This window comes from Leifsonia sp. 115AMFTsu3.1, from assembly GCF_004362795.1.
In the GTDB taxonomy this organism is placed as follows: Bacteria; Actinomycetota; Actinomycetes; order Actinomycetales; family Microbacteriaceae; genus Leifsonia.
Genome location: NZ_SNYB01000001.1, coordinates 1522693 through 1635889 on the forward strand (window position 1 = coordinate 1522693; position 113197 = coordinate 1635889).

The 113197-nt window shown below is 70.9% G+C and carries 103 protein-coding genes and 1 tRNA gene (2 of these 104 running past the window's edge); 55 read left to right on the forward strand and 49 right to left on the reverse strand.

Annotated features, from left to right (window positions below):
• The 3 genes in view from AXZ95_RS07395 to AXZ95_RS07405 are tightly spaced (at most 9 nt apart) and all read right to left on the reverse strand, a layout consistent with a single transcriptional unit that may run on beyond the window.
• A protein-coding gene (locus AXZ95_RS07395; protein WP_018190390.1) for a M20/M25/M40 family metallo-hydrolase crosses the window boundary here: on the reverse strand, positions 1-721 show its 5' portion. 605 nt of this gene lie to the left of the window's left edge; 721 of the gene's 1326 nt are visible here — the first part of the coding sequence; it begins with the start codon at positions 719-721; its stop codon lies off the left edge, out of view.
• Complete coding sequence (locus AXZ95_RS07400) at positions 718-1254, reverse strand: O-acetyl-ADP-ribose deacetylase (RefSeq protein ID WP_018190391.1); 537 nt, start codon at positions 1252-1254, stop codon at positions 718-720. The genes AXZ95_RS07395 and AXZ95_RS07400 overlap by 4 nt, the downstream gene beginning before the upstream one ends.
• 9 nt (positions 1255-1263) lie before the next feature.
• A complete protein-coding gene (locus AXZ95_RS07405) occupies positions 1264-1542 on the reverse strand; it encodes a metal-sensitive transcriptional regulator (protein ID WP_018190392.1) in 279 nt (92 codons plus the stop codon).
• A 118-nt stretch (positions 1543-1660) separates the two neighbouring features.
• Here AXZ95_RS07405 and AXZ95_RS07410 point away from each other — a divergent pair, with 118 nt between their 5' ends.
• The 3 genes from AXZ95_RS07410 (at position 1661) to AXZ95_RS07420 (ending at position 4952) form a co-directional block, all read left to right on the forward strand.
• Positions 1661-2164 (forward strand): RbsD/FucU domain-containing protein, encoded by a 504-nt coding sequence (locus tag AXZ95_RS07410; protein WP_231371061.1) that lies wholly within the window; start codon positions 1661-1663, stop codon positions 2162-2164.
• Between the two features lie 110 nt (positions 2165-2274).
• Entirely contained in the window at positions 2275-2622 is a 348-nt protein-coding gene (locus AXZ95_RS07415; protein WP_018190394.1) for a DUF6804 family protein, read from the forward strand.
• 170 nt (positions 2623-2792) lie between these two features.
• Positions 2793-4952 carry a DEAD/DEAH box helicase gene (locus AXZ95_RS07420; RefSeq protein WP_018190395.1) on the forward strand — a complete coding sequence of 720 codons (2160 nt, stop codon included), beginning with the start codon at positions 2793-2795 and terminating at the stop codon, positions 4950-4952.
• Between the two features lie 85 nt (positions 4953-5037).
• Here the strand turns inward: AXZ95_RS07420 and AXZ95_RS07425 are convergent, their stop codons facing one another.
• Together AXZ95_RS07425 and AXZ95_RS07430 are read right to left on the reverse strand one after the other, a co-directional pair.
• Complete coding sequence (locus AXZ95_RS07425) at positions 5038-5238, reverse strand: hypothetical protein (RefSeq protein WP_018190396.1); 201 nt, start codon at positions 5236-5238, stop codon at positions 5038-5040.
• Positions 5239-5281: 43 nt separating this feature from the next.
• Positions 5282-5674 carry a DUF3224 domain-containing protein gene (locus AXZ95_RS07430; RefSeq protein ID WP_018190397.1) on the reverse strand — a complete coding sequence of 131 codons (393 nt, stop codon included), beginning with the start codon at positions 5672-5674 and terminating at the stop codon, positions 5282-5284.
• A gap of 76 nt (positions 5675-5750) precedes the next feature.
• Here AXZ95_RS07430 and AXZ95_RS07435 point away from each other — a divergent pair, with 76 nt between their 5' ends.
• The 4 genes from AXZ95_RS07435 to AXZ95_RS07450 all read left to right on the forward strand — a co-directional run bounded on the left by AXZ95_RS07435 (position 5751) and on the right by AXZ95_RS07450 (position 8946).
• Complete coding sequence (locus AXZ95_RS07435) at positions 5751-6365, forward strand: CYTH domain-containing protein (RefSeq protein ID WP_018190398.1); 615 nt, start codon at positions 5751-5753, stop codon at positions 6363-6365.
• Positions 6366-6482: 117 nt separating this feature from the next.
• Complete coding sequence (locus AXZ95_RS07440; RefSeq protein ID WP_018190399.1) at positions 6483-7511, forward strand: 6-phosphofructokinase; 1029 nt, start codon at positions 6483-6485, stop codon at positions 7509-7511.
• Between the two features lie 87 nt (positions 7512-7598).
• Complete coding sequence (locus tag AXZ95_RS07445) at positions 7599-8522, forward strand: NADP-dependent oxidoreductase (protein WP_018190400.1); 924 nt, start codon at positions 7599-7601, stop codon at positions 8520-8522.
• 16 nt (positions 8523-8538) lie between these two features.
• A complete protein-coding gene (locus AXZ95_RS07450) occupies positions 8539-8946 on the forward strand; it encodes a hypothetical protein (RefSeq protein WP_018190401.1) in 408 nt (135 codons plus the stop codon).
• On the opposite strand, the gene AXZ95_RS07455 is transcribed toward AXZ95_RS07450, so the two are convergent.
• The 3 genes from AXZ95_RS07455 to AXZ95_RS07465 form a co-directional block, all read right to left on the reverse strand.
• Positions 8943-9419 (reverse strand): acetyltransferase, encoded by a 477-nt coding sequence (locus tag AXZ95_RS07455; protein ID WP_018190402.1) that lies wholly within the window; start codon positions 9417-9419, stop codon positions 8943-8945. The genes AXZ95_RS07450 and AXZ95_RS07455 overlap by 4 nt on opposite strands.
• Before the next feature lie 36 nt (positions 9420-9455).
• Entirely contained in the window at positions 9456-10751 is a 1296-nt protein-coding gene (locus AXZ95_RS07460; RefSeq protein ID WP_018190403.1) for an alpha-hydroxy-acid oxidizing protein, read from the reverse strand.
• A 104-nt stretch (positions 10752-10855) separates the two neighbouring features.
• On the reverse strand, positions 10856-11509 hold the full coding sequence (locus AXZ95_RS07465; protein WP_018190404.1) for a LysR family transcriptional regulator substrate-binding protein: 654 nt from the start codon (positions 11507-11509) through the stop codon (positions 10856-10858).
• Between the two features lie 33 nt (positions 11510-11542).
• Between AXZ95_RS07465 and AXZ95_RS07470 the strand changes: the two genes are divergently transcribed.
• Positions 11543-11935 (forward strand): DUF5997 family protein, encoded by a 393-nt coding sequence (locus tag AXZ95_RS07470; RefSeq protein ID WP_018190405.1) that lies wholly within the window; start codon positions 11543-11545, stop codon positions 11933-11935.
• 16 nt (positions 11936-11951) lie between these two features.
• Here AXZ95_RS07470 and AXZ95_RS07475 read toward each other — a convergent pair whose 3' ends face one another.
• The gene (locus tag AXZ95_RS07475; RefSeq protein WP_018190406.1) at positions 11952-12377 is read right to left on the reverse strand and encodes a DUF1622 domain-containing protein; all 426 of its coding nucleotides are present in this window, start codon (positions 12375-12377) and stop codon (positions 11952-11954) included.
• A 29-nt stretch (positions 12378-12406) separates the two neighbouring features.
• Between AXZ95_RS07475 and AXZ95_RS07480 the strand changes: the two genes are divergently transcribed.
• Together AXZ95_RS07480 and AXZ95_RS07485 are read left to right on the forward strand one after the other, a co-directional pair.
• On the forward strand, positions 12407-13909 hold the full coding sequence (locus tag AXZ95_RS07480) for an SDR family NAD(P)-dependent oxidoreductase (RefSeq protein ID WP_018190407.1): 1503 nt from the start codon (positions 12407-12409) through the stop codon (positions 13907-13909).
• A 40-nt stretch (positions 13910-13949) separates the two neighbouring features.
• Positions 13950-15941, forward strand: coding sequence for an amino acid transporter (locus tag AXZ95_RS07485; RefSeq protein ID WP_018190408.1), 1992 nt, complete (start codon positions 13950-13952; stop codon positions 15939-15941).
• 38 nt (positions 15942-15979) lie between these two features.
• Here the strand turns inward: AXZ95_RS07485 and AXZ95_RS07490 are convergent, their stop codons facing one another.
• The 3 genes from AXZ95_RS07490 to AXZ95_RS07500 are packed head-to-tail and all read right to left on the reverse strand — an operon-like array spanning position 15980 to position 17600.
• Positions 15980-16246 carry a DUF6510 family protein gene (locus tag AXZ95_RS07490; protein ID WP_018190409.1) on the reverse strand — a complete coding sequence of 89 codons (267 nt, stop codon included), beginning with the start codon at positions 16244-16246 and terminating at the stop codon, positions 15980-15982.
• Positions 16243-16992 carry an FAD-binding oxidoreductase gene (locus AXZ95_RS07495; RefSeq protein WP_018190410.1) on the reverse strand — a complete coding sequence of 250 codons (750 nt, stop codon included), beginning with the start codon at positions 16990-16992 and terminating at the stop codon, positions 16243-16245. The genes AXZ95_RS07490 and AXZ95_RS07495 overlap by 4 nt, the downstream gene beginning before the upstream one ends.
• Positions 16993-17006: 14 nt before the next feature.
• Positions 17007-17600, reverse strand: a complete 594-nt coding sequence (locus AXZ95_RS07500) for a sulfite oxidase-like oxidoreductase (protein ID WP_026307120.1) — start codon at positions 17598-17600, stop codon at positions 17007-17009.
• A gap of 79 nt (positions 17601-17679) precedes the next feature.
• On the opposite strand from AXZ95_RS07500, the gene moaA reads away from it, so the two are divergent.
• Positions 17680-18771 (forward strand): GTP 3',8-cyclase MoaA, encoded by a 1092-nt coding sequence (gene moaA, locus AXZ95_RS07505; RefSeq protein WP_018190412.1) that lies wholly within the window; start codon positions 17680-17682, stop codon positions 18769-18771.
• Positions 18764-19009 carry a MoaD/ThiS family protein gene (locus AXZ95_RS07510; protein WP_018190413.1) on the forward strand — a complete coding sequence of 82 codons (246 nt, stop codon included), beginning with the start codon at positions 18764-18766 and terminating at the stop codon, positions 19007-19009. The genes moaA and AXZ95_RS07510 overlap by 8 nt, the downstream gene beginning before the upstream one ends.
• A gap of 128 nt (positions 19010-19137) precedes the next feature.
• Here AXZ95_RS07510 and AXZ95_RS07515 read toward each other — a convergent pair whose 3' ends face one another.
• The 9 genes from AXZ95_RS07515 to AXZ95_RS07555 all read right to left on the reverse strand — a co-directional run bounded on the left by AXZ95_RS07515 (position 19138) and on the right by AXZ95_RS07555 (position 27669).
• Positions 19138-20178, reverse strand: coding sequence for an ABC transporter ATP-binding protein (locus AXZ95_RS07515; RefSeq protein WP_018190414.1), 1041 nt, complete (start codon positions 20176-20178; stop codon positions 19138-19140).
• Entirely contained in the window at positions 20175-20990 is an 816-nt protein-coding gene (locus AXZ95_RS07520) for an ABC transporter permease (RefSeq protein ID WP_018190415.1), read from the reverse strand. Before AXZ95_RS07520 ends, AXZ95_RS07515 begins: the two co-directional genes overlap by 4 nt.
• Before the next feature lie 16 nt (positions 20991-21006).
• Complete coding sequence (modA, locus tag AXZ95_RS07525; RefSeq protein WP_018190416.1) at positions 21007-21819, reverse strand: molybdate ABC transporter substrate-binding protein; 813 nt, start codon at positions 21817-21819, stop codon at positions 21007-21009.
• The gene (locus AXZ95_RS07530) at positions 21816-22220 is read right to left on the reverse strand and encodes a TOBE domain-containing protein (RefSeq protein ID WP_018190417.1); all 405 of its coding nucleotides are present in this window, start codon (positions 22218-22220) and stop codon (positions 21816-21818) included. The genes modA and AXZ95_RS07530 overlap by 4 nt, the downstream gene beginning before the upstream one ends.
• 36 nt (positions 22221-22256) lie before the next feature.
• On the reverse strand, positions 22257-22670 hold the full coding sequence (locus tag AXZ95_RS07535) for a molybdenum cofactor biosynthesis protein MoaE (protein WP_018190418.1): 414 nt from the start codon (positions 22668-22670) through the stop codon (positions 22257-22259).
• Entirely contained in the window at positions 22667-23659 is a 993-nt protein-coding gene (moaCB, locus tag AXZ95_RS07540) for a bifunctional molybdenum cofactor biosynthesis protein MoaC/MoaB (protein WP_018190419.1), read from the reverse strand. The genes AXZ95_RS07535 and moaCB overlap by 4 nt, the downstream gene beginning before the upstream one ends.
• Complete coding sequence (gene glp / locus AXZ95_RS07545; protein WP_018190420.1) at positions 23656-24885, reverse strand: gephyrin-like molybdotransferase Glp; 1230 nt, start codon at positions 24883-24885, stop codon at positions 23656-23658. The genes moaCB and glp overlap by 4 nt, the downstream gene beginning before the upstream one ends.
• A 114-nt stretch (positions 24886-24999) precedes the next feature.
• Positions 25000-26130 carry a ThiF family adenylyltransferase gene (locus AXZ95_RS07550; protein ID WP_018190421.1) on the reverse strand — a complete coding sequence of 377 codons (1131 nt, stop codon included), beginning with the start codon at positions 26128-26130 and terminating at the stop codon, positions 25000-25002.
• A gap of 12 nt (positions 26131-26142) precedes the next feature.
• A complete protein-coding gene (locus AXZ95_RS07555; protein ID WP_018190422.1) occupies positions 26143-27669 on the reverse strand; it encodes a molybdopterin-dependent oxidoreductase in 1527 nt (508 codons plus the stop codon).
• A gap of 94 nt (positions 27670-27763) precedes the next feature.
• Here AXZ95_RS07555 and AXZ95_RS07560 point away from each other — a divergent pair, with 94 nt between their 5' ends.
• The 3 genes from AXZ95_RS07560 to AXZ95_RS07570 all read left to right on the forward strand — a co-directional run bounded on the left by AXZ95_RS07560 (position 27764) and on the right by AXZ95_RS07570 (position 32055).
• Positions 27764-30367, forward strand: a complete 2604-nt coding sequence (locus tag AXZ95_RS07560; RefSeq protein WP_043742239.1) for a DEAD/DEAH box helicase — start codon at positions 27764-27766, stop codon at positions 30365-30367.
• A 144-nt stretch (positions 30368-30511) separates the two neighbouring features.
• Entirely contained in the window at positions 30512-31726 is a 1215-nt protein-coding gene (locus AXZ95_RS07565) for an inorganic phosphate transporter (protein ID WP_018190424.1), read from the forward strand.
• Positions 31723-32055 (forward strand): hypothetical protein, encoded by a 333-nt coding sequence (locus AXZ95_RS07570; protein ID WP_018190425.1) that lies wholly within the window; start codon positions 31723-31725, stop codon positions 32053-32055. The genes AXZ95_RS07565 and AXZ95_RS07570 overlap by 4 nt, the downstream gene beginning before the upstream one ends.
• Positions 32056-32081: 26 nt before the next feature.
• Here the strand turns inward: AXZ95_RS07570 and AXZ95_RS07575 are convergent, their stop codons facing one another.
• The 3 genes from AXZ95_RS07575 to AXZ95_RS07585 all read right to left on the reverse strand — a co-directional run bounded on the left by AXZ95_RS07575 (position 32082) and on the right by AXZ95_RS07585 (position 38600).
• Complete coding sequence (locus tag AXZ95_RS07575; RefSeq protein ID WP_018190426.1) at positions 32082-34556, reverse strand: MucBP domain-containing protein; 2475 nt, start codon at positions 34554-34556, stop codon at positions 32082-32084.
• Between the two features lie 158 nt (positions 34557-34714).
• On the reverse strand, positions 34715-37198 hold the full coding sequence (locus AXZ95_RS07580; protein WP_020487539.1) for a MucBP domain-containing protein: 2484 nt from the start codon (positions 37196-37198) through the stop codon (positions 34715-34717).
• Between the two features lie 124 nt (positions 37199-37322).
• Positions 37323-38600 (reverse strand): solute carrier family 23 protein, encoded by a 1278-nt coding sequence (locus AXZ95_RS07585; RefSeq protein WP_018190427.1) that lies wholly within the window; start codon positions 38598-38600, stop codon positions 37323-37325.
• Positions 38601-38714: 114 nt separating this feature from the next.
• On the opposite strand from AXZ95_RS07585, the gene AXZ95_RS07590 reads away from it, so the two are divergent.
• From AXZ95_RS07590 to AXZ95_RS07615, 6 genes are all read left to right on the forward strand, one after another.
• On the forward strand, positions 38715-40160 hold the full coding sequence (locus AXZ95_RS07590) for an NCS2 family permease (RefSeq protein ID WP_026307122.1): 1446 nt from the start codon (positions 38715-38717) through the stop codon (positions 40158-40160).
• 136 nt (positions 40161-40296) lie between these two features.
• On the forward strand, positions 40297-40587 hold the full coding sequence (locus AXZ95_RS07595) for a hypothetical protein (RefSeq protein WP_018190429.1): 291 nt from the start codon (positions 40297-40299) through the stop codon (positions 40585-40587).
• A gap of 138 nt (positions 40588-40725) precedes the next feature.
• Positions 40726-41409, forward strand: coding sequence for a tRNA (guanosine(46)-N7)-methyltransferase TrmB (trmB, locus tag AXZ95_RS07600; RefSeq protein ID WP_018190430.1), 684 nt, complete (start codon positions 40726-40728; stop codon positions 41407-41409).
• 289 nt (positions 41410-41698) lie between these two features.
• Positions 41699-43081: an aldehyde dehydrogenase family protein gene (locus AXZ95_RS07605; protein WP_018190431.1), complete on the forward strand. Its 1383-nt coding sequence runs from the start codon at positions 41699-41701 to the stop codon at positions 43079-43081.
• 189 nt (positions 43082-43270) lie between these two features.
• Positions 43271-44836, forward strand: a complete 1566-nt coding sequence (locus tag AXZ95_RS07610) for an aspartate ammonia-lyase (RefSeq protein ID WP_018190432.1) — start codon at positions 43271-43273, stop codon at positions 44834-44836.
• Positions 44837-44955: 119 nt separating this feature from the next.
• Positions 44956-45321, forward strand: a complete 366-nt coding sequence (locus tag AXZ95_RS07615) for a hypothetical protein (protein WP_018190433.1) — start codon at positions 44956-44958, stop codon at positions 45319-45321.
• 152 nt (positions 45322-45473) lie between these two features.
• Here AXZ95_RS07615 and AXZ95_RS07620 read toward each other — a convergent pair whose 3' ends face one another.
• From AXZ95_RS07620 to AXZ95_RS07645, 6 genes are all read right to left on the reverse strand, one after another.
• Positions 45474-45758 carry a hypothetical protein gene (locus AXZ95_RS07620; RefSeq protein WP_018190434.1) on the reverse strand — a complete coding sequence of 95 codons (285 nt, stop codon included), beginning with the start codon at positions 45756-45758 and terminating at the stop codon, positions 45474-45476.
• A 114-nt stretch (positions 45759-45872) separates the two neighbouring features.
• Positions 45873-46085, reverse strand: coding sequence for a hypothetical protein (locus AXZ95_RS07625; protein ID WP_018190435.1), 213 nt, complete (start codon positions 46083-46085; stop codon positions 45873-45875).
• Between the two features lie 112 nt (positions 46086-46197).
• A complete protein-coding gene (locus AXZ95_RS07630) occupies positions 46198-47115 on the reverse strand; it encodes an alpha/beta hydrolase (RefSeq protein ID WP_018190436.1) in 918 nt (305 codons plus the stop codon).
• Between the two features lie 31 nt (positions 47116-47146).
• Positions 47147-48022, reverse strand: a complete 876-nt coding sequence (locus AXZ95_RS07635) for a fumarylacetoacetate hydrolase family protein (RefSeq protein WP_018190437.1) — start codon at positions 48020-48022, stop codon at positions 47147-47149.
• 17 nt (positions 48023-48039) lie between these two features.
• Positions 48040-48804 carry a glycosyltransferase family 2 protein gene (locus AXZ95_RS07640; RefSeq protein ID WP_018190438.1) on the reverse strand — a complete coding sequence of 255 codons (765 nt, stop codon included), beginning with the start codon at positions 48802-48804 and terminating at the stop codon, positions 48040-48042.
• A gap of 56 nt (positions 48805-48860) precedes the next feature.
• Positions 48861-50465 carry an AlkA N-terminal domain-containing protein gene (locus AXZ95_RS07645; RefSeq protein ID WP_018190439.1) on the reverse strand — a complete coding sequence of 535 codons (1605 nt, stop codon included), beginning with the start codon at positions 50463-50465 and terminating at the stop codon, positions 48861-48863.
• A 64-nt stretch (positions 50466-50529) separates the two neighbouring features.
• Between AXZ95_RS07645 and AXZ95_RS07650 the strand changes: the two genes are divergently transcribed.
• Together AXZ95_RS07650 and AXZ95_RS07655 are read left to right on the forward strand one after the other, a co-directional pair.
• Positions 50530-51927 (forward strand): FAD-linked oxidase C-terminal domain-containing protein, encoded by a 1398-nt coding sequence (locus AXZ95_RS07650; protein WP_018190440.1) that lies wholly within the window; start codon positions 50530-50532, stop codon positions 51925-51927.
• A gap of 191 nt (positions 51928-52118) precedes the next feature.
• Positions 52119-52493, forward strand: a complete 375-nt coding sequence (locus AXZ95_RS07655; protein ID WP_018190441.1) for an FKBP-type peptidyl-prolyl cis-trans isomerase — start codon at positions 52119-52121, stop codon at positions 52491-52493.
• Between the two features lie 352 nt (positions 52494-52845).
• On the opposite strand, the gene AXZ95_RS07660 is transcribed toward AXZ95_RS07655, so the two are convergent.
• Complete coding sequence (locus AXZ95_RS07660) at positions 52846-53286, reverse strand: carboxymuconolactone decarboxylase family protein (protein WP_020075156.1); 441 nt, start codon at positions 53284-53286, stop codon at positions 52846-52848.
• Between the two features lie 22 nt (positions 53287-53308).
• Between AXZ95_RS07660 and AXZ95_RS07665 the strand changes: the two genes are divergently transcribed.
• The 5 genes from AXZ95_RS07665 to AXZ95_RS07685 all read left to right on the forward strand — a co-directional run bounded on the left by AXZ95_RS07665 (position 53309) and on the right by AXZ95_RS07685 (position 59056).
• Positions 53309-54853 (forward strand): PLP-dependent aminotransferase family protein, encoded by a 1545-nt coding sequence (locus tag AXZ95_RS07665; RefSeq protein WP_018190443.1) that lies wholly within the window; start codon positions 53309-53311, stop codon positions 54851-54853.
• Between the two features lie 7 nt (positions 54854-54860).
• Complete coding sequence (locus AXZ95_RS07670) at positions 54861-55454, forward strand: TetR family transcriptional regulator (protein WP_026307125.1); 594 nt, start codon at positions 54861-54863, stop codon at positions 55452-55454.
• Between the two features lie 71 nt (positions 55455-55525).
• Complete coding sequence (locus tag AXZ95_RS07675; RefSeq protein WP_018190445.1) at positions 55526-56293, forward strand: VOC family protein; 768 nt, start codon at positions 55526-55528, stop codon at positions 56291-56293.
• Between the two features lie 133 nt (positions 56294-56426).
• Positions 56427-56696 (forward strand): 30S ribosomal protein S15, encoded by a 270-nt coding sequence (rpsO, locus tag AXZ95_RS07680; protein WP_018190446.1) that lies wholly within the window; start codon positions 56427-56429, stop codon positions 56694-56696.
• A 395-nt stretch (positions 56697-57091) separates the two neighbouring features.
• Positions 57092-59056 (forward strand): family 43 glycosylhydrolase, encoded by a 1965-nt coding sequence (locus AXZ95_RS07685; RefSeq protein WP_243737913.1) that lies wholly within the window; start codon positions 57092-57094, stop codon positions 59054-59056.
• A 246-nt stretch (positions 59057-59302) separates the two neighbouring features.
• Here the strand turns inward: AXZ95_RS07685 and AXZ95_RS07690 are convergent, their stop codons facing one another.
• The gene (locus tag AXZ95_RS07690; RefSeq protein ID WP_231374380.1) at positions 59303-60523 is read right to left on the reverse strand and encodes a low temperature requirement protein A; all 1221 of its coding nucleotides are present in this window, start codon (positions 60521-60523) and stop codon (positions 59303-59305) included.
• An 18-nt stretch (positions 60524-60541) separates the two neighbouring features.
• Here AXZ95_RS07690 and AXZ95_RS07695 point away from each other — a divergent pair, with 18 nt between their 5' ends.
• Positions 60542-60976 carry a VanZ family protein gene (locus tag AXZ95_RS07695; protein ID WP_043742074.1) on the forward strand — a complete coding sequence of 145 codons (435 nt, stop codon included), beginning with the start codon at positions 60542-60544 and terminating at the stop codon, positions 60974-60976.
• Positions 60973-61731, forward strand: a complete 759-nt coding sequence (locus AXZ95_RS07700) for a fructosamine kinase family protein (RefSeq protein WP_018190450.1) — start codon at positions 60973-60975, stop codon at positions 61729-61731. Before AXZ95_RS07695 ends, AXZ95_RS07700 begins: the two co-directional genes overlap by 4 nt.
• Positions 61732-61743: 12 nt before the next feature.
• Here AXZ95_RS07700 and AXZ95_RS07705 read toward each other — a convergent pair whose 3' ends face one another.
• Positions 61744-62223, reverse strand: a complete 480-nt coding sequence (locus tag AXZ95_RS07705; RefSeq protein WP_018190451.1) for a hypothetical protein — start codon at positions 62221-62223, stop codon at positions 61744-61746.
• Positions 62224-62567: 344 nt separating this feature from the next.
• Here AXZ95_RS07705 and AXZ95_RS07710 point away from each other — a divergent pair, with 344 nt between their 5' ends.
• Positions 62568-64856 (forward strand): polyribonucleotide nucleotidyltransferase, encoded by a 2289-nt coding sequence (locus AXZ95_RS07710; RefSeq protein ID WP_018190452.1) that lies wholly within the window; start codon positions 62568-62570, stop codon positions 64854-64856.
• Between the two features lie 144 nt (positions 64857-65000).
• On the opposite strand, the gene AXZ95_RS07715 is transcribed toward AXZ95_RS07710, so the two are convergent.
• A complete protein-coding gene (locus tag AXZ95_RS07715) occupies positions 65001-65465 on the reverse strand; it encodes an Lrp/AsnC family transcriptional regulator (RefSeq protein ID WP_018190453.1) in 465 nt (154 codons plus the stop codon).
• Positions 65466-65649: 184 nt separating this feature from the next.
• On the opposite strand from AXZ95_RS07715, the gene pdhA reads away from it, so the two are divergent.
• The 3 genes from pdhA to AXZ95_RS07730 are packed head-to-tail and all read left to right on the forward strand — an operon-like array spanning position 65650 to position 69271.
• Positions 65650-66825 (forward strand): pyruvate dehydrogenase (acetyl-transferring) E1 component subunit alpha, encoded by a 1176-nt coding sequence (gene pdhA, locus AXZ95_RS07720; RefSeq protein WP_018190454.1) that lies wholly within the window; start codon positions 65650-65652, stop codon positions 66823-66825.
• Complete coding sequence (locus tag AXZ95_RS07725) at positions 66822-67832, forward strand: alpha-ketoacid dehydrogenase subunit beta (RefSeq protein ID WP_026307126.1); 1011 nt, start codon at positions 66822-66824, stop codon at positions 67830-67832. The genes pdhA and AXZ95_RS07725 overlap by 4 nt, the downstream gene beginning before the upstream one ends.
• Complete coding sequence (locus AXZ95_RS07730; protein WP_018190456.1) at positions 67832-69271, forward strand: dihydrolipoamide acetyltransferase family protein; 1440 nt, start codon at positions 67832-67834, stop codon at positions 69269-69271. Before AXZ95_RS07725 ends, AXZ95_RS07730 begins: the two co-directional genes overlap by 1 nt.
• 99 nt (positions 69272-69370) lie before the next feature.
• On the opposite strand, the gene dapD is transcribed toward AXZ95_RS07730, so the two are convergent.
• The gene (gene dapD / locus AXZ95_RS07735) at positions 69371-70381 is read right to left on the reverse strand and encodes a 2,3,4,5-tetrahydropyridine-2,6-dicarboxylate N-succinyltransferase (protein ID WP_018190457.1); all 1011 of its coding nucleotides are present in this window, start codon (positions 70379-70381) and stop codon (positions 69371-69373) included.
• Between the two features lie 17 nt (positions 70382-70398).
• Here dapD and dapE point away from each other — a divergent pair, with 17 nt between their 5' ends.
• The 3 genes from dapE (at position 70399) to AXZ95_RS07750 (ending at position 72972) form a co-directional block, all read left to right on the forward strand.
• On the forward strand, positions 70399-71496 hold the full coding sequence (gene dapE / locus AXZ95_RS07740) for a succinyl-diaminopimelate desuccinylase (protein ID WP_018190458.1): 1098 nt from the start codon (positions 70399-70401) through the stop codon (positions 71494-71496).
• On the forward strand, positions 71465-72730 hold the full coding sequence (locus AXZ95_RS07745; protein WP_018190459.1) for a hypothetical protein: 1266 nt from the start codon (positions 71465-71467) through the stop codon (positions 72728-72730). Before dapE ends, AXZ95_RS07745 begins: the two co-directional genes overlap by 32 nt.
• Before the next feature lie 68 nt (positions 72731-72798).
• Complete coding sequence (locus AXZ95_RS07750; RefSeq protein WP_018190460.1) at positions 72799-72972, forward strand: DUF3117 domain-containing protein; 174 nt, start codon at positions 72799-72801, stop codon at positions 72970-72972.
• A 77-nt stretch (positions 72973-73049) separates the two neighbouring features.
• On the opposite strand, the gene AXZ95_RS07755 is transcribed toward AXZ95_RS07750, so the two are convergent.
• A complete protein-coding gene (locus AXZ95_RS07755) occupies positions 73050-73682 on the reverse strand; it encodes a class I SAM-dependent methyltransferase (protein ID WP_018190461.1) in 633 nt (210 codons plus the stop codon).
• Between the two features lie 97 nt (positions 73683-73779).
• Here AXZ95_RS07755 and AXZ95_RS07760 point away from each other — a divergent pair, with 97 nt between their 5' ends.
• The 3 genes from AXZ95_RS07760 to AXZ95_RS07770 are packed head-to-tail and all read left to right on the forward strand — an operon-like array spanning position 73780 to position 77048.
• Entirely contained in the window at positions 73780-74142 is a 363-nt protein-coding gene (locus AXZ95_RS07760) for a twin-arginine translocase TatA/TatE family subunit (RefSeq protein ID WP_018190462.1), read from the forward strand.
• A 46-nt stretch (positions 74143-74188) separates the two neighbouring features.
• Positions 74189-75562, forward strand: coding sequence for an MFS transporter (locus AXZ95_RS07765; RefSeq protein ID WP_018190463.1), 1374 nt, complete (start codon positions 74189-74191; stop codon positions 75560-75562).
• Positions 75549-77048, forward strand: a complete 1500-nt coding sequence (locus AXZ95_RS07770) for an aspartate aminotransferase family protein (RefSeq protein WP_018190464.1) — start codon at positions 75549-75551, stop codon at positions 77046-77048. The genes AXZ95_RS07765 and AXZ95_RS07770 overlap by 14 nt, the downstream gene beginning before the upstream one ends.
• Positions 77049-77156: 108 nt before the next feature.
• Here AXZ95_RS07770 and AXZ95_RS07775 read toward each other — a convergent pair whose 3' ends face one another.
• From AXZ95_RS07775 to AXZ95_RS07785, 3 genes are read right to left on the reverse strand one after another with little or no spacing between them, the layout of a single operon-like run.
• Positions 77157-78320: an Mrp/NBP35 family ATP-binding protein gene (locus tag AXZ95_RS07775; protein WP_018190465.1), complete on the reverse strand. Its 1164-nt coding sequence runs from the start codon at positions 78318-78320 to the stop codon at positions 77157-77159.
• Complete coding sequence (locus tag AXZ95_RS07780; protein WP_018190466.1) at positions 78313-78834, reverse strand: DUF1003 domain-containing protein; 522 nt, start codon at positions 78832-78834, stop codon at positions 78313-78315. Before AXZ95_RS07780 ends, AXZ95_RS07775 begins: the two co-directional genes overlap by 8 nt.
• Positions 78821-80143 carry a CBS domain-containing protein gene (locus tag AXZ95_RS07785; protein WP_018190467.1) on the reverse strand — a complete coding sequence of 441 codons (1323 nt, stop codon included), beginning with the start codon at positions 80141-80143 and terminating at the stop codon, positions 78821-78823. Before AXZ95_RS07785 ends, AXZ95_RS07780 begins: the two co-directional genes overlap by 14 nt.
• Before the next feature lie 76 nt (positions 80144-80219).
• On the opposite strand from AXZ95_RS07785, the gene AXZ95_RS07790 reads away from it, so the two are divergent.
• The gene (locus AXZ95_RS07790) at positions 80220-80849 is read left to right on the forward strand and encodes a general stress protein (RefSeq protein WP_018190468.1); all 630 of its coding nucleotides are present in this window, start codon (positions 80220-80222) and stop codon (positions 80847-80849) included.
• Between the two features lie 877 nt (positions 80850-81726).
• Here AXZ95_RS07790 and AXZ95_RS07795 read toward each other — a convergent pair.
• Both AXZ95_RS07795 and AXZ95_RS07800 read right to left on the reverse strand, forming a co-directional pair.
• Positions 81727-82065 carry a hypothetical protein gene (locus AXZ95_RS07795; RefSeq protein WP_018190470.1) on the reverse strand — a complete coding sequence of 113 codons (339 nt, stop codon included), beginning with the start codon at positions 82063-82065 and terminating at the stop codon, positions 81727-81729.
• A gap of 114 nt (positions 82066-82179) precedes the next feature.
• Positions 82180-83823: an aminopeptidase P family protein gene (locus AXZ95_RS07800; protein WP_018190471.1), complete on the reverse strand. Its 1644-nt coding sequence runs from the start codon at positions 83821-83823 to the stop codon at positions 82180-82182.
• Between the two features lie 59 nt (positions 83824-83882).
• Between AXZ95_RS07800 and AXZ95_RS07805 the strand changes: the two genes are divergently transcribed.
• Together AXZ95_RS07805 and AXZ95_RS07810 are read left to right on the forward strand one after the other, a co-directional pair.
• A complete protein-coding gene (locus tag AXZ95_RS07805) occupies positions 83883-84755 on the forward strand; it encodes a PHP domain-containing protein (RefSeq protein ID WP_020075136.1) in 873 nt (290 codons plus the stop codon).
• 63 nt (positions 84756-84818) lie between these two features.
• Positions 84819-85946, forward strand: a complete 1128-nt coding sequence (locus AXZ95_RS07810) for a hypothetical protein (protein WP_018190473.1) — start codon at positions 84819-84821, stop codon at positions 85944-85946.
• Between the two features lie 97 nt (positions 85947-86043).
• On the opposite strand, the gene AXZ95_RS07815 is transcribed toward AXZ95_RS07810, so the two are convergent.
• Entirely contained in the window at positions 86044-87519 is a 1476-nt protein-coding gene (locus AXZ95_RS07815; RefSeq protein WP_018190474.1) for a DEAD/DEAH box helicase, read from the reverse strand.
• Positions 87520-87644: 125 nt separating this feature from the next.
• Here AXZ95_RS07815 and AXZ95_RS07820 point away from each other — a divergent pair, with 125 nt between their 5' ends.
• The gene (locus tag AXZ95_RS07820; RefSeq protein ID WP_026307127.1) at positions 87645-88361 is read left to right on the forward strand and encodes a ferritin-like fold-containing protein; all 717 of its coding nucleotides are present in this window, start codon (positions 87645-87647) and stop codon (positions 88359-88361) included.
• Between the two features lie 67 nt (positions 88362-88428).
• Here the strand turns inward: AXZ95_RS07820 and AXZ95_RS07825 are convergent, their stop codons facing one another.
• Both AXZ95_RS07825 and AXZ95_RS07830 read right to left on the reverse strand, forming a co-directional pair.
• Positions 88429-88731 carry a hypothetical protein gene (locus tag AXZ95_RS07825; protein WP_018190476.1) on the reverse strand — a complete coding sequence of 101 codons (303 nt, stop codon included), beginning with the start codon at positions 88729-88731 and terminating at the stop codon, positions 88429-88431.
• 10 nt (positions 88732-88741) lie between these two features.
• Positions 88742-88966, reverse strand: coding sequence for a DUF3107 domain-containing protein (locus AXZ95_RS07830; protein WP_018190477.1), 225 nt, complete (start codon positions 88964-88966; stop codon positions 88742-88744).
• 107 nt (positions 88967-89073) lie between these two features.
• Between AXZ95_RS07830 and AXZ95_RS07835 the strand changes: the two genes are divergently transcribed.
• Both AXZ95_RS07835 and AXZ95_RS07840 read left to right on the forward strand, forming a co-directional pair.
• Complete coding sequence (locus AXZ95_RS07835; protein ID WP_018190478.1) at positions 89074-92262, forward strand: ATP-dependent DNA helicase; 3189 nt, start codon at positions 89074-89076, stop codon at positions 92260-92262.
• Positions 92259-95621 carry an ATP-dependent DNA helicase gene (locus AXZ95_RS07840; protein WP_018190479.1) on the forward strand — a complete coding sequence of 1121 codons (3363 nt, stop codon included), beginning with the start codon at positions 92259-92261 and terminating at the stop codon, positions 95619-95621. Before AXZ95_RS07835 ends, AXZ95_RS07840 begins: the two co-directional genes overlap by 4 nt.
• Here AXZ95_RS07840 and AXZ95_RS07845 read toward each other — a convergent pair.
• On the reverse strand, positions 95552-96631 hold the full coding sequence (locus tag AXZ95_RS07845; protein WP_018190480.1) for a phosphotransferase: 1080 nt from the start codon (positions 96629-96631) through the stop codon (positions 95552-95554). The two genes, AXZ95_RS07840 and AXZ95_RS07845, sit on opposite strands and share 70 nt — an antisense overlap.
• Before the next feature lie 60 nt (positions 96632-96691).
• Between AXZ95_RS07845 and nudC the strand changes: the two genes are divergently transcribed.
• Together nudC and AXZ95_RS07855 are read left to right on the forward strand one after the other, a co-directional pair.
• Positions 96692-97711: an NAD(+) diphosphatase gene (nudC, locus tag AXZ95_RS07850; RefSeq protein ID WP_018190481.1), complete on the forward strand. Its 1020-nt coding sequence runs from the start codon at positions 96692-96694 to the stop codon at positions 97709-97711.
• Entirely contained in the window at positions 97708-99471 is a 1764-nt protein-coding gene (locus tag AXZ95_RS07855) for an ATP-dependent helicase (protein WP_018190482.1), read from the forward strand. The genes nudC and AXZ95_RS07855 overlap by 4 nt, the downstream gene beginning before the upstream one ends.
• Here AXZ95_RS07855 and AXZ95_RS07860 read toward each other — a convergent pair.
• Positions 99416-100297, reverse strand: a complete 882-nt coding sequence (locus AXZ95_RS07860; protein WP_018190483.1) for a hypothetical protein — start codon at positions 100295-100297, stop codon at positions 99416-99418. The genes AXZ95_RS07855 and AXZ95_RS07860 overlap by 56 nt on opposite strands.
• 78 nt (positions 100298-100375) lie before the next feature.
• Positions 100376-101725, reverse strand: a complete 1350-nt coding sequence (locus AXZ95_RS07865; protein WP_018190484.1) for a zinc-dependent metalloprotease — start codon at positions 101723-101725, stop codon at positions 100376-100378.
• A 176-nt stretch (positions 101726-101901) separates the two neighbouring features.
• On the opposite strand from AXZ95_RS07865, the gene AXZ95_RS07870 reads away from it, so the two are divergent.
• The 4 genes from AXZ95_RS07870 to AXZ95_RS07885 all read left to right on the forward strand — a co-directional run bounded on the left by AXZ95_RS07870 (position 101902) and on the right by AXZ95_RS07885 (position 107879).
• Positions 101902-103041, forward strand: coding sequence for a PDZ domain-containing protein (locus tag AXZ95_RS07870; protein ID WP_018190485.1), 1140 nt, complete (start codon positions 101902-101904; stop codon positions 103039-103041).
• A gap of 86 nt (positions 103042-103127) precedes the next feature.
• Positions 103128-106064: a UPF0182 family protein gene (locus tag AXZ95_RS07875; RefSeq protein WP_026307128.1), complete on the forward strand. Its 2937-nt coding sequence runs from the start codon at positions 103128-103130 to the stop codon at positions 106062-106064.
• 145 nt (positions 106065-106209) lie between these two features.
• Complete coding sequence (locus tag AXZ95_RS07880; RefSeq protein WP_018190487.1) at positions 106210-107403, forward strand: ROK family transcriptional regulator; 1194 nt, start codon at positions 106210-106212, stop codon at positions 107401-107403.
• Complete coding sequence (locus AXZ95_RS07885; RefSeq protein WP_018190488.1) at positions 107403-107879, forward strand: hypothetical protein; 477 nt, start codon at positions 107403-107405, stop codon at positions 107877-107879. The genes AXZ95_RS07880 and AXZ95_RS07885 overlap by 1 nt, the downstream gene beginning before the upstream one ends.
• Before the next feature lie 16 nt (positions 107880-107895).
• On the opposite strand, the gene AXZ95_RS07890 is transcribed toward AXZ95_RS07885, so the two are convergent.
• The gene (locus tag AXZ95_RS07890; RefSeq protein ID WP_018190489.1) at positions 107896-109035 is read right to left on the reverse strand and encodes an ROK family transcriptional regulator; all 1140 of its coding nucleotides are present in this window, start codon (positions 109033-109035) and stop codon (positions 107896-107898) included.
• 126 nt (positions 109036-109161) lie between these two features.
• On the opposite strand from AXZ95_RS07890, the gene AXZ95_RS07895 reads away from it, so the two are divergent.
• Positions 109162-111468 carry a hypothetical protein gene (locus AXZ95_RS07895; RefSeq protein ID WP_018190490.1) on the forward strand — a complete coding sequence of 769 codons (2307 nt, stop codon included), beginning with the start codon at positions 109162-109164 and terminating at the stop codon, positions 111466-111468.
• 32 nt (positions 111469-111500) lie between these two features.
• Here AXZ95_RS07895 and AXZ95_RS07900 read toward each other — a convergent pair.
• Positions 111501-111574 (reverse strand) — tRNA-Met (locus AXZ95_RS07900).
• Between the two features lie 119 nt (positions 111575-111693).
• Between AXZ95_RS07900 and AXZ95_RS07905 the strand changes: the two genes are divergently transcribed.
• Both AXZ95_RS07905 and AXZ95_RS07910 read left to right on the forward strand, forming a co-directional pair.
• Positions 111694-112776 carry a response regulator gene (locus AXZ95_RS07905; protein WP_018190491.1) on the forward strand — a complete coding sequence of 361 codons (1083 nt, stop codon included), beginning with the start codon at positions 111694-111696 and terminating at the stop codon, positions 112774-112776.
• Positions 112773-113197, forward strand: the beginning of a protein-coding gene (locus AXZ95_RS07910) for an ATP-grasp domain-containing protein (protein ID WP_018190492.1). 589 nt of this gene lie beyond the right edge of the window; the window shows 425 of its 1014 coding nt (coding positions 1-425); its start codon is at positions 112773-112775; its stop codon lies off the right edge, out of view. Before AXZ95_RS07905 ends, AXZ95_RS07910 begins: the two co-directional genes overlap by 4 nt.

Here is a 113197-nt window from a genome sequence, read left to right on the forward strand (position 1 = left end):
GCCGGGCGGGGAACGGCCGGTCGTTGAGGCGGGTGATGGCGCGGGCGAGCCGGACCGTCGCGGTCGTCTTCGGGGGAGTGGATGCGTGACCGCCGTTCTGTTCGACGGTGAGCCGCACGCTGGTGATGCCCTTCTCGCTCACGCCGATCACCGCGATGGGCTTGCTGACGCCCGGGAAGATGCGTTCGACGACGGCGCCGCCCTCGTCGAGGACCAGTGCCGGGTGGATGCCGCGCCCGGCGAGCACCGAGGCGATCGCCCGCGCTCCCGAGCCGACGGTCTCCTCGTCGTGTCCGAAGCTCAGGTACACGTCGTTCGCCGGCTGGAAGCCCTCCTGCACGAGCGCCTCCACCGCCTCCAGGATCGCGACGAGCGCCCCCTTGTCGTCGATCGCCCCGCGCCCCCACAGCAGCTGCTGCTCGCCCGAGCCGGTCAGTTCGGCGGCGAAGGGCGGATGCGTCCAGCCCTCCGCGGTCGCGGGAACCACGTCGTAGTGCGCCATCAGGACGGTGGGCGCCTCGTCGCTCCGGCCGCGCCAGCGGTAGAGCAGGGAGTGTCCGTGCCGCTCCTGCTCCAGGGCGCTGTGCAGCGCGGGATACAGCTGCGGCAGCGTGGCGACGAACTCGTCGAACACCGCCCAGTCGGTCTCCTCGACGGCGTTGCGGGACATGGTGGGGATGCGCAGCAGAGCCCGGAAGCGGTCGAGCGCCTCCGCCGTCACTCGCCGGCCGCTTCCCGGAACGCGTCGAACGCCTCGTCGGAGAACAGGACGAAGCGCACGTGCTCGACCGAGCCGACACCGGAGGACAGCACGGCGCGGACGGTACTGATGGCGATGCGCGCCGCGTCATCCATCGGCCAGCCGTAGACGCCGGCCGAGATCGCGGGGAAGGCGACGGTGCGGGCACCGAGCTCGCGGGCGACGCGGAGGGACGAGCGGTAGGCGTTCTGCAAGAGAGGGGTGCGGTCCTCGCTGCTCGACCAGACCGGCCCGACCGCGTGGATGACCCACTTCGCCGCGAGGTCGCCCGCGGTCGTCGCGACGGCCTGGCCGGTGGGCAGGCCGTCCGGGAGGGTCGTCGCGCGGAGCTCGCGCGTGGCCTCCAGGATCGTGGGCCCGCCGCGGCGGTGGATGGCGCCGTCGACTCCACCGCCACCGAGGAGCGAGCTGTTGGCGGCGTTGACGATGGCATCGACGGTCTCGTCGGTGATGTCGCCGCGGACGATGTGGATGAGCTCTTCGCGGTCACTCATGCGCTGCGCCTAGCCGCGGTTGTTGGAGAGCTCGTACACCTTGAGCAGCTCGACGATCGCGTCGTCCCGTGCGCTGCCGCCCTCCTCGAACATCTCGGAGACGTGCGTGCGGAGGTGGTTCTCGACCAGCAGCTTGTTGAGCGAGCCGAGCGACTTCTGGATGGCGAGGGACTGCGTGATGATGTCGATGCAGTAGTCCTCGTTCTCGATCATCTTCTCGAGGCCCCGGAGCTGGCCTTCGAGGATGCGCGTGCGGTGCAGCGCCCGTTTCTTGATGTCTGCGATCACCCCCTCAGGATAGTCCCGGAAGGCTCATACCCGGCGGGGGTACGCCATCCCGTTCGCGCAGAGCATCTCGACTGCGTGTGCGCACGGTGGACAGACAAGTATCCCCCTAATAGGGGGCGTGTGTGGACATACCGGTGGGTCTATCCTCCACGTAGGGGTTGAGAAATATTCGTTTAACAGGAAAGGCCCGACTTTGCTGAAGAACCTCAGCCCGCTGCTGTCCGGTGCGCTCTTGAGCGCGCTCGACGCGATGCATGATGGCGCGACGCTTACCCTCGTCGGCAGCGGCTACCCGGAGGACAAGATAACAACGCCCGTCGTTCACCTCGGTGACGACGTCACGACTGAGGCCGCCGCCGAGGCGATCCTCTCCGTGTTCCCGCTCGACCAGGACGATGCATCGCCGATCGTGTTCCTCGATCTCGCTGACGAACCCTACGACGTACCCGACGTCGCGTTCGCAGTGAACGGGATCGCATCCGACGCCGAACTCCGTCGAGTCCCGATGACCCGCCTCGAGCTCGAACCGTTCCTCGAGCTCGCCCGAAACTCCAGCGTCACGGTCCGTGTCGGATCCGACGCCCCGCCCTGCGCATTCCTGTTCCGCCGCGGAGTGCTGTAACCGACAGCGACCCGCACCACACAGCGTCGCCCGCCCGACCGGAGAGAACGTCTCCGCCATCGGGCGGGCGCACCATTTCCGGCATCCGGACTGCGTAGAGTGGACTCCCGATGCCCGCACCTCACACTCCGCAGCAGCCCGCCTTCAACCGCGCCGCGCTGGTCCCCGGCCTGCTCGGAGCGATCGTGCTCCTCGCCGGTCTCGCCCTGATCGGCGGCGACTGGTACCTGTACGTGCGCTACGCGGTCAGCATCCTCGCGCTCATCCTCTGCGTCTTCGCCGGACAGGCGCGGATGTGGTGGTGGTTCGCGGGCCTCATCCCCCTCGCGGTGGTCTGGAATCCGGTCTGGCCGCTGCCGCTCGGCGGCGTCGCACTGCAGGGTCTGTCGATCGCGGGAGCCGTCGTGTTCGTCGCCGCGGCGGTCACGATCAAGATCCCCGCAGACCCGCGTCGCTGAACGGCCGCACATCCGGTAAAATGGGTGCTGCGCGGCCATCCTGCGTCGCGCTCCCGGCGTCACTCGCGGCGAACACGGTCCACTCGGTACCCGACCTCCCCGCCCCGCCGGCCTCACGCCCAAACGGCGTCGCACCCTCCGGCAGTGCGCGACGCCTCTCCTGGAGGACCATGTCTCGTTCCGGTCAGCGCACCAGCCCGACCAGGCCGCAGCAGCGGAAGAACCGGCACGCCAACAACGACGGACTCATCCCCGTCCTCGCCCGTAAGGTGCGCGAGGTCGAGGCGAAGGCCGCCGACGGCAAGAAGCTCGGGCCGACGAACCGCACCAAGTTCCAGGTGATCGCGTTCCTGATGCGCGAGGAGCGCGCCAGGGCGAAGTCCGACCCGGACCTCAGCGACGCCGCACGTGCGGAGCAGCTGAAGCGCCTCGACGGCATCGCGACCATCCTGGCGAAGACGGCGGCGCGCGACACGTCGCTGATCTCGCTGCTCGAGAGCGAGTCGCCCTCGACGGCCACCGCGCAGAAGATGCGCCGTGACTGGCTCCTGGAGTCGGGAACCGAGCTCTCGCCCGACGACCTGATCATCACGATCGAGCGCCCGGTGACCAAGCAGGACAGCGTCATCCCGCCCGAGCTGGCGGAGAAGCAGGTCGTCCCGCCGTCGGTGAAGGCGCGCCAGCTGTCCAACCCGTTCCTCGCGCCCGACTTCTCCCGTCTCAGCGCATCCGCGCCGACGCCGCGCCGCCGACTCGACTCGTGGGAGCTGCTCGGCCCGCTGTTCAAGTCGTTCGAGTACGGCGCCGGGGGCCAGGCGGCCAGCATGGATCTGCCGCCCGCCCCGCTGATCGACCGCTACTCGCCGCAGGGCCTCGAGCTGATGCACCACCAGTCGCGCTTCATCGAGAGCGTGCGCCTCGGCCACCGCAGCTTCCTGCTGGCGGATGAGCCGGGCCTCGGCAAGACGGCGCAGTCCGTCCTCGCCGCCTCGGTCGCCGGGGCGTATCCGCTGCTCGCCGTCGTGCCCAACGTCGTCAAGATGAACTGGGCGCGCGAGGTCGAGCGGTGGACTCCGCAGCGCCGCGCAACGGTCATCCACGGCGACGGCGAGGGCCTCGACGCCTTCGCGGACATCGTCATCGTCAACTACGAGGTGCTGGATCGGCACCTCTCCTGGCTGAGCACGCTCGGCTTCAAGGGCATGGTCGTCGACGAGGCGCACTTCATCAAGAACCTGCACTCCCAGCGTTCGCGCCTGGTGCTGGGGCTGGCCGACGCCATCCGCTCGACGACGCCGGACCCACTGATGATCGCCCTGACCGGTACCCCGCTGATCAACGACATCGACGACTTCAAGGCGATCTGGCAGTTCCTCGGCTGGATCGACGGCAACAAGCCGACCGCGACCCTCATGGAGCACCTGGAGGAGACCGGGCTGACCCCGGCCGACTTCGGCTTCTACGCCGCCGCCCGCGAGGCCGTCATCGACATGGGCATCGTGCGCCGGCGCAAGCTCGACGTCGCGGCCGACCTGCCGAGCCGTCGCGTCGTGGACCTGCCGGTCGAGCTGGACGACGAACTCGGGCGTTCGATCCGCCAGGCGGAGAAGGACCTCGCCGCCCGGCTCGTCACGCGCTACCAGCGCGCGGCGGCCGCCGGTCGGCCGGACGGCTTCGAAGGCGACGACGAGGCGCACAAGAAGCACCTCATCCGGCTGGTCGCGCAGTCCGAGCTGGAGGACTCGAAGTCGGCCAAGTCCGGCGAGAACGTCTTCACGATGGTCCGCCGGATCGGCCAGGCGAAGGCCGGCCTCGCGTCGGACTACACGGCCCAGCTCGCCCGCTCGGTCGGCAAGGTGGTGTTCTTCGCCAAGCACATCGACGTGATGGATGCGGCGGAGGAGGCCTTTGCGGCCCGCGACCTGAAGACGATCTCGATCCGCGGCGACCAGTCCGCGCTGTCACGGCAGAAGGAGATCGACGCGTTCAACAACGACCCGGAGGTCGCGGTCGCGGTCTGCTCGCTCACAGCGGCGGGCGTCGGCCTGAACCTCCAGGCCGCGTCGAACGTCGTGCTCGCCGAGCTGTCGTGGACGGCGGCGGAGCAGACGCAGGCGATCGACCGCGTTCACCGCATCGGTCAGGAGGAGCCGGTCACGGCGTGGCGGATCATCGCCGCGCAGACGATCGACTCGAAGATCGCCGAGCTCATCGACGCCAAGCAGGGACTCGCCGCGCGCGCCCTCGACGGCAGCGATGTCGAGGTCGGCTCGGCCGACTCCGTGCAGCTCGACGCCCTCATCCACCTGCTGACGGACGCCCTCGCCTGACCTCACCCCGCCGGCTCACACCGCCGGCTCCTGAGTTTTTCGCGTTCCAGACGCCGAATCGGCCGAAAAAGTCAGGAGCTGTCGGCTAGGCGATCTCGGCGTCGTCGGGGTCGATCGGCACCGGGCGGTCGTCGTCGGGGAGCAGTTCGTCGTCCTCGTCGTCGACCACCGGCACGTCCTCCGGGTCGTGGATGACGGGCTCCGGCTCGTAGTCGGTCTCCTGCGCCTCGCGGAAGTCGTCGAGGTCCTCGTCGTCTCGGTACTCACGTCCTCTGGGGTCGCTCATGCCCCCACGGTACAGCGGCCTGCTGCGGGCGTGAAGGGTGGTCTCACTCCAGCTCGAAGACGAAGAACGCGCCGCGGTCGTCGTGCTCGATCCTGGCCGCTCCCCGGAAGTCGGCGAAGTCGTCCGTCCCCGTGCCCGGCACGATGTTCCCGAAGGCCGAGCTGTCGCCAGGATGCTGCAGCGCGCCGTGGTGGACGGTGAACGAGCCTGCCCTCCCGTCCTCCAGCCGGCCGGTGATCCGCTCGGCGGCGAGGTAGCCGCGCCCGCCCTCCTCGGTGCCGGAGGAGACGAAGTGCGCGACGGATTCGCCCACCAGTCCCTCGGTGTAGGTCTTCCGCATGACGACGGCGCCCACCCAGTCGCCGTCGATGCCCGACAGGTCGGCCGGCTCCCAACCGGTGACGTCGAAGCGGGCGGTGATCGTCTCTGAGGTCATGCGTTCACCGTAGGGGCTGCGGCGGGCGGCTCGCTTGAAATTTCGCGACAGACGAATTGTGGGCTAGACAGGGGATATGCCCCACCACTCCCAGACCGAGATCGAGCGCAAGTACGACGTCGAGGCCGAGGCACAGCATCCTCAGCTCGTCGGCGTCGGCACGATCGCGGTGCAGGGGGAGCCCGAGCGGCACGAGCTCGTGGCCACCTATTTCGACACGGCCGATCTGGCGCTCGCCCAGCACAGGACCGCGGTCCGCGTGCGCCGTGGCGGCCACGACGCGGGCTGGCACGTCAAGCTGCCCGCCGAGGAGGGCCGCACCGAGCTGCACTGGGACCTCACGGAGGGCGACGAGCCGCCCGCCGAGCTGCGGCAGCACCTGCGCGAGCTGATCGGCGACGAACCGCTCGTCCCGATCGCCCGGGTCACGAACGAGCGCGACAGCGTCCTGCTGCAGGATGCCGCCGGCTTCGAGGTCGCCGAGCTCACCGACGACCATGTCCGGAGCGAGAACCTCCGAACCGGCGCGACGCAGGAGTGGCGCGAGTGGGAGGTGGAACTCCTGAGCGGGGCCCCCGACACCCGTCAGCGCCGCAACGCCCTCCTCGACGACATCGAGGAGCACCTGCTCGCGGCGGGAGCCCGGCCCTCGGCCAGCTCGTCCAAGCTGCAGCGCGCCCTCGGCCTCTGACACCCGAACGGTCTACCCGGCCCGTTTACCACCCGCCGCGCTCAGCGTCCAGTGCGATTTTGTGCAGGCCGGGGCATCCGGGCATGATTCAGGGAACGCCTTGAGAAACGGAGCAGCATGAAGATCGGCATCCTCACCAGCGGCGGCGACTGCCCGGGCCTGAACGCGGTGATCCGCGGCGCGGTCCTGAAGGGCGACCGCGTGTACCGCTCCGAGTTCGCCGGCTTCCGTTACGGCTGGCGCGGTGTGGTCGACGGCGACATCATGCCGCTCGACCGGCACAGCGTCCGCGGCCTGTCCCGCCAGGGCGGCACCATCCTCGGCTCCAGCCGCACCAACCCGTTCGAGGGCGACAAGGGCGGCCCCGAGAACATCCAGCGGATGATGGATGAGAACGGCATCGACGCGATCATCGCCATCGGCGGAGAGGGCACCCTGACGGCCGCACGCCGTCTCACCGACGCCGGGCTCAAGATCGTCGGCGTCCCGAAGACCATCGACAACGACCTCGCCGCCACCGACTACTCGTTCGGCTTCGACACGGCCGTCGAGATCGCCACCGAGGCGATCGACCGCCTCCGCACCACCGCCGAGTCGCACCAGCGCTGCATGGTCGTCGAGGTCATGGGCCGTCACGTCGGCTGGATCGCCCTGCACTCGGGCATGGCGGGCGGCGCCCACGCCATCCTCATCCCGGAGCAGCCGCAGTCGATCGAGCAGATCTGCGAGTGGGTCGAGTCGGTCCGCGACCGCGGCCGTGCGCCCGTCATCGTCGTGTCGGAGGGCTTCCACCTCGACACGATGGAGGAGGCGCACTCGCACAAGGGACTGGACGCGTTCAACCGGCCGCGCCTCGGCGGAATCGGCGAGATGCTCGCCCCGATGATCGAGGAGCGCACCGGCATCGAGTCGCGGGCGACCGTGCTCGGCCACATGCAGCGCGGTGGCGTCCCGAGCGCGTACGACCGCGTCCTCGCCACCCGCCTCGGTATGGCGGCGGTGGATGCGGTGTACGAGGGCCGCTGGGGCTCCATGGTGTCGCTGCGCGGCACCGACGTCGTCAACGTCTCGATCGCCGACGCGACCGGCGGTCTGAAGACCGTGCCGCCCGCGCGCTACGAGGAGGCCGCGCTCCTCTTCGGCTGAGCGCTCGCTGCACCTGTGGGCTCTCTCCCTGCTGTTCCGGGGGTGTCGGGGCTAGGCTCCGTGCTACCAGAGGGAAGGAGCCCGTCCGTGCCGCGTTTCGTCCAGTTCGATGAGTTCGGCTCCCGCGACTACCTGCACGTGGTGGAGCGGGAGAGACCGTGGCCGGGTCCCGGCCAGGTGCTGGTCCGCGTGATGGCGGCCGGGCTCAATCCGATGGATGTGAAGGCTTACCGCGACGAGCGGGCCGCCGCGCACATGGGAGTGACGCTGCCGAGCGGGATCGGACAGGACTTCGCCGGGTTCGTCGAGGAGATCGGCGACGGCGTGACGCGGTTCGAGCTCGGTCAGGCCGTGCTCGGCACGGCGCCGTTCTCCTCCATCGCCGACTTCGTGGTGGTGCCGGAGGACGGGCAGGTGATCGCGAAACCCGATCCGCTGACGTTTGAGGCGGCAGGTTCGCTCGGCGTCGTCGGCCGGACGGCGTTCGCCACGGTGCGCGCTCTGGGCATCCGCGAGCGCGACACGGTGCTGGTGAGCGCTGCAGCGGGCGGGGTCGGCGTGCTCGCCGCCCAGCTGGTCGTCCGCGCGGGGGCGACGGTGATCGGCACGGCGAGCGAGGAGAACCACGAGTTCCTCGAGTCGCTCGGCGTCATCCCGGTGACCTACGGCGACGGTCTCGCCGAGCGCGTGCGCGACGTCCTCGACGACGACCGTGTGACCGCGGTGCTCGACAACCACGGCCCGGAGACGATCGAGGCGGCGCTGGAACTCGGTGTGCCGATCGAACGCGTCAACTCCATCGCGGTCTTCGGGCCGGAGGCGCGCGGAGCGCAGAACGTCGGCGGGCACGCCGCCACCAACGACGACCTCGCCGAGCTCGCCGACCTGCTCGCCGAGAACGAGCTGGTCCTGCCGATCGACTCGATCTACCCGATCGAACGGACGGTGGAGGCGTACGCGCGGCTCGAGGGCGGCCACGTGCGCGGCAAAATCGTCATCGTCACCGACTGACCGTGAAGGAGCATCCATGATCGCAGAGGACATCGCCCGGCAGCTTCGCACCGCGGGGCTGCGCTGGCAGCCGGCGTCGGGCGACACGTTCGCCATCGACCGACCGGGCATGGAGGGGGAGCGCTTCACCGTCAGCGAGATGACGATCGAGCCGCACCACTTCGACACCGGTACCATCCTCGGCTTCAACGGCACGACGGAGTGGGCGCTCGACTCGCTCGCCGTCGAGGACGCCCTGTGGATCCCGCGCGAGGACCAGCTGCGCGAACTGCTCGGCGGCACCTTCCGCCACCTCGCGCGCACGCCCGACGGCTACCGGGTGACCGTGCTGATCGAGGGGGAGGAGCGGTACTTCGAGCACGATGACGCCGCCACCGCGTACGCGCAGGCGCTGCTATCGCTGATCGGGGCGTCGGTCTCCTAGCGGTGCCGGTTCGCCGGTGCGAGCTCGAGGTGGAGCAGCGGATACGGACGACCGGCCTCGTCGGTCGGGCTCCGACCGACGACCGCGAAGCCGCGGGAGCGGTAGAAACCGGCGGCTGACGCGTTCTGCTCGTTGACGTCGACGCGGACGACGCGGTGGTCGCGGATCGCGTGATCGAGAAGCGCCGTGCCGATCCCGCCGCCGCGCTCGGCCGCATCCACGAAGAGCATCTCCAGGGTGCCGTCGAGCACACCCGAGAAGCCGACAGGGCGGCCGTCCCGCTCGGCGACCGACAGCGTGACGGCGGGGAAGTAGTCGGATGCCAGCCGTGCCTCGATCTCGTCGCGATCGGTCGCCGAGAGGAAGTCGTGCGTCGCATCCACGGCTCGGCGCCAGATCGCCACGAGAGCCGGGTACTCGGCTACCCCGACAGAGGCCCGGATGCTCACAGCCGCCGCGGTGGATTCGGACATCAGCAGGCTCCCTTCGGCCGGTACCGGTCTTCCAGCCTAGTGAGCGACCGTCGCAGGCATCGGTGACAGGATGCTCGCGTCCAGCTCGGCGACGCTGCGGACGCCCGCGAGACCGAGGGTGATGTCGAGCTCGGCGATCGTGTTGCGCAGCAGCTCCCGCACGCCCGCCTCGCCCGCGACGGCGAGGGCGTAGGCGTACGGCCGGCCGATCGCGACGGCCCGGGCGCCGAGGGCGAGGGCGATCGCCGCATCCGCACCGCCGCGGATGCCGCTGTCGAAGATCACCGGCACCCGTCCGTCGACCGCCGCCACGACACCGGGCAGTGCATCGAGCGCCGCCACCTCGCCGTCGATCTGGCGGCCGCCGTGGTTCGAGACCTGGACGGCATCCACCCCGGCGTCGAGGGCACGGCGCGCGTCGTCGGGATGCAGCACGCCCTTCAGCACGATCGGCAGTCGGGTGCGCTCGCGGAGGAACGCCAGGTCGTCCCAGGTCAGCGACGGGTCGGCGAAGACGTCGAGGAACGTCTCGACTGCGGCGAGCGGCTCTCCCGACCGCAGCTTCTCACGCAGCGGCCCGGGATGGTGGCGCAGGATGCTGGCGAACGCCGCGACCGCAGCAGGCGTCGGCGTCGGGCGCGGCCCGGAGGCGACGGCCGCCCGCTCGCGGACCAGCTGCTGGAACACCGGATCGGAGGTGTACTGCGCGATCCCCAGACCCCGGCTGAACGGAAGGTAGCCGAGGGCGAGGTCGCGCGGTCGCCAGCCGAGCACATGTGTGTCCAGCGTGACCACGATCGCCTCGCATCCCGAGCGCTCCGCCCGCTCGACGAGGCTCGCCACCAGGTCGCGCGACGAACTCCAGTACAGCTGGAACCAGCGGGATGCGGCGGGCGCCACGTCCGCCATGGCGCCGACGACCTCCTCCATGGGCTGCGACGCCTGGTTCGAGAGCACGGCCGGCACGCCGAGGGCGGCGGCGGCGCGGGCTGCGGCCGCATCCCCTCCGCGCCGGGCGAGCTCCAGCACGCCGATCGGGGCGAGCAGCAGCGGCGTCGGCCGCCGGACGCCGAACAGTTCGACGGAGAGGTCGCGCGCCGACACGTCGCGCAGGACGCGCGGGACGATGCGCCGCCGCCGGAACGCCTCCGTGTTGGCGTCCGCCGTGCGCTCCAGGCCGGCGGAGCCGGCGATGTACGCGAACGCCGCGCGACTCAGCCGCCGTTGCGCCGCCCGCTCGAGCTGGGCGTATCCCACCGGGATGCGCGGGCGACGGCCGGCGACACCGTCGCGGTAGATCTCGGACTGGGCGTCGCGCCCGGCGCTGCTCATGCCTCCTATCCTCCGCCCGGACCCGATGCATCCGGTTGACGCAACACGCCGTCGGCAAGCGCCGCCGGGCGGCGTGTTGCGTCAACTCGATCGGCGGAGAGGGGTCAGCGGCGGCGGGGGCGCTTGCGGGAGGGCGGCGTGCGCTTGGCGGAGGGGGTGCGGCCGCCGGAGGGGGCGCGCGTGCCGGCGGCCTTACGGCCGTCCGCCGCCTCGCGCGCGGCGACCTCCGGGTTGCGTGAGCTGTGCGCCGTGCGCCCCCGCACGACGCCGATGAAATCGTCGACCAGTGGATGCTGCCCCTCGCGCGGCCAGGTCAGGCCGATGCGGCTCTGCGGGCCGTCCTCGAGGGGGAGGGCCGCCACGTCCTTCCGGCGGAGAGCCTTGGCGACAGATGCGGGCAGCAGTGCGATGCCGTCGCCGGCGGCGACACTCCGCATGAACGCCTCCGACGGCTCGCCGGCAACCCGGGGCTCGCCGTCGAGGTCGGCGAGGTGAAGGTGCTCCTCGAGGGTGAGCAGGTGCTCGTGGTGCACGACCACGACGACATCCTCCGCGTACAGGGGGATGAGGTGGCGGTCGTCGTCCGCCTCGGCGTCGCGGGCGAACACCATGTCCGCATCTCCGGCCGCGAGCACCCCGAGCGGATCGTCGCTGGGCCGCACCACCAGCTCCACGTCGGGGTGGCGCTGCTCGAACGCGCGCGTCCACTTGCCGACGGTGACACCGAGCGGGAAGGCGATCGCGAAGCGGGAGGACACCTGACGAGGGTAGCGAACGGTAGCCTGGAGCACATGAAGGCGCAGACCATGAAACCGGCCACAGCGGCCAAGAAGCTCGGCATCTACCTGCCGGCGGCGCCCGACGACTTCCGCGACCGCGAGATCAGCCGGACCGAGCTGGATGCGCTGAACGCCGAGCCGCCGGAGTGGCTGCAGACCCTGCGCGCCGAGGGTCCGCATCCCCGCGACGTGGTGGCACGCAAGCTCGGCGTCTCGAACTCGGGCCTCGCCCGCGGCGGGGTGACCGAGGCCCTGACCACCGCGCAGATCAAGGACCTCCTGGCCGATCCGCCGCAGTGGCTGGTCGACGAGCGGGCGACGCAGGCGGCGGTTCGCGCCGAGAACGCGCGGGTCAAGCAGCGCGACGCCGAGCGGGCGGCCCGGCGCGCGGCCGAAGAGGAGTAGGCGGGAGCGGCGACCGTCAGGCCCCGCGCGGCTCCGGGGTGCCGTCCGGCGTGCGGTTCGCCGAGCGGGCGGCTCGTGCGATGGTCTCCGGCCCGGTGACCAGCGCGCGCCGCCACGGCGCGACACCGTCGATCTCGACCTGCAGCGAGAAGCTGAGGATGGTGCGGATCAGCACGATGATCCCGAGCACCACCGCATCCGTCAGCGACGGCGTCGATGTCACGGTCTTGACCAGGTCGGCCGCGACGAGGATCTCGAGACCCAGCAGGATGACGCCGCCGAAGCTCTCCCGCAGCGTCCGGAACGCCGCAGCGCCGCTGCGCTGACGCCGCCAGGCGACCAGCGACAGGCCGATCGCGACCACCAGGCCGATCGCCATCGCGGCGACACCGGCGAACTCGAACGCCGTGCCGGTCGCTTCGAACAACGCGTGCGCATCCATGTGCTCATGGTGCCACGTAGAATTCTCCGGTGCCTCCCGAAACCCCGGCGTCCTCCGGCCTCGACCCCGACGAACTCGCCGTCACCCTCCGCGTCCTCGGACAGCTGCACGAGCTGGACCAGGAGCATCCCGACTACGTGACCGTCCGCCGGGCGACCGCGCACATGTTCAAGGCGTCGAAGCAGGCCAGGAAGCGGCAGCTTCGCGAGCAGGTGCAGGCGGCCGACCGCGCCGTCATCGCCGCGACCGCCACAGGCGCTCCGGACCGCATCGACGACGAGACGCGCGGGCGCGAGCTGACCTCCGGCACGACCGCATCCCACACCGCCGGAACCCTCATCACGCCGCGCGCCTGCTACATCTGCAAGCAGGACTACACGCAGGTCGACTGGTTCTACCACCAGCTGTGCCCGTCGTGCGCGGCCTTCAGCCACGCCAAGCGCAACGCGACCACAGACCTGACCGGCAAGCGCGCGCTGCTCACCGGCGGCCGGGCCAAGATCGGCATGCACATCGCCCTCCGGCTGCTCCGTGACGGCGCCCACCTCACCATCACCACCCGGTTCCCGCGGGATGCGGTGCGCCGGTTCTCGCAGCTGCCCGACGCCGGCCGCTGGATCGACCGCCTCCGGGTCGTCGGCATCGACCTCCGAGACCCGGCGCAGGTCATCGCGCTGGCCGACTCGGTCGCCGAGCGCGGACCCCTCGACATCCTGATCAACAACGCGGCGCAGACCGTCCGCCGCTCGCCCGGCGCGTACTCGCTGCTGGCCGAGGCGGAGACGCAGCCGTTGCCCGACGGTCCGCTGCCGGAGCTGGAGACGTTCGGGCACACGGCGGACCCGCATCCCCTCGCCCTGGAGCGCTCGGTCGCGGCGCACCCGCTGCTGTCGGCGGCGGACGTCCGCGGCACGATCGCCGAGGTCGCCGGTGCGGCCGCGCTCACAGCGGACGACCTGGCGGCGGTCGCGATGGCCGCCGGTTCGTCGTCCCTTGAGAAGCATGCGGACGGCACGGCCATCGACGCGGGCGGGCTCGTTCCCGACGTGGCGCACGTGAACAGCTGGACGCAGAACATCGGAGCGATCGACGCGCTTGAGCTGCTCGAGGTGCAGCTGTGCAACCAGACCGCCCCCTTCATCCTGATCGACCGGCTGCGTCCCTCCCTCGCCGCCGCCGGGCGGTCGTACATCGTCAACGTGTCGGCGATGGAGGGTGTCTTCGGCCGCCGCTACAAGGGGCCGGGTCACCCGCACACCAACATGTCGAAGGCGGCGCTGAACATGCTCACGCGCACGAGCGCCGGCGAGATGTTCGAGACCGACGGCATCCTCATGACGAGCGTCGACACGGGATGGATCACCGACGAGCGCCCGCACCACACGAAGGTGCGGCTCGCGGAGGAGGGCTTCCACGCCCCGCTCGACCTGGTCGACGGCGCCGCCCGCGTCTACGACCCGATCGTCCGCGGAGAGGCCGGAGAGGACCTGCACGGCGTCTTCCTCAAGGACTACCGTGCCTCGGCCTGGTGAGCGCTACGCTGACGACGAAGGCATGAGCGGAAGGATGCCGATGTCGAGCACTCCCGACCAGCAGCTTTCCCCCGTGCCAGGTCAGGCGCGGCCCACCCCGAAACGGGCGAAGGGCGGCGCGCTCCGGCACTGGCTGCTCACCGGCCTGGTGGATGAGCGCGGCACCCAGCAGGGACCGCACGGCCGCAACCCCGAACGCACCCACCCGTGGTGGCAGGTCATGTGCCTCACCGGTGTCGACTACTTCTCCACCCTCGGCTACCAGCCCGCCATCGCTGCGCTCGCCGCCGGCCTCATCTCGCCGTTCGCGACGCTGGTGCTCGTCGCCCTCACCCTGCTCGGCGCGCTGCCGGTCTACCGCCGGGTGGCGCGGGAGAGCTTCAAGGGCTCCGGCTCCATCGCCATGCTGGAGCGGCTGCTGCCGTGGTGGGCGGGCAAGCTGCTGGTGCTCGTGCTGCTGGGCTTCGCGGCGACCGACTTCATGATCACGATCACGCTGTCGGCGGCGGACGCCTCGGCGCACGCGATCGAGAACCCGTACGCGCCGGACTGGTTCCACGGCAACAACGTGCTGATCACGCTCTTCCTGCTCGCGCTGCTGGGCGCCGTGTTCCTCAGGGGATTCAAGGAGGCGATCGGCATCGCGGTGGTGCTGGTCGCTCTGTACCTGGCGCTCAACGTCGTCGTGGTCGGCGTGTCCATCGTCCAGGTCTTCGTGCATCCGACCGCCGTCACCGACTGGTCGGAGGCGCTGTTCCAACAGAACGGCAACCCGCTCGTCATCGTCGGGGTCGCGCTGCTCGTGTTCCCCAAGCTCGCGCTCGGCCTCTCCGGCTTCGAGACCGGCGTCGCCGTGATGCCGCAGATCAAGGGACGGCCGGACGACGATCCCGCCTACCCGAAAGGCCGCATCCGTGGCGCGGGGCGGCTGCTCACCACGGCGGCGATCATCATGAGCGTCTTCCTGATCACGTCGAGCTTCACCACGACGCTGCTCATCCCGCAGCGGGAGTTCCAGCCCGGCGGCCAGGCCAACGGCCGTGCGCTGGCGTACCTCGCGCACGAGTACCTGGGCAACGGCTTCGGCACGGTCTACGACATCTCGACCATCCTCATCCTCTGGTTCGCGGGTGCGTCGGCTATGGCCGGCCTGCTCAACCTGGTGCCGCGCTACCTGCCCCGGTACGGGATGGCGCCGCAGTGGGCGCGCGCGGTGCGCCCGCTGGTGCTCGTGTTCACCGCCATCGCGTTCCTCATCACGCTGATCTTCGAGGCGAGCGTGGATGCGCAGGGCGGCGCCTACGCGACCGGCGTGCTGGTGCTCATCACGTCCGCCTCCCTCGCGGTGACGCTGTCTGCGCGGCGCAAGCGGCAGCGGAAGCGCATGGTCGCGTTCGGCATCATCACGGCGATCTTCGTCTACACGACGGTGGACAACATCATCGAGCGGCCGGACGGCCTCCGGATCGCGACCCTGTTCATCCTCGCCATCCTCATCGTGTCGATCGTGTCGCGCATCGGGCGGTCGTTCCAGCTGCGCGCCACCTCCGTCACGTTCGATGTGACGGCGCTCGACTTCATCCTCGAAGACGCGGAGGAGGGCGAGATCCGGATCATCTCGCACGAGCCCGACGTCGACACGGACAAGGAGTACGCGCAGAAGAACAAGGACGAGCGGAAGTTCAGCCACATCCCGCAGCGGTCGCGAACCATCTTCCTCGAGGTGCTGCCGTCGGACTCCTCCGACTTCGAGGAGGACCTGGAGGTGCAGGGCGTCGTCAAGCACGGCTACCGGGTGCTGCAGGTGCGGAGCGGCAACGTGCCGAACACCATCGCGGCCGTGCTGCTGGAGATGCGCGACATCACGGGTGTCGTGCCGGCGATCTACTTCGAGTGGACGGAGGGCAACCCGATCTCGAACATGTTCCGCTACCTGATCACCGGCGTCGGCGAGGTCGCCCCCGTCACGCGCGAGGTGCTGCGGGAGGCCGAGAAGGACGTCAAGCGGCGCCCGGCCGTGCACGTGTCCTGAGCGCCACGTGTCCTGAGCGCCAGGTGTCCTGAGCGCGGCTACTCGACCGCGAACTCCAGCCAGGCGAGGCCGCGCAGGTCGAGACAGAGGCGGCCGGCGCGCTCCGACGCGACCGCCAGCACATCGCCGCAGACCGAGCAGCGCACGACGAGGCCGTGCTCGTCCAGGTAGACGCGACCGCGCGCGACGACCGATTCGTCGCCGCAGTTGCCGCAACAGCCGACCGCGGTGGTGACGTCGGCCGCGAAGACCTCAGACAGCATCCCGGCCGCGGCGTTCCCGTCGAGGAAGTCCTGATCCGTCATGGCGTGCCTCCGATGCCGCCGTAGCGTTCGGTGCGGATGCGCGCCGCCTCGTGACCCGCGTCGACGAGCCAGCCGGAGACCGCCTCGACGAACGGCGTGGAGCCGCAGATGAAGAAGGTGGGGGAGTCGGAGGCCGGGATGGTGCGACGCATGAGGCCTTCGGCGGTGAGGCGGGCGGGCGCCGGTGCGCCCTCCGGAGCCTGCCGCGTGTAGACGTAGTCGAGCTGGAGCGGCGATGCCGTGTCGGCGGCCAGCGCCGAGAGTTCGTCCGAGTAGTACCCGGAGGCGGGGGAGCGCAGCGAGTACAGCATCCGGAACGGTGCAGGACTCGCGGCGGCGGCGTGCGCCCGCGCCATCGACATGAGCGGGACGACGCCCGAACCGCCGGCGATCAGCTGCACCGGCGTCGTGTCGCCGTCGCGCCAGACGAACCAGCCGCCGACCGGTCCGCGCACCTCCAGCTGGTCGCCGTCGGCGAGGTCGCGGACGAGGTAGGGGGAGACTTCGCCGTCGGCGAGCTCCTCCACCGTCAGCTCCAGCTCGTCGTCGGGGAGGTCATGCGGTTCGATGGCTCCGCGACCGCCGCCGGAGGCGATCGAGTACGACCGGACCGCCTGGTAGCCGTCGGGCGCCGTCAACCGGATGTCGACGTGCTGCCCCGCGAGGTGGCCGTGCAATCCGGGGATGCGCAGCCGGATGGTGCGGGCCGTCGGGGTCTCCATCCGCGTGGCGACGACGTCGGCCACCCGCCATACGCTGCTCACCAGTAGCGCTGTTCCTTCCAGGGGTCGCCATACATGTTGTAGCCGTTCTGCTCCCAGAAGCCCGGCTGGTCCTGCGGGAGCATCTGCAGCCCGTTGACCCACTTGGCGCTCTTCCAGAAGTACAGGTGCGGCACGAGGAGCCGGGCGGGACCGCCGTGCTCGGGCTCGAGGTCCTTGCCGTCGAAGCTGTGGGCGACCCACGCCTTGCCGCCGAGCAGGTCGGCGAGCGGGACGTTGGTCGTGTAGCCGCCGTAGCTGTGCGCCATGGTGTACGCGAAGCTGGTGTCGACATCCTTGAACAGAGTGTCCAGCGCCACACCGCGCCACGACGTCCCGAGCTTCGACCAGCTGGTGACGCAGTGGATGTCGGTGCTCACGTCCTCCTGCGGGAGCGCGAGGAACTCATCCCAGCTCCAGCGGTGGACGTCGCCCTTCTCGGTGGTGATGGTGAACGCCCAGTCGTCTTTGGCGATGCGGGGCGTCGGCCCGGCCGACAGCACCGGGAAGCCCTCGGTCAGATACTGACCCGGTGGCAGGCGGGGGTCGTCGGCCCTGCGACGGCCCGAAAAGCCGGAGGAGATGATTCCCATGGGGGAAGCTTATTGCCGCGCATGCCACCGGGTCTACGACGGACTCGGTCTTGTCGGGAGAGCGGTCTAGGGTGATGACATGACCGCCGTCAACCTGGGGCTCCCGCTGAGTGCGCAGCGCCAGGCCGCGCCGCCGTCGACGCCCAGCACCGAGGGGCGGCCCGAGCATCCCGGGCTCGTCGACCGGTTCGGGCGCGTCGCCCGTGACCTGCGCGTGTCGGTGACCGAGAAGTGCTCGTTGCGCTGCACGTACTGCATGCCCGCGGAGGGTCTGCCGGCGATCCCGCGCGATGATCTGCTCAGCGCGACGGAGATCGCGCGGCTCGTCGGCATCGGCGTCCGCGACCTGGGCGTGCGTGAGGTGCGGTTCACCGGCGGCGAGCCCTTGATGCGCGCCGATCTCGCCGAGATCATCGGCCGTTCGGCGGCGGTGGCTCCCGGGGTGGACCTGTCGATCACGACCAACGGCATCGGACTCGACCACCGCATCCGCTCGCTCGTCGACGCCGGCCTCACCCGCGTCAACGTCTCGCTCGACACGGTCGACCGGGAGCACTTCGCCCGGCTCACCCGACGTGACCGCCTGCCCGCCGTGCTCGCCGGAATCCACGCCGCGCACGCCGCCGGGCTCACCCCGCTGAAGCTCAACGCGGTGATGATGCGCGACACCCTCGACGACGCCTCCGACCTCCTCGCGTGGGCGCTGGAGAACGGCTGCCGGCTGCGGTTCATCGAGCAGATGCCGCTCGACGCCGACCGGTCGTGGCTGCGCGAGAACATGGTGTCGGCCGAGGAGCTGCTCTCGGTGCTGGGCGAGCGCTTCGCCCTCATCGAGGCGGGTCGCGACGACCCGCACGCCCCCGCGGAGGAGTGGCTGGTCGACGGCTGGACGGTGGATGGACTCCCCGCCACGGTCGGGATCATCGCGTCGGTCACCCGCTCGTTCTGCTCGGCCTGCGACCGCACCCGCATCACCGCCGAGGGCACTGTGCGCTCGTGCCTCTTCGGAGACGATGAGACCGACCTCCGCGGGCTGCTCCGAGGCGGGGCGGACGACGCCGAGATCGCCCGCTGGTGGCGCGCGGCCATGTGGGGAAAGCAGGCCGGTCACGGGATGGACGCCGCTGGTTTCGCGCCGCCGGTGCGGAGCATGGGGGCGATCGGTGGCTGAGGTGCTGGTGCGGTACTTCGCCGCGGCGGAGGAGGCTGCGGGGCGGCCGGAGGAGCGCGTGGAGGTCGAAGACGCGACCGTCGGAGGTCTGCAGGCCGAACTCGTGTCGCGCTACGGCGAGCCGATGGAGCGCGTGGTGCGCTCAGGTTCGTTCCTCGTCGGCGGCGTCGTCTCGCGCGACCCCTCCCGCGAGCTGACCGCCACCGTCGACGTGCTGCCGCCCTTCGCCGGCGGCTGACCCCGTCCCTTCCCTTCCCTGTCGCGTGCGCTCGTCCGCCCACCGTCGAGTACGCATACTTTGCACAGAATCCGCCCTCCCAGCGTGCAAAGTTTGCGGACTCGACGGCGGGCGGAGGCCCGAAGGGGTCAGGCGGGGTAGACGGTTGCGGCGGAGGGCGGAACGTCGAGGGTGATGCGGTCGCCGACGCGGAGGCGGAGGTTGGCCACGTCGGCGGGCGGCACCAGCGCGTCGAGGCGGTCGGTGCGCACGCGGACGAGGTCCGCCTGCGGCTCCAGACCGGTCACCGTCGCGTGGATGCGCTCGGGCCGGTCGCTCCCATCACCGTCGGGCAGCACGCGCACCGCGGACGGACGTACCGCCGCCAGCGCCGGAGCGCCCACCTCCACGCGCTCGACCGCGGTGCCGCGTAGCCTCATCCCGTCGCCGGTGACGAGCCCGTCGGCCGTGCGGGCCCCGGCCACCAGCGTCAGCCCCGACAGCTCCGCAGTGAAGGGGTTCCGTGGCCGTTCGAGCACCTGCCGCATCGGTCCCTGCTCGACCACGCGACCCTCATGCATGACCGCTACTCGGTCGGCGAGGAGGTACGCGTCCAGCGCGTCGTGCGTGACGAGGACCGTCGTGCGCCCCGCCAGCACCCCGGCGAGCGTGCCTCGCAGCTCTGCGGCGACAGCGACATCCAGCGCAGACAGCGGCTCGTCGAGGAGCAGCAGCCTCGGTTCGGCGGCCAGCGCCCGCGCGACCGCGACCCGCTGCGCCTGCCCACCGGACAGCTCCGCGGGCCGCCGGTCGGCGAACTCCGCCGTCGCGGTCCGGCGCATCCACTCCTCGGCTCGCCCGGTGGCGTCGGCCCGGCCGGCACCCGACGACCGGGGCCCGAAGGCCACGTTGTCGCGGACGCTGAGATGCGGGAACAGCAGGGCGTCCTGCGCCAGCAGCGCGACGCCTCGCTGATGCGGCGGCCGCCAGGTGCCGGGGAGGTCGAACAGGGTCTGGTCGCCGAGCGTCGCACGGCCCTCGTCGGGTCGGACGAGCCCGGCCAGCATCCCGAGCACCGTCGACTTGCCCGCGCCGTTCGGCCCGAGCAGGGCGAGCGTCTCGCCGTCGGCGACGGTGAGCTCGACCGCGACGTCCCGCGCGGCGAGCGACGCCGCCAGGTGGAGGCTCACGCCGCCCTCGCGCGAACGTCGGCATCGGCGCTCACCCGGCGCGGTCGGAGCCCCTCGCCCGCTCCGTGGGCGACCGCGACCACGGCGATGGCGACGGCCACCAGCACCAGTGACAGCGCGACGGCGGCGTCGGGATCGTTCTCCCGCTGCAGGTAGATCTCCAGCGGCAGCGTCCGGGTGACCCCCTGCAGACTGCCCGCGAACGTCAGGGTCGCGCCGAACTCGCCGAGCGCCCGAGCGAACGACAGGATCGACCCGGAGACGATCGCCGGAAGCACCAGCGGCAGCGTCACGCGGAACAGCACGGTGGATGGCCGGGCCCCGAGCGTCGCCGCCACCGCCTCGTAGCGCTCCCCGGCAGAGCGCAGTGCGCCCTCCAGGCTGAGCACCAGGAAGGGGAGGGCGACGAACGTCTGCGCGATCACCACCGCGGGCGTCGAGAAGGCGACATCGAGCGCACCGCCGAGGAGTCCACGGCGGCCGTAGAGGGCGAGCAGCGCGAGGCCGCCCACGACCGGCGGCAGCACGAGCGGCAGCAGCACGACCGCCCGCACGACCCGGCTCCCCGTGAACGGCACGCGCGCGAGCACGATCGCCATCGGCACGCCGAGCACCAGGCAGGCGGCGGTCGCGAGCAGCGACGTGCGCAGGCTGAGGAGGAGCGCATCCACCGACGACGGCGAGGTGATGAGGGGGATGAAGTCCGCCCAGTCGACGCGGGCCGCCATCGCGATCAGCGGGAGCACGATGAACAGGCCGCCGACGGCGGCGACCATCACGATCCAGCGCGGAACCCCCAGCCGGATGCTCATCGCCGACCCGTGCCGGTCACGGTGCCCCGAACCCGGCGGCGGCGAGCACCGCGCGCCCCGCGGTCCCGGTCACGTACGCGACGAACGCCCTCGCGCCCGCGGCGTTCGGCGCCTGGGCCACGACGGAGATCGGGTAGACGTTGACGGTCTTCGCCGCCTCCGGGAACGGAACGGATTCGACCGCCGAGCCGGCGCCCTTCACGTCGGTGGCGTAGACGATCCCCGCGTCCGCCTCGCCCGATGTCACTTTGCCGAGGACGTCCGTCACCGACGACTCCTGGCTCACCGGCGTCAGGGTCACGCCGGCCGACTTCTCCACCTTCGCGGTGGCGGCACCGCACGGCACCTGCGGCGCACACACGACCGTCTTGACGGAGGGGGAGGCCAGATCGGCGAAGCCCGTCACGTGCGCCGGGTTGCCGGGCGGCACCGCGATGGCGAGCACGTTCGTCGCGAAGTCGACGGGCGAGCCGCTGGTGACCTTCGCATCCACCGCCTTCGTCATGTTCGCCTGATCGGCCGACGCGAACACGTCCGCCGGAGCGCCGGCGGTCAGCTGCGAGACCAGATCGGAGGAGCCGGCGAACGAGAACGTGACCTTCGTGCCGGGATGCGCGGCCTCGAATCGCGTGCCGAGCTCGGTGAACGTCTTCGTGAGCGAGGCGGCGGCGAACACCGTGATCGTGCCGGTCACGCCGTCCGAGGAGCGCGGAGCCGACGGCGTGGATGCGGCCGGGCTGCTGCATCCGGACAGAGCCAGAGCGACGACTGCGATGGCTGAGACGCCTGCGCTCGCCAGCCGGGCGAACCGACGAGGGCGCGCCTTCATCGGGCCACCGCCGGAGCCTCGACGATGACGTTGGTCGCCTTGACGACGGCGACCGCCACCGACCCGAGCTCGAGGCCCAGCTCGCGCACGGCCTCGCTGCTGATGAGCGACACCACGCGATGCGGGCCGCACTGCAGTTCGACCTGGGCCATCACCCGATCCATGACGATGTCGGTCACGAGCCCGACGAATCGGTTGCGCGCCGAGCCCGCGACGCCGGACGGGTCGCCGGGCAGCACCGCGTTCTGCTTGGCCAGCTGAGCGAGCTCCAGTCCGTCGACGACGGTGCGGCCGGCCTCGTCGCGAGCGCTCCCGAGCACACCGCCGTCGATCCAGCGGCGCACGGTGTCGTCGCTCACACCGAGGTAGAGGGCGGCGTCCTTGATCCGAATCTGCGGCATGGATGCCATCCTACGGCCGCAGATGCGGAAATCGAGCTACAGCCCCACCCACTCCGAGTCGCCGTCGGTGAAGTGCTGCCGCTTCCAGATCGGCACCCGCGCCTTGATGATCTCGACCAGCTCGGCGCACGCGGCGAAGGCCTCGGCGCGGTGCGGCGCGGCGACCGCGGCGATCAGAGCGAGATCGCCGATGGTGAGCGAGCCGACGCGGTGCTGCGCGGCCACCCGCAGCCCGGTCGTCCGTGCGACCTCCTCGCAGCACTCCCGGAGGAACGTCTCCGCCTCGGGATGCGCGCGGTAGTCGAGCGACACGACGCCCTTGCCGCCGTCGTGGTCGCGCACGATCCCCTGGAAGGACACGACGGCCCCGGCATCGGTGCGCCAGACGAACTCGTCGACGGTCGACGGCTCCAGCGGGTCGTCCGTGACGGTGGCCAGGATGTCGCTCATGCGTGGTCTCCTCCCCGCAGCTGGTCGAGCAGGTGCGGGAGCAGGTCGTCCAGCACCGCGAGCCCGTCGGCGACACCGCCGCGCGAGCCGGGCAGGTTGACGACGAGCGTCGGCCCCGCCACACCGACCACCCCGCGGCTGAGGGCGGCGAGAGGCGTGGCGGATGCGCCGCGCGCACGCAGGGCCTCGGCGACGCCCGGAAGCTGCCGGTCGAGCAGTGCGGCAGTGGCCTCGGGTGTGCGGTCGGTGGGCGAGACGCCGGTTCCGCCCGTCGTGATGAGCACGCGGGGACGCTCGGCGACCGCCTGGCGCAGGGCCGCATCCACCTCGGCGTCGGCGACGACTCGCACGTCGGCCGGGAGCCGGCGCTCCGCCAGCCAGTCGGCGATCACCGGGCCGGTGGTGTCCTCGTAGACGCCGGCCGCCGCGCGCGTGGAGGCCACGAGGACGATCGCGGGCGCGGCGACAGCCGGCTCCATGGATGCGGACTCAGCCGGCGCCTCCACCTCCTCGCCATCGCGCCGCCACTCGCCGCGCTTTCCGCCGCTCTTGGCGACCAGCCGGATGTCGGTGAGGCTGGCGGCCGGATCCACCGCCTTGACCATGTCGTGCAGCGTGAGGCCGGCGACCGCGACGGCCGTGAGCGCCTCCATCTCGACGCCCGTGCGACCGTGTGTCCGCGCGACCACCTCGATGTCGATCGCGCCCGCCTCGGCGTCGAGCTCGAAGTCGACGCGCACGCTGTTCAGCGGAAGCGGATGGCAGAGCGGGATGAGCTCGCTCGTGCGCTTCGCCCCGCCGATGCCCGCGATACGCGCGGTGGCCAGAACATCCGCTTTGGGCAGGTCGTCGGCGGCGACCAGGCGGATCACCTCGGGGGTGGTGACGAACCGGCCGCGCGCGACAGCCTCGCGGTCCGTCTCGGGCTTGCCGCCGACGTCGACCATGCGGGCGCGGCCGTCGGAATCGAGGTGGGTGAGCTGCGTCATAGTGTCCAGACTGTCACGGCGGCGCCGGCGTCGAGCGCCTCCGCCTCGGCGGGCACGTCGATGAGGACGTCGGCGCGGGCCATCCCGGCGACGAGGTGCGACGACGGACCGGAGACGGGGGACACGGCACCCGAGTCGTCGAGACTGCCGCGGAGGAACTGGCGCTTCCCGGGGACCGACCGCAGGCCTTCGCTCAGCGCGGCCTCGACCGGGGGCACGGCCGGAAGACCGGCCGCCGCGCGCAACGGGTCGCGGAGGAACACGACGAACGACACCTGCGTGCTGACCGGGTTGCCCGGGAACGCGAACACCGGGACGCCGCCCACCACGGCGGTCGCCTGTGGGCCGCCGGGCTGCATCGCCACGGTCGTCACGTCGGCGCCGTGGGGGAGCAGCACCTCACGGACGACCTCGTAGGCCCCGCGGGAGATGCCGCCGGAGGTGATGACGAGGTCGCTGCGGTGCAACGCGTCGTCCAGGATGCGTTCGAACGCCGCCGGGTCGTCGTCGCTGCTCGCGCGCACCGACACGGTCGCGCCCGCCTCCTCGACGAGCGCCGCGAGGGCGATGCCGTTGGCGTCGTACACCTGTCCGAAGACCGGGGTGCCGGAGCCGACGAGCTCCGTCCCGGTCGTGAGCACGGCCACGCGGAGGCGTGCCCGCACACGAACACTCGCGATGCCCGCGGCCGCGAGGGCGGCGAGGTGCCGGGGGCCGAGCCGGGTGCCTGCCGGGAGGAGCACATCCCCTCGGTGCACGTCGCTCCCGCGCTCGCGCACGTACTCGCCGGCGCGGCGCGACCGGCGGATCTCGACGATCGCCCCGGCCAGGTCGTCGTCGCGGCCGAGCACGAGTTCGGTGTCCTCCACGGGCACGATCGTGTCCGCGCCGGACGGCACGGGTGCGCCCGTCATGATGCGCAGCGCGGTGCCGGCGATCAACGTCATGGGGCTGGTGTGCCCGGCCGGGATGTCGCCCGACACCTCCAGTGCGACGGGCACCGACCGGATGTCGGCCGCGCGCACCGCGTAGCCGTCCATCTGCGAGTTGCGGAACAGCGGGAGGTCGACCTCCGACCGCACCTCGTCGGCGGTCACCCGGCCGAGCGCCGCCTCGAGCGGGACCGTCTCGGCGTCGGGCTCTTCGGAGAGCGGCTCAAGCATCCGCGCGATGATGCCGGCGTGGTCTTCGACGCTGCGCGGGTGCGCGGAGGGATCGCCTGTCATGCGTTCAGTATCCCGCGTCCGTCCGTCCCCGCGGCGTGCTGCTTCGCGGCGCACATTCGTGCCGAATGTGCGTTTACGAGCGCCCATTCCGCACATTCGGCACGAATCGCGGCGTCAGTAGCGGGGCATTCCGGGGTCGATGTCTCGTGCCCAGGCATCGAGGCCGCCGGCGAGCACCAGCCCGGGTCTGCCCGCGTCGGCGAGCAGGCGACGCGCGGTCTCTGCCCGGATGCCGTGGTGGCAGACGATCACGAGCGGCGCGTCGGGCAGCCGCTCGGCCACTCCCACCGCGTCCCGCTCCACGACGCCGAGCGGCACCAGCAGCGAGTCGGGCAGCTCGACGATGTCGGCCTCCCACGGCTCGCGCACGTCCAGCAGCGTGTGCGGCTCACCCGCCACGAGCCGCGCGTGCAGCTCGGCGGGCGACATCGTGTCGGTCACACCGCAGAACAGGTCGTAGTCGATCAACTCCGTGACAGGGGCCGCCTCCGGATCGCGCTCGTAGGTCAGCTCGCGGAACGTTCCGTGCAGACCGTCGTGGATGACGACCCGGCCGAGCAGCGGATCGCCCGTCCCGGTCACCAGCTTGATCGCCTCGCTGACCATCAGCCCGCCGATCACGCCGCACACCGACGGCAGCGCGCCCGCCTCGGCGCAGCTCGCCACGGTGCCCGGCGCGGGCGGCACCGGGAACAGGTCGCGGTAGGTCGGCCCGTGCGCGGCCCAGCTGAGCCCCGCCTGGCCGCCGGTCTGGTGCACGGCGCCCCACACGACGGGGATGCCCGCGAGCGTCGCCGCGTCATCCACCAGATACCGGGTCGGGAAGTTGTCGCTGCCGTCGAGCACCAGGTCGAACCCGACGAGGATGTCCGGCGCGTTCTGCGACGTCAGCCGCTCGGCGTACAGGCGCAGCTCCACCTCGTCGTCCAGGGCGCGCACGGCGTCCGCGGCGGACTCCACTTTGGCGCGCCCGACAGCGGCGGGCGTGTGGATGGCCTGCCGCGGCAGGTTGCTCGGCTCCACCCGGTCGTCGTCGACGATCCCGATCGTTCCGACCCCGGCCGAGGCGAGCAGCGGGAGCACCGCCGAGCCCAGGCCGCCGGCGCCGACGACGAGCACCCGCGCGGCCCGCAGCCGGCGCTGGGCGATCGGCCCGAAGCCGGGCAGCTGCGTGGTGCGGGCGTAGCGGGCCGTCCGCTCGGCGGACAGTTCGGGACCGGGTTCGACCAGAGGCGGGAGGGCCATACGCTCAGCCAATCACACCACCGTGACCCGCACCGAGTGCAGACCGGTCGCGCCGTCGGGCACGACGTCCTGTACGGCGGCCGTCTGCACCTTCCCCTTCGCGTCCGTCGCGCGGACCCGGAGGGTGTGGGCGCCCGGCGTCGCCTCCCAGGCGAACCGCCACTGCCGCCAGGTGTCGGCCGAGATGGCGTCCGCGAGGGTCGCCTGCTGCCAGGGCCCGTCATCCACCTTCACCTGCACCGCGCTGACGCCGACGTGCTGCGACCAGGCCACCCCGGCCACCGCGACGGTCCCGGCCTTCACCTGCCGGCCGGCGGCGGGGACGTCGATCCGGGACGACAGCTTCACCGGCCCGCGCTCCGACCAGCCGCGGTCGGTCCAGTACGAGGTGTGCCGGTCGAAGCGCGTGACCTCCATCGACACCACCCACTTGGTGGCCGACACGTAGCCGTAGAGGCCCGGCACGACCATCCGGACGGGATAGCCGTGCTCGAGCGGCAGCGGCTGGCCGTTCATCCCGACGGCGAGGATGGCGTTGCGCTCATCGGTCAGCGTCTCGATCGGGGTGCTCGCCGTCCACCCGTCCTGGCTGGTCGACAGCACCATGTCGGCGTCGGCGGACGGCTTGGCGCGTGCGAGCAGGTGACGGATCGGGTACCCGAGCCAGGTCGCGTTGCCGATCAGGTCGCCGCCGACCTCGTTGGAGACGCAGGTGAGCGTCGTCGTGGACTCCTCCAGCGGCAGCGCCAGCAGCTGGGCGAAGGTCAGCTCGACCTCGTTCTCGACCATGCCGGTGATGCGGAGTCTCCAGTCGTTCGGGTCGATCCCCGGGATCTGCAGCGCCGTGTCGATGCGGTAGAAGTCGGCGTTCGGCGTGACGATCGGCGACAGCCCCGGGATGTCGAACGACGCTCCGGCCGGGATGGGCGGGGCCGTCTCCGCCGGTTTCGGCAGCCGGATCGCCGCGCGGGTGGCGGAGGCCGCCCGGAAGCCGCCGGCCACCACCTGGCCGACGATCAGAGCGAGCGCTCCTCCGGCTGCGGTCGCGGCGGTCGAGCCGACGAACCGGCGGCGGGAGACCCGGCCGTTCGGCGCGACCCGGGTCGGCTCGGTGTCGCGCAGCATCCGCATGAGCCAGCCGAGAAGCAGGATGGCGACCCCGGCCGCGAGCACCGACGGCAGCGCATCCACGATGCTGTTCCCCGAGCGGGTGACCGCGGCCAGCACCCCGACCGCTCCGCCGAGGCCGATGAGGATGCGTCCGAGCGGCGGCCGCACCCGCTCCAGCCAGCCCGCGATCCCCGCGCCGACAACGACGACGACGGCCAGCGACACGATGAGGAACGCCTTGTCGCCGGTCCCGAACAGGCCGATGACGGCCTCCTTCAGCCACGGCGGCGCGAGGTCGATGAGCAGCGCGCCGACGGTGAGGATCGGGCTGCCGTTCTGCACGACGAACGCACTCACCAGCTCGGCGACGCCGACGCCCGCGACAACGCTCGCGACGCCGGCCCCGGCCGGCCGCCAGATGTCGGACATGGGGCAAACCTATGACCACCGCCTGAGCGCGCGCCACGAGCACGTCGAGCGCGCGCCACGAGTGGCCGCCGCGACGTGGGAGGCTGGGGGCATCATGTCCGATGCCTCGCCGTCCTCCGCCGCACCCCAGAGCCCCCGGCGACTCCGCCTCGAGGACATCCCCGGCTGGGCCGGCCCCGGCTCCGTCACCGAGGACGCCGTGTACGACACGTTCGTCGCCTGGGTGGAGGAGGGCGGCATCCGGCTGTACCCGGCCCAGGACGAGTCGGTGATCGAGATCGTCGGCGGCGCCAATCTCATCCTGAGCACACCCACAGGCACGGGCAAGTCGCTGGTGGCGGTCGGCGCCCATTTCGCGGCGCTCGCCCGCGGGGAGCGCACGTATTACACCGCGCCGATCAAGGCGCTCGTCTCGGAGAAGTTCTTCGCGCTCGCCGACATCTTCGGCGCAGAGAACGTCGGCATGACGACCGGCGACTCGGCGGTGAACCCCGATGCGCCGATCATGTGCGCGACGGCGGAGATCCTGGCGAACCTCGCGCTCCGCCACGGCGACGAGACGCCCGTCGGGCAGGTCGTCATGGATGAGTTCCACTTCTACTCCGACCCCGACCGCGGCTGGGCGTGGCAGGTTCCGCTGCTGACCCTCCCGCACACCCAGTTCGTGCTCATGTCGGCCACCCTCGGTGACGTGACCGCGCTCGCGGAGGACCTGGAGCGCCGCACCGGGCGGACCACCGCGACCGTGACCGGTGTCGAGCGGCCGGTGCCGCTGCACTACTACTACGAGGTCACGCCCGTCCACGAGACGATCGAAGACCTGCTGAGCACCGGTCAGGCTCCGGTCTACGTCGTGCACTTCTCGCAGCTGGCCGCGCTCGAGCGGGCGCAGTCGCTCTCCAGCGCGAAGATCGCCACCCGGGAGCAGCGGGATGCGATCGCCGAGCTGATCGGCGGGTTCCGCTTCACGACGAGCTTCGGCAAGACGCTGTCCCGCCTGCTGCGGCAGGGCATCGGCGTGCACCACGCGGGGATGCTGCCCAAGTACCGCCGGCTCGTCGAGCAGCTCGCCCAGCGCGGGATGCTGCGCGTCATCTGCGGCACGGACACCCTCGGCGTCGGCATCAACGTGCCCATCCGCACTGTGCTCCTCACGGCGCTCACCAAGTTCGACGGCACGCGGATGCGGCAGCTGAACGCCCGAGAGTTCCACCAGATCGCCGGGCGCGCGGGCCGCGCGGGATACGACACCGCCGGCACCGTCGTCGCCCAGGCGCCAGAGCACGAGTCCGAGAACCTGAAGGCGCTGGAGAAGGCCGGGGACGACCCGAAGAAGCGCCGCAAGATCGTCCGCAAGAAGGCGCCGGAGGGCTTCGTCTCGTGGGGCGAGCCGTCGTTCCGGCGTCTGATCGAGGCGGAGCCGGAGACGCTCACCTCCTCCATGCAGATCACCAGCGCCATGCTCATCAACGTGATCGGCCGCGGCGGCGACGTGTACGGGCACGTGCACGCGCTCGTGTTCGACAACCACGAGCCGTGGAAGCGCCAGCTCGCCCTCGCCCGGCGCGCGATCGAGCTGTATCGTTCGCTGCTGACCGCCGGCGTCGTCGAGGCGGTCAGGACCGGCGACGGCGTCGAGATCCGGCTGACCGTGGACCTGCAGCCCAACTTCGCCCTCAACCAGCCGCTGTCGCCGTTCGCGCTCGCCGCCTTCGAACTCTTCGACCGGGAGTCGCCGTCGTACGCGCTCGACATCGTCTCGGTCGTGGAGGCAACGCTCGACGAACCGCGTCCGGTGCTCTCCGCCCAGCAGTTCCAGGCACGCGGCGAGGCCGTCGCGGCGATGAAGGCCGACGGCGTGGAGTACGAGGAGCGCATGGAGGCGCTCGAGGAGGTGACGCATCCCAAGCCCCACGACGTGCTGCTCCACGAGGCGTTCGCCACCTACGCGTCCAGCCAGCCGTGGGTCGCCGACTTCGCGCTCAGCCCGAAGTCGGTCGTCCGCGACCTCTACGAGCGGGCGATGACGTTCGGCGAGTTCATCGCGTTCTACAAGCTAGCGAGGTCGGAGGGCGTGGTGCTCCGCTACCTCTCCGACGCCTACCGGGCGCTCAACCAGACGGTCCCGCTGGAGGCCCGCACGGAGGACCTGCGCGACATCATCGAGTGGCTGGGCGAGCTCGTGCGCCAGGTCGACTCCAGCCTCCTCGACGAGTGGGAAGAACTGGTGCACCCGGATGCGGCCAAGCACGCCGCCGAGTCCACCGAGCTCGCCCCTCCCGCGCCGCGGAACGTCACCACCAACCGGCGCGCCTTCTTCGTGCTGGTGCGCAACGAGCTGTTCCGCCGCATCCAGCTCGCCGCCCTCGACCGCGTCGACGACCTCGGCGCGCTGGAGGCCGAAGCGGCCGCGCTCGCCGGGGGTGCCGTGCCCTTCACGGAGGCGCAATGGGATGCGGCTCTGGAGGGCTACTACGCCGAGCACGACGAGATCCTCACCGACGCCTCCGCGCGCTCGGCACAGATGATCCTGGTGGACGAGAAGCCCGACGGAGCAGAGGGGATCTGGCGGGTGCGCCAGATCATCGCCGACCCCGAGGGCGACCACGACTGGGGCATCACCGCGGACGTCCTCCTCGAGGACTCCGCACGCGAGGGCGTCGCGGTGATCCGGGTCACGGGGGTCGGCCGGTTCTAGCCCCGCGAACGGGGTCGCAGCGGGTTTGACCTGACTGAGGCGTCGTGTGAGTATCGTCACGGTGTCGTAACGCGCCAGGTCCCTTGCATGAACCTCCGATGAACGTTTGCGTCGGGGGAGGCATCCCACACGAGAAAGAGAACGGTGGACCTCACCCTCATCGTCGTGCTGGTCATCGCGCTGGCGCTCTTCTTCGACTTCACGAACGGCTTCCACGACACGGCCAACGCGATGGCGACCCCCATCGCGACGGGCGCCATGCGGCCGAAGGTCGCCGTCGCCCTCGCCGCCGTGCTCAACCTCATCGGAGCGTTCCTCTCCACGGAGGTCGCCAAGACCATCTCCGGCGGCATCATCAAGGAGGGTGAGGGCGGCGTGCAGATCACGCCGGTGCTCATCTTCGCCGGACTCGTCGGGGCGATCGTGTGGAACATGATCACCTGGCTGTACGGTCTGCCGTCGTCGTCCAGCCACGCGCTGTTCGGTGGCCTGATCGGGGCCGCGATCGTCGGCGCCGGGCTCCAATCGGTCGACTTCGTCGTCGTTCTGGACAAGGTCATCCTGCCGGCCATCATCGCGCCGTTCACCGCGGGCGTCGTCGCGTGGAGTGCGACCAAGCTGGCGTACTGGATCACACGGCGCTACGACGGGCGCCCGGACGGCCGCGGTGGCTTCCGGTACGGGCAGATCTTCTCGTCCTCGCTCGTCGCGCTGTCGCACGGCACCAACGACGCCCAGAAGACCATGGGCGTCATCACCCTGACGCTCATCTCCGCGGGCTTCCAGGAGGCCGGGTCCGGGCCGGAGGTCTGGGTCGTCATCGCCTGTGCGCTCGCCATCGCGATCGGCACGTACTCGGGCGGCTGGCGCATCATCCGCACCCTCGGCCGCGGCCTCACCGAGGTGAAGCCGGCGCAGGGATTCGCGGCGGAGACGAGCACGGCGGCCACCATCCTCGCGTCCAGCCACCTCGGCTTCGCCCTCTCGACCACGCAGGTCGCCTCGGGCTCGGTGATCGGCTCCGGTCTGGGCCGGCGCGGGTCGTCGGTGCGGTGGGGCACGGCGGGCCGGATCGCCATCGGCTGGCTGCTGACGCTGCCGTCCGCCGCCATCGTCGGCGCCGTCGCCGGGCTGCTTGCCAACGTCGGACCGATCGGTGTCGTCATCGACACCGTGGTCGGCACTGCCGTCGTCGTCTACATCTTCTGGCGTGCGCGCCGCAATCGCGTCAGCAGCGAGAACGCCGTCAAGCCGCTGCCGGTGCAGGGCAAGAGCGAGGTCGCGGCGTCCGGCAAGGTCGTCAAGATCGAGAAGGTCAAGCCGCTCAAGAAGGAGCGGCGCAGGAGGGAGTCCGCATGATCGACTGGGCGTCCTTCGTCGTCGTCTTCGGCGCAGCGCTGGTCGGCTCGTGCGTCGTCGTAGCTCTCTACGCGCTCGGGACGCGCCTCCTGGCCGCGGCCGGGCGCGCGCTGTTCGTCGAGCCGGTGGAGTTCACCGACGCCATCACCGTGCTGACTCCCGAGCGTGCGGCGAAGCTGCAGCGCAAGGCCGAGAAGGCGCAGCGCAAGAACCCGCTGAGCGCGGGGCAGAAGCGACTCGCGCTGACCGGTGCGTACGCGTGCTTCACGGGTTGCGCGCTGGCCGTCGTGTACGGGCTGTACCTGATCATCCCGTTCTTCCACCAGTAACGGCGGCCCACCCTTCTGGCCGAGGATCAGCCCGTCCAGGTGAGGGTCACGTGCCCATGCGGCTCGGAGGTCATGGCCTCCTTCACTCCGGTCAGCTCTGGCGTGACGTCGAGCAGGTCGTACGTCTGCTCCACGTGGCCGACGGGCGCGACGTTGCCGTATCCGACGTCCTGGAGGGTGAACGTGGTGCTCGGGGTTCCGAGCCGGACGGAGATCTCGACGAGCGTGTCGGACTTCCGCACAGCGGTATAGGTGTTGCCGTCCTTCGTGACCGTGGCGATGCCGGCGGCATCCCAGTTCAGTGCGACGCCGCGAAGGCTGTCGCAGCGTCGCGCTCCGCTGATCGAGACGATGCGGTCCGTGTACGTGAAGGCGATGACCGGGACCGCCGCGCGATAGGTATAGCCGTTCCAGTAGATCTTGCCGGGGGCGACGGTCGTGTTCTGGAACAGGTCGACGGTCTGGCCTCCGGAGAAGGCGACCGTCGTCCTGTGGTCGCCCCAGGTCACGGTGTTGTTGCCCTTCGGCGCCCGGGGCTGCGCATCCTTCCGGCCCGTCAGCTCGGACGTCACGTCGACGAACTCGACGCTGCGCTTGGCCCGACCCGTCGCCGCGCTGTTGGTGTAGCCCATCCCGGGCACGACGAGGGTGGTGGATGGTGCTTTGAGCGTCATCCGGACCTCGACCAGGGTGTCGCTCTTCCTCGTCAGCGTGACGGCGTTCCCGAGCCAGTTCACAGTGGCCGTGCCGCTCGCGGTCCAGGTGACCGGCTGGCCGTCGAACAGGTCGACGCGACGGACGCCGTCCACCTCGGCGAGCCGGTCCAGGTAGGTGAAGGCGGTGACCGGGAAGGCAGTGCGGTATCCGTAGCGGGCGAAGAACTGCTCGCCAGGCGCTCGCCGGTCGACGCGGTTGATGTCGGTCGTCTCGCCCCCGGAGAAGGTCGCCGCGAGGGTGTAGTCGCCCCAGGTGAGCTGCACGTGCCCGTGCGGTTCGGTCGTCACCTCCTCCTTCACACCGGTGAGTTGGGGGGTGATGTCGAGCAGATCGAATCTCTGGTGCACACGACCCGCTGAGGCGGAGCTGGCATAGCCGAGGTTCCGGACCACGAATGTCGTGCTGGGCGTCCCCAGCTGGACGGCCACCTCGACCAGCGTGCTGGACTTCTTCGTCGCCGTGTAGGTGTTTCCGCCATCGGTGACCACCGCCGTTCCCGAGGTGTCCCAGCGCAGCGGTGCGCCAGGCAGGCTGTCGACGCGGCGCGCGCCGTCGATGCCGACGATCTGGTCGGTGTAGGTGAAGCCCGTGACGGGGGTGGCAGCGCGGTAGGTGAACGGGCTCCAGATGGTGGTCCCGGGATTCAGGGTCCTGCTCTGGGTCAGGTCGAAGGTCTCGCCGCCCACGAAGGCGACCTTCGTGGGGCCGGGGGAGTAGACCAGCGTGATGTCTGTGGTCGTCCCGGTGCTGAAGGTCGCCTCCGGCGCGGCCTTCGTCGCCTTCGGGGCCACGCTGCGATAGCCGTCGATCACCGGGGCCGTGACCGTCAGCGGGTCGCCTCCCGCGCCGAAGGTGTCGACGTCGGGAGCGATGGGGCGGCCTCCCTCGTCCTGGAAATGGACGGTGGCCATCGCGGGCCTATGAAGGAACCGGGGGCTCACCGACCACATCTTCGGAAAGGCTCCCATCGGGATGCCGTCCGCGTTCACATTGCCGCTGAGGTAGTCGAGGTAGAAGGCGGCCCACTCGTTCCTCGGGTCGACGGTGTATCCGTACGCCGACGCGTTGTGCAGGTCGGGATAGGGGAAACCCTTCCGGCTGTAACTCATCTGGTGCCCGAGTTCGTGCAGGGCGTAGTTCGTGCTCAGCTCGATGTCGTTCGTCGGAGCGACGTCCGTGGGAGCCCCGGTTCGCGGGCGGATCGTGAAGTACTCGAATCCGGCTCCCCTTGTCGCGGTGTCGTTGTAGTACGCGGGCATGGTCACCCCGCCGTTTCCGCCTTTCGACATCAGCATGATCGAGTCGTACTCGGCCGGAGCGGACCATTCCGCGAAGCGGTCCGCGAACTCCCACTCATGCAGCCTCCGGTCCGTTTCGGTCGCCGTATGGGGTTCGTCGATCCACTTCACGGTCGCGGTCGCCCGCACCCCGGCCCGGCTCGTGAGGAGGTACACGAACTGATCGACCACATACTGCGTGTACTTCTTCTCGTCGGCCGTGACGATGTGACGAGCGGGGTCGCCCGGGAAGGTGACGTCCGATACCCCGACGAACAGGAACTTCCAGGTCGGCTTGGAGAGCGGAGCCGTGTAGTCCCGGGCGGCCCCCTGCCTCTTCGCCTGATCGACCGCGCGGCTGACGATTTCCGACGCCGCCATCGGGGTGGAGGCGGCACTCGCGGGAGCGACGGTGCCCAACGGGACCGCGGCGGCACCGAGGAGGATGCCGGCCGTGACGGCGGTCGCGACCGCGGCCTGCCTGAGGGATCGAGGAGATCGGGCCATGGTGCTCTCTGTTCGAAGGTGTGGCCGCGTCAGCGGCTTCCGGGCCGCCGGGTGTGGAGGCCTTCACCCTGCAAGACGTGCGTTATCCGCATTCGTGACGCGGGCACGCCGAAGGGCTGGAGGATCCGTCCGGATCCTCCAGCCCTCGTGGCCGGTGGTCAGCCGACCTGGCCGGCGCCCCAGGTGAAGTTCAGGTGACCCTTCGCCTCGGTCGTCTGAGCCTCTTTCGCCCCCGTCTGCTGCGGCGTGACGTCGAGCAGGTCCGTGGTCTGCTTGAGCGTCCCGAACGCCGCGGTGTTGACGTATCCGGCGTCCCAGGCGATGAACGTCGTGCTCGGGGTTCCGAGCTTCACCGACACCTCGACGCGCGTGTCGGACTTCCGGACGACGGTGTAGGTGTTGCCGTCCTTCGTCACGGTGGCGACGCCCGCGGCGTTCCAGGTCAGCGGGATGCCGGCGAAGGAGTCCGCCCGGCGCGCGTTCTGAGCGCTGTCGATCTGGTCGGAGTACGTGAACCCGGTGACCGGCGCCGTCGCGCGGTACGTCCAGTTGCCGGAGTGCGCCGTGTTCACCGGCAGCACCTTGGTCTGCGTCAGATCGGTCGTCTCACCGCCGAGGAACGTCACCTTGGTGGCCCACGTCACGGTGGAGATCGCCTTGGGCGCGGTCTGAGCATCCTTCGTGTTGTCGAAGCCGGATATCACGTTCACGAGCTCGAGCGTGCGGGTGCCGCGGCCCGTCGGCGCGCTGTTGACGGAGTCCATTCCGGTGACGACGAAGGTGCTGGACGGTGTTGCGAGCGTGACCGAGATCTCAGCGAGAGTGTCGGATTTCTTCACCACCGTGACGGCACGGCCGGACCAGACGAAGGATGCGGTGCCCGCGGCAGTGAACGTGATGGGCTGGCCGCCGAAGGAGTCGAGGCGCTTGACTCCGTCGGACGCGGTGAGCCGGTCGGTGTACGTGTAGCCGCTGACCGGGATGCCCGTGCGGTAGACGAAGGACTCGTTGAACGTCTCTCCCTGGCCACGCGTGCTGGCGCGCGTGATGTCGTTCGTCTCGCCGCCGACGAAGATGGCCTTGACCCTGTAGGCGCCCCACGTGATGTTCGTGTGTCCGTGCGGCTCGGTGGTCAGCGGCTCCTTCACGCCGGTCAGCTTCGGAGTGATGTCGAGCAGGTCGAACATCTGCTGAACCCGAGCCGTCGGTGCGACGTTTCCGTAACCCGTGTTGTAGATGGTGAACGTCGTGCTGGGTGTCTTCAGCTCGACGGAGATCTCGACGAGGGTGTCGGACTTCTTCCGCAGGACGTACCGATTGCCGTCCTTCGTGACGCCGGCGACCCCGTTGGCTCCGAAGGTGACGGAGACGCCGGGAAGGCTGTCGACGCGTCGGGCGCCGTCGTTGCCGACGATCTGGTCAGTGTAGGTGTAGCCGGTCACGGGGGCTGCCGAGCGATAGGTGTAGCTGTGGAAGTACACCCCGCCTGGCGTGGCCGCCTGGTTGTAGTTGAGGTCGACCTCCTGGCCGCCCACGAAGGCGACCTTCGTCGGGGTGGTCGAGTAGACCAGGGTGATCTCGGTGTTGGTGCCGCTGGTGAACTGTCCGTCGGCCGGGGCACTGCCGGACTTGACCGACACGGTCTTGTAGCCGTTGACCATCGGTGCCTTGATCGAGTAGGCGTCCCCGCCGACACCGAACGTGTTGATGTCCGGCGCGACGGTGCGGCCCGCCTCATCCTGCAGGTGCACGGTCGCCATGGCGGGGTTATGCAGGAAGCGCGGGCTGACCTGCCACATCTTCGGATAGGCGCCCTGAGGGACGCCGTTCACGTTCACTTTGCCGGTGAGGTAGTCGACGTAGAACTTGTACCACTCGTTCCACGGGTCCGAGGCGTACCCGTAACCGGAAGCGTTGTGAAGGTCGGGATACGGGAAGCCCACCGTGTTCATGGAGACAGCGTGAGCGAACTCGTGAATCATGATGTTGGTGTCACGAGAGATGCTCCCGGCCGGGAGGGAGGGGTACCCGGGGGTGCTGGTCTGCGGCGTGATGGAGACCCAGGAGTATGCGGCTTCGCGCGCGTTGGCCCAGTTCCATGCCCAGGTCAAACCGCCGTATGCGCTGCCCGGATTGAACCTCGACGCCACCATGATGCAGTCGTACTCTGCGACCCCGGAGACGCCCTTGAGGATGTCCGCCGTCTCCGACGGCGAGAGACCGCCGTCGGTGCTGGCGGTCGTGAAGGGAGCGTCGACCCACGTGACGGTCGGCGTGATGGTCACGCCGGTGTTCCGGCTCGTCGTGTCCACGAACTGGTTGATCACGTTCTGGGTGTACGTGCGGGCTGCCGTGTCCAAGGTTTGGCGCGATCCGCTCGGATACTTCACGTCGGCGACACCGACGAACAGCACCTTCCAGTTCGGTTTGCTGATCGGCGCTGTGTAGTCGCGGGCGGAGCCCTGCTTCTTCGCCTGGTCGATTGCCCGGCTGATGATGTCGGCGGCCGCGACCGGGCTGGAGGTTGCGGCGCTCGCCGGCGCGGCGGCGCCGAGCGGGACCGCCGCCGCACCGGCGAGGACGCCGGTGGTGATGACGGTCGCGAGCGCGGCGCGTCGGAGGGAACGATGGATTCGGGTCATGGTGCTCTCTGTTGGGGGAGGCGTCGCCCATCGGCGACGCAGGCGCACCCGAAGAGCGCGCCCACCCCTAGAGACGCGCGAATACCCGCATTGTGACGGAGCCGGACTCAGTCCGCCCGGAGCATCAGTCCGTCCCGCGCAGCCGCGCGATCGACGCCATCACGTGATAGACGACGATCGCCGCGATGGCGCCCAGTGCGATCCCGTTGAATGTGAGCTGACCGAGGTTCAGCGTGAAGTCGCCGACACCGATGATGAGCGCCGTCGCCGCCGTGAACTGGTTGACCGGCTTGGAGAAGTCGACCTTGTTGTCGAGCCAGATCTTCACGCCGATGATGCCGATCAGGCCGTACAGCGCGGTGGTCACACCGCCGAGCACGCCCGCGGGGATGGTGTTGATCACGGCGCCGACCTTGGGGGAGAGCCCCAGCAGCACGGCGACGATTCCGGCGACCCAGTAGGCGGCGGTGGAGTAGACGCGCGTCGCCGCCATGACGCCGATGTTCTCGCCGTAGGTCGTCGTCCCCGAGCCGCCAAAGAAGCCGGCGATGGTGGTGGCGACGCCGTCCGCGAAGAGCGCCCGGCCGGTCAGCCGGTTGACCGAGGGGTCGGTGAGCTGCGCGACACCGCGGATGTGCCCGACGTTCTCGGCGATCAGGACGAGGACGACCGGGAGGAACGCGGGCAGGATGCCCCAGGTCGCCGCGGGGGAGACGAACGGGTTCGCGGGCAGGGTGAACTGCGGGAAGCCGATCCACGGAGCCTTGGCGACGGCGTCGAAGTTCACCTGGCCGACGATCACCGCGAACACGTACCCGACGGCGACGCCGAGGAAGATCGAGAGCCGGCCGAGCATCCCGCGGAAGAGGACGGTGCAGAGGATGACCGCCGCCAGCGTCACCAGGGCCGTGACGGGCGCCTGGACGAAGTTGTTCTTCGCGGCGGGAGCCAGGTTGAAGCCGATCAGGGCGACGATCGCGCCGGCCACAACCGGCGGCATGAGCCCGTCGATCCACCCGGTCCCGGTCGCGATGACGATCAGGCCGACGACGGCCAGGAGGACACCCGTGACGACGATCCCGAACAGGGCGGACGGCATCCCGTCCGCCTTCGTCGCCGCGACGATCGGGACGATGAACGCGAACGACGAGCCGAGGTAGCTGGGCAGCCGGTTGCCGGTGATGACGAGGAAGAGCAGCGTGCCGACGCCCGAGAACAGCAGGGTCGTCGCGGGCGGGAAGCCGGTGAGCAGCGGCACCAGGAACGTCGCACCGAACATGGCGACGACGTGCTGGGCGCCGAGCCCGATCGTGCGGGGCCAGGTCAGCCGTTCGCCGGGCAGCACGATCTCGTGCGCGCCCACCTTCTTGCCATCACCATGCAGCGTCCAGGGCAGTGCCATGCGTGTCCTTCGGAGGTCGTGAGTCGGAATAGGCTTGGTGCTGCGCATTCGCGCATTACTCGACGAACCTGAGTCTTCGCCGTCCACCGCCCACCGATCCTACGGGAGTCCACCATTTCCGCATCGACCAGCGCGCCCACCTCCACGGGGCGCTTCGACCGCTTCTTCGAGATCAGCGCCCGCGGCACGACGTGGGGAACGGAGGTGCGCGGCGGCGTCCTCACCTTCGTCACCATGGCGTACATCGTCATCCTGAACCCGCTCATCCTGGGCGGGACGAAGGATGTGGTGGGCCACACCCTCGGGACGACGCAGGTCGCCGCCGTCACGGCTCTGAGCGCCGGTGTGATGACCGTGCTGTTCGGCCTGATCGCTCGGCTGCCGTTCGCGTTCGCGGCCGGGCTCGGCATCAACTCGTTCCTCGCCGTCAACGTGGTCAAGATCCTCACCTGGCAGGAGGCGATGGGCCTCGTCGTCATCAACGGCGTGATCATCGTGCTGCTCTCTGCGACCGGGTTGCGGAAGCTCATCTTCAACGCCGTCCCGGCGCCGCTGAAGACGGCGATCACGGTCGGCATCGGCCTCTTCATCGCGTTCATCGGCTTCGTCGACAGCGGCTTCGTCCGCACCACGACGCTCTCGTCGCCGCCCGTCCAGCTCGGTGAGGCCGGATCCATCGCGACTCTGCCGACCATCACCTTCCTCATCGCCCTCGTCATCATGGGCGTGCTGATGGCGCGCAAGGTGAAGGGCGCGCTGCTCATCGGCATCGTCGCCGCCACGGTCGTCGCGATCATCGCTGAGGCCATCTGGCACGTCGGACCCTCGATGGGCAAGAACCCGGCCGGCTGGAACCTCACGGTGCCGCAGCTGCCGACCTCGCTCGTCTCGCTGCCGGACCTCAGCCTCGTCGGCCAGGTGGACCTGTTCGGGGCCTTCGGCCGCATCGGCGCGCTCGCCGCGATCATGCTCATCTTCACGCTCGTCTTCACGAACTTCTTCGACGCCATGGGCTCGATGACCGGGCTGGCGCGCAGCGCCGGTCTGGCGAACGAGGACGGTACCTTCCCGCGCCTGCAGCCCGCGCTCATCGTGGAGGGTGTCGGCGCGATCGTCGGCGGTGGCACCTCGTCGTCGTCGAACACGGTGTTCGTGGAGTCGGCCTCCGGCATCGGCGAGGGAGCGAAGACCGGGTTCGCCAGCGTCATCACCGGCGCGCTGTTCCTGCTCGCGATGTTCTTCACGCCGCTGACCCAGGTGGTCCCGCTGGAGGTGGCCGCCGCCGCGCTCGTCGTGGTCGGCGCCCTGATGGTGGTGCAGATCAAGCACATCGACTTCACCGAGTTCTCGGTGGTGCTCCCGGTGTTCCTGACGATCATCGTCATGCCGCTCACGTACTCGATCGCCAACGGGATCGGGGTCGGCTTCATCAGCTGGGTCCTCATCCGGTCGCTCGCCGGCAAGGCCCGCGAGATCAGCCCGCTGCTCTGGATCGTCGCCGCCGGCTTCCTCATCTACTTCGCGCGCGGTCCGATCGAGGGGCTGCTCGGGCAGGTGTGACCTCACCGATTCGTGCCGAATGTGCGTTATGGCGGTGCCATAACGCACATTCGGCACGAACCTGGGGGTGGCCTCAGGGAGGAATCGGGGGGTACCCCGATAGTGCGGCAGTGGCGCGTATCGGTTGGATGGAGACATGACCACCACCAGCACCCCGTACCAGACCGCCACCCCCGACCGCACCCTCAGCATCACGAGCTTCGCGCTCGGGCTCGCCTCCATCGTCTTCGGCTGGACGCTCATCGCTCCGGTCGCCGGCCTCGTCGTCGGCATCATGGCGCTGAAGCGCGAGCCGCTGGGCAAGACCTTCGCGGTGTGGGGAATCGTCCTCAACGCCGTGATGCTCGCCGGCGCAGCGTTCTTCGCCCTCCTCGCCCTCGTGGGCATCGGGTTCGGCGTCCTGGCGCTGCCGTTCGCGTGGCTCTGAGTCGCCACGCGGTTCGTAGTTCGATCCCAGTGTCAGACGTCGGTCGCAGGCTCCCTCGGCGCTGGGGTCGCGGCATCGCTCCGCGCTGCTTTGAGCTCCACCGCGCGTGGCTCTGAGTCGATCGGGGACAATGGGGGGATGGAACCATCCCCCCTCGTCCGGCCGCGCAGCTTCGTGGTGCGCGGCCGCAAGACCGAAGCCCAGTCGCGCGCGATCGACGAACTGTGGCCGAGCTTCGGCGTCGACTTCGACGGCTCGCCGCTCGACCTGGACGCGATCTTCGGGCGCACGGCACCCCGCGTGGTCGAGATCGGCTTCGGCAATGGCGAGAACCTGCTGACCCTGGCGGAGCGCCACCCCGACCGCGACTTCCTCGGCATCGAGGTGCACGGCGCGGGCATCGGCCGGGTGCTCGGAGCGATGCGGGATCGTGGACTCACGAACATCCGCATCGTGCGGCACGACGCGGTCGAGGTGTTCGAGCGCGGGCTCCCCGCAGGCTCGGTGGATGAGATCCTCATCTTCTTCCCCGACCCCTGGCCCAAGGCGCGTCACCACCGGCGCAGGCTCATCCAGCCGGAGGTCGCCCGACTGCTCGTCGCCGCGCTGTCCCCGGAGGGCGTGCTCCGGCTCGCGACCGACTGGGAGCCGTACGCCGAGCACATGATCGAGGTGCTCGACGCCGAGCCGGGTCTCGTGAACCTCGCGGGCGATGCGCATTTCGTCCCGCGCCCGGACGACCGTCCGGTCACCAAGTTCGAGCGCCGGGGCGAGCGCCTCGGCCACGCCATCTTCGACCTCGCATACCGTCCCGTCGGCTGACCCGCCCGCCCGCTGACCCCATCCGTCCGTCCACGACGGAAAGGGAGGTCATCCGGTCGCGCATCCCGCCGGATCGCCTCCGTCTCTCGCGTCGAGCCGGCATGTCGACGGGAGTCGCCTCCCTTTCGTTCCCGCCACCGGACAGGACGGAAACGGAGGGGATCCGCATCCCACACCCGGCGCGCCGCAGGAAACGGAGGACACGGACGGCCTCCAGCACCGGATCGCCTCCCTTTCGGGGGCGCACGCCTCCGACCTGGGGAACCGCCCGGGTTCGTAGGATGGGCGCATGACGCATGCGCGCACGGTCGACGAGCTCCGGTCCGCTTTCGAACGAGGGGTCACCAAGCCGCTCGCGTGGCGCCTCGACCAGCTGCGGGCGCTGCGGCGCATGCTCACCGAGCGGTCCGCGGAGTTCGAGGATGCGCTGCTCGCCGACCTGGCGAAGAGCCCGACCGAGTCGCAGATCGCCGAGCTCGGGTTCGTCGTCGGCGAGATCGACCACACGCTCACGCACCTGCGCCGCTGGCTGCGGCCGCGCCGCGTGTCCGTTCCCGGAGCGCTGCTCCCTGCGCGCGCATCCACGATGCTCGAGCCGGTCGGCGTCGTGCTCGTCATCGCGCCGTGGAACTACCCCGTGCAGCTGCTGCTCGCCCCGCTGGTGGGCGCGCTCGCGGCCGGCAACGCCGTCGTGCTCAAGCCCAGCGAGCTGGCCCCCGCCACGTCCGCGGCGATGGCGCGCCTCATCCCGCTGTACCTCGATCCGCGCGCCGTCGCGGTCGTCGAGGGCGGCGTGGAGGACACCACCGACCTGCTCGCCCAGCGGTGGGACCACATCTTCTACACCGGCAACGGCCGCGTCGGCCGCATCGTCGCCGCCGCAGCGGTCGAGAACCTCACCCCGGTCACGCTGGAGCTGGGCGGCAAGTCGCCCGTCTACGTCGATGCCACGGTCGACATCGTCGCCGCCGCCCGACGCATCGCCTGGGGCAAGTTCATGAACGCCGGGCAGACGTGCGTCGCGCCCGACTACGTGCTCGCCGAACGCTCCATCGTCCCGCGCCTCGCCGACGCGCTGCGCGACGCGGTCCGCGACCTCTACGGCGACGACCCGGCGGAGAGCCCGGACTACGGCCGCATCGTCAACGACCGCCAGTTCGAGCGGCTGACCGGGATGCTCGGCTCGGGCACTGCGGCGGTCGGCGGCGACCACGACGCCGAGACCCGGTACCTCGCTCCGACCGTGCTCACCGATGTCGCGCCCGACTCGCCCGCGATGGCGGAGGAGATCTTCGGCCCCATCCTCCCGATCCTTCCCGTCGACGGCCTCGACGATGCCATCCGCTTCATCCGCGCGGGGGACAAGCCGCTCGCCCTGTACGTGTTCACCTCGAGCGCGACGACCCGCCGCCGCATCCTCACCGAGACCAGCTCCGGCGCGGTCGGTTTCGGTGTTCCGGCTGCGCACCTCGCGGTCGCCGGACTCCCGTTCGGCGGCGTCGGCGAGAGCGGCGCCGGCGCGTATCACGGCGAGCGATCGCTGCGGACCTTCAGCCACGAGAAGGCCGTGCTCAGCAAGCCGCTCAGCCCCGACACCATGCAGCTGATCTACCCGCCGTACACCGAGGCGAAGGACCGCTTCGCGCGCGGTCTGCTGCGCAAGCTGGGCTGATCCCGCAACCGTCCGCCGCGATGGACACCGTGTCGAAGGAGGGTGGAGATGGGCGACAGGTCGTCCAGTGGGCCTCACAGGCCCGGGGGTAGGCTCGGCACTGCCGGAGGCCACGAACGTCCGGCGCCCGAAAGACATGCCAACGCACAACGAGAGGCAACGGTGCCAACCGTGAACCCGACAGCAACCATGGACGAGTCGAAGACAGCCCCCATCCCCGTCGTCACCCCGTCCGGACTCGTCGTCACCGATGCGTCCGAGAACGTCTCCGACGTCCCGACCCCCAGCGCGGAGGGGCGCCCGACCCGCATCGAGACCGATTCGCTCGGCAGCCGCGAGATCCCGGCCGACGCGTACTGGGGCATCCACACCTCGCGCGCTCTGGAGAACTTCCCGATCGCCAAGCGCCCGATCTCCGTCTACCCGGACCTCATCGTCGCCCTGGCCAGCGTCAAGCAGGCCGCCGCCCGCGCCAACGCCGAGATCGGGGTGCTGGAGGCGCACAAGGCCGAGCTGATCGACCGCGCCTGCCAGCTCATCATCGACGGCCGGTACCACGACCAGTTCGTGGTCGGCGTGATGCAGGGCGGCGCCGGAACCTCGACGAACATGAACGCCAACGAGGTCATCGCCAACATCGCCCTCGAGCTCGACGGGCACGAGAAGGGCGACTACTCCCACCTGCACCCGATCGACGACGTCAACCGCAGCCAGAGTACGAACGACACGTACCCGACCGCCATCAAGATCGGTCTCACCTTCGCGCTCGGGCACCTGCTCGACGAGCTCGCGCTGCTGCGCGACTCGTTCGCGGCCAAGGCGGCCGAGTTCCGCAACATCCTGAAGGTCGGCCGGACGCAGCTGCAGGATGCCGTGCCCATGACCCTGGGCCAGGAGTTCCACGGTTTCGCCACCACGCTGACGGAGGACCACGCCCGCCTGACGGAGACGAAGTGGCTGCTCGCCGAGATCAACCTCGGTGCGACCGCGATCGGCACGGGCATCACCGCGGACCCGGGCTACGCCGCCGCCGCCGTTCGTCACCTGAACGCCATCACCGGCCTGAACCTCGAGACCGCCCCGGACCTCATCGAGTCCACAAGCGACGCCGGCGCGTTCATGTCGTTCTCCGGCTCGCTGAAGCGCAGCGCGATCAAGCTCTCGAAGATCTGCAACGACCTCCGCCTGCTCTCCTCCGGACCCCAGGCGGGTCTCGGCGAGATCAACCTCCCGGCCCGTCAGGCCGGCTCCAGCATCATGCCCGGCAAGGTCAACCCCGTCATCCCCGAGGTCGTCAACCAGGTGGCCTTCTCGGTCGCTGGCGCGGATGTGACGGTCACCATGGCGGCCGAGGGCGGCCAGCTGCAGCTCAACGCCTTCGAGCCGGTCATCGCGCACTCCCTGCTGCAGAGCATCACGTGGATGGCGCAGGCGTTCCGCACCCTCCGGATCAACTGCGTGGACGGCATCACCGCCAACGAGGAGCGCCTCGGCGCGATGGTCGGTTCGTCCGTCGGCGTGATCACCGCGCTCACCCCGCACATCGGCTACGCCGCCTCCGCCGCCCTCGCCAAGTCGGCGCTGCTGACCGGCCGCAACGTCGCCGACCTCGTCGTCGAGGCGAAGCTGATGAGCCGCGAGGAGGTCACCCGGCTGTTGTCGCCCGCCCGTCTGAGCGGCCTGGAAGTCGTCACGACGGCCATCCCGGTGATCCAGGCGGACGCCATCCGCGAGGCACGCTCCGATACCGAGTGAGAGCTGGGACTCCCCAGCTCCGTCATCGAACGCAGACTCGTTCGTCTACTCCAATGGACGGATGCTCGCCTTCCCGCTGGCCCAGCGGGTCGACGCGGCTCCGCCGGAAGGAGCGACGGATGCCGCGAGGCGAGAGACGGATCGTGGACCGCTTCCTGCGGTCGCTGGAACGGGTGCCGGGCGTCCACGTCGTGGATGCCGGCGCACTGCTGCTGCAGGTGCTGACCCCGGACCACCGGATCGTGGAGGTGCGGGTGGAGGAGGATGCGCTGCTCGCCAACGCCCGCCTGGTCGCCGACGACGCGGCCCTGCACGGGCTGTCCGGCACCGACAGCGTCGACCGGTCCTTCACCCTGTTCTTCCTCCACATGCAGGCGGCCGTAGGGTCCGGTCCGCTGCAGGGGGTGCGGAGGCTCCGCTACACCGCTCGGGGCGTGCTCCCGGACGGGCGCGCAGGGACGGACGTCCAGCCGCGCATTCAATAGCGGACATTGGTGTCTAGGCTTTCCGCCCCCGACCCGGGCAGGGTGAGCACAAGCCTGTATAGAGGTCGTTATGCCCGACATGACGACAAGGGTGCCGGCACCGGGGAATCTCGCTGCGCCGAGTGCCGGCACCCGACCTTCTCCGACTCCCGTCAGTCGGACGGCGCGGGACCGGCGGCCGGAGAATCGTCCGCCGGGAGCTCGTCCGTGCTCAGCGGCACGGTGCATTCGAAGCCGTACACCGCGCAGGGCGGAGTGCCCCGGAGCGCGGAGAACGCGTAGACATCGACGACGGCGGCGCCTCCGAGATGGGAGGGTCGGCGGATGCGGCTGGGCGGCGTTCGGGAGAGGGAGGGCACCGAGAGGGTGGTCTCGCTGCCGTCACGGGCGACCAGGACGCAGGTGAGCATCCATCCGTCCGCTTCGTCGGGGATCATGCTGCGACCCTAGGCTGTGCGGCCGCTCAGGTCGATTCCCCCGTCGGAGGGGAGAAGAAATCGGTGCCGTCCGCGGGGCCGATGTTCGGCCCGGCGGACGGCACCGGAAGAGAGTCAGTTGAAGGGCGCCCACTCGTCGAGGTCGTACTCGAGCTCGATGCCGTCGTAGAGGCGGACCCGCCAGACCTTGCTGTTGCCGCCGACGTACTGGCCGCGAGCGGTCTCCATCGACCACTCACCGTCGCCGACGCGCTGCCAACGGATCATGCCGACGTGTTCGCGGAGCCGCGGCGCGTGCGGCGGGTGAAGGAAGTCGTCTTCAGACATTTATCCATACCGTCCCCCTCGCTGCCCTCTCATCGTGGCCCAGCGTGAAGATGAGTCACTACCCCCAAATGTGGGGTCTAGGCTTTTCGGGCACCCGGCGAGGCGGGATCGCTCAGCGCTCGCGCGCCTCGGCCTCGCGGAAGAGGGCGATCATGTCGCGGCCCAGCTGGTGCGGGGCGGTCTCGCAGGGGCTGTGGCCGGTGCGGTAGACGGCGAGGTGGGCGCCGAGGGCCTTCGCGTTCGCGGCGTGCAGGTGGGTCGGCCAGAGATCGTGATCACCCGTGACGACGAGGAGCGGGATGCCGCTGGCGGCGACGCGCGCACGCACATCCGGCACCCGCTTCATCAGCCCGACGATGTCGTCGACGCTGGAGCGGCGGGTGAGCGCGAACCGCGACCGCACGAACGCCAGCCGGCTGTCGGACACCTTGTTCTTGTTCGTCGTGATGCCCCAGATCATGAGGCTCGCGCCGATGTGGGGCGTCGCGAACCAGCTGAGCGCCCCGATGATCCGAACGCCGCGGAACGACTGCCCGGGCTCGGGCGGCGCCGTCAGGAGGGTGAGCGACCGGAACAGCTCGGGATGCTCCACCAGCGCCAGCTGCGACAGGATCCCCGCGAACGAGTAGCCGAGGACGTGCGCCGGACCGCCGTCGCGCAGGAACGCGACGACGTCCGCCACGAGCAGTTCGTACGTGTAGTGGCCGCCGGGCACGGGGCCGGCATCCGCCGACTCGTACTGCCCGGCCAGGTCGAAACTCTGCACGTAGTAGCCGGCCGCGACGAGGATGGGCGCCAGGAGGTAGAAGTCCTCCTTGGAGCCGGTCACCCCGGGGATCAGGACGACGCGGGGATCGGCGGGATCGCCCAGCGCGGCGACCGCCAGCTCGCCGCTGGGAGCGCGGAAGCGCGAGAACACCGTGCCGACGGGCGCGACCGACCAGTCGATATCGGGCAGCGCGGCATCGAGGCGCGCAGCCTCGTCGTCCCCGCCCGTGACCGGACGCCTCTCTCCGATGGACACAGCCATTACGCTAACGCACCACGGCGCGCCCGGTGGGTCAGGTGACGCGGCAGTACGTGGTGAGGTAGCCGATCCCGCCGATGGAGACCGTGACGGTGGACCGGTCGCGGAGGAAGACGGGAGGGGTGCGCGAGTACCCCGCGCCGCCCGGGCTCCCGGTGGAGATCAGGGTTCCCGGCGGGATGGTGGCGGAGCGGGAGAGGAACTCGATCAGCTCCGGGACGCTGCGGACCATGTCGGCGGTCGAAGCATCCTGCAGGATTGCACCGTCGACGTTGGTGGTCAGCCAGAGGTCCTGCGGGTCGGGGATCTCGTCCGCCGTGACGACCACGGGCCCGGTGGGGGTGAAGCCGTCGAACGATTTGCAGCGCGACCACTGCGCCTCCGAGAACTGCAGGTCGCGGGCGGTGATGTCGTTGACCACGGTGTAGCCCCAGACGTAGTCGAGGGCGTCCTGCACGGAGACGTTCCGCGCCGGGCGGCCGATCACGACCCCCAGTTCGGCCTCGTAGTCCACCTGGGTGGACAGGTCGGCCGGCCAGGTCGTCGTGCCGCCGTGCCCGGCCAGGGAGTTCGGCCAGAGGTTGAAGACCGTCGCCGCCTTCTCGCTCCGCAGCTTCAGCTCCGAGGCGTGCGCGGCATAGTTCGCGCCGATCGCGATGACGTGCGGCGGGCGGAGCACAGCGGAGGCGTGGCGCAGCTCGTGCACCGGTGGCAGGTCGCGACCGGCGGCTTCGGCCTCGGCGGCCACCGCGCGCACCTCGGCGAGGCCGTCCTCGCCCCGTTCGATGAGCTCCTGCAGGTCCCGCGGCGGCCGGGCCATCACTTCGTCGAGGAAGAGGGCTCCGTCTCCGATGACGGCGGCCAGGCGGGGCCCGGGATCTGCGGCGTTGCTGAGGTGCGAGAATCTCACCGATCCAGGCTATCGGTTCAGGCGACCGCGCCCGGCGCGTCCCGCTCCCTGTCGTGCGCCAGTCGGCGGCGGGCGATGCGCCGCCGCCAGGGCGACTGGTCCGGAAGGTGCATGCTGAGCGTCGTGTACGCCCAGCGCAGCCGCCGCCCGAAGCCGCGCCAGGTGGAGAACGGGCGCGCCGAGATCCCGACGGTGAGCCGCTCGTCGTACCGGACGACGGTGTCGAGGCTCAGGTGGAAGGCGAGGTCCAGGTCGTCGTGGATGTCGCCACGGTCGCGGTGGACGCGGTCGCGCACATCCAGCCACACCTCGCGGCGCATGGCGAAGTTGGAGCCGAAGATGGGCGGGTTCCCCAGCCAGATCCCCATCGACCAGAAGTAGCCGCCGATGTAGAGCACCTGCCCGAGACCGGCGACGACCGTGTTGCCGTCGTAGAACACGCCGCGGCCGGTGAGCACGCCGACCTCCGGGGCGTCGACGAGTTCAGCCTCGATGTGGAGCAGCCAATCGGCCGGCGGGCGCGAGTCGGCATCCAGCCGCGCGATGATGTCGCCGGTCGCGGCGTCGTAGCCGGTGGATGCGGCAGGCCAGATCCCGCGCTGCGGCTGCTCGACGACGCGGGCGCCCGCGGCGCGCGCGACATCGGCGGTGCCGTCGCTGCTGCCGTTGTCCACCACGATGATCTCGTCCGCGGGTCGGAGCTGCGCGGCGAGGTCGTCCAGGCAGCGGGCGAGCATCTCGGCGTCATCGAGGGCCGGGATGACGACGGACAGGGAGGGCACGTTCCGATCCTAGGCCTGCCTGGCGGAGCGAGGCCTGCACGGCGGGGCTTCGTTCGCTATGCCCGCCACAGGTGCAGCCCGGCGTAGCTGCGCCACGGCGCCCAGCGTGCGCCGTACTCCGCGAGCCCGCGCGCATCCCCCGGGAGGCCGAGTCGCGCGGCACCCTGCCGGAGCGCCAGATCGCCGGTGAGCAGGATGTCCGGGCTGCCCAGCACCCGCAGGGCGACGTATCCGGCCGTCCACGGGCCGATGCCCGGCAGTTCCATCAGTCGGCGTTCGAGGTCGTCGCGCGACTCGCCGACGTCGATGCTGAGGCGACCGTCGGCCAGCGCCGCAGCGGCACCGACGATCGCGTCGATCCGGCGGGACGGCCCGCGGAGCACCTCCCGCCCGCGCTCGGCGATCGCGGCGGCGGTGGGGAAGAGTCGGGTGAGGGTGCCGCCTCCGGGCACCGGGAGGTCGATGGGCTCGCCGAGCGCGTCGGTGAGGCGGGTCAGCGCGGTGCGGGCTGCGGCGACCGACACCTGCTGTCCGATGAGGGCGCGGAAGACGATCTCCTCCGCATCCACCGCTCCGGGCACGCGGAGTCCGGGGGCGGCCGCGACGCTGGGCGCGAGTGCAGGGTCGGCGGCCAGCGCGGCGTCGATGGCCTCGGCGTCCGCGTCGAGGTCGAGCAGCCGGCGCACGCGCGCGACGAGAGGAGCCAGGTCGGCGACGTCGGCGAGGGACGCGTTGCACTGGACCGCGGGGGATTCGGGCGTGCCGGTGAGGGTCAGTCGCACCACCGCCGGGCCGTGGGGGAGCCGGAGAGCCCGGGCGTACCCGACGCCGTCCTGGCTCGCGTCCGCACCGGCGACCTCCATCCCGTCGATCGCGCGGGCCGCGAGGAAGCCGAGCACCGACGCGCCGTCGAACGGTGCGCGGGCGGGAAGCCGCAGGCTCAGCGTCACCGTGCCGGGCTCGCGGTGCGCGGCGGCGGGGGAGCGGCGGGCCGCCGTCCGGATGGCGCCGGGCGTCAACCGGTAGACCTCGGCCATGGTCTCGTTGAACTGACGGACGCTGCTGAAGCCGGCGGCGAAGGCCACGTCGGTGATCGGCAGGTCGCTGCCGGTCAGGAGCAGGCGCGCGGTCTGCGCACGGTGGGCGCGGGCGAGCGCGAGCGGGCCGGCGCCGAGCTCGGCGGTGAGCACGCGGTTCAGGTGCCGCGGGGTGTAGCCGAGCCGGCGCGCGAGGCCAGGGACACCCTCCCGTTCCACCGTGCCGTCGGCGATGAGGCGCATGGCGCGGGCGGCGAGGTCGTCGCGGACGTTCCACTCGGGTGAACCGGGCACGGCGTCCGGGAGGCAGCGCTTGCAGGCGCGGAGACCCGCCTCGTGCGCGGCCGCCGCCGTCAGATAGAAGGTGACGTTGCCGGGCTTCGGCGTCACCGCCGGGCAGCTCGGTCGGCAGTAGATGCCGGTGGTGTGCACGCCGGTGATGAACTGCCCGTCGAAGCGTGCATCCTTGGCGCTCATCGCCCGGTATCGCTCGGCGAACACCGGGTCGGCCAGCGGGCCGTCGGAGCCGGTGCCGGCAGCGTCCGTCGCCGGGCCGGTCGTCGCGACGGACGGGGGATGCTGCAGCGTGCTCATGTCCACCAGCGTGACACCCGCCGCCGACATCCGATGGCGGAAATCGGACATGACCGCGAGGCCGACCGGCCGCCCCGATCGCTAGCCTGGGGGCATGGACGTACTCGACTGGCTCGCGGCCGCGCTCGGCGAAGACGCCGCCGACGCCGGCGTGCTGACGACCGACCCCGCACTCCTGGACGCCGCCCGCACCGACCGCTCGGGATGGGTGGCCGAGGGCCGCCCGCTCGCGATCGTGACCGCGCGATCGGTGGCGCACGTGCAGGCGACGCTGCGGGCGGCGAGCGAGTTCCGCGTCCCGGTCGTGCCGCGGGGTGCGGGCACCGGCCTGGCGGGCGGCGCGAACGGCACCGACGGATCCATCGTCCTCGACGTCTCCGCGATGAACCGCATCGTCGAGATATCGGCCGACGACCAGCTCGCCGTCATCGAGCCCGGCGTCGTCAACAGTGACCTCAACGCGGCGCTGGAGCCGTACGGCCTGTTCTTCGCGCCCGACCCGGCGAGCAAGGCGATCTCCACCGTCGGCGGGAACATCGCGACCAACGCCGGCGGGCTGCTGTGCGCGAAGTACGGCGTCACGCGCGAGGCCGTCCTGGGGCTGGAGGTGGTGCTCGCGGACGGACGCCTCCTGCGCACCGGGCACCGCACGGTCAAGGGCGTCACCGGCTACGACCTGACCGCCCTGTTCGTGGGCTCGGAAGGGACGCTGGGTGTCATCGTGGGCGCCACCGTCCGTGTTCAGCCGATCCCGCCCGGGGAACCGGTCACCCTCGGCGCGCTCTTCCCGGATGTGACCGCGGCGGCGCAGGCCTCCGCCCGCATCACGGCGGCTCGGCTGCGCCCGGCCGTGATGGAGCTGCTCGATGCCCCGGCGCTCGAACGCATCTCCGCCTACCTCGGCCCGGAGACCATCGAGGACGCGTTCGGTGCGACCGGCGGAGCGGCCTACCTCCTCGTACAGTTCGACGGCGCGACGGCGGCGGAGGATGCGGCCGCCGCCGGTGGGCTGCTGACCGACACCGGCGGGACCGTCCGGGTCGCCGCGGATGCGGACGAGGGGGAGCGCCTGCTCGCGCTGCGCCGCGCGTTCCACCCGGCGCTGGCCTCCTCCGGTGAGGTGCTCATCGAGGACGTCGCGGTCCCGCGCTCGCGCATGCCGGAGATGTTCGCCGCGATCGAGCGGATCTCCGAGCGGTACGGCATCCCCATCCCGACCGTCGCCCACGCCGGCGACGGCAACCTGCACCCCAACTTCGTCTACACCGGCGACACGGTGCCCGACGCCGTGTGGGACGCTGCGAATGACCTGTTCCGGACCGCCATCGCCCTCGGCGGCACCCTCACCGGCGAACACGGCGTCGGCGTGCTCAAGCGGCGCTGGCTCGCGGACGAGGTCGGACCGGACTCCTACGAGTTGCAGGTGAAGCTGAAGTCCGTGTTCGACCCTCTCGGCATCCTGAACCCGGGCAAGGTCTTCGGCGGCGCCTGACTCCGCGGGCGGCGCACGAACCCTTAACAGACTCGACCCCCGGTGGTGCGGCGATGCCTGCAGCGCTCCCGGGGGATCGAGTTATGCGTCAAGGATGCCCCCGGCGGGCGGCGAGCGCAACCCCCGATCGCGGCTGCGCGGTGAGCGAACGCGCTTTGACGCCGCACCCCGGCACCGGTTGGATGGGAGGCATGGCAGAGAACACCAACCAGAAGCCGGAAGTCGACGCCCCCGAGGGACCGGCTCCCGAGACCCTCGAGATCGTCGACATCGTCGAGGGCACCGGCCCCGAGGCCACCCCCGGCGCGAAGGTCGACGTGCACTACCTCGGCGTCGAGTACGAGACCGGCGAGGAGTTCGACTCCTCCTGGAGCCGCGGTCAGTCGATCAACTTCCCGCTGAACAACCTCATCAAGGGCTGGCAGGAGGGCATCCCCGGAATGAAGGTCGGCGGTCGCCGCAAGCTCACCGTCCCGCCGGCGCTCGCCTACGGCCCGGCCGGCGGCGGTCACCCGCTGTCGGGCAAGACCCTGATCTTCGTGATCGACCTGCTCGGCGTCAGCTGAACGGATCACCCAACGGGCGAAGCGCTCCCTCGGCACGGCCGGGGGAGCGCTTCGTCATTCGGGGTGTCCCGTGCCGTGCGCGTCGGAAACGGAGGCGATCCCGGCCGAAGCCGACACCATCCCCTCCGTTCCCGGCGTTTCGGGGCCGTCAGCCGCCGGATCTCCTCCGAAAGCTGCAGTCGCCGCTCGACCGCGGGTCGGATCGGAAACGGAGGAGATCCGCCGTCGGCACGCCGCAGAATGCCGCGATCGGAGGCGGGTCGCCGGACTGAGGGGCGGAATGTCCTCCCTTTCCGGTCAGCGGGCGCGCGTGTGACGGCACCGGGTGGGACCGCACCCGGAGGACGGGGGCTTACAGTGCGGGCGGCTGCATCCGGGTCGGGATGGCGATGCGGTTCCAGATGTTGATGGTCGCGATGGCCAGCAGCACGTTCGCCAGGCCTTCCTCGCCGAACTCGTTCAGCGCCCGCTGGTACAGCTCGTCCGGCACGCCGTCTTCGTGGATGAGCGTCACGGCCTCGGTGAGCTCCAGCGCGACGCGCTCGCGGTCTGTGAACCAGGGCGACTCGCGCCAGGCGGAGACGGCGAACACCTTGCGGAGCGGCACGCCGCGTCCCTGCAGGTCGACCGAGTGCATGTCGACGCAGTAGGTGCAGCCGTTGATCTGCGAGGCGCGGAGCTTGATGAGGTCGCCGAGCGGCTCCTCGACCTTGCCGCCGACATAGCCGTCGAGGTTGATGACCTTCCGGTAGCCCTCGGGCACGATGGTGGGGAGTTGGATGCGTTCTGTCATGTCCTCCACGCTAGGAATGCGATTGGCTGCGGGTAAGATCCATTTCGATCGATTCCGATCAGGCCATTCGTCGAGGCTCGGAGGCATCCTGGACCTGCATGTCGCGATCGGCGATCGGGGCGACCGCGCCGACCGCATCTACCGCCAGCTGCGCGACGCCGTGGTGGATGGGCGGCTGCGCCGGGGTGAGCGGCTGCCGGCGACGCGCGAGCTCGCCGAGCGGCTGCAGGTCTCGCGGTCGACCGTCTCGACGGCGTACGAGCGGCTGACGGCGGAGGGCTATCTCGCCGCGCGGGTGGGCGCGGGCACATTCGTCGCCTACACCGGCGCACCACCGAGGGGACGGGGAGGCGCAGAACGGCGTCCCGCCGCCGTGGACACCCGACGCGGCGCCGCGCATCCGAACGCGACCTGGGCAGACCTCGACGACCCGCTGTGGACCGAGCCGCGCCCGATCGCCTACGACTTCAGCGTCGGCGCGCCCGATCCTGCTCTCTTCCCTCTGGAGACGTGGCGACACTACGTCACGGCAGAGCTCCGCGGCGGCTTCGCCCGCTCGACCCTGTACGCCGACCCGGCCGGAGTCGACCGGCTGCGCGAGGGGATCGCGCGACACCTCGGCCTCGCGCGCTCGGTGGACGCCGCCCCCGACGACGTGCTGGTGACCAACGGCGCCCAGCAGGCGTTCGACCTGCTCGCCCGCGTGCTGCTGACCCCGGGCGACACCGTCCTCGTCGAGGATCCCGGCTACCCGCCCGTCCGGCAGCTGTTCGAGACGACGGGCGCGCGGGTGCTGCCGGTCCCGGTGGATGAGTTCGGCCTCCGCGTCGACCTGCTGCCCCCGGCGCGGCTGCTGTACGTGACGCCGTCGCATCAATTCCCGCTCGGCGGGGTGCTCCCGCTCGAACGGCGGGTCGCCCTGCTGGAGTGGGCTGCGCGCAACGACGCGGTCGTCATCGAGGACGACTACGACAGCGAGTACCGGTTCGGCGCGCGGCCGCTCGACCCGCTTCAGCGACTGGATGCCGATGGGCGCGTCGTCTACGTCGGCACGTTCTCGAAGACGATGGCCCCGTCACTCCGGCTGGGTTTCGTGGTCGCGCCGCCGAGCCTCCTGCCCGCGCTGCGGCACGCCAAACGGCTGAGCGACTGGCACAACGACGTCGTCACGCAGCGGGCCATGGCGCGCTTCATCGACTCCGGCGGTTTCGCGCGGCACGTGCGGTCGGCGACCCGCGTCTACGAGCAGCGGCACGACGCGCTCGTCCGCGCGGCGGGGGAGCTGCTGCCGGACTTCCGGTTGGTGCCGTCGGTCGCCGGGCTGCACCTCGCGCTGCTCGCCGACGGGGCCGACGGCGACATCGATGGACGCCGGGTCGCCGAGCGGGCCGCGGTGGCCGGCGTGGCCGTGCAGCCGGTCTCCCGGTTCCGGCTCGTCGACGGACCGGACGGCCTCCTGCTCGGCTTCGGCGGCATCCCGGTCGAGCAGATCCCGGATGGCCTACGCACGCTCGCGCAGGCCGTCGAGCGCGTGCGGGCGTCGGCGCCGAGCGAAGCAATGCCATGATCGGAGGATGACCTCGGATGCGCCAGCGCCCCGCCGTCGCGGCCGGCCGGCCGACGTCGACCCTGAACGGGTGGCGCTGCTCGCCCTGCGGCACTTCGACGAGCACGGGTACGAGCAGACGACGATGGACGACATCGCCCGGCTGGCCGGGATCGGGCGGCGCACGCTGTTCCGTTACTTCCCGAGCAAGCCGGCGCTGGTGTGGGGCGGCATCGAGCCGGTGGTCGGGCGCATGCACGACGTGCTCGACGCCGCCGGGGACGACGAGCCCCTGCGGGATGTGCTGGCCCGCGCGGTGACCGATTCCCTGACGCTGAGCCCCGAAGCGGAGGAGGCCACCCGCCGGCGGATGGCGCTCATGGGGACGCATTCCGCCCTGGTCGGGTTCGGCCTGACGGCGATGGCGGCGAACCGTGGCATCCTCGTCGATTTCCTGGCCCGCCGGCTCGGGGCTGATCCGGAGGGACTGCGCGTCCAGGTGCTCGCCGACGCCATCGGGTCGGCCGACTTCTCGGCGCTCGTCTGGTGGGCGCGCCACGACGACGGACCGCCCGGCCCGGTGGTGGTGGCGGCCATGGACCAGGTGCTGCGGGGCGTCTGAGCGCATCCGGCTGTTCGCGCCGGTGCGGTCTGACTCTCGCCGTGCTGCTCGGCGGCGAGTAGCGTGAGCGCATGCCGATCGAAGACGCATTCCCGCAGGGCACGCCGGCCTGGGTCGACCTCCAGAGCCCGGACCAGCCCGCCGCCGCCACGTACTACCGGTCGCTGTTCGGATGGGAGGTGTCGGCGCCGTCGGCCGACTCCAACGGTTTCGCGCTGGCCAGCGCACGCGGCGTCCCCGTCGCCGCGCTCGGACCGCTGCCGTCGGACGACGTCCCGACGAGCTGGACGGTCTACTTCTCCGTCGACGACCTGACCGCTGCGGCGCAGGCCGTGACGGGCGCGGGAGGAACGGTGCTGCTGGAGCCTGGGGAACCGGTCGCCGGCATCCGGCTCGCCATCGTCGCCGATCCGGCCGGCGCCGTCTTCGGACTGTGGCAGCGGAAGGACCAGGGCGATCCCTGGCTGCGCGACGAGCCCGGCGCTGTGGACTGGCTGGAGCTGGTGGCCGCCGACCCCGCATCGACCTTCCCGTTCTACGAGTCGGTCCTCGGCGTCGGCATCAGCGAGATGCGCGTGGGGGAGGAACCCTACGGGCTGTTCGACGTCGGCGAGACGAGCGTGGCGGGCGCGTACCGGTCCGACGGCGCCGAGCCCGCCCACTGGCTGGTGTACTTCAATGTGGCCGACCTGGATGCGGCGATCGTGCGCGCGACGGAGCTCGGCGGGACGCTGCGCACCGAGCCGCTCTCCGCTCCCGGTGTCGGCCGGTGGGCCGAGATCGTCGACCCCCAGGGCGCCGGATTCGCGCTCCTCGAGCCGGAGCCGGAGCCGTCCTGAGCGGTGGCCGCGGGGCGGGAGCGCCCCGGATGCTCTGGTAGACTCTTCCAGTTGCCGTCTAACGGCCGCGGATCAAGAGAGCCCAGGCATCAGGCCCCGGGCACCGCGCAACGAGCAGAAAGGGGATCCCTCTATGGCGCTGGATGCAGACACCAAGAAGGCGATCATCGAAGAGTACGCAACCCACCCCGGTGACACCGGATCCCCCGAGGTCCAGGTCGCGATCCTGACCAAGCGGATCAAGGATCTCACCGAGCACCTCAAGGAGCACAAGCACGACCACCACTCGCGTCGTGGCCTGCTTCTGCTGGTCGGTCAGCGTCGCCGCCTCCTCGGCTACCTCTCGGACATCGACATCAACCGTTACCGCTCGCTGATCGAGCGCCTCGGTCTGCGTCGATAACCGCAGCCGGAAGCCGGCGTCTTCGATAGACACCGCGAACTTCTTACGGACGGGCCGTCACCTTCGGGTGGCGGCCCGTTCTGCGTTTCCCGCACGCATCACGATTTGCGCCAAATCTCGGTTATGGCGCGTCCATAACCGCGATTTGCGCCAAATCTCGGTTATGGCGCGTCTATAACCACGATTTGCGCCAAATCTCCCCATGCCCGCTGTGGTGCTTTCATGCTCTTGGCGGATCGTTTACAGCGCTGTAGCGTTAGGCGCACGTTCCGTCTCAAAGGAGAGTTGTGATCCCGCGCCGACTGTCTCTGTTCATCCTCTCCGCGATTACAGCGCTGGCCTTTTCCGCGGGAGTGATCGCGGCAGCTCCCACGCATCCAGCCGCCGCTGCGACCGTGACGTACAGCAATCCGCTGCCCCTCGACCTGGGCGGCGGGAAGCTCGCCGAGCAGTGCGCCGACCCGGACGTCATCCGGTCGGAGGACCCGTCCGATCCTGTGTGGTACCTGTACTGCACGCGCGACGTCATCGACTCGTCGCTGCGCAATCCCGACGGCTCGCTCGTCTTCTCGAGCATCCCCACCTACCGCTCCGCCGACCTCGTGCACTGGTCGTTCGTCGGCGAGGCGCTGCCCACCAAGCCCGCCTGGATCGGCGACGGCGACATGTGGGCGCCGGACGTCGCGTACGTCGGCGGCCGGTACCTGCTGTATTACACGGCGACGAACACCGTGGCGCCCGGTGGCGGCTCGGCGATCGGCGTCGCCACCAGCGCCAGTCCCGCCGGACCCTGGGTCGACTCAGGCGGACCGGTGGTGGAGCCGATGCCGTCACCCGGGAGCGCCGACCCGGCCGACCGACGCTGGGTGTTCGACCCGGAGCTGGTGACCGCGGGCGGCGAGCACTACCTGTATTTCGGGAGCTACTACGGCGGCCTGTCCGTGCGGCGGCTCTCCGCCGACGGCCTGCATTCCGACCCGGCCAGCCAGGTGCAGGTGGCCATCGGGAACCGCTACGAGGGCACGCACGTGATCGAGCACGACGGCTGGTTCTACCTGCTCGGCTCGGCGACCAACTGCTGCTCGGGGCCGCTGACGGGATACGGCGTGTTCGCGGGACGCTCGACGTCGCCCACCGGTCCGTTCGAGGACCGGACCGGCGCACTGCTGCTCGACCCGCGCGTCGGCGGCACCCCGGTGCTGCACCAGAACGGCAACCGCTGGATCGGCACGGGCCACGTCACCAGCGCGGTCGATGCGACCGGCCAGCGCTGGATGCTGTACCACGCGGTCGACCGTACCGACCCGTACGTCGCGGGCGGTGGCACCTACACCAAGCGTCCGGTGCTGATGGATGCGCTCGACTGGCAGGACGGCTGGCCGGTGGTGCGGGGCGGGGCGGGGCCGTCGGACTCGCCGCAGCCCGCTCCTGTGGTGACGGCGGGTGATCCGGCTGCGTATGCGCCGACGTTCGTCGCCCCGCTCAGCCGGGGAACGCTCCTCTCCGGGTATTCGGACGAGTTCGACGGTGCGGAGATGGACCCCGCCTGGACGTGGGAGCGCGACCCGGGCGCGGCGACGCGATCCCTCTCTGGTGGCGCGTTGCACTGGGACACCCAGGCGGCCGATCTCGGCCCCGACCCGGGAGCCGCCGGCCTTCCCCTCCGGCCGCTGCCGAGCGGTGACTACGTCGTCGAGACGCGCGTGTCGAGCACCGTGCCGAGCGAGGGATGCTGCCAGAACTACGCGCAGGGCGGCCTGGTCATCCACCAGGACGACGCGAATTTCGTGAAGCTCTCGGTCACGTCGATCTGGGAGACCCGGCAGACCGAGTTCGGCAAGCGGGAGACGGCGGAAGGTCCGGGGTATCCCACGTACGGAAACGCCGTCGGCGGCCCGGTGGCGGAGGCGACCGTTCTGCGGCTGAGCAGGACGCACACCGCGACCGAGAACGTCTACACCGCATCCACCAGCGTGGACGACGGTGCGACGTGGGACGAGGCGGGCGCCTGGACGACACCGCTGCAGGCGACGCCTCCCCGGCTCGGGCTGGTGTCGATGGCGGCGGGAGGGTTCACGACGACGTTCGACTATGTGCGGGTGTACGGGGCGGATGCGGCCACGGGTGCACCGGGTGGCGGCGGGGCTGCGACGGTCGGGGCTGGCTCGGCGACGTCGGACCCGACGGCGGAGCTCGCCGCGAGCGGGTCGACGGGGGAGCCCTGGATCGCGGGACTCGCGGCGTTGCTCGTGGCCGCGGGCGTCACTGTGCGATTCAGCGGTGCTCGGGGTCCGCTCCCGGCCGGACTTTCGCGTCGTCGCGCACGTCGATCCGGCGACGCCCCTCCGAGCCTTCGCTGACCTCGATCCGCGGGTCGGCGTCGCTCTCGTCGGCGGCGGGGGCGGTCGTCAGCTGGTCGGCGCGGTCGTCTCGGTGGCTCATGCACCGACTCTCCCGCGCTCGCCCCGCTCCGGCAAGGGGTGCCCCTCCCCGCACGATTTGCGCCAAATCATCGTTATGGCGCTCCCATAACCGAGATTTGCGCCAAATCTCCGGCGGCCTCCGCTCTCGGTGGGCGCGACGTTCGGCACGAATGTGCGCCGGGCTCAGTCGCGAGGTGACGGAGACGCGGGCGCGGAGGAAGGGACGGCAGCGCGGCGCGCCGCGACGGCCCGGTCGAACAGGGTGACCGCAACGAGGGCGGCCGCGACCAGCGCGATCCCGATCGTCACGCCGACGAGGCCGATCACCGGCGACGCAAGCGGCAGAAGCAGCACGAGTGCGATCGCGACGATCGTCTTGAGCGGCCGGATGACCACTTCCGACACCAGCGGAGCGTGCAGCACGTAGAGCATGAACAGGAACACCGCGACGGGAACGGCCATCGCGTACTCGACCGCCGTGTTCGACGCCTCCGAGTGCGCGGCGCCGGCCTGCACCGCCACCTCCAGCCCGGCCCCCAACGCCGCCAGCGACGCGAACACGAAGTAATGGCCGTACCCCCAATAGAACGACCGGTTGCGTCGCGACCGCAGTCCTTCGGCGGCCGGCTCCAGGAAATACAGCCACCACAGGGCGAACAGGAGCACCAGCCCGGCCACCGCGATCCACACCAGAGCGGCGCTGAATCCGGACTGCGCGAGCGCGTTCTGCACGCCGATCGCGGAGGCCGACACCGACTCGCCGAGGACGATGATCGTGAACAGCCCGTAGCGCTCCGCGATGTGGTGCGGATGCCAGCTCGTCATCCCGGGCCGCTCGGCCCACAGCGGCACCGCCAGTTCGAGCAGTGCGCCGAGCACGAAGGTCGCGACGGCGATCTGCGTCGGCAGGAACCCCCACGCCACCCACAGCACCTGGACCGCCGAGACGCCGACCGCATACCGGATCGCCGTCTTGCGCCCCTCCGGATACTCGATCGCCGCGCGCACCCATTGGCCGACGAGCGCGAACCGCATGATCAGGTAGCCGACGATGATCGCCGTGAAGTTCTCGTGGTCGAACGCCGCGGGGACGCCGGCCGCGAGCACCAGGACTCCGCCCATCTGCACGAGGGTCATCAGCCGGTAGGGCACGTCGTCGGTGTCGTAGGCCGAGGCGAACCAGGTGAAATTCATCCACGCCCACCAGATGGCGAAGAACACCATCAGGTAGAACGGCAGGTGCCCGAGGATGGTCCCGTTCTCGCCCGCGTGCGCCAGCTGCCCGGCGACCTGCGCGATCGCGACGACGAAGGTCAGGTCGAAGAGCAGTTCGAGCGGGCTCGACACCCTGTGGCGCTCGTCGGTGGAGCGGCCGGTCATCCGGATGCGGAACGCACTGGTCATGTGCGCCAGCATAGGAGGATGCGCCGCCGTCCCGTGCTCTCCGCCGTCACCGTCGCCTACCTGGCGGCTGTCGCGTGGATCACTCTGAACCCGGCGCCCGGGAACCCCGCGGGCAACCCGCTCCTGCGGTCGCTGCTGCGGTTCGTGTCGGCGGTTCCCGGCCTCGGCTGGGTGGACTACGCCGTGGCCGAGTTCTCCGCCAACGTGCTCATGTTCGTGCCGATGGGGCTGCTGTTCACCCTGCTGCTCGGCCGCTGGCGGTGGTGGCTCGCGGTCGCCATCGGCGTCGTCGCGACGCTGGTCATCGAGTTCTCACAGCTGTTCCTGCCCGCGCGCTTCAGCGACCCGAGCGACCTGCTCGCGAACACGCTCGGGACGCTCGTGGGCGTCGGGATCGCGTTGCTCCTTCCCACAGTCCGTGACGGTCGTAGGGTGGCCGCGTGGAGACGGTGACGAAGGAACGGGCTGACGCCCCCGACGCGTTCTTCGAGGCGGAAGCCGCCGGGCTTCGCTGGCTCGGCGAACCGGAGGCGGACGGAGGAGCGCGCGTTGTCGGCGTCGCGTCCGTTGGCCCGGGACGGATCGAGCTGGAGCGCATCCGCGAGACGCGCGCGAGCGCGGAGGCCGCCCGGGCGTTCGGGGCCGCGCTCGCGCTGACGCACGCGGCCGGGGCCGCAGCGTTCGGTGCGCCACCGGACGGCTGGGACGGGCCGCTGTTCATCGGGAAGCGCCCGCTCCCCATCGCGCACGAGTCCAGCTGGGGCCGGTTCTACGCGCGCGACCGCGTGCGGCCGTACCTGGAGATCGCGGTGGATGCCGGGAGCGTAACCACGGATCAGCTGCCGGTGATCCGTGCGGCCGTCGAGCGCGTGGAGTCGGGGGAGTTCGACGACGACGAGCCGCCCGCGCGCATCCACGGCGACCTGTGGAACGGCAACCTGCTCTGGGACGCGCGCGGCGGCGTGCTGATCGACCCGGCCGCGCACGGCGGCCACCGCGAGACCGACCTCGCGATGCTCGCGCTCTTCGGCGCACCGCACCTCGACGACATTGTCGACGGCTACGACGCCGCCCGGCCGCTGCGTGCCGGTTGGCGGGACCGCATCCCGCTGCACCAGCTGCACCCGCTCGCCGTGCACGCCGCCGGCTACGGGCCGTCCTACGGCCGGGCGCTCACCGACGCCGCGCGCGCGACGCTGGCGCTCTGAGCGGCACGCGGATCAGGAGGCGGGCGTCACCGTCAGGTCGACGGAGGCGAAGGGGAACGGGAAGATGTAGGTCGCGCTGCCGTTCCACGACTCCAGTGGGATCAGGCCGAACCACACGACGCCGATCAGCAGGCTGACCCCGGCGATCGCGGTGCCGACGAGCGCAGCGCGATCGAGGGTGCGGAGGGCGTCCGCCTCGGTGCGAGCACGCCGCAGCACGCGTCCGATCGCCACGAACACCACGAAGGCGAGTGCCGCGAACACGAACGGGCTCGGGTGGAGCTGGAGGCTGACGCAGCTCTCCGCCGCGGGTCCTGCGCCCGGGCAGAAAGCGCGGGAGCCGTTCGACAGGAAGCCGTAGCCGACGGCGACGAGTGCGGTCGCACTGATGAGCCGGCGCACCCGGATGAGGATCGTCGCTCCAGGAACGGCGGGCAGCAGCGCATCCCCCGAAAGAGTCGACGCGCCCGCCGACCGTGGTGTCTCGCCCATCGGAATCCCCCTCGTCCCGGCTCGCTGACGGCCTCCACCCATCCTGGCACGGGCTGCGACTGATAGGATGCTGGTGGTCGGCCGAGCGCCGTCCATCCAACTCAATACCGAGAAGGAACCCGGAGCAGGCTGGCAGGAGCTGGTCCTCGGTGGTGGTATCCGGATGCGGTGGCAGCGAGAGCGGCCCGCAACCGTGTATTTCTACTGATGGCCAGACGGGCTCAGCCCACGCGATCCGCATGGGATGCCGCGTACACACGACGTGTCGAACTGCCTGTTCCTGCTCCTTGAATGACAGTCGCGTCCACACGGGACAGCGACGTTAAACAAAGGAGACAGACCTCTTGGAAGGTCCTGAAATCAAATTCGCCGAAGCCGTTCTCGACAACGGCCGCTTCGGCACCCGTACCGTCCGGTTCGAGACCGGACGCCTCGCCCAGCAGGCGCAGGGCGCCGTCGCCGCGTACCTCGACGAGGAGACCATGCTTCTGAGCGCGACCAGCGCCAGCAAGCACCCGAAGGACAACTTCGACTTCTTCCCGCTGACCGTCGACGTCGAGGAGCGCTCGTACGCCGCAGGCAAGATCCCCGGCTCGTTCTTCCGGCGCGAGGGCCGCCCCTCCACCGAGGCGATCCTGGTGTGCCGCCTGATCGACCGCCCGCTGCGCCCGTCGTTCGTCGACGGCCTCCGCAACGAGGTGCAGATCGTCATCACCGTCCTGAGCATCGCTCCGGACGAGTTCTACGACGCGCTCGCCATCAACGCGGCCAGCGCATCCACGCAGATCTCCGGTCTGCCGTTCTCCGGCCCGATCGCCGGTGTGCGCCTCGCGCTCATCCCCGGCAACGGCACCCACGAGGACCAGTGGATCGCCTTCCCGAAGGCCGAGCAGCTCAAGGAGGCCGTGTTCGACCTCATCGTCGCCGGCCGCGTCCTCACCAACGAGGACGGCTCCGAGGGCGACGTCGCGATCATGATGGTCGAGGCGGAGGCCACCGAGAACAGTTGGAACCTCATCCAGGGTGGAGCGGTCAAGCCGAACGAGGAGATCGTCGCGCAGGGCCTCGAGGCGGCCAAGCCGTTCATCCGCCAGCTCGTCGGCGCGCAGAACGTCATCGCCGAGCAGGCCGCGAAGGCCATCGCCGACTACCCGGTGTTCCTGCCCTACTCGCAGGAGACCTACGACAACGTCGCCGGCCTCGCCTACGACGAGCTCGTGAACGTCTACCAGATCGCCGACAAGATCGAGCGCCAGAACGCCGACGACGCCCTCAAGGAGCGTGTCAAGGTCGCCCTCACCGAGAAGGTGGAGGCGGGAGTCCTGCCCGCGGAGACGCTGTCGCAGTTCTCGGCCGCCTACAAGTCGGTGTCGAAGGTCGTCATGCGCGGCCGCGTGCTCCGCGAGGGCATCCGCATCGACGGTCGTGGCCTCACCGACATCCGTCCGCTCGACGCCGAGGTGCAGGTCATCCCGCGCGTCCACGGCTCGGCGATCTTCCAGCGCGGCGAGACCCAGATCCTGGGCGTCACCACGCTGAACATGCTCAAGATGGAGCAGCAGATCGACTCGCTCTCGCCGGTGACGCACAAGCGCTACCTGCACCACTACAACTTCCCGCCCTACTCGACCGGTGAGACCGGCCGCGTCGGGTCGCCGAAGCGTCGCGAGATCGGGCACGGCTTCCTCGCCGAGCGCGCCCTCGTGCCGGTGCTGCCGAGCCGCGAGGAGTTCCCGTACGCGATCCGTCAGGTGTCCGAGGCCCTCGGGTCCAACGGCTCCACCTCGATGGGCTCCGTCTGCGCCTCCACCCTGTCGCTGCTGAACGCCGGTGTGCCGCTGCGCGCCCCGGTCGCCGGCATCGCCATGGGCCTGATCTCCGACGTCGTCGACGGTGAGACCCGCTACGCGGCGCTCACCGACATCCTGGGCGCGGAGGACGCGCTCGGCGACATGGACTTCAAGGTCGCCGGAACCAGCGAGTTCGTCACCGCGATCCAGCTCGACACGAAGCTCGACGGCATCCCGTCGTCGGTGCTCGCCGGCGCGCTGAAGCAGGCGAAGGACGCCCGCACCACCATCCTGAGCGTGCTCAACGCCGCCATCGACCGTCCGGATGAGATGGCCCCGACCGCGCCGCGCGTGATCTCGGTCCAGATCCCGGTCGACAAGATCGGCGAGCTGATCGGCCCGAAGGGCAAGACGATCAACGGCATCCAGGACGAGACCGGCGCCGAGATCTCCATCGAGGAGGACGGCACCGTCTACATCGGCGCCACCGACGGCCCCTCGGCCGAGGCGGCCCGCGCCCAGGTCAACGCGATCGCGAACCCCACCAACCCGGAGGTCGGCGAGCAGTTCCTCGGAACCGTCGTCAAGATCGCCGCGTTCGGCGCGTTCGTCTCGCTGCTCCCGGGCAAGGACGGCCTGCTGCACATCTCGGAGGTCCGCAAGCTCGCCGGTGGCAAGCGCGTGGAGAACGTCGAGGATGTGCTCGGGGTCGGACAGAAGGTCCTGGTCGAGATCACCAAGATCGACGACCGCGGAAAGCTGTCGCTCGCTCCGGTGATCGCGGAGGAGGCCGCAGAGGCCCCCGCCGAGACCGCCCCCGTGGAGGCTCCCGCCGAGGCGTAAGCTCTCGCACCTCACCGAAGGCCGCGTCGACTCTGTCGGCGCGGCCTTCGTGCGTCCGGCTCGGCATTCACGCCATCAGCTCCTGAGTTTTTCGGCCCGGATGCCGCGTGTCGACCCGAAAAACTCAGGAGCTGATGGAGCGGGTCAGGCGTCGCGGGTGAGGAGGGGGCGCAGGCGGTAGGGGATGAGCTCGCCCATGTCGAGGGACGTCTCGGCGCGGTCGACGCCATCCGTCGACTGGATGATGCCGGTGATGCGGAAGAGGTCCTCCGCGTCGACGCACACGACGCGCAGCAGCAGGTCGGACGGGCCGGACAGCCCGTGCGCCTGGACGATCTCGGGGATGGCGGCGAGACTCTCTACGACCGCCGCCAGCCGCTGCTGCCGCACGTGCACATTGACGAAGGCGGCCAGCGGATACCCGGCGACCCGGGCGGAGATGCGCCGCTCGAACGACAGGAACGCGCCGCTGCGCTCCAGCTCGGCGACCCGCGCCTGGACCGTGTTGCGGCTGAGGCCGAGCCGATCGGCGAGGGACACATTCGTCGATCGGGGGTCGTCCGCGAGGGCCAGAAGGATGCGGCGGTCGGTGCTGTCGAAGCTGCGCATAGTGTGAAACCTAGCAGCAGTGAGTCCGGCCGGATAGTGCATCCTGCACGGTCGACACGCCGATGGTTGTGCGCGCTGATCGCGCAGCGTAGCCTTCCACCTAATTCCGGCGAAGGGGCCGGAAGCCGGTCGTGCGCGCCACAAGCAGCGTCGGCCGGGCGCGAGAGTGAAGGTTGCGTGAACCGTGACGATCGACAATCAGCCCGCCACCCGTCGGGGCGGCTCCCACACGGACCTCGGTGCCATGGACGAGCTCCGGCTCGGCGAAGCCGGACTCGGTGATCTCGGGCTCGTCCGCCTCCTCGACTCCGACGGCGTCCGGCACGAGGACGACCGCTACGACGCCTGGGTCTCCGACATCGGAACCGACCAGCTGCTCGCGCTCTACGAGGACATGCAGGTCATCCGCCGCATCGACGCCGAGGCGACCGCACTGCAGCGTCAGGGCGAGCTCGGTCTCTGGCCGCCGCTGCTGGGTCAGGAGGCCGCCCAGATCGGCTCCGGGCGCGCGCTCCGCACCGACGACTTCGTCTTCTCCAGCTACCGCGAGCACGGCGTCGCGTACTGCCGCGGCGCCGGCCTGGTCGACCTGCTGCGCGTCTGGCGCGGCACGACCCAGAGCGGCTGGAACCCGTACGACATCAACATGGCCACCCCGCAGGTGATCATCGGCGCGCAGACCCTCCACGCGACCGGCTACGCCCTCGGCATCCAGGCCGACGGCACCGACGCCGTGGCGGTCGCCTACTTCGGCGACGGCGCCACCAGCGAAGGGGATGTGAACGAAGCGCTGATCTTCGCTGCGACCTACGCGGCCCCCGTGATCTTCTTCTGCCAGAACAACCAGTACGCGATCTCGGAGCCGGTGTCGCTGCAGGCGCAGCGACCCATCGCCGACCGCGCGCCCGGCTTCGGCGTGCCGAGCGTCCGGGTCGACGGCAACGACGTGCTGGCGGTGCTCGCGGTGACGCGCGCAGCGCTCGACCGCGCCCGCTCGGGCGGCGGCCCCACCTTCATCGAGGCGGTGACGTACCGGATGGGACCGCACACGACCGCCGACGACCCGACCCGCTACCGCGACGCGTCCGAACTCGACGCCTGGCGCGGCAAGGACCCGCTCGCCCGGGTGGAGGCGTACCTCGTCGCGCAGGGAGCCCTCACGGACGACCGCCGCGCGGCGATCACCGCGAAGGCCGACGCCGTCGCGGCAGAGATGCGCGCGGGCATCACCACGCTCGCCGACCCCGACCCCCTCACCGTCTTCGACAACGTGTACGCCGAACCGCACACCGGCCTCACACGCCAGCGGGACCACTACTCGCGCTACCTGCGCACCTTCGTGGGGAGCGACGGACGATGACCTCACTGAGCATGGCCAAGGCCATCAATGCCGGGCTCCGGCGAGCGCTGGCGGCCGACGACCACGTCGTCCTGATGGGGGAGGACATCGGCACGCTCGGCGGCGTCTTCCGCGTCACGGACGGCCTGCAGACCGAGTTCGGGCCGCGCCGGGTGATGGACTCGCCGCTCGCGGAGTCCGGGATCCTCGGCACGGCGGTCGGAATGGCGTACCGCGGGTACCGGCCGGTGGTGGAGATCCAGTTCGACGGGTTCATCTATCCGGCTTTCGACCAGATCGTGAACCAGGTCGCGCGGATGCACTACCGGACGCAGGGTGCTGTGCGCATGCCGATCGTGATCCGGGTGCCGTTCGCGGGCGGCATCGGGTCGGCCGAGCACCACTCGGACTCGCCGGAGGCGTACTTCGCGCACACCGCCGGGCTGCGAGTGGTCAGCCCGTCCGATCCGCAGGACGCGTTCACGCTCATCCAGCAGGCCATCGCGTCGGACGACCCGGTGCTGTTCTTCGAGCCGAAGCGCCGATACCACGCCAAGGGCGAGGTGGATGAGGACGCCCCGCTCGCCGACGCGCGCCCGATGGGCACAGCGCGGGTGCTGACGCAGGGCACGGACGTGACCCTGGTCACCTACGGTGGACTGGTGCAGCTCGCGCGCGACGCGGCCGTGGCCGCAGGCGACGAGGGCGTGTCGGTGGAGGTCATCGACCTGCGCTCGCTGTCGCCGCTCGACCTCGACACGGTCGTCGCGTCGGTGAAGCGCACCGGCCGTCTCGTGGTGACGCACGAGGCGGCGCTGTCGGGAGGGCTGGCCGCCGAGATCTCGGCGTCGATCACCGAGCGGTGCTTCTACCACCTGGAGCACGCGCCGGTGCGTGTGACCGGGCACGACATCCCGTACCCGCCGGCACGCCTGGAGTCGGCGCACCTGCCGGACCTGGACCGCATCCTGGACGGCATCGACCGCGCCATGGACCGCCCGAACTCGCTGAGCGGGGTGGAGGACTGATGGCCGTCCGCGAGTTCGCGCTGCCCGACCTCGGCGAGGGACTGACCGAGTCGGAGCTGGTCGCCTGGAAGGTCGCCGTCGGCGACACCGTGCAGCTCAACCAGATCATCGCCGAGGTCGAGACGGCCAAGGCGCTCGTCGAGCTGCCCGCGCCGTACGACGGGCGCGTCTCCCGCCTGTTCGTCGAGCCGGGGGTCACGGTGGCCGTCGGCGAGCCGCTCGTGGCGTTCGAGGTGGATGCGGGCGAGTCGGAGGGGGACGCGCCGGCGGCTCCTGCTGCTCCCGCGTCGGAGACGGGTCCGTCGGCGTCGGCGGACGGCCGCGAGCCGACGCTGGTCGGCTATGGCGCGCGGCCGGAGTCGGGTGCGCGCCCGGCGCGGAGGGCACGGCCGGGGTTGGCCGTGGCCGGAAGTGCGGCGGCGGGTGTTGGTTCGGTCGCGACGGCCCAGGTGGCCCAGACGGCCGTGACGGCCCAGACGGCCGTGACGAGTGTGGCTGCGCCTGCCTCAGCTGCCTCGCCGGCCCCGAACGCGGGCGCGACGGCGACCGCGTTGGCCGAGCGTCCGCGCGCGACCCCACCGGTGCGCAAATTCGCGCGCGAGCTCGGTGTCGACCTGGCGTCGGTGGCCGGCTCGGGTGACCGCGGGCTGATCACGCGTGGGGATGTGCAGCAGTACGTAGAACAGCGGGGGAGCGGCTCCGCGACAGCGGCCGGCGCGGCCACGGTGGTTGCGGGAGCGCGCGAGAAGCGCATCCCGATCCGGGGCGTCCGCAAGGCGACCGCCGACGCGATGGTCCGGAGCGCGTTCGGTGCGCCGCAGGCGACCGTGTTCCTGGCGATCGACGTGACGCCGACGATGGAGCTGATCTCGCGACTGCGCGCGCTGCCCGAGCTGGCCGAGGCGCGGCCGGGGCTGCTGGCCGTCGTCGCCAAGGCGCTGCTGCTTGCGGTGCGGCGAACACCGGAGGTCAACTCCCGGTGGGACGACGCCGCGAACGAGATCGTGCAGGCGGAGTACGTGCATCTCGGCATCGCGGCGGCGACGCCGCGCGGGCTGATGGTGCCGGTGATCCGAGACGCGGACGGCATGACGCTCGGCGGCCTCTCCGGCGCGATCCGCAGCCTCGCCGAGATCGCGCGGGCGGGTCGGACCGCCCCGGCGGACCTCAGCGGCGGCACGATCACGATCACCAACGTCGGCGTGTTCGGCGTGGATGCGGGGACGCCCATCCTGACGCCCGGAGAGGCGGCGATCCTCGCCGTGGGCGCGGTGCGTCGTCAGCCGTGGGAGCACGACGGCGGCATCGCGCTCCGCCAGGTGCTCACTCTCGCGCTGACGTTCGACCACCGGATCGTCGACGGCGAGCAGGCCTCCCGCTTCCTCGCCGACATCGGCCGCATCCTCGCCGATCCCGCCTCCGTCCTCACCCTCGTCTAGCCCCCCCGTCGAGTCCGCAAACTTTGCACGCGAAACGCCGCGCGAGCGTGCAAAGTTTGCGGACTCGACGGTGGGGGGAAGGGGGAGGGGGAGCGGGGGCTAGGCGTGGAGGGCGGCGTTGAGCTCCACGCCGGTGCCGTTGCGGCGGAGGACCTCCACGGCTCCCGTGAGGGAGTTGCGGCGGAAGAGGAGGCCGGGCTGGCCGGACAGCTCGGCGGCCTTCACCGTGCGGGGGCGGCCGTCGGCGGTCGGCGCCTCGCCGACCAGCACGACCTTGGTTCCTGCGGTCACGTAGAGACCGGCCTCGATGACCGAGTCGTCGCCGATCGAGATGCCGATGCCGGAGTTCGCGCCGAGCAGGGCCCGCTCGCCGATCGAGACGCGGTGCGTTCCGCCGCCGGACAGCGTCCCCATGATGGATGCGCCGCCGCCGATGTCCGAGCCGTCGCCCACGACGACGCCCTGCGAGATGCGGCCTTCGACCATCGAGGTGCCGAGTGTGCCGGAGTTGAAGTTGACGAATCCCTCGTGCATCACGGTCGTGCCGGGTGCCAGGTGCGCGCCGAGGCGCACCCGGGACGCGTCGGCGATGCGCACGCGCTCCGGCGTCACGTAGTCGAGCAGCCGTGGGAACTTGTCGATGCCCGAGACCTGGATGCCGGCGCGCTGCAGGCGCGGACGCAACCGGTCGAGGTCGGCCGGGTTCACCGGTCCGGCGTTCGTCCACGCGACGGTGGGCAGGTGCGCGAACACGCCGTCCAGGTTGAGGCCGTTGGGCTGCACCAGCAGGTGCGACAACAGGTGCAGGCGCAGGTACGCGTCGGGCGTGGAGGCGGGAGGCGCATCCAGCTCGATCTCGACCGTCACGATGTCGACGCGCACGGCGCGGCGCGGGTCGTCGCCGGCCAGCTCCTCGAGCTCGGCCGGGGCGATCCAGCGGTCGCGGCCTGCCGGCAGCCTGCCGAGTTGGGGCTCGGGGAACCAGGTGTCGAGTACGGTTCCATCGGCGGACACCGTCGCGAGCCCGTAGCCCCAGGCGGAACGGACGTCGGTGGAACGGACGTCGGTGGAGCGGGGCGCGGCGGAATTTTCAGGCACGGCAGAGGGCATGCCCCTAGGTTAGTAGGGTGCAGATCAGCAGTGTTCCCCTCGACCTGACCGCCTCGTCCATCGACCTCACACGCCAGCTGTGCGACATCGAGTCCGTCTCCGGCGGGGAGGGCACCCTCGCCGACGCGATGGAGGCCGCGCTGACCGGCCTGCCGCACCTGGAGGTCATCCGCGACGGCGACGCGATCGTCGCGCGCACCAACCTGGGCCGCGGCCGGCGCGCGCTGATCGCCGGGCACATCGACACCGTCCCGCTCAACAACAACCTGCCGACGCGGTTCGAGGAGCACGACGGCATCCGCTATCTGTGGGGCCGCGGAACCGTGGATATGAAGGCCGGCGTCGCCGTGCAGCTGAAGCTGGCCGCCGAGCTGACCGATCCCTCCGTCGACGTCACGTGGATGTGGTACGACCATGAGGAGGTCAACGCCGAGCTGAACGGCCTCGGCCGCCTCGCCCGCAACCGGCCCGACCTCTTCGTCGGCGACTTCGGCATCCTCGGCGAGCCGAGCAACGGCGTCGTGGAGGGCGGCTGCAACGGCAACCTCCGCGTCGAAGTGCGCACCTACGGCCTGCGTGCCCACTCTGCCCGCGGCTGGGTCGGCGACAACGCCATCCACAAGGCCGCGCCCATCCTGGACATCCTCGCGGGCTACCAGGCGCGTGAGGTCGAGGTCGACGGGCTCGTCTATAAGGAGGGCCTCAATGCGGTCGGCATCTCCGGGGGAGTGGCCGGCAACATCATCCCGGACGAGTGCATGGTCCACATCAACTACCGCTTCGCTCCGTCGCGCTCGTCGCACGAGGCCATCGAGCACATGCACGAGCTGTTCGGCGACTACGAGATCACGGTCGTCGACCGTGCAGACGGCGCCCGCCCGGGATTGGATGCGCCCCTCGCGCAGGAGTTCGTCGCCGCGGTCGGCGGTGTGGCGAAGCCGAAGTACGGGTGGACGGACGTCGCCCGGTTCAGCGCCATGGGCATCCCCGCGGTCAATTACGGTCCCGGCGACCCGCTGAAGGCGCACGCCGACGACGAGCGCGTCGACGTCGAGCAGATCGTCGCGGTCGAGGAGGGGCTGCGTGCCTGGCTCACCGGCGCCGGCGCGCGCTGACTCCACGGCGCTGCCGGATGCGGCGGGCGGCCGGGCGGTCGCCCGCGGCCCGTGGTGGACGCTGTGGTGGGTGCGGGTCCTCCTGATCTATCTGGGGGCGCGCGCGGTCACGACCGTGATCCTCCTGAGCTTCGCCGCCGCGGAGGGCGCGAACGCCTGGACGAGCGCGTCGCCCGACTACTTCTCGTTCGCGAACCTGTGGGACGGGCGCTGGTACGAGATCGTCGCCGGCTCCGGCTATCCCGCCGGCCTTCCGACGACCGACGGTGTGCATGTCGCCGAGAACGCGTGGGCGTTCCTCCCCGGCTACCCGGGGCTCGTGGATGCGGTCATGTTCCTGACCCGGCTTCCCTGGCCGATGGCCGCGGTGCTGGTGTCGTTCGCGGCGGGCGCCGGGGCGGCCCTGGTGTTCCATCAGCTGATGCGGCGCGTGGGCCTGGGCGCCTCGACCAGCCTGTTCGCGGTCGTCCTGTTCTGCGTCGCGCCCGTCTCGCCCCTGTTCCAGGTGGCGTACGCCGAGTCGCTGTACGTCCTGTTGCTCGTGACCGCGCTGCTGCTGCTTGTCGAGCGGCGATACGCCTGGCTGTTCCCTGTCGTCCTGGCGATGGCGTTCACGCGCCCGTCGGGGCTCGCGTTCGCCCTCGCCCTCGTGCTGCACGTCGGATACCGGTGGATGCGGCGGCGCGACGACCCGTTCCCGGTGAGCGAGCGCGTGCTCAGCGTCTCGCTCGCCGTCTTCAGCGGCCTCGCGGGACTCGCCTGGCCGGCGATCGCCGCGATCGGGACGGGCTCGCTCACGGCCTACACCGACACGGAGCTGGCCTGGCGGTCGGCGTACATCGGGTACACGCACCTGGTGCCGTTCACGCCCTGGTTCCAGGGGGCCGACTGGTGGGCGAGCGCGATGCTCGGCATCCCCGGCTGGGTGGGCATGGTCGCGCTGGTCGTCATCGTGGCGCTGTTCGGCATCCTGCTGTTCTCCCCGGCAGTGCGGAGGCTCGGCGTCGACCTGCGGTTCTGGGTGGCCGCGTACTCGCTCTACCTGCTCGCCGTGTTCTTCCCGCAGTCGAGCACGTTCCGGCTGCTGATGCCGCTGTTCCCCCTGCTCGGCGCGCTCGCCCTGCCGCGGAGCCGCGTCTACCGCGTGGCGATCGTCGCCCTGTTCATCGCCCTGCAAGTGGGCTGGGTCGCCGTCTGCTGGTTCATCAACGGATACGACTGGTCACCTCCGTGATCCCTCCGATTTCCGCACGTCGGCAACGATGTCGGATAATAGAAGGACATCCACGAAAGGGGAGCTGCATGGCGGCCATGAAGCCGAGGACCGGGGACGGGCCGATGGAGGCTGTGAAGGAGGGACGGCTCATCATCGTGCGTGTGCCGCTCGAGGGTGGGGGACGACTGGTGGTCTCCGTCAACGACGCGGAAGCCAAAGAGCTCCACGACGCGCTTGCCAGCGTCGTGACCTCCGCCTGACCATACGCTGTACCGAGAAGGGCCCCGATCGAATCGATCGGGGCCCTTCTCGCATTGTTGGCCCGTGGGCCGGTCGCCTACGGCGCGAGCTTGGTGATCTGCAGCAGCCCCTCGCCGGCCGGCGACAGGGCGCTGATGACCGCGCCGGACGCGGACGTCTCGGTGATGAGCGTGCGGAAGCCGGTCGCGACCTCGTCACGCGCCGCCGGGTCGGCGACACGTCCGCGCCAGAGCGCGCGGGCGACGAGCACCGTTCCGCCCGGGCGCACCAGGCGCAGCCCGTGCTCGACGTACTCGATGACGGACTGCGGGTCGGCGTCGATGAAGACGATGTCGTACGAGTTCTCGTTCATGCGCGGCAGCACCTCGAGCGCACGACCCGGGATGAGCCGCACGCGGTTCGACGGCAGCCCCGCCTCGGTGAAGAACGCGCGGGCGTGCTGCTGGTACTCGACCTCCACGTCGATGGAGGTGAGCTGTGCGTCCGTGCCGCCGGTGAGGAGCCACAGGCCCGAGACACCGACGCCGGTTCCGATCTCCACGACGTTCTCAGCGCGCGTCGCCGCCACGACGACGGCCGCCTGGGCGCCGGTCGCGGGCGAGATGGGGTCGATGCCCAGTTCGAGCGACTGCTGCCGTGCCCGGGCGATCACATCGCTCTCGACGACGATGTCGTCGGCGAATCTCCAGTTCGAGTCCTTGTCTGACACTGCACTCCCGTCGATCGGCCTCGGGCGCGGGCCTCTTCACAGGATACGGCGGGCTCATGCGGCATCCGTGCAGGCATCGCCGCGATACCCTGGAAACGTGTTCGGGCTGACCTTCGACAAGCTGCTGATCGTGGCGGTGATCGCCGCGTTCGTCATCGGCCCGGAGCGCCTGCCCGCGTACGCCGCGAAGCTCGGTCAGCTGGTGCGGTCGTTGCGCGACTTCGCCAACGGCGCGAAGGACCGGATGCGGGATGAGATGGGCCCCGAGTTCGACGAGGTCGACTGGAAGAAGCTCGACCCCCGCCAGTACGATCCGCGCCGCATCATCCGCGAAGCACTGCTCGAGGACGGCCCGGAGGCCGCCGGCGCGATCAAGCCGGTGACGCAGTCCGCGTACGCGCAGCGGAAGCTGCCGCTGACGGCCGGGGCGATCCCGCCGTACGACACCGAGTCCACCTGACGCGGCGCGGCGGGCTGCGCGGTCGCGCATCCACTACGCTGCGGACATGATCGCAACGGAGCAGTCGCTGAGCAGGGCGACCGTCGCGCGGTACGCCGTCGGGTCGCTCGGCACGGGCGGCTTCGCGACCCTTCCCGGGCTGGTGCTCGTCTATTACCTCACCGACTCGCTGGGTGTCGCCGCGATCGTCGCGGGCGTGGTCGTGACGGTGGCCAAGGTGTGGGATGTGGTGATCGACCCGGTGATCGGCGCCCGCAGCGACCGGATGCTCGCCGTGCGCGGCTCCCGCCGGCCGATGATGCTGCTGGGCGCGCTCGCGCTGCCGGTGTTCTTCCTGCTCACGTTCGCCGTCCCGCCCGGGACGCCGGCAGCGGCCGCCGCCGTCTGGGTGCTGCTCGCCTTCGTGCTGACGGCGACGGCGTTCAGCCTGTTCCAGGTGCCGTACATCGCGCTGCCGGCCGAGCTCGCATCCGGATACGACCAGAGGACGCGCCTGCTGACCTGGCGCGTGGTGGTTCTGACCTTCGCCATCCTGCTGTTCGGGGCCGGCGGGCCGGCGCTGCGGTCGCTCGGCGAGGGCAACGCCTTCGCGGGGTACTTCCTGATGGCGCTGGTCGCCGGTGTGACGATCGGCGCCGGGATGCTCGTCTCGGCGTTCGTCGCGCCGCGCGGACTGCCCGCTGCCGAGCCGCCGAGACGAGAGAGCATCGTCGCGACCGTGCGCTCGAACTACGCGGCCGGGGTGCGCGTGCTGCGCGACAGCCAGCCGTTCCGCGCCCTGCTGCTGACGTTCCTGCTGCAGGGACTGGCCACCGGCCTGATGCTCGCCGGGGCCAACTACGTCGCCACGTGGGTGCTCCACTCGGAGGACGCCGTCACGTTCCTGTTCGTCGCGCTCATCGGCCCCGCGCTCATCGTGACGCCGCTGTGGGGCGTCATCGCGCGCCGCATCGGCAAGGAGCGCGGCTTCGTGATCGCGAGCGTCCTGTTCGGGCTGGCGGCCCTGTCCATGGTCGCGCTGTTGTGGGCGCCCGGCGCGTGGGTCTACGCACCCGTCGCCCTGGCGGGAGCCGGGTACGCGGGCATGCAGTCCCTGCCGATGGCCATGCTGCCCGACGTCATCTCGCACGACGCGCGGCGCAACGGCGAGGGCCGGGCGGGGACCTTCGGCGGTATGTGGACGGCGGGGGAGACGACGGGCATGGCGCTCGGCGCGACCGTGCTGAGCATCGTGCTCGCGGTGAGCGGCTACGTCTCGCGCAGTGCGGCCGTGGCGGAGGCGGGCGCGTCTCAGCCGGCCAGCGCCGTCGCCGGGATCGCCCTGAGCTTCAGCCTCGTGCCGGCGATCATCATCGCGATCAGCCTGGTGCCGCTGGCGCGCTACCGGCTCCGAAAGGGAGACATCGATGTCGTCGTTTGACGCAGCGGCCATCCTCGGGCGCCTCGCCGCCTTGCGCGAGGCGGACGCCCCGACGCACGGCGGCCGGGTGCTGAGCTACGTGTACGACTCGGGGATGCCCGAGATCGACGAGCTCGCGGCCGAGGCCATGCGGCTGGTGCAGCCGGTGAACGGCCTGGATCCGACGACGTTCACGTCCGTCGCGGTGATGGAGCGCGAAGTCGTCGGGTTCGCGCGCGAGCTGCTGCACGGCGGGGACGACGTGGTCGGCTCGGTGACCTCGGGAGGGACGGAGTCGTGTCTGCTCGCCGTGAAGACCGCGCGCGACGTCTGGCGCGCCGCGGGCGGCACGGGGACGCCCCGGCTGCTCGCGCCGGTGACCGTGCACGCGGCGTTCCAGAAGGCGGCGGCACTGTTCGACCTGACGCTGGACCTCGTGCCGGTGGACGCGCGGACCGGGCGGCTCGACGCATCCCGTCTGATCGAGCGCATCGGTCCGGACGTTGCGCTTGTCGTCGTCTCGGCGCCCTCGTACCCGTACGCGACACTCGACCCGATCGAGGAGGTGGCCGCCGCGTGCGACGACGCCGGGGTGGCCTGCCATGTGGATGCCTGCATCGGCGGGTGGATCCTGCCGTTCTGGCGGGCGGCGGACGGATCGGCGCTGCCGGCGTGGGACTTCCGGGTGCCCGGCGTGACGAGCGTCTCGGCCGACCTCCACAAGTACGGCTACGCGCCGAAGGGAGCCAGCGTCCTGCTGCAGCGCGGGCGCGACCGTCAGCGGCGCCAGTACGTCGCGACGACAGGCTGGCCGGGGTATCCGGTCGTCAACTCCACCCTGCTCGGGTCGAAGTCGGCCGGGTCGCTCGCGGCATCCTGGGCGATCATCCAGGCGCTCGGAGCCCGCGGTTTCGCCGGCCTCGCCGAGTCGTGCCGTCGTGCCACCCGCGGGCTGCAGGACATCGTCGGCGACATCGAGGGGCTGCGCGTGCTCGGCGACCCGACCGGTCCGCTGCTCGCCGTCACGACCGACGACGCGGTGCCGCCGGAGCGCCGCGTCGACCCGCACCACTGGGCCGACCGGGTGCGGCGCCGCGGCTGGGTGCTGCAGCTGCAGCCGGGGCTGGTGCAGCCGGACGGCACGCGCCTCCCGCACACCACCCACCTCACGATCACGCCGGTGACGGAGGCGCGGATCGACGAATTGGAGGCGGCCCTGCGCGGTGCCGCCGACGAGGCACGCGGCGTGCCCCCGGTCGACGGGGATGCGGTGCTCGCCGCCCTGCCCGGGGACCTGCTGGCGGGACTCGCGGCGGGCGACGTCGAACTCGACTCGGCGACGGCCGCCCACATCCTGGGCTCGATCGGCCTCGCGGGAGGCGCGACCCCCGGCCTCCCCGACGATCAGGCGCCGCTGCTCGCGCTCGTCTCGGCGTTGCCGCGCCCCGTCACCGAACGCCTCCTCACCGAGCTGCTCGCCCGCGCCGTAGAGCCCCCCGACACCTGACCCGCTCCCGCCTCCCGCCTCCGTCCCACCGTCGAGTCCGCAAACTTTGCACGCTGAGGGGGCGTTGAGCGTGCAAAATATGCGGACTCGACGGCGGGGGGTTCGGGGTCAGCGGACGGAGAGACCGAGCTTGCGGCCGGCGAGGCCACGCGAGCGGGTCGCCAGGCGGTCGGCGACGGCGCGGATCGCAGCGGCGGCAGGGTCCGCGGGGTCGGTCACCACGATCGGCGCTCCGGTGTCGCCGCCGGCCCGCAGCGGGATGCTGAGGGGCACGCTGGCGAGCAGCGGCACCTCCTCCTCCTGTCCGGCCGACAGCCGTCGCGCGACCTCCGCGCCGCCGCCGGAGCCGAACAGGTCGAGCACGCTGCCGTCCGGCTGCACGAGCCCCGCCATGTTCTCGATGACGCCGATGACCCGCTGACCGGTCTGACGCGCGACGACGCCGCTGCGCTCGGCCACGTCGGCCGCGGCCGGCTGCGGTGTCGTCACCACGAGGACCTCCGCGCCCGGGAGCAGCTGGCCGACCGAGATCGCGACGTCCCCGGTGCCCGGCGGGAGGTCGAGCAGCAGCAGGTCGAGGTCGCCGAAGTACACGTCCGACAGGAACTGCTGGATGGTGCGATGCAGCATCGGCCCGCGCCACGCGACGGCCGCGGAGGCCGAATCGACGAACATCCCGATCGAGACGACCTTCACGCCGTAGGCGACCGGCGGAAGGATCATGTCATCCACGCGCGTCGGCCGCGGCGCGACGCCGTTCTCGTCGGTCAGGCCCAGGATTCCGGGGATGGAGAAGCCGTGCACGTCCGCATCCACGATCCCGACCCGTAACCCGCGCTCCGCCAGGGCGACCGCGAGGTTGGCCGTGACCGTCGACTTGCCGACTCCGCCCTTGCCGCTCGTGACGGCGTAGACGCGGGTCAGGGACTCCGGGCCGAACTGCTGACCGCGCGCCGGTCGGCCCGCCCGCAGGCGGTCGGTCAGAGCTCGCCGCTCGGCGGGGGTCATCACGGAGACGTCGACGGCGACCTCGGTCACACCGGGGACGGCGGCGGTCGCCGCGCGCACATCGCGTTCGATCGCGTCGGCCGCCGGGCAGCCGACGATGGTCAGCTTGATGCCGACCTCGGCACGGCCCTGCGCATCCACCTCCACGCCGCCCACCATGTCGAGCTCGGTGATCGGCTTGCGGATCTCAGGGTCGAGCACCGCCCCGAGCGCGCTCCGGACGGCGACGGCGAGATCGGCTCCCGCGCTGTCCGGCTCAGGCACGGGCCTGCTCGCCCTCGCCCGCGTCGCCCCTCTCGAGGTCCTCGAGCAGCGAGCGGAGCTCGGCGCGGATGAAGTCCTTTGTCGCCATGTCCTTCACCGCGAGCCGCAGGGCGACGACCTCGCGCGCCAGGTACTCGGTGTCGGCGAGGTTGCGCTCCGCACGCTGCCGGTCCTGCTCGATCTGCACGCGGTCGCGGTCGTCCTGACGGTTCTGCGCGAGCAGGATCAGGGGAGCGGCATACGATGCTTGCAGCGAGAGCACGAGCGTCAGCGCGATGAACCCGAGGGCCGCGGAGTCGAACCGCCACGCGTTCGGGGCGAGCGTGTTCCACGCCATCCACGCGAGGACGAAGACGGTCAGACCCAGGATGAACCACGGCGTTCCCATCGCCCGCGCGATCCACTCGGTGAACCGGCCGAACCGGTCGCGCGACTCCAGCGGGCTGCGCCGCAGCACCGGCGTCCGGAGTCCCTTCGGGGCGTCGAGCCCCGCGTCCTGCCTACCTCCTGCCACTTCCGCCCCTCCTTCCGTTCACGATGCGGATGCTTCCGGTCTGGTCGGACGGCGCCGTGCGTTTCACGGGCTCGTCCTCGTCTTGACTTCGCCAGTCGTCGGGGAGCAGATAGTCGAGGATGTCGTCGATGGTCACCACCCCGACGAGACGATGCTTGTCGTCGACCACGGGGACCGAGACGAGGTTGTACGAGGCGAGGATGCGCGACACCTCCGCTGCGGAGGTGTCGGCGGTGACCGGCTCCAGGCTCGGGTCGAGCAGGGTGCCGAGGCGCACGTGCGGGGGATAGCGCAGCATCCGCTGGAAGTGCACGACGCCCAGGAATCGGCCCGTCGGCGGCTCGTACGGCGGCAGGGTCACGCACACCGCGGCGCCGAGCGCGGGCGCGAGCTCGTGACGGCGGATCAGGGCGAGGCCCTCCGCGACCGTCGCGTCGGCCGAGACGATGATCGGCTCGGTCGTCATCAGACCGCCCGCGGTGTCCGGGTTGTAGCTGAGGAGCATGCGGACGTCGTCCGCCTCCTCCGGCTCCATGAGCTCCAGCAGGTGCTCGCCGCGCTCGTCGGAGAGCTGGGCGATGAGGTCGGCTGCGTCGTCCGGCTCCATCTGGTCGAGCACGTCCGCGGCGCGGTCGTCGTTGAGCTGGGCGAGGATCTGCACCTGCTCGCTCTCCGGCATCTCCTCCAGCACGTCGGCGAGACGGTCGTCCGGCAACTCCTCCGCGACCTCCAGCATCCGCTGCTGAGGGAGGTCGAGGAGGGTGTTCGCGAGGTCGGCAGGCTTCAGCTCCGAGTAGGTGGCGATGAGCTGCTCGGCAGACTGCGCCTCGCCGAGTTTCTGCTTCTCGCGCACCTCGTTCCAGGTCACGAACGTCGTCGCGCCCTTGGCGAAGGGGGAGCCGCCCGCCTTGGGCTTGCGGACGAACAGCTGGCTGACCGCCCAGTCGCCGGTCTCTGTCTCCTCGATCGCGACGTCCTCGATGGTGGCCTCGCCGCCGCCGTCGGTGAACACGACCCGGCGGCCGAGGAGCTCGGCGATCACGCGCACCTCGCCGCCGCGCTGCTCGAAGCGGCGCATGTTGATGATGCCGTTGGTGATGATCTGCCCGCTGCCGATGCTGGTGACCCGCCCGATGGACAGGAACACGCGGCGCTTCCCGGGGATCTCGACGATCAACCCGACGACGCGGGGAGGGTCGTTCTTGCGGTACACGACCAGGACGTCCCTGACCTTGCCGACCCGGTCTCCGACGGGATCGAACACGGTCGTCCCGGCCAGGCGGGCGACGAAGACTCTGGGCGAACTCACCCTGTTAACCTAGCCCTCGCAGGTGAACGAAGGCTGTTTCCGTGCCCTCGCCAAGACTGGATGGAACAATGGGTGGATGAGCACACCTGGGCTGAACAACGGGCGCAACCGAATCCTCTTCCCGACCCTGCCGCGAGGCGAAGTGGTCGCCACCTTCGAGAGCTATCCCGAGGCGCAGGAGGCGGTCGACGTGCTGGCGCGCGCCGACTTCCCCGTCGACAAGGTCTCGATCGTCGGCAGCGACCTGAAGAGCGTCGAGCGCGTCACCGGCAAGCTCACCTGGGGCCGCGTCGCACTGGCGGGTGCGGCGTCCGGTGCGTGGCTCGGCATCTTCTTCGGCCTGCTGCTCATCATCTTCTCGCCGTCGGTCAGCCTCGCGTTCGTGCTCGCCGCGCTGCTCCTCGGTGCGGGATTCGGGATGCTGTGGGGCATCGTCTCCTACGCGATCAACCGGCGCAGGCGCGACTTCACATCCGTCCAGCAGGTGATCGCGACCAGCTACTCGGTGCTCGTCGACTCCGACCTCGGCAACCGCGCACGCAACCTGCTCGCGAGCGGGGGAGCCGAGGAGCCGGCCGCGGCCCCGGGATGGACGCCGCCCGCACAGCCGCAGCACCCGTCCGACCCGCCGCCCGCGCCTCCCGCGTCGGCACCGCCGGTCGCTCCCCAGCCGGGCGACGAGCGTCCGCCCGCACCCTCGGCCTGACGAAAGGCCCCGATAGGCCGGACGGCGCCGCCTCAGGGCGGCTCCGTTCCGCATTTCAGTGCGCGTTCGCCCTGCCAGAGGCACCGCACCCGCCTCCACGTTTGTCCCGGTTGAGGGGTTTCTCACCAAGAGACGTGGGCCTAGGGATCGCCTGCGCCCCTGAGGTTTGAACCTTGCGTGGGGCGAGCAGCCTGGCCGCAGGTTGGCCGCAACCAAAGTGCCGCAATGCCGCGAATCCCGCCAAACGACGGGAAATTGTCGAGCACGTATTCGCTCGTCACAGCTCGCAGCAGTCAGGCGCGCGATACGAGATAGTCAACGTTGGTTAGGGTCCGAAATTGGCATATTTGACGCCAATTAAGGATGGTTCACATGAACAAGCTTGCACGGGTTCTAACCGCAGGAGGACTGGCAGTCGGCCTAGTTCTGGGGGGAGCGACCGCAGCGAATGCTGCGCCCGCACACAGCGCGGGCGCTATCCACATCAAGGCAAGGGCTGCCGCTGATTGCGCTGGATACTCGGGCTTTGCGTCCGGGAGTCTCCTGCGAAAAGGCATCCGCTACACCAACTATGTTGCTTGCCTGAATGGCTGGATTCCAGCTAAGAAGTCGAGCCGCGATCGGCCCGGAGGCGGAAGCTTCTAGCGGTTAGAGGGTGGGCGCGTCTCGTCGTGCCCACCCTCTGGCGCCGCCAGGATCTGCCCGCTAGCCCATGCCAGCACCGCCGCAATCGCAGCGAACATCAACAGAACAAGCGCGTCGTGGTTGAATACCCCCTCGGCGAAGACGCGGGCAACCGCCACGGCGGCAAGGCTGACTGACACCGCAGCGAAAAGTAGAAACAGGCTCCGCCTCAATAGGATGCGCGTGGGGGTCTTCACTCGTCGTCCTCTGTTCTGATCTGCTTCGCCTCGAACACCGCTCTCTCGATTCTTTGGAGGACTTCGTCGCTGATCGCGCCCGTCTTCAGTATGTGCTCCAGATGATGCGCGATTAGGCTCAGCGCCTGATTCTGAAGTCGGAGCACTCCGATCAGTTTGGAAGATCGAGTAGTGACCGGTGCTCGCATGCCAAGGCTTTCCTCGATCGATTCGCGAACCCACTGTCCCACCTGGCTGCGACCGTCGTTGTACGCCGCTGTCTTCCAACGGACCAGCTCCTCGTCATCGAGGCGCACTGCGACGACGTTCTTGCGAGTGATGGGTGTCGTGGTCATTGGTCTTTCAAAGCTCGAACTGCATCATGCGCAGTGCTAGGTGGCGTTGCTAGCCTAGACGTTGCAGTAACTTTCGTGCAATGCAAAGTTGCGCTGGTGCCGCATCGGACGAACTCAGCGCTGCGAGAGCCGCCGCACCCACGCCTCCACATCGTCCGCGGTGCGCGGGATGTCGGCGGAGAGGTTCTCGGCGCCGTCCTCGGTGACCAGGATGTTGTCCTCGATGCGCACGCCGATGCCGCGGAAGCTCTCGGGGACGGTCAGGTCGTCCGGCTGGAAGTAGAGCCCGGGCTCGATCGTGAACACCATTCCGGGCTGGAGCACGCCGTCGAGGTAGAGTTCCCGGCGCGCCTGCGCGCAGTCGTGCACGTCGAGCCCGAGGTGGTGGCTCGTCCCGTGCACCATGTAGCGGCGATGCTGCTGGTTCTCGACCTCCAGGGCCTCCTCGGCGCTGACCGGGAGCAGCCCCCATTCGGCGGTGCGCCGAGCGATGACCGCCATGGCGGTCGCATGGATCTCGCGGAACCGGATGCCGGGCCGCACGATCGCGAACGCCGCGTCCGCCGCCTCCCGCACCGCCTCGTAGATCAGGCGCTGCGTCTCGGTGAAGGTGCCGTCGATGGGGAAGGTGCGGGTGATGTCGGCGGTGTAGTAGCTGTCCAGCTCGACGCCCGCATCCAGCAGGATGAGGTCGCCCGGCACCACGGGGCCGTCGTTGCGCGTCCAGTGCAGGATGCACGCGTGCGGTCCGCTCGCCGCGATCGTGTCGTAGCCGACCGCGTTGCCGTCGGCGCGGGCGCGGCCGTAGAAGACGCCCTCGACGAGCCGCTCGCCGCGCGGGTGCGCGGTGATGCGCGGCAGGTCGGCGATCACGTCGTCGAAGCCGCGGGCGGTCGCCGCGACCGCGGCGCGCAGTTCGGCGATCTCGTACTCGTCCTTGACGAGGCGCAGCTCGGAGAGCTCGCGGGCCAGCCGGTCATCCTCATCGTGGTCCTCCGGGTCGACATCGGTGCCGTCGCCGTCGCCGTCGGAACCGTCTCCCAGCAGCAGGCGCGCCGCATCCACGTCGTCCGTGATGCCGCGGTCGGCCTCGCGCAGCACGACGGTGTCGCCGTCCACCGCGTCGAGCACCGAGCGCACCTCGGCGATGCCGCGGGTGGCCAGCGCGAGGTCGCCGGCGACCTGCGCGAGCGACGGACGGGGACCGATCCAGAACTCGCCGATCTCGGGGTTCGCGTAGAACTCGTCGGAGTCGCGTCCCGCCCGCTCGCGGAAGTACAGGGTCGCCTCGTGTCCGGACGCCGTCGGCTCCAGCACCAGGACGCTGCCCGGCTCGGAGTCCGAACCCCAGCCCGTCAGGTACGCGAACGCCGAGTGCGCGCGGAACGGGTAGTCGGTGTCGTTGGAGCGCTGCGCGAGGCGCCCGGCCGGGATGATGAGGCGCTTCCCGGGGAACAGCTCGGACACGCGCGCACGACGGGCCGCCGCATACTGCGCCTGGCGGCGCGGCTCGGGCACGACCTCCGGACGCTCGGCCCATCCCGAGCCGATGTACTCGCGGAAAGCATCGGAACCGGGGGTCGTCGAGCGGTTCTGCGTCGCGCGCGGAGCCTCATCGGACTCGGCGGCGGCAGCCGTCTCGGTCGTCGTGGCGACCGCTGCGGCGGTCGGGTCGTCGACGGTGTCGGTCGCGGTGTCGGTCGCGATGTCGGCGTCTGCGGTGGCTGGCGTGGTCGGCTGGGAGGACATGGCGTCCATTCTTCCACCCGCTGGCCGCCATGCGCCCGGCCGGTCAGCGCCCTCCTAGGATGGTCACCATGGCTGATGCGCGGCGGTTCCGAGGTCCCGTCGACCTGCACACGCACTCCAGCGTGTCCGACGGGACGGAGACCCCGGCCGAGCTCATCCGCGCCGCTGCCGACGCAGGGCTGGGCACCGTCGCGCTCACCGATCACGACTCCACGGCCGGGTGGGCGGACGCCGCAGCCGAGGCCGCACGCGTCGGCATCACGGTCATCCCGGGGATGGAGCTGTCGACCCGCATCGAGTTCGCCAGCGTCCACATGCTCGGCTACCTCTTCGATCCGACGAACGAAGCGCTCGTCGCCGAGACCCGCCGCATCCGCGACGGCCGGATGCGGCGAGCCGAGGACATGGTGCGGCGCATCTCCGAGGATTACGACATCACGTGGGACGACGTCCTCGCGCAGGCGACGGAGGGCGCGACCGTCGGGCGCCCGCACATCGCTGACGCGCTCGTCGCGCGCGGGCTCGCCTCGGACCGCAGCGCCGCGTTCGCCGGGATCCTGCACTGGCGGAGCGGCTACTTCCAGCCGCACTACGCCCCGGAGCCGCTGACCGGCGTCCGCCTCATCCGCGGGGCGGGCGGTCTGCCGGTGCTGGCGCATCCCGCGACCGGCGGCCGGGGCCGCGTGATCCCGGAGGACCGGCTGCGGCGCCTGGTCGACGCCGGGCTCTTCGGACTGGAGCTCGACCACCGCGAGAACACGGCGGACGGTGTCGAGCGGCTGCGGGAGCTCGCGGCCCGATACGGCCTCCGCATCACCGGATCGAGCGACTACCACGGCGCGGGCAAGCCCAACCGGCTGGGGGAGAACACCACCGATCCGGCCGTGGTCGACGCGATGATCGAAGAAGCGACAGGCGCGGCGCCCTTCTACGCTCCGTGACCACCAGCACGTAGCCTGGACCCCGGACATGACGTCGGGGCGAGAAGGATGCGAGGTGCGCGAGTGAGACGGTTCTGGCGAGGATCGGCGGCCGCTGCCGCCCTGACGGCCGTCCTCGTCGTCGTTGCGGGCGTCACGCCCGCGAACGCCGACAGCTACCCGTCGTGGGACGACGTGCAGGCCGCGAAGAACAACGCGAGCGCGGCCCAGGCCGAGGTCGACCGGATCAACGGTCTGCTGACGGGTCTGCAGACCGCCGCGAACGCAGCGGGCGACCTCGCCGTCAAGCGGCTGGGGGAGTACGGAACCGCCGAGGCCGCCCTGCAGACCGCGACCGCCAAGGCGCAGGGTCTGGCCGAGAAGGCGCAAGAGGCATCGGCCCAGGCGGATGCGCTCAAGGCACAGAGCGGCAAGCTCGCCGAGCAGCTCACCCGCGCGGGCACCTCATCCGTGTCGCTCCGGTTGTTCCTCAGCCCGAACGCGACGCGCTCCGACTCCCTGCTGTACCAGCTCGGCGCGGTGTCGAAGCTCGCCGACCAGGCAAGCTCGCTGTACGCCAGGGCGAACGCCCAGAAGAACCTCGCCGCGTCGCTCAGCGAGCAGGCGACCAGCGCCCAGAAGGTGCGCGACCAGCTCGCGGTGGATGCGAAGAAGGCCCTCGACGTCGCGACCGCGGCGAAGCAGGCGGCCGACGCCCAGCTCGCCGACCAGAAGAAGCACGCCGACACGCTGTACGCCCAGCTGGCGACCCTGAAGAACACCGAGGCGTCTGTCGAGAAGTCGTACGCCGAGGGGCAGGCGGCGGCCGCGGCTGCCGCGGCCGCCGCCAACCCGGGCGGCGGGTCCGACGGGTTCGCCCCGCCTCCCGGCATGGTGGTCGACCCGGCGGGCGCCCAGGCGTACGCGGCGAGCCGCCTCCCGGCCTTCGGCTGGGGCGGCGAGCAGATGAGCTGCCTGATCAAGCTGTGGAACCATGAGTCCGACTGGCGGGCGGACGCCTACAACACGTCGAGTGGCGCGTACGGCATCCCGCAGGCCTGGCCCGCCAGCAAGATGGCGTCGGCCGGCCCGGACTGGCTGACCAACCAGAACACGCAGGTCAACTGGGGCCTCGACTACATCAACCGCGCCTACGGCTCGCCATGCGCCGCGTGGACCTTCGAGATGAGCCACGACCCCAACTGGTACTGAGCGCGTCCTCCGTCCCACGCAAACAGCTCCTGAGTTTTTCGCTCCGATCCTGACGAATCGGGCGAAAAACTCAGGAGCTGTTCGCGTGGGAGGTGGGTCAGCTGGCGGGGGTGGTGGCGGAGCCGCCGCGCGAGCGACGACGGCGACGACGCGGAGCGCTGTTGCCGTCGCGGTGCTGCGATCCGCCGCCGTCGTGCGTGCCGGCGGCCGGGACCTTGGCCTCGCCGCCCTCCGACGCGGATCCCTCAGGAGCCGTCGAGCCCTGCGATGCGCCCTGACCGGAGCCGCGCGTGCGGCGACGGCGGCTGCTGCTCGAACGCTCCCCGCTCTCCGGGCCGGTGGAGTCGGTGTGGCCGCCGCGCGGCGACTCGGTCGCCTTGACGGCCGGGGTGGGCTTGAGCCGGCCCTTGACGCCCTGCGGGATGTCGAGGTCGGTGTAGAGGTGCGGCGACGACGAGTAGGTCTCCGTCGGCTCCGGCTGACCGAACTCGAGCGCCTTGTTGATGAGGGCCCACTTGTGCAGGTCCTCCCAGTCGACGAACGTCACGGCGATGCCGGTCTTGCCCGCGCGGCCGGTGCGGCCGGCGCGGTGCAGGTAGGTCTTCTCGTCGTCCGGGATGGTGTGGTTGATGACGTGCGTCACGTCGTCCACGTCGATGCCGCGAGCGGCGACGTCGGTGGCGATGAGGATGTCCTTCTTACCCGCCTTGAACGCGGCCATGGCGCGCTCGCGCTGCTCCTGGTTGAGGTCGCCGTGCACGGCGGCGGCGTTGAAGCCGCGGTCGTTGAGCTCCTCGACCAGCTTGGCGGCCGCTCGCTTGGTGCGGGTGAAGATCACGGTCTTGCCGCGGCCCTCGGCCTGCAGGATGCGGGCGATGACCTCGTCCTTGTCGAGCGAGTGCGCCCGGTAGATCAGGTGCTTGATGTTCGCCTGGATCTGGCCCTCGTCGGGGTCGGTCGCGCGGATGTGGACCGGTCGGGTCATGAACCGGCGCGCCAGCGCGACGATCGGGCCCGGCATGGTCGCCGAGAAGAGCATGGTGTGGCGCGTGGCCGGCGTCTGCGCGAACAGCTTCTCGATGTCGGCGAGGAAGCCGAGGTCGAGCATCTTGTCGGCCTCGTCGAGCACCATCTCCTGGACGCTGCCGAGGTTCAGCAGGCGCTGACCGGCGAGGTCGAGGAGGCGCCCAGGGGTGCCGACGACGATCTGCGCGCCGCCCTTCAGCTGGGCGATCTGGCCTTCGTAGGCCTTGCCGCCGTAGATGCTGGCGATGGAGGTCGGGCGTCCGGCGGCGGCCGTCTCGAGGTCTTCGTAGACCTGGATGGCCAGCTCGCGGGTGGGCACGACGACGAGTGCCTTCACGCCGGGCTCGGGGTTCGGGCCGAGGCGCTGGATCAGGGGGAGGCCGAAGCCGAGGGTCTTGCCGGTTCCCGTCTTCGCCTGGCCGATGATGTCCTGGCCGGTGAGCGCGAGAGGGATGGTCTGCGTCTGGATGGGGAACGGCTCGATGATGCCCTTGGCGGCGAGCTGATCCACCATGTCCTGGTCGATGTTGAGTTCTGAGAAAGTCACTGGTGAATTGCCTGTCGATTCGATTGGAGTGTCCACGCCCTGTTTCTCTGTCGCAGGCGTAGGGCCGTCGATCCTGCGCCGACGGCGTCTCCAGCCTACTGGACGGTCCCGATACACTGCTGAGCGTGTCGACTTGGTTCACCCGGCGACGGCCTTCCGTCGAGCTCCCGCGCCTGACTCCGCGGGCGCGCACGATCCCGACCGTCCGCGTGGACCTGCACGAGGTGATGCCGGATCTGCTGCCGTATCTCGGCCAGTCCGCGTACCTCCAGCTGGAGCAGTTCGAGACGCTGTCGCGCGTCGCGGCCGAGGCGGAGGACCTGCACGCGAAGGGCCTCATCTCGGCGGCCGCCGGTCACGCCCTGTCGAAGCATCAGGGGATCGTGGCCGAGATCCGGCGCCGCGGGGACGACCCGGCCGACGCCATGAAGCCGTTCGCGGATGAGATCGAGGGCTTCAGCGCGCTCATCGTCGGCGCGGACTGGCGCGAGACGCTGCTCTCCGCCCTGGTGACGGGCGGCCTGCTCGACGACTTCTTCATCCGCCTCGCCGCCGGCCTTCCTGGCGACGTCGGACCGCGCCTCGCGCACCTGCTCGGCTCGGAGTCCGGTCAGGAAGGCGTGCTGGAGGTGCTGCGCGCGCAGATCGCGGGCGATCCGCTCCTCGCGTCACGGCTCGCGATGTGGGGCAGGAGGCTGGTCGGCGACACGCTGCTCGTCGCGCGCTCCGCGCTCCACCTCTCGGGCAATCGGATCGCCGACGATGCGCGCATCGAGCCGATCTTCACGGAGCTGATCGCGGCGCACACGCGCCGGATGGACGCGCTCGGGCTGACCGCCTAGCCCGCGACATTCGTGCCGAATGTGCGCTCAGCGTGGGCGATAACGCACATTCGGCAGGAATGTGCGCTCAGCGCGCGACGGCGCCCTTGGCCAGCGCGTGCAGCATGCGGTCGTCGTTCGTGGAGCGGACGCGGCCGATCAGCAGGTCGGCGACCGCGACGATGAGCGCGGTGCCGAGGAGCGTGATCCACCAGATCCAGCCGCCGTCCCACTTCAGGCCGGCCCAGGTGAGCGCCACCCAGAGCACGGCCGACGAGACGACGCCGATGGCCGGGATGAGCACGGAGCCGTGCGTGTGACGGTTCGGCAGCAGATAGCGTCCGGCTAGGCCGATGATGGCCCCGCCGAGGACGACGAAGAGCAGTTCCACGAGTGGGAGGCTAGCCGACGAAGCCGATGCGGCGCGACTCCTCGGTGCCGATCTCGACGTACGCGATGCCGGCGGTCGGGACGACGTAGAGCCGGCCCTTGTCGTCGGTCAGCTGCAGGACACCGGTGCCGCTGGCGAGTGCGGTCTGCACCTGCCCGGCGAGCTCTTCGGCCGACTGCGACGACTCGAAGTTGAGCTCGCGGGGGGCGTTGACGATTCCGATGCGGATCTCCACTGAGGTGCCTTTCGAGTCTGACCGGCGGGTGTGAGTTCAGACTACGGCACACGGCTCGCGGCCCCCGCTCGCGTTCTCTGTCGGCGGACGCCGATACCGTGAAGGACATGATCGCTCGAGGCTTCCGGATGCACGCCGCCGGCACCCTCGCATCCCCTCCCGCAGCGGGCGGCCCGGCGCTCGACGGCTCGCAGTCGGAGGTGCTCCTGCTGCCGGACGGCGCCTCCGCCGCCGTGCTCGGAGCGCCCGGCACGGGCAAGACCACGACGCTGGTGGAGGCCCTGGCCGAGCGCGTGCTCGACCGCGGCTACCGGCCGGACGAGGTGCTGGCGCTGAGCGCCTCGCGCACCGCGGCGACGGCGCTCCGCGACCGCATCGCCCTGCGCCTCGGCGTTCCCACGCAGGGGCCTCTGGCGCGCACGGCGACATCGCTCGCGTTCCAGCTCGTCGGCGAGCGGGCGCGACGCATCGGAGCAGAGCCCCCGCGCCTCCTCACCGGAGGCGAGCAGGATCAGATCATCGCCGAGCTGATCAGCGGCCACCTGGAGGACGGAACCGGTCCGGTCTGGCCGGAGCCGCTCGTCGAGGAGGTGCGGACGCTGCGCGGATTCCGTACCGAGCTGCGCGAGCTGATGGCGCGCTGCGCCGAGCGCGGCGTCACCCCCTCCCGGCTGTCCGAGCTCGGCGCGATCACCGGCCACGACGAGTGGCGCGCCGCCGCCCGCTTCATCGCCGAGTACCAGCTCGTGGTCGACAGCTACCGCGGCGGCTTCGTCGATTCGGCCGAGCTCATCGCGTCGGCGGTCACGGTCATCGCCGAGGGCAGCTCGCTCGACGGCCTGCGCGCCGTCTTCGTGGACGACCTGCAGGAGGCGACGGTCGCGACGCTGGCGCTGCTGCGGGCGCTGGCGGCGCGCGGCGTCGCGGTCGTCGCATTCGGCGACCCGGATGTCGCATCCACCACCTTCCGCGGGGCCCAGACCACGGCCCTGGGGCAGCTCGAGGGTCGCCTCGGCGTGCCGGTGACCCGCTTCGTGCTGACCACGGCGCACCGCCAGACGCCCGCGCTGCGCGAGCTGACCGCCCGGGTGACCGAACGCATCGGCACGGCCGCAGCCGGCGTCCAGCGGCTGGCCGCGGCCGGGCGCCCGGAACCGGAGCAGCCGGATGCGGCGCAGGTGGATGCTGACGATGTGGATGCGGCCGAGCGCCGCCCCGAGATCGTGCGGCTCGTCGCGGTGTCTGCCCCCGCCGAGGCGTCGCGGCTGGCGCGCAAGCTGCGCGAACGTCACCTGCTCGACGGCGTCCCCTGGAGCGCGATGGCCGTCGTGGTCCGTTCGGGCGCCCATGTGCCCGCCCTCTCGCGTGCCCTCGCGGTCGCGGAGGTCCCGACGACGACGAGCATCGCCGGGCGTCCGCTGCGCGACGATTTCGCCGCCCGCCAGCTGATCACGATCGCCGGCGTGCAACTCGGCGCGATCGAGCTGACGCCCGTGGTCGCCACCGAACTGCTTCTCGGGCCGTTCGGCGGGCTCGACAGCGTCAGCCTGCGGCGGCTGCGCCTCGCCCTCCGCCAGGAGGAGCTCGCGGGCGACGGCAACCGCCCGGGCGATGAGCTGCTCGTGGAGGCGCTGCAGCATCCCGCGCACCTGGCCACCATCGACGCGAGCCCGGCCCGCCGGGCGGCACGCCTGGCCGAGACGCTGCGATCCGGCCGCGAGAAGGCCGAGAACGGCGCCTCGATCGAGGAGCTGCTCTGGCACGTCTGGGAGCGCAGCGGCCTCGCCGCCCGCTGGCTGGAGCACTCGGAGCGCACGGGCATCGTCGCCGACGAGGCGAACCGGCACCTCGACGGCGTCGTCGCGCTGTTCACCGCCGCCCGCCGCTTCGTCGAGCGCTACCCGGAGCGTCCGGCCTCCGACTTCGTCGTCGAACTCCTCGGCGCGGAGGTCCCGGAGGACACCCTGGCCGCCCGCACGGCCGGCGATGCCGTGCTGGTCTGCACCCCGAGCGCCACCATCGGGCGCGAGTTCGAGGTCGTCGTCGTCGCCGGGCTCCAGGAGAGCGTCTGGCCCAACCTGCGCCTGCGTGGTTCGCTGCTGCACCCGCAGGAGCTCGCGGACGCGGTGGAGGGCCGCACCACCGAGACCGAGGACGAGCGGGCGGAGGTGCTCGGCGACGAGCTCCGGATGTTCGCGCTGGCGGTCTCGCGCGCCCGCGGCCAGGTGATCCTCACGGCCACGGCGAACGACGACGAGCAGCCCTCCCCGTTCCTGCGCCTCGCAGCCGACCTGGCCGTCGACGACGCCGACGACGGCGCCCATCCGCTCTCCCTCCGTGGCATGGTCGGCCGGTTGCGTCGCCGCCTCGCCACAACGGGCGCACCCGACGCGGCCGAAGCGCTCGCCCGGCTGGCGGACGCGGACGTCGAGGGCGCCGATCCCGCCACCTGGTACGGCCTGCTGGAGCCGTCGACGACCGAGCCGCTGGTCGACCTCGACGACCCGGAGGCCGTGGTCCGGGTGTCTCCGTCGCGGCTGGAGACGTTCGAGAAGTCGCCGCTGGCGTGGTTCGTGGACACGATGGCCGCCTCGCCGAACGGTCTCGCCGCGGGCATCGGCACCGTCGTGCACGCCGTGATGGAGGAGGCGAGCACGAGCGACGACCGCGACCTCAGCGTCGAGCGGCTGTGGCAGGGCATCGAGCGCCGGTGGGGCGAGCTCGCGTTCGAGTCGCCGTGGCTGGAGGAGAAGGAGCGGCGACGGACGCGGACCCTCACGGCCGGGGTCTCGGAGTACCTCCGCGACTTCGAGCGCGCCGGTGGCGTACTGCTCGGCTCCGAGGGCGCCTTCGAGCTGCGCCTCGGCCGGGCGCTGGTGCGCGGGACGATCGACCGGGTGGAGCGCACACCGGACGGCACGGTCGTCATCGTCGACCTCAAGACGGGCAACCGCACGCCCTCGGCGGCGGAAGCGGCCGAGCACGCGCAGCTGGGCGCCTATCAGCTCGCCCTGGAGCACGGAGCGGTGGAGCAGGCCGCGGACCTGCCATCCGGCGGGGCGAAGCTGCTCTTCGTCGCCAAGGGCGTCCGCGGGAAGGGCTACCGCGAGGTCGCTCAGGACCGCGTCGACGATGAAGGGCTCGACCGGCTGCGAGAGCGCGTCGCGCGGGCGGCCGACGGCATGGCGGGCGCGACCTTCGCCGGGGTCGTCGACCTGGGCGAACGCGACCCGCACGGGAAGTACGAGTACCGCATCCACCTGGTGCCTGCGGTGAGCGCGGGAGGAGGAGCATGACGGACGAAGCGACGCACGTCGACGACGAGAGCCTCCTGGAGTGGGCGACCGAGCAGGCGGAGCTCGACCTGGTCGAGCAGGCCTTCTCGCTGGCCGAGACGGAGGAGGAGCGGCCGCGCCCGTCGCGTGCGCTGAGCGCGGCGGACATCGCCGAGGCGCTCCGGCTGCCCATCCCGACCGCCCAGCAGCAGGCGGTCATCGAGGCGCCGCTCCGACCCGCGATCGTGGTCGCGGGAGCCGGCAGCGGCAAGACCGAGACGATGGCGAACCGGGTGGTCTGGCTGCTCGCGAACGGCCACGTCCGAGTTCCCGAGATCCTCGGCCTGACGTTCACCCGCAAGGCGGCGGGCGAGCTGGCGGGCCGCATCCGCACCCGTATCGAGCAGCTGGTCGCGTCCGGCGTGACCGAGGTGGAGTTCGACCCGTTCGACGCCCCGGCGGTCGCCACCTACAACTCGTTCGCGAACGCGATCTTCCGCGAGAACGCGTTGCTGATCGGCCGCGAGCCGGAGTCGGCGGTTCTCAGCGAGGCGTCGGCGTGGCAGCTCGCCCGCCGTCTCGTCGTTACCAGCACCGACGACCGCCTGGTCGAGCTCGACCGGGGCGTCGAGGCGGTCACGACCGCGGTCGTGACGCTGAGCCGGGCGCTCAGCGAGAACGTCGCCGACCCGGACGACGTCGAGCGGATGGTGGAGCAGTTCGGGCGCATCGCCGAGCTGCCGACGGGCAACGGGCGCGTGAAAGAGCTCTACGCCTCCGTGCGCTCGGCCGTCGACGCCGTCGGGTCGCTTCCTCCGCTGCTCGATCTCGCCCGCGCCTTCGCCGACGAGAAGCGCCGTCGTGGATTCGTCGAGTACTCCGACCAGGTGGCCCTCGCGCTGGATGTGAGCGAGCGCCTCCCCGCGGTGGTCGCCGACTACCGCCGGCGCTACCGCGTCGTGTTGCTCGACGAGTATCAGGACACCTCGGTCGTGCAGACCCGCCTGCTCTCGACGCTGTTCGCCGGGCAGCCGGTGATGGCGGTCGGCGACCCGCACCAGTCCATCTACGGCTGGCGCGGCGCCAGCGCGGCCAACCTCGGCCGGTTCTCCGCCGACTTCACCGGTCAGCGTGCTGGGGCGGAGGGCGGAGCGTCCGAGTACGCGCTGAGCACCAGCTGGCGCAACCCGACGCGCGTCCTGGATGCGGCGAACGCGCTCGTGGAGCTGCTGACGGCTGCCTCGCCGGTGCACGTCGAGCGCCTGCAGCCGCGCCCCGGCGCTGTCGCGGGGGAGCTGACGGCGGTGTTCGAGCAGACGGTCGCCGACGAGGCCGAGACGGCGGCGCGCTGGCTCGGCGCACGGCTCGGCGAGCGCGACGACGACGGCGTCCCGCCGAGTGCTGCGATGCTCTGCCGGTCGCTGAAGAAGATCGACGTGTTCACGTCCGCCCTCGCCCGCCACGGCATCCCGTATCACGTGCTCGGTCTGGGCGGTCTACTGGAGCAGCCGGTCATCGCCGACCTCGTCAGCGCCCTGCGGGTCATGCACGACCCGACCGCCGGCTCCGAGCTGATCCGGTTGCTCACAGGCGCGAAGTGGCGCGTCGGGCCGAAGGACATCGCCGCGCTGCGCGATGTCGCGTCGTGGCTCGCCGAGCGCGACCACCGGTACCAGCGGCTCGATCCCGAACTGCGCGACCGGCTGCGGCGATCCGTCGCGGGGGAGGAGTCGGCGTCCCTGGTGGATGCGCTCGACTTCGTCGTCGAGGCACCGCACGACCACGGACGGTTGGAGGGATTCAGCCCGGAGGGGCTGGCGCGGATGCGCGACGCCGGCCGACGGCTCGACCACCTGCGGTCACGGGTCGGGCTCGACCTGCTCGACCTCGTCACGCTGGTGCAGCAGGAGCTTCTGCTCGACATCGAGGTCGCGGCGAACGAGACCGCGCAGCTCGGTCAGGCGAGCCTCGACGCGTTCGCGGAGCAGGTCGCCTCGTACCTCGCGGCGGACGACCAGGCGACCCTCGGCTCCTTCCTGTCGTGGCTCGCGGAGGCGGAGCAGCGCGACAACCTGGCCCCGCGCAGCGAAGAGCCGGAGCCGGGCACCGTGCAGATCCTCACCATCCACGGCGCGAAGGGCCTGGAGTGGGATGTCGTGGCCGTCCCGCGCCTCGTCGAGGGGGAGCTCCCCGGGCCGCCGCAGAGCCGCAAGGGCTGGCTGGCCTTCGGGCAGCTGCCGAACGAGTTCCGCGGAGACTCTGCCGAGCTTCCGGTGATCGCCTGGCGCACCGCCGAGACCCAGAAGGACGTCAACGACTCGATCGCGGCGTTCGAGGAGGACAACCTCGCCCGGCACCTCGACGAGCAGCGCCGGCTGATCTACGTCGCCGTCACCCGGGCCCGGCAGCGGCTGCTGCTGTCCGGTTCGTACTGGTCGACCCAGACCAAGCCGCGCGGCCCCGGGTCGTACCTCCTGGAACTGCAGGAGGCGGGTCTGCTGCCGCCGGACGCGTTCCCGGACTGCGACGAGCCGGAGGAGAACCCGCTCGCGCTGACCGCATCCACCGTGACCTGGCCGCTTGAGCCGCTCGGCGCCCGCCGCACGCGCGTCGAGGCAGCGGCGGAGGCGGTCCGCCGAGCACGGGAGCGCGGGGCGGGCGACGGCGGTGTCTACGCGCGCGACCTCGACCTGCTGCTGGCCGAACGCGCCCGACGCGCAGAGGAGGCCGGTCTCGTCGAGCCGCCCGCGCGTATCCCGGCCTCGCGGTTCAAGGACTACGTGACCGACCCGGCATCGGTGGCGGCGACCCTGCGCCGGCCGATGCCCGAGCGCCCGTACCGCCAGACGAGGCTGGGGACCCTGTTCCACCGCTGGGTGGAGGAGCGCTTCGGCACGGTCGCGGGCGCGACCGACGTGCTCGACGCCCACGTCGCCGAACTGGACGACCTCGCGGGCGATGTGCTCGAGGCTGAGCGCTTCGAGGAGCTCCGTGCCACCTTCGAGCGCAGCCAGTGGGCCGGGCGGCGTCCGGAAGAGGTGGAGCTGGAGATCCACATCACCCTCGCCGGGCAGGTGGTCGTCTGCAAGCTCGACGCCGTCTACCGGGCGGAGGACGGCATCCACGACTACCAGATCGTCGACTGGAAGACCGGCAAGGCGCCGCGCGACGCGGACGACCTGGAGCGCAAACAGCTGCAGCTCGCGCTCTACCGCCTGGCGTTCGCCCGCTACGCAGGGATCGACCCGGAGCGGATCGACGCGGTCTTCTACTTCGTGGCCGACGATGCGGTCGTGCGGCCGGAACGCCTCTACGCGGAGGAGGAGCTGACGTCGCTCTGGTCGTCGGCGACCGGCTTCATCCCGCCCGAGCGCCCGTAGCCTCCGGGATCCGTGCGGTCGCCGGGGGTCCGGTCGAGCATGGCCTCCACATCGCCGACGGCCATGATCGGGCCGGTCGCCGTCGAGAGCGGGTTCATCGAGTTGCTGCGGACGCGGTCCACCAGGCCGTCGAGCATCTCGACCGCGTCATCCACGATCGTCTGGTCGCGCACCTCGCGGCCGTGGAGGAGCCACCGGGCCACCTCGAGCTCGGCGTACAGCATGGCGCGCTGGGTGAACTGGCGGTCGGTGGCGACCTGCCGCGTGGAGGCGTAGGCGCCCAGGGCGCCGTCGGTCGCCTCCGGGTTCATGGCGAGCAGCCAGTGCAGGTCGCGCGCCGGGTCGCCGACGCGGAGCGCCGACCAGCCGAGCACGGCGGTGACGACGTCGTCCTCGACGAGGAAAGAGTCCGAGGTGAGGGAGCCGTTGATGACGGTCGGCTGGAACTGCCAGATCGAGTGGTCGGCCGCCGCGTCCCGCCACCGGTCGCGCAGCGCGACGGGCAGGAGACCGGTGGATGCGGCCGATTCGATGACCGAGTTCGCCGCCGTGAGGCACTCGGCCGACGACATCACCGGCAGGCCGGCCTCGCCGACGAAGGCGGTGGGGAGCGCGTGGATGGCCGCGATGGCGTGCCCGATCGACCCGGCCAGGCCATCGCCCGGCGGCACGTCCTCCACCGCGATGTGCTCGCCGGGGAGGAAGTCGTAGACGACGGCGCGCGTTCCCGCGACCGGCGCCTGGCCGAGGTAGCGGGGCACCTCGAACGGGAGACGGCTGCGGATGCCGGTGGTGAGTGCGCGCAGCGCGACCAGATCGGCGCTCTGCTCGGTCTCCGCGATCTGGTTCGTCGGCACGCGCACGATGACGGTGGAGCCGTCCCTCGTCGACAGCAGCGCCGAGTCGAACTCGCCTGCGCCGCTCCTGGTATAGCTGCGGGCGCCGGAGACGTCGAGGTCGGGAACGGCCGAGGTGGCCAGCGCGGCTAGAGTGAAGTGGGATCTGGCCATGCACCTAGGCTAATTGGACCTCCCTGCGACGGCCGTCCGCCACGCCCCGAAAGGACCTCGATGTCGTCCGCCCCGACTCCCGCCCTTCCCCTCGCCGCTCTTCCGCTCTCGCGGCACGCGACCGATCGCGACCATGCCGCGCGATCGCGGCCTGCCCTGTTCGACGAGCTCTGGGAGGAGCCGACCACGCGCGTGCTCGCGCTGTGGAAGGGACGGGCATTGCTGACCGCGGAGAGCGTCGCGGCCGCGACCCCCGCAGCCGACGGCTGGTCGGCCCCGGATGCCGGACCGGCCGAGCTGGAGCTGCTGCCGGTGGACCGGGTCACCTCCGCGCTGATCCGCGTGTACCTCGGCCGCACCACGGTCGCCTCGGCGACCGAGCCCGCGGGCACCGCCGTGGTGCTGCAGGTGCTGACCGACGCCGCCGCGCAGGAGCTGGAGCCGGACGAGGCGCGCTGGGGCAACCTGCGTACGGTCGCCACCGCGCTGAGCGACCGCGACGCGGGCCTCTTCACCGAGGCGCTCGCGATGGCGAACTGGCACGCGACGCACACGCACTGCCCCCGCTGCGGATCGCCGACGGTGGTCGAGCAGGCAGGCTGGGTGCGGCGCTGCCTCGAGGACGGCTCCGAGGTGTTCCCGCGAACCGACCCCGCGGTCATCGTGACGGTGCTGGATGCGGACGACCGGCTCCTGCTCGGCTCCAACGCGATGTGGGAGAACTCCCGCTATTCGCTGCTCGCCGGTTTCGTCGAGCCGGGCGAGTCGTTCGAGGCGGCGGTGGAGCGCGAGATGTTCGAGGAGGCGGGCATCCGCGTCGTCGACGCCCGCTACAAGGGCTCGCAGCCGTGGCCGTTCCCGGCATCGGTGATGGTCGGCATGACGGCGCGGCTGGCCGATGATCAGGCCGCGAGCGCGCTCGATCCGGACGGCGAGGAGATCCTCGACGTGCGCTGGTTCACCCGCGACGAGCTGTGGGCGGCGCGCGAGCAGATCATCCTCCCGGGCCGCTCCTCCATCGCGCGAGCCCTCATCGAGGACTGGTACGGCGGCCCGCTCGACGAGCCGCCGGCGCCGTGAGCACCGCGCTCTCCGGCCCGGACGCCCTGCTGGCCGGGCTGGACGCGCAGCAGCGGGTCGCCGCGGAGGCGCTGTTCGGCCCGGTGTGCATCCTCGCCGGTGCCGGCACGGGCAAGACGCGCGCGATCACGCACCGCATCGCGTACGGCGTCGCCTCCGGCGCCTATGCGCCCGGTCGTGTGATGGCGCTGACGTTCACCGCGCGCGCCGCTGCCGAGTTGCGCGGCCGCCTGCGCCAGCTCGGCGCCGGGGGAGTGTCGGCGCGGACCTTCCACTCCGCCGCCCTCGCGCAACTGAACTACTTCTGGCCGCAGGTCGTCGGCGGCCAGTTGCCCTCCGTGCTCGACGGCAAGGGCCGCATCCTGGGGCATGCCGCAGAGCGGCTGAAGGTGAAGGTGGACACGGCCACCCTGCGTGACGTCGCCGCGGAGATCGAGTGGCGCAAGGTCTCTGGCCTGAGCATCGAGCAGTACACGGCCGCCGACCGGCCGACCCCCGGCTCGCTGACCGCGACGCAGGTCGCCGATCTGCTGCAGTCGTACGAGGACCTCAAGGACGAACGCAAGCAGATCGACTTCGAGGATGTGCTGCTCGCCTGCGCCGGGATGATCGAGTCCGAGCCGGCGGTCGCCCTGCAGGTGCGCGAGCAGTACCGCTTCTTCGTCGTGGACGAGTATCAGGACGTCTCGCCGCTCCAGCACCAGCTGCTCAGCCTGTGGTTGGGCACCCGCCGTGACCTGTGCGTCGTCGGCGACGCCAGCCAGACGATCTACTCCTTCGCCGGAGCCCGCAGCGAGTACCTGCTCGGGTTCGAGCACGAGCATCCCGGCGCGACCGTGGTGCGACTGGAGCAGAACTACCGCTCGACGCCGGCCGTGATCGACACGGCGAACCGGCTGATGCGCGGGAGGTCCGGCGCGCTGACCCTGCGCCCGGCCGAGGTCGCCGGTGGTGCACCGCACGGTGACCCCGTCACCGAGCCCGCCATTTTCGAGGACGATCGAGCCGAGGCCCGCGCCGTCGCCGGACGCATCGCCGCCGAGCTGACCGCGGGGGCACGGCCGGAGCACATCGCGGTGCTGTACCGCGTCAACGTCCAGGCCGCGGCACTCGAGCAGGCGCTCGGCGACCTCGGGATCAGCTACCAGATCCGCGGTTCGAAGCGCTTCTTCGACCTGCCGGAGGTGCGACAGGCCGTCATGTCGCTGCGGGCGGCCAGTCTCGCGGCCACCGAGGACCCGTTGTTCAAGTCGGTCAGCGACGTGTTGCGCTCGCTGGGATGGTCGGTGCAGCCTCCCGAGGCCCGTGGCGCCGTCCGCGAGCGCTGGGAGTCGCTGAACGCCATCATGGGCCTGGTGGACGAGCAGCCGCCCGGCCAGACGCTCCGCGGCTTCACCGACGAACTGCTCGCCCGGCAGGCCGGTCAGCACGAGCCGACGATGTCGGCCGTGACGCTCGCGACCCTTCACGCGGCCAAGGGATTGGAATGGCCCTCGGTCTACCTGATCGGCCTCAGCGAGGGACTCGTCCCGATCAGCTATGCGAGCACCTTCGAGCAGATCGACGAAGAGCGCCGCCTGCTGTACGTCGGCATCACCCGCGCACGCCGCAGCCTCCACCTCAGCTGGGCGGCGCGCGGCAACCAGCCCGGCAGGCCGCAACTCCGGCAGCCGTCCCGCTTCCTGGCGGAGCTGCGGCCGACGGTCACGGCGGAAGGCCGAGACACCCGCACTCCGGGTGCGGCTCCCAGGCAGCGCTGACCCAGTCGGCGCCGCCCCATCGCGCGTCGCTCCCGTCCGCGCTGCCCTTGTCCGTCCGGTCGCGGAGCAACCGCCAGCTCACCCCGACCGGTGGCGGAAGTACCGGCCGTCCGCGGGCAGCGCCGACGCCCGCGAGCACCAGCGCGGCGGCGCGGGCGGCGACAATGGCGGACGTGATCGCGTCCTCACCCGGCGGTGGCAGCGTGTGCAGCTGGGTGGCCATCACCGGCCACGCCGGATCGGCGGACGTGCGGTGAAGGTCGACGCACCGGAGGCAGGGCGCCGCTCCGGGTCGCACCCACGGCCCGACCGTGGCCCCGGCATCCCCGAACACGACCGCAAGGTGAGGGATGTCGCGCCGCAGCCAGCGGGCGGAACGCTGGGGCTCGATCGCGTACGAGCCGACGATGACCGCCGCCTCTGCCCGGTCGAGCGCCGGGTCGTCCCACGCGAGTCCGCCGCGCACCTCCGCGCCGGCATCGGTCAGCATCCGAGCGAGGTGCGACGCCGTCGGTCCCGCCGCATCGAGCACGATGAGCGGCGGCCGGCCGGGCGATCGCTCGTCCCGGTTCTCGCGTCCCTCATCGCGCGCCAGCACGGGCGCGACGCGCTTCAGCAGCGCCGTGGCCGCACCCGGCGGCGCGCCGGCCCTCTCCGCGAGCAGCTGCAATCCCTCGCGGGTCACGCCGCAGGCGAGCGCCGCGAGCATCCGCTCGTCGGCCGCACTGACGCCGTCGAGCACGAGCACCGGCTGCTCCACACCGAACTGCAGGCAGTCCGGAGTGCGCCAGACACGTTGGATGCGGGGGTCGAGTGCGAGGGCCATCCCCGCATCCTGCCGGACGCCGGGGCCCGGTCAGCGGTTGTCCACAGCCGCTGACCGCGCACCCCGGTCATCCACAGGTCAGGCTTCGGTCGGCCGGTCCCGGTCGTCGCGCAGGAGGTCCTCGATGGCCTGGTCGAGCGCATCCTGCTCGGGCTCCTGACCGGTCGCGGTGGCGGTGAGCCGTGCGACCAGCGCCGACGGGTCGTCGAGGTCGGACGACTGCGGCAGCAGGTCCGGGTGCGACCACAGGTCGTCGCGCGCATCCATGCCGACCGCCTCCGTCACGGCCTGCCACATCGCGGCGGCGTCGCGCAACCGGCGCGGTCGCAGCTCCAGTCCGACCAGGGTCGCGAACGCGGACTCCGCCGGACCGCCCGACGCACGCCGGCGACGGACCGTCTCGGCGATCGCGTCGGCCCGGGGGAGCAGGCGGGTGGCGTTGGCAGTCACCACGTCCACCCAGCCCTCGACCAGCGCGAGGACGGTCTCGAGACGCGCGAGCGCCTCCTGCTGCTCCTCGGTGCGCGGCGGGATCAGCCGGCCGCTCACCATCGCCTCGCGCAGCTCGTCGGGGTTGGACGGGTCGAAGTTCTCGGCCAGCGACTCCAGGGCATCGGTGTCGATGGTGATGCCCTTGGCGAAGGCCGTGATCTGCGTGATCAGCTGGAGGCGCAGCCACTTGGCGTGGCGGAACAGGCGCGCGTGTGCGAGCTCGCGCACCGCGAGGTACAGCTGGATCTGGTCATCGGGGATGTCGAGACCGTCGCCGAACTCCGCGATGTTCTGCGGGAGCAGCGCAGCGGTGCCGTCCGGCAGCAGCGGGATGCCGATGTCCCCACCGGAGACGACCTCCTTGGAGAGCTGCCCGACCACCTGGCCGAGTTGCATCGCGAACAGGGCCCCGCCGATGGAGCGCATGACCTGGCCGGCGTTCTGCAGCATGGCCTGCATCTCCTCCGGAGCCTGCTCGGCGAGGACGCGGGTGAGCGCGTCGGAGATGCTGAGCGCAACCGGTTCGGCCAGCTGCGTCCACAGCGGCATCGTCTGCCGGGCCCACTCGGCACGGCCGATCAGCTCGGGCGTGGCGCTGAGTCCGGCGACACCGGTCGCCTGGTCGAGCCAGAGTGCGGCCACGTGGAAGGCCTGGTCGAGCGAGGCGCGCTCGGCCGGTGTGACCGCATGGGCGCCGTCGGCGGCCAGCTGGCGCGCCTGCTGCTCGGCGATGTCCCAGTTGATGCCTCCGCCCGGGTTCATCAGCGCGTTCTGCAGCTGTCCGAGCAGCGCCTGGATGCTGGCGGGATCGTTGGGGAGGCCCGCGGCGCCGGCGAGGCGGCTCGGGTCGATCGATGCGCCGTTCCCCGACAGGAACTGGTTCAGCATGTCGCGGAACTCGTCGTCGTCCCGCTCCTCGTTCTGGTCGTCGGCCATCGTCGTTCCCTACTCCTCGAAGTGAGCCGGCCGTCCGGTGAGCAGCCGTCGGGCTCGGCTTCAGGCTTGTCATCTACGCTAGCCGCTGGCGCCGGGATGCCGGGTGGGAATTGCCCTATGCTCGCTTCCGGACCGTGCGCCTGTGGCGAACACGACCCTGACGAGAGGACGCCCCCGTGACGCTGTTCGGCGACGAGGACCCGACGCTGCGCACCCAGGAGCGCACGCGCATCGCGCCGCCGCGGCGCGTGATCATCGGATGGGTCGCCATCGGCCTCGCCGTCGTCCTCGGCCTGGTGCTCGCGCTGGTCCCCGCTCCGTTCGTGATCGAGCAGCCGGGCCCCGTCTACAACACCCTCGGCACCGACCAGCAGGTCGGCGCGACGGAGGGCGGGGACGCCAAGGAGCTCATCAGCATCTCCGGCCAGAAGACCTATCCGACGTCCGGGTCGCTCGACCTGCTCACCGTCTCGGTGGTGGGCAATCCGGAGCAGCGCCCGTCGTGGATGGAGATCGCGGGCGCGTGGTTCCAGCCGAGCAAGGCGGTCCTGCCGCTCGAGTCGGTGTTCCCGCCCGGCACCACCACCGAGCAGTCGAACGCCGAGAACGCCGCCCTGATGGTCGACTCCCAGCAGGATGCGATCGCCGCCGCCCTCAACGAGCTCGGCTACACCTTCCCCGAGAACGTGGCCGTGAAGCAGCTGATCAAGGGCACGCCGGCCGCCGATGTGCTGAAGGTGGGCGACGAGATCACTTCCGTCAACGGCACGAAGATCGCGAGTGTCGACGAGCTCCGGAGCGCGGTGAAGGAGAACGGCACCGGCAAGGCGGCCGAGCTCGGGATCGTGCGGGACGGCGCGCCGACGACCGTCTCGATCACCCCGACCGAGTCGCAGGGGCAGGTCGTCCTCGGCATCGGCGCCGGGATGGACTACACGTTTCCCTTCGACGTGAAGATCCAGCTCAACGACGTGGGCGGCCCGAGCGCCGGCCAGATGTTCGCGCTCGGGATCATCGACAAGCTGACGCCCGGATCCCTGAACGGCGGCAAGCGCATCGCCGGGACGGGCACGATCGACAACACGGGGCAGATCGGCCCGATCGGCGGCATCCGGCAGAAGATGTACGCCGCGCGCGACGACGGCAAGGCCGACTACTTCCTCGCGCCCGCCTCGAACTGCGACGAGGTGACCGGCCACATCCCCGCCGGTCTCCGCGTGTTCGCCGTGAAGACGCTGGACGACTCCCTCAAAGTCCTGAAGGCGGTGGAGGACGGATCGAGCACCTCCGGCCTCGCCACCTGCCCCGCCCGGTGAGCGCACGGTCGCGTAGCAGCGTTCTCCAAGCGTCCCTTGCCTAGGATGGTTCACATCCCCGCCACGCGAGACCAAGAAGGCCATACGTGAGTTCAACAGCAGCAGCTCGACCCGCAGGCCGCCGGCGCGCGGCCATCTGGATCACTCTCGGGGTGATCGTCGCGGTGGTCATCCTGTTCTTCGTCTTCGCAGGGCTGTACGCCGACATCCTCTGGTACGACCAGCTCGGCTACCTCCAGGTGCTCACCACGCAGTGGTTCGCAGGCATCGCCATGTTCTTCATCGGCTTCTTCGGGATGGCGTTGCCGCTCTGGCTGTCCATCCAGCTCGCGTACCGGCTGCGCCCGGTCTACGCCAAGCTGAACTCGCAGCTCGACCGCTACCAGCAGGTCATCGAGCCGCTGCGGCGCCTCGCGATGTACGGCATCCCGATCGTCTTCGGCATCTTCGCCGGCGTCTCGACCGCGAGCCGCTGGCAGACCGCGGCGCTCTGGCTGAACGGCACCGCCTACGGCAAGACCGACCCACTCTTCCACCTGGACATCGGCTTCTACCTCTTCGCGCTGCCGTTCTACCGCAGCGCTGTCGGGTTCGCGTCGGCGGTCGTGCTCATCTCGCTGCTCGCGACGCTGGCCACCACCTACCTGTACGGCTCGATCCGGGTCAGCGGTCGCGAGGTGCGCATCTCGCGCGCCGCGCGCGTCCAGATCTCCGTGATCGCCGCGCTGTACCTCCTCCTGCAGGGCATCAGCATCTGGCTCGACCGCTACGCCACGGTCACCGACTCCAACGTCAACGACATGATCAACGGCGCCGCCTACACGGACGTCAACGCGACCATCCCGGGCCGCGCGATCCTGGCGGGCGCCGCGGTGTTCGTCGCCATCCTGTTCGTGCTGACGGCCTTCATCGGTCGCTGGCGTTTCCCGATGGTCGGCACGGCGCTGCTCATCGTCGCCGCACTGGTGGTCGGCGCGATCGTGCCGTGGGTCGTCCAGCGGTTCCAGGTCGACCCGAGCCAGAAGACGCTGGAGTCGCCCTACGTGCAGAAGGGGATCGACTACACCCGGGAGGCGTACGGGCTCAGCGACATCGAGACGATCCCGTACAACGCGAAGACGACGGCCGAGCAGGGCGCCCTGCGGCAGGACGCGCAGACGACCGCGCAGATCCGCATCCTCGACCCCGCCGTGGTCAGCCCGTCGTTCCGCCAGCTGCAGCAGTTCCGGCAGTACTACGCGTTCCCCGAGAAGCTGAACGTCGACCGCTACGAGGTCAACGGCACGCAGCAGGATGCGGTGGTCGCGGTCCGCGAGCTGCAGCAGTCCGGCCTCGGCGGCACCCGCAACTGGTTCAACGACACCGTCGTCTACACGCACGGCTACGGTCTGGTCGCCGCCTACGGCAACCAGCGCTCTCCCGACGGCCAGCCGGTGTTCATGGAGTCGGGCATCCCCACCACCGGGACGCTCGGCACGTACCAGCCGCGCATCTACTTCGGCGAGCAGTCGCCGACGTACTCGATCGTCGGCGCCCCGAAGGGCTCCAAGCAGGTCGAGCTCGACTACCCGGGCGGCTCGGACGGCGCGCAGCAGACGTACACGACGTTCGACGGGAACGGCGGCCCGAAGCTCGACAACATCTTCAAGCGGCTGGTCTACGCGTTGAAGTTCCAGGACGAGCAGATCGTCCTCTCGGACGCGGTCAACAGCAACTCGCAGATCCTCTACGACCGCGACCCGATCAAGCGCGTGCAGAAGGTCGCGCCCTACCTCACCGTCGACTCGCAGGCGTACCCGGCGGTCGTGGACGGGCGCGTCAAGTGGATCGTCGACGGCTACACGACGAGCGACCAGTTCCCGTACTCGCACGTCGGCAGCCTGAGCGATGCGACGGCAGACAAGGACACACCGAAGCCCGCCTACGCCTTCGACGACATCAACTACATCCGCAACTCGGTGAAGGCAACCGTCGACGCGTACGACGGCTCGGTGACCCTGTACGCGTGGGACACCAGCGACCCGGTGCTCAAGACGTGGGAGAAGGTCTTCCCCGCCACCGTCAAGCCGGTGAGCGACATGAGCGCCCAGCTGATGAGCCACGTGCGCTACCCGTCCGACCTGTTCAAGGTGCAGCGGGCGGTGCTCGGCCAGTACCACGTCGACGACGCCGGCTCGTTCTACTCCCGTGAGGACGCCTGGACCACGCCGAACGACCCGACCTCGCCGTCGAGCAACCCGGCCCTGCAGCCGCCGTACTATCTCACGATGAAGATGCCGGGCCAGGACGCCCCCGCGTTCTCGCTCTACTCGACCTTCATCCCGGCGGGCACGAGCGAGTCGAGCCGGTCGGTGCTGAAGGGCTATCTGGCGGTGGATGCGGATGCCGGCGACACCAAGGGCAAGGTCGCGTCCGGCTACGGCAAGCTCAGGCTGCTGCAACTGCCCTCGAGCGACACCATCCCCGGTCCCGGCCAGATGCAGAACCAGTTCGACTCGGATCCGACCGTCTCGCAGCAGCTGAACCTGCTGCGACAGGGTAAATCGGAGGTCATCAACGGCAACCTGCTGACCCTGCCGGTCGGCGGTGGTCTGCTCTACGTGCAGCCGGTCTACGTCCGCTCCTCGGGTGAGACGAGCTACCCGCTGCTGCAGAAGGTGCTGGTGGCTTTCGGCGACAAGATCGAGTTCGAGGACACTCTCGACCAGGCGCTCGATGCCCTGTTCGGCGGCGACTCGGGCGCGTCCGCCGGTGACAACAACGTGCCGACCGAGGGTGGTGGCACCGGCGGTCAGACCGGCGGCGGCACCGGCGGCGGCGAGCAGACCGGGGGAGGGACCGGCGGCTCTGCCGCGGGTAACACGGCCCTCCAGGAGGCCCTGCAGCGTGCCAACCAGGCGCTCAGCGACAGCCAGGCCGCTCTGAAGTCCGGCGACTGGACTGCGTACGGCGAGGCTCAGAAGCGCCTGCAGCAGGCGATCTCCGACGCCGTCGCGGCGGAGGGGCAGCCCGCCGCCAAGTAGTCCGCCGCCTCGATCGGCTGAAACGGCCCGCGCGTTCTCGCGCGGGCCGTTTCGTATGCTCGGCCGCCGTGCGAAGTGCGGAATCCGACAAGACGAACGCGGAAAACTCTTGCGCCGACTTTGATTGTCAGCTTTACTAACAAACATGTCGATCGACCTGGCCAAGCGCACCACCGCCTCCGATCGGGGTGCGCCGTCCGACCATGGGCTCGTCCCGGGCCGGGCGCTCCGGCCCCGGACGAAGGTGCTGCCCGAGCATGCACGCGGCCACAACCGCTCGCTCGTGCTGCAGTCCCTGTACCGCTCCGGCCGCGCCAGTCGGGCGGATCTCGCCAGGACGACGGGACTGACTCGCGTCACGATCTCGGACCTCGTGGGGGAGCTGATCGCCGAAGGCCTGGTCGTCGAGCTCGGCCAACGCGACGATGCCCGCCCGGGCAAGCCCGCGGTGCTCCTCGACGTCAACCGCGGCGCGACGCAGATCGTCGGAGTCGACCTCAGCGAGCACGCGGTGTTCCGCGGAGCCGTCCTCGACATGGACGGCCGCATCCTGCAGACCGCGGAGGTCGAACTCGCCGGGAGCCGCGGCGAGGAGGCCACCGCCAAGGTGCTCGCGCTCGTCGACCGCCTGGTGGAGCTCACCTCCGCGCCGGTGCTGGGCATCGGCATCGGGTCGCCCGGCATCGTCGAGGCGGATGGCGTGGTCGCCACCGCCCCGAATCTCGGCTGGGTCGATGAGCCGCTGCAGCAGCGCATCGCGGAACGCACCGGGCTGCCCGTCTTCGTCGCCAATGATGCGAACGTCGCGGTTCTGGCGGAGCACGGCTTCGCCGACGCGCAGGGCGACATGATGCTCGTCAAGGTGGGCCACGGTGTCGGCTCCGGCCTGCTGGTTGCCGGTGCGCTGGTCTTCGGAAGCCGCTTCGCCGCCGGCGAGATCGGTCAGGTGATGGTCGGCACGGATGCCGGGCCGGAGGCCCCGTACGACCGCGAGCGGTGCCTGGAGGCCTGGCTGGCCGTCCCGCGGCTGGAGTCGCGCGTGGCGGCCGCCGAGGCCGCTGGGGCGTCGGCCGAGCCGGTGCTGCGGGAGGCCGGGCAGCGGCTCGGTGTCGCGCTCGCGCCGATCGTCGGTGCGCTGAACCTGTCGGAGGTCGTCCTCGCCGGTCCGGAGGAGCTGCTCGACGGCGTGCTGCTGGATGCCGTACGCGAGACCCTCCGCAACCGGACGATGGCCGGGTTCCACTCCGGCGTCACGGTCCGGATGACGAGCCAGGGCCGCGACATCGTGCTCCGCGGCTGCGTCGTGATGGTGCTCTCCGCGCAGCTGGGGGTGTCGTGATGACCCTGCTCGCCGATGCGGTCGACCTCGATCTGGACGCCTCGCGCGGGTTCCGGTTCGCTCCGGGCGTGCGCGAGGCATTGACGGCGTTCCGCGGCCGGTGCACGGTCGTCCGGCTGGCGACGCTCGACAACGACGTGCTGGGCGTCCCGCGCTGGTACACGCTGCAGGAGGCGTGGGCCGAGCCGGGGAGCGATGCCTCTGCATCCTGGTCCGGCAATCCGGTCGTCGCCGTCGGGCCGTCGGACGATCCGGAGCTCGTGCTCGCGACCGCGACGCCCGTCGTCGTGGTCGGCGCCGACAACGCGGCGTCCCGGTGGACCCGTCAGGTGGTGGATGCGGTACGCGCCACCTGCCGTTCGGTGCTGGTCGTCGACATGGGAGAGCGCCCGGATCCGTCGTACGCCGACATCGCGACCTACGGCCACGACCGCCGCCACGGCGCCGCACTGCTCGGACTGCTGACCGGCTGCTGACGCACCGCTGGCCGGGTCAGTGCGCCCAGGTGACGCCGAGCGCCGACTTCAGCGCGTACTGCGCCGCCCCGCGGTAGGGGTGCTCCTGGCCCACGCGGGCGTACCGGAAGCTCAGCGGCATGGCCGCCTTGACCGGATGCCGCGCCGCCTCGGCGCGCAGGTGTCCGATGAACTCGGGCCCGAGCCGAGGAGCCGCCCCGCCGATCACGATGTTCGGCACGTCGAGGGCGGCGGCGACGAGCAGCAGCGCGCGGGCGAGCACTCGAGCGCCGTCCGCGATGCGCTCGCGCGAGTCCGGAGCGGCAGCGAGGGCCGCGAGGTCGAGCGCCTCGAGGTCGGTGCCGTGGGGGAGGCCCAGCAGGCTCGTCACCGAGACGATCTCCTCGAGGCAGCCGCGGTTGCCACAGGCGCACAGCGGCGCATCAGGCCCGAACAGCACCGGGACGTGCCCGATCTCGCCGGCGCGATGCGCGGCGCCGGCGACGACCTCCCCGTCGATGATGACGGCCGCCCCGACACCCGTGCTCAGAGAGACGAAGAGCTGGTTGGCCCCGAAGTCGTCGGACGTGATCGAGTCGGCGATGGCCTCCGCGTCCGCGTCGTTGATCAGATGGATGGGCGCGTCCACGATCCCGGACAGCTCGCGCGCCAGGTCCACGTCGGTCCATCCGAGCTGAACCGATTCGCGGATCAGAGGGCCGTCCGCGATACCCGGCACCTGCACGCCCACCGCGACGATCCGTGCCGAGGTGGAGGCGACCAGCCGTCGCGCGACAGAGCGCACGTCTTCGAGGGAGCCCGGTGTCGCGGCGCGCTGCGTCACGGTGGCGAGCTCGTCGCCCAGCAGGTCGACGACCGCGCCGCGGACGAGTCCCGGCTGCACCAGCAGCGCCAGCAGGACGTGGTTCTTGGCGGCGACACGGAGGGTGGTGGCGCGCTTCCCTCCGGTGCTCTCGGCCAGCTGCCCCTCGATGACGAGCCCGTCGGCGATGAGCCCGGCGAGCAGGGAGGAGACGGTCGCGCTGGTGAGGCCGGTGCGGCGGGCGATCGCCGCGCGCGTCGCCGTGCCGTTCCCCGACAGCACGAGCTGCAGCGCGGTCGTGAGATTCCGCTCGCGGACGGCGGCCTGCGTCGCCTTGCCGTGCTCCTCAGCCACTGTTCTCCCGCCGTCCCGTTGCGTCACGACACTAGCGAATCCGGACTCCTCACGTTCACCCGTCGGGACTATCCTGGCCGCGCCGGCGGGGGCGAACCTCGGCGCGGCGACGGGATGGGGGACCGCATGGATGTTCTGGGCACCGACCGCAGCTTCGCCAGCCTCTCCACGGCGGACCTGCTCGAGGCGCGCGACCAGTATCACTGGCATCTGCTCAACAAGAAGAACGTGGTCGGCACCGCGGTGGGCCTGTACCTGATCCGGAAGAGCGATCCCTGGCCGGCCGGAGAACGCCCCGACTCCGGGAGCGCGCCCCGCACTGCGGCCCGCACTGCCGCCCGCGGCGAGCGGACCTTCGACAACTCCGAAGTGCGCGACTACTCCTGGCCGTGCATCCTCGTTCTGGTCGACCAGTGGATCCCCGCCGACCGGTTCGGCGTAGGAGCGGACCAGGAGTCGCCGGAGGAACTGGTGCCCCGCACCCTCTACCTCCCGGACGGTCGCACGGTGCCGGTGTGCGTCGTCCGGGTGACGGAGTCGGCACCGGATGCGTCGGTTCTCCCGCCACGCACCTGGCCGACCTCGCGGATCGGTGGCGGCTTCCCGCTCGTCAGCGAGAGCCAGGGTGTGCAGAACCTGGGCAGCGTGGGAACGCTGGTGACCGACGGTCACACCGTCTTCGCGCTGACGAGCCGTCACGTCACCGGGCCGGCGGGCAGCCCGGTCTCGAGCTTCCTCGGCGGCACCCTCGCGGAGGTCGGCCGTGCGAGCTCGCGCCACCTCACCCGCAAGCCGTTCTCGGACGTCTACCCGCAGTTCTCGGGGCGCCGCAGCTTCGCCACCCTCGATGTCGGCCTGGTGGAGGTGGACGACGTCACCGAGTGGACGTCGCAGGGCTACGGCCTTCCCGCCGCCGGAGAGCTCGCCGACCTCAACGAGCTCAACATCGGCGTGCGCCTGATCGGCGCGCGGGTCCGGGCGTTCGGGGCGGCTTCGGGCGAGTTGCGCGGGCGCATCGCCGCGCTGTTCTACCGCTACCGGAGCAGGGGCGGATTCGACGATGTGACGGACTTCCTGATCGCGCCGGACCCGGAAGCGCGACAGGATGGCGACGCCGGGCCGGTCGCCGCGCAGTCACGGCCCGGCGACTCGGGCACCGTCTGGTATCTGGTGCAGGCCGGCGATGCTCCGCTGCGCCCGATCGCCGTCCAGTGGGGCGGTCAGAGCTTCCTGGGCTCCTCCGGGGCGGCCTTCGACTTCTCGCTCGCCACCAGTCTCAGCAGCATCCTGCGCCTGCTGGACGTCGAACTTGTCGTCGACTACAACACAGGCCCGCAGCCCTACTGGGGGAAGACGGGTCATTACACGATCGCCACCTTCGCCTGCGAGAAGGTGACGGGCGCGAAGCTCCGCAGGCTGCTCGCGGCCAACACGGACCGCATCAGCTTCAGCCTCGCTGGCCTCGGCCACGGCTCGATCGACACGACGACCGTCCTCGCCAAGAAGAACGGCGGCTTCGTTCCGCTCGCGGATGTGCCCGACCTGATCTGGAAGAACCTGCCGAGCGCGGTGAAGGGTGGTCGGGACACGGCGTTCCGCAGCGGCCCGGAGCATCCCGCCCACTTCGCCGACATCGACCAGCTGCTCGACGGCGAGACGCTCCGGGCGCGCTGCGTCGCCGATCCGGCCGATGTCTCCGTGACGGTGTGGCAGGACTACTACACGCGCCTCGGCCACACCGAGCCCGACAAACGCGGGCTCCTCCCGTTCCGGGTCTGGCAGTTCTACGACGAGCTCGTGGCCGCGGTCCGAGCGAAGGACGTCGCGCGATACGTCGCGGCGGCCGGGCTCGTCGCCCACTATGTCGGCGACGCCTGCCAGCCGCTGCACGGATCGTTCCTGGCGGACGGACTGGAGGACGGCACCGGGAAGGGGGTGCACTCGGCGTACGAGTCCACCATGATCGACCGGCACGACGTCAAGATCGTGAGCGGGATCACGGCGGCGCTGTCGACGGCGACGCTCCCTCCCGGCGTCGCGTCCGGGCAGGAAGCCGCCGTCGCGATCGTGCGGTTGATGGACCGCTCGGCGAAGGCCATCGATCCACGCGCCCTCGTCACGGCGTACGCGGCCGTCGCGTCGAAGCCGGGCGACTCGAGCGTCCGGGTGACGGACGCGTTGTGGAGCGCGTTCGGCGAGCAGACGATCGGTCTGCTCGTGGACGGCGCGCTCACGCTCGCGATGATCTGGCAGAGCGCCTGGAAGGCGGCTTCGGGCGAGTCGGCGTTTTCGGCCACGGATCTGAGGGCGGTCGACACGGCAGCGCTCCAGCGGCTCTACGAGGACCCCGCCTTTGTGCCATCGCTCACGCTCGACCAGATCGGCCCGACGCTCGAGAAGGGCCCCGTGCGTCAAAAGAAGAAGGCCCCCTGATCAGAGAATCCCTGATCAGGGGGCCTTATCGGTTGCGGGGGCAGGATTTGAACCTACGACCTCTGGGTTATGAGCCCAGCGAGCTACCGAGCTGCTCCACCCCGCGGCACAAGAAGAAACTCTAGCACGGGATCCGAGGGGTGTGAAATCGCGAACACCGGCCCGGGCGCGTCCCCTCGTGTGGACCGGGCGTCCTACTAGAGTCGTTCCCAGATAGGGGATGCGATGGCGAGTGTCGTGACGAAGTACCGGGTGGTCGTGGTCGAGGACGACCCCGATGTCGCCTTCTTCATGAAGACCGTGCTGGAGAAGCGCGCGGATGCGGTCGCGATCGCGGTGACGAATCCCTCCATCGCCCTGGCGACGATCGCCGAGTTCGAGCCGGACCTCGTCATCACCGACATCGAGATGCCCGGCATCACCGGCCTCGACCTGCTCAAGGAACTGCGCGCCCAGTATCCGGGCATGCCGGTCGTCGTGATGACCGCGCACGTCTCAGTCGACTACGCGGTCTCGGCGCTTCGGGCCCAGGCGGACGAGTTCCTGAGCAAACCGGTCGCCTCGGCTGAGCTGGTCGCGATCGTCAACCGTCTCGCCGCAGAAGGGCGCGTCAAGCGAGCAGCAGCGCGCCGCCAGGTGGTGCTCGCGATCGGTGCTCACCCCGACGACGTCGAGATCGGCGTCGGCGGCATCCTCGCGGCGCACCGTGACGCGGGCAATGACGTCGTGATCCTCACGCTGTCGCGCGGCGCTCGCGGCGGCGACGCCGACGACCGGCAGCACGAGTCCCTCGCGTCGGCCGAGCTCCTCGGCGCCCGGCTGTTCCTCGAAGACCTGGAGGACACCCACATCTCGGCGGCGGATCCGACGGTGGGCATCATCGAGCGCGTCGTCGCCGAGATCCAGCCGGACATCGTCTACACGCACTCGTCGCACGACCGCCATCAGGACCACCGCGCGGTGCACGCCGCGACGAACGTCGCCACCCGGTCGGTGCGGACCGTCTGCTGCTACCAGAGCCCGTCCGCCACCATCGACTTCCGTCCCACCCGCTTCGTCCCGATCGACGGGTTCACCGAGACCAAGCTGCAGTTGATCGACTGCTTCCGCTCGCAGACCGAGCTGCGCGACTATCTCGAGCCGGACTTCGTGCTCGCGACGGCCCGGTACTGGTCGCGCTTCGGCGGCGGCAAGAACTGCGAGCCGCTGGAGGTCATGCGCGACACCGCCGACATCTCGGTGCCCGCCTCCGCCATACACTCCGACGCGCGCGTCGCGGGAAACCGACTGAACAGGACCGCTGAATGACCGATTCCACCCGTACCCGTGTCCTGGTGACGGGAGCCGGCGGCCCTGCCGGCGTCGCGGTGATCCGCTCGCTGCTGGCCCGCGACGATGTCGAGGTCTACGCGGCCGACATGGACGGATGGGCCAGCGGCCTGTATCTGGTGGAGGAGGGGCGCAGGCGGATCGTGCCGCCCGGGCGCTCGGACGGCTTCGTCGATGCGCTCATCGCCATGAGCCGGGAGGACGGCATCGACGTGCTGTTCTCGACGGTCGACGTCGAGCTCCCGGGGCTCGCCGCGCGCCGCGACGAGCTCGAGGCGGTCGGCACGAAGCTGGCCGCGCCCTCGCACGACACCCTGGTGACCTGCCTCGACAAGTTCGCCCTCGTCCAGCGGGTCGGCGACCAGGCGCGCGTGCCGGTCACGCGGCTGCTGAACGGGGA

Excerpts from the sequence above, each read along its gene's own strand:
- AXZ95_RS07400 (WP_018190391.1), bottom strand. The coding sequence starts at position 1,254 with ATGAGTGACCGCGAAGAGCTCATCCACATCGTCCGCGGCGACATCACC.
- AXZ95_RS07415 (WP_018190394.1), top strand. The coding sequence starts at position 2,275 with ATGCCCGCACCTCACACTCCGCAGCAGCCCGCCTTCAACCGCGCCGCG.
- AXZ95_RS07420 (WP_018190395.1), top strand. The coding sequence starts at position 2,793 with ATGTCTCGTTCCGGTCAGCGCACCAGCCCGACCAGGCCGCAGCAGCGG.
- AXZ95_RS07425 (WP_018190396.1), bottom strand. The coding sequence starts at position 5,238 with ATGAGCGACCCCAGAGGACGTGAGTACCGAGACGACGAGGACCTCGAC.
- AXZ95_RS07430 (WP_018190397.1), bottom strand. The coding sequence starts at position 5,674 with ATGACCTCAGAGACGATCACCGCCCGCTTCGACGTCACCGGTTGGGAG.
- AXZ95_RS07435 (WP_018190398.1), top strand. The coding sequence starts at position 5,751 with ATGCCCCACCACTCCCAGACCGAGATCGAGCGCAAGTACGACGTCGAG.
- AXZ95_RS07440 (WP_018190399.1), top strand. The coding sequence starts at position 6,483 with ATGAAGATCGGCATCCTCACCAGCGGCGGCGACTGCCCGGGCCTGAAC.
- AXZ95_RS07450 (WP_018190401.1), top strand. The coding sequence starts at position 8,539 with ATGATCGCAGAGGACATCGCCCGGCAGCTTCGCACCGCGGGGCTGCGC.
- AXZ95_RS07455 (WP_018190402.1), bottom strand. The coding sequence starts at position 9,419 with ATGTCCGAATCCACCGCGGCGGCTGTGAGCATCCGGGCCTCTGTCGGG.
- AXZ95_RS07460 (WP_018190403.1), bottom strand. The coding sequence starts at position 10,751 with ATGAGCAGCGCCGGGCGCGACGCCCAGTCCGAGATCTACCGCGACGGT.
- AXZ95_RS07470 (WP_018190405.1), top strand. The coding sequence starts at position 11,543 with ATGAAGGCGCAGACCATGAAACCGGCCACAGCGGCCAAGAAGCTCGGC.
- AXZ95_RS07475 (WP_018190406.1), bottom strand. The coding sequence starts at position 12,377 with ATGGATGCGCACGCGTTGTTCGAAGCGACCGGCACGGCGTTCGAGTTC.
- AXZ95_RS07485 (WP_018190408.1), top strand. The coding sequence starts at position 13,950 with ATGTCGAGCACTCCCGACCAGCAGCTTTCCCCCGTGCCAGGTCAGGCG.
- AXZ95_RS07490 (WP_018190409.1), bottom strand. The coding sequence starts at position 16,246 with ATGACGGATCAGGACTTCCTCGACGGGAACGCCGCGGCCGGGATGCTG.
- AXZ95_RS07500 (WP_026307120.1), bottom strand. The coding sequence starts at position 17,600 with ATGGGAATCATCTCCTCCGGCTTTTCGGGCCGTCGCAGGGCCGACGAC.
- moaA (WP_018190412.1), top strand. The coding sequence starts at position 17,680 with ATGACCGCCGTCAACCTGGGGCTCCCGCTGAGTGCGCAGCGCCAGGCC.
- AXZ95_RS07520 (WP_018190415.1), bottom strand. The coding sequence starts at position 20,990 with ATGAGCATCCGGCTGGGGGTTCCGCGCTGGATCGTGATGGTCGCCGCC.
- modA (WP_018190416.1), bottom strand. The coding sequence starts at position 21,819 with ATGAAGGCGCGCCCTCGTCGGTTCGCCCGGCTGGCGAGCGCAGGCGTC.
- AXZ95_RS07530 (WP_018190417.1), bottom strand. The coding sequence starts at position 22,220 with ATGCCGCAGATTCGGATCAAGGACGCCGCCCTCTACCTCGGTGTGAGC.
- AXZ95_RS07535 (WP_018190418.1), bottom strand. The coding sequence starts at position 22,670 with ATGAGCGACATCCTGGCCACCGTCACGGACGACCCGCTGGAGCCGTCG.
- moaCB (WP_018190419.1), bottom strand. The coding sequence starts at position 23,659 with ATGACGCAGCTCACCCACCTCGATTCCGACGGCCGCGCCCGCATGGTC.
- glp (WP_018190420.1), bottom strand. The coding sequence starts at position 24,885 with ATGACAGGCGATCCCTCCGCGCACCCGCGCAGCGTCGAAGACCACGCC.
- AXZ95_RS07550 (WP_018190421.1), bottom strand. The coding sequence starts at position 26,130 with ATGGCCCTCCCGCCTCTGGTCGAACCCGGTCCCGAACTGTCCGCCGAG.
- AXZ95_RS07555 (WP_018190422.1), bottom strand. The coding sequence starts at position 27,669 with ATGTCCGACATCTGGCGGCCGGCCGGGGCCGGCGTCGCGAGCGTTGTC.
- AXZ95_RS07560 (WP_043742239.1), top strand. The coding sequence starts at position 27,764 with ATGTCCGATGCCTCGCCGTCCTCCGCCGCACCCCAGAGCCCCCGGCGA.
- AXZ95_RS07570 (WP_018190425.1), top strand. The coding sequence starts at position 31,723 with ATGATCGACTGGGCGTCCTTCGTCGTCGTCTTCGGCGCAGCGCTGGTC.
- AXZ95_RS07575 (WP_018190426.1), bottom strand. The coding sequence starts at position 34,556 with ATGGCCCGATCTCCTCGATCCCTCAGGCAGGCCGCGGTCGCGACCGCC.
- AXZ95_RS07580 (WP_020487539.1), bottom strand. The coding sequence starts at position 37,198 with ATGACCCGAATCCATCGTTCCCTCCGACGCGCCGCGCTCGCGACCGTC.
- AXZ95_RS07585 (WP_018190427.1), bottom strand. The coding sequence starts at position 38,600 with ATGGCACTGCCCTGGACGCTGCATGGTGATGGCAAGAAGGTGGGCGCG.
- AXZ95_RS07595 (WP_018190429.1), top strand. The coding sequence starts at position 40,297 with ATGACCACCACCAGCACCCCGTACCAGACCGCCACCCCCGACCGCACC.
- trmB (WP_018190430.1), top strand. The coding sequence starts at position 40,726 with ATGGAACCATCCCCCCTCGTCCGGCCGCGCAGCTTCGTGGTGCGCGGC.
- AXZ95_RS07605 (WP_018190431.1), top strand. The coding sequence starts at position 41,699 with ATGACGCATGCGCGCACGGTCGACGAGCTCCGGTCCGCTTTCGAACGA.
- AXZ95_RS07610 (WP_018190432.1), top strand. The coding sequence starts at position 43,271 with ATGGACGAGTCGAAGACAGCCCCCATCCCCGTCGTCACCCCGTCCGGA.
- AXZ95_RS07615 (WP_018190433.1), top strand. The coding sequence starts at position 44,956 with ATGCCGCGAGGCGAGAGACGGATCGTGGACCGCTTCCTGCGGTCGCTG.
- AXZ95_RS07620 (WP_018190434.1), bottom strand. The coding sequence starts at position 45,758 with ATGATCCCCGACGAAGCGGACGGATGGATGCTCACCTGCGTCCTGGTC.
- AXZ95_RS07625 (WP_018190435.1), bottom strand. The coding sequence starts at position 46,085 with ATGTCTGAAGACGACTTCCTTCACCCGCCGCACGCGCCGCGGCTCCGC.
- AXZ95_RS07630 (WP_018190436.1), bottom strand. The coding sequence starts at position 47,115 with ATGGCTGTGTCCATCGGAGAGAGGCGTCCGGTCACGGGCGGGGACGAC.
- AXZ95_RS07645 (WP_018190439.1), bottom strand. The coding sequence starts at position 50,465 with ATGTCGGCGGCGGGTGTCACGCTGGTGGACATGAGCACGCTGCAGCAT.
- AXZ95_RS07650 (WP_018190440.1), top strand. The coding sequence starts at position 50,530 with ATGGACGTACTCGACTGGCTCGCGGCCGCGCTCGGCGAAGACGCCGCC.
- AXZ95_RS07655 (WP_018190441.1), top strand. The coding sequence starts at position 52,119 with ATGGCAGAGAACACCAACCAGAAGCCGGAAGTCGACGCCCCCGAGGGA.
- AXZ95_RS07660 (WP_020075156.1), bottom strand. The coding sequence starts at position 53,286 with ATGACAGAACGCATCCAACTCCCCACCATCGTGCCCGAGGGCTACCGG.
- AXZ95_RS07670 (WP_026307125.1), top strand. The coding sequence starts at position 54,861 with ATGACCTCGGATGCGCCAGCGCCCCGCCGTCGCGGCCGGCCGGCCGAC.
- AXZ95_RS07675 (WP_018190445.1), top strand. The coding sequence starts at position 55,526 with ATGCCGATCGAAGACGCATTCCCGCAGGGCACGCCGGCCTGGGTCGAC.
- rpsO (WP_018190446.1), top strand. The coding sequence starts at position 56,427 with ATGGCGCTGGATGCAGACACCAAGAAGGCGATCATCGAAGAGTACGCA.
- AXZ95_RS07690 (WP_231374380.1), bottom strand. The coding sequence starts at position 60,523 with ATGACCAGTGCGTTCCGCATCCGGATGACCGGCCGCTCCACCGACGAG.
- AXZ95_RS07695 (WP_043742074.1), top strand. The coding sequence starts at position 60,542 with ATGCGCCGCCGTCCCGTGCTCTCCGCCGTCACCGTCGCCTACCTGGCG.
- AXZ95_RS07705 (WP_018190451.1), bottom strand. The coding sequence starts at position 62,223 with ATGGGCGAGACACCACGGTCGGCGGGCGCGTCGACTCTTTCGGGGGAT.
- AXZ95_RS07715 (WP_018190453.1), bottom strand. The coding sequence starts at position 65,465 with ATGCGCAGCTTCGACAGCACCGACCGCCGCATCCTTCTGGCCCTCGCG.
- AXZ95_RS07725 (WP_026307126.1), top strand. The coding sequence starts at position 66,822 with ATGACCTCACTGAGCATGGCCAAGGCCATCAATGCCGGGCTCCGGCGA.
- AXZ95_RS07730 (WP_018190456.1), top strand. The coding sequence starts at position 67,832 with ATGGCCGTCCGCGAGTTCGCGCTGCCCGACCTCGGCGAGGGACTGACC.
- dapD (WP_018190457.1), bottom strand. The coding sequence starts at position 70,381 with ATGCCCTCTGCCGTGCCTGAAAATTCCGCCGCGCCCCGCTCCACCGAC.
- AXZ95_RS07750 (WP_018190460.1), top strand. The coding sequence starts at position 72,799 with ATGGCGGCCATGAAGCCGAGGACCGGGGACGGGCCGATGGAGGCTGTG.
- AXZ95_RS07765 (WP_018190463.1), top strand. The coding sequence starts at position 74,189 with ATGATCGCAACGGAGCAGTCGCTGAGCAGGGCGACCGTCGCGCGGTAC.
- AXZ95_RS07770 (WP_018190464.1), top strand. The coding sequence starts at position 75,549 with ATGTCGTCGTTTGACGCAGCGGCCATCCTCGGGCGCCTCGCCGCCTTG.
- AXZ95_RS07790 (WP_018190468.1), top strand. The coding sequence starts at position 80,220 with ATGAGCACACCTGGGCTGAACAACGGGCGCAACCGAATCCTCTTCCCG.
- AXZ95_RS07795 (WP_018190470.1), bottom strand. The coding sequence starts at position 82,065 with ATGACCACGACACCCATCACTCGCAAGAACGTCGTCGCAGTGCGCCTC.
- AXZ95_RS07800 (WP_018190471.1), bottom strand. The coding sequence starts at position 83,823 with ATGGACGCCATGTCCTCCCAGCCGACCACGCCAGCCACCGCAGACGCC.
- AXZ95_RS07805 (WP_020075136.1), top strand. The coding sequence starts at position 83,883 with ATGGCTGATGCGCGGCGGTTCCGAGGTCCCGTCGACCTGCACACGCAC.
- AXZ95_RS07835 (WP_018190478.1), top strand. The coding sequence starts at position 89,074 with ATGATCGCTCGAGGCTTCCGGATGCACGCCGCCGGCACCCTCGCATCC.
- AXZ95_RS07840 (WP_018190479.1), top strand. The coding sequence starts at position 92,259 with ATGACGGACGAAGCGACGCACGTCGACGACGAGAGCCTCCTGGAGTGG.
- AXZ95_RS07845 (WP_018190480.1), bottom strand. The coding sequence starts at position 96,631 with ATGGCCAGATCCCACTTCACTCTAGCCGCGCTGGCCACCTCGGCCGTT.
- nudC (WP_018190481.1), top strand. The coding sequence starts at position 96,692 with ATGTCGTCCGCCCCGACTCCCGCCCTTCCCCTCGCCGCTCTTCCGCTC.
- AXZ95_RS07860 (WP_018190483.1), bottom strand. The coding sequence starts at position 100,297 with ATGGCCCTCGCACTCGACCCCCGCATCCAACGTGTCTGGCGCACTCCG.
- AXZ95_RS07865 (WP_018190484.1), bottom strand. The coding sequence starts at position 101,725 with ATGGCCGACGACCAGAACGAGGAGCGGGACGACGACGAGTTCCGCGAC.
- AXZ95_RS07880 (WP_018190487.1), top strand. The coding sequence starts at position 106,210 with ATGTCGATCGACCTGGCCAAGCGCACCACCGCCTCCGATCGGGGTGCG.
- AXZ95_RS07885 (WP_018190488.1), top strand. The coding sequence starts at position 107,403 with ATGACCCTGCTCGCCGATGCGGTCGACCTCGATCTGGACGCCTCGCGC.
- AXZ95_RS07895 (WP_018190490.1), top strand. The coding sequence starts at position 109,162 with ATGGATGTTCTGGGCACCGACCGCAGCTTCGCCAGCCTCTCCACGGCG.
- AXZ95_RS07905 (WP_018190491.1), top strand. The coding sequence starts at position 111,694 with ATGGCGAGTGTCGTGACGAAGTACCGGGTGGTCGTGGTCGAGGACGAC.